Here is a 115,343-nt window from a genome sequence, read left to right on the forward strand (position 1 = left end):
TCCTCGACAAGCTACTGTCCGAGCACGACAACCCCGGTGTTTCCTTCACCGCTTGAATCCACCCCCTCCTACGGTGCAGTAGGTCAGGGGGTGGGGGAGACGGGCTGCGCGAGGTCGAGCACCTCGGCGGTCGGCAGCTCGGCGAGGGCGGCGCCGCCGACGAGCAGCTTGCTGCTACGGATCCCGCTGCCGATGACCACGTCCCCGGCGGCCGCCACTGCGGCGTCGACGAGGACCGGCCAGTCTGCGGGGAGGCCGACCGGGGTGATCCCGCCGAACTCCATGGCGGTGAGCGAGACGGCGTCGTCGTGCGGCGCGAACGAGATCTTGCGGACCCCGAGGTGCCGCCGCACCACGCCGTTGACGTCGGCGCGGTGGGTGGCCAGGACCATGACGGCGGCGTACGTCGTCTCACCCGCCCGCTTGCCGGCGACGATGACGCAGTTCGCGCTCGCCTGGGGCGCGACGTCGTATGCCGCACAGAAGGCGGCCGTGTCGGCGAGCGTCGCGTCGATGGGCGCCACCTCCGCTGCCGCGACTCCCGTGGACGCTTCGCCGAGGGCGGCGGCGACCGGGGGAGCGAGCAGGTCGGGGAGGTCGAGCGCAGGCGACCAGTGGAGCGATCCGCGAGCGGACGGCATACGGGTCAGTGCTTCTCGTCGGTCGGAACCTCGGCCCCGGTGGCCGGGTCCTTGGCCACTGCCGCGTGCTCGTCGTGCCCGCCCTTGCGGGGGATGACGTGCATGATCGCGACGACGATGGCGCCGATGATGAGGCCGAGGATGGCCGAGCCGATGGTGTTGGTGACCCAGCCGAGGACGCCGCCGAGCGCGCCGGTGGCCTCGTGGACGGCCTCCTCGGCGCCGTGGACCCACTGGTAGGGGTAGTGCAGCGGCGACCAGTACTGGCTGAGCTCGTCGAGCCCCACGAGGATGATGTGCCCGCCAACCCAGATCATCGCGGCGATGCCGACCACCGAGAGGGTGCTGAGGAGCTTGGGCATGGCGGCGACGAGCCCGCGGCCGATCGTGGCCTGGGCGCCCGTCTTGCCGGCGAGGTGGAGACCGACGTCGTCCATCTTGACGATGAGGGCGACGACGCCGTAGACGAGCGCGGTGATGGCGACGGCGACGACGGCGAGGATCGCGGCCCGCAGCAGGAAGCCCTCGTCCTTCACCTCGTTGAGCGAGATGACCATGATCTCGGCCGACAGGATGAAGTCGGTGCGGATCGCCCCGCTCGTGATGGTGTCCTCGTCGGCGACGAGCCCGGCCTCGTGCGCCTTGTCGGCCGCGTCCTCGGTGTGGCCGCTGACCCGCTCCCATATCTTCTCGACACCCTCGAAGCAGAGGTAGGTGCCGCCGATCATCAGCAGCGGCGTGAGCGCCGCCGGGAGGAACTGGCTGAGCAGCAGGGCCGCCGGCAGGATGAAGAGGAGCTTGTTGCGCAGCGACCCGATCGCGATCTTCTTGATGATCGGGAGCTCGCGCTTGGGGTCGATGCCCTGGACGTACTGCGGCGTCACCGCGGTGTCGTCGACGATGACACCGCTGGCCTTGACGCTCGCGCGCCCGGCCGCGGCCGCGACGTCGTCCACGGAGGCGGCGGCGGCCTTGGCCAGCACCGCGATGTCGTCGAGCAGGGCGAACAGACCGCCGGCCATCAGGTCACCTGTCGGTCTGTGAGGGGGATGTCATGGGGCACCGGCTCAGCGTACCCACGACGAGCGTGCCTACTCGTCCTCGTCGGCGCTCGTGCCGTCAGGGGCCATGTCGAGGTCGTCGTGCCGCTCACCCTCGACGAGGACGCGGTCGTCGCCGTCCCCACCGCGTGCCGGGGCGTCGGCGTCGTCGTCGTCGCGCTCGCTGACCGCGGGGCGGGCCAGGTCGCTGTCGGGGTCGACGGCATAGTCGCCGCGCACGTCCTCCCACGTGTCGAGCTTGTCCTCGTCGAGGTCGAGGCGCACCTCGTCGCGCACCTCGTCCTGGCCGCTGGCTCCGCCGGTGCCCATGGTCTCGCTCATCGGGTTCTCCGCTCGTCTCCGCGCGGGCCGGCCCCGCGCTCGTCCATGTCTACCGCGTGGAGTCGGTACGATGGGGGCTGCCGGCGCGGGTGATACCCCGCTCTCGTGGACGCCCAGATGGGCTGCGCCGGGTCTGCCAACCCCATTCGACAAGGAAGAGATTTCGCATGTCCTTCGACTACAAGGTTGCCGACCTGAGCCTCGCCGAGGCCGGCCGTCACCAGATCCGTCTTGCCGAGCACGAGATGCCCGGCCTCATGAGCCTGCGCGAGGAGTTCGGGGCGGCCCAGCCGCTCAAGGGCGCCCGCATCGCCGGCTCGCTGCACATGACCGTGCAGACCGCCGTGCTCATCGAGACCCTCACCGCTCTCGGCGCCGAGGTCCGCTGGGCCTCCTGCAACATCTACTCCACTCAGGACGAGGCCGCCGCGGCCGTCGTCGTCGGGCCCGAGGGCAGCGTCGACGACCTGCAGGGCGTGCCCGTCTTCGCCTGGAAGGGCGAGACCCTGACCGAGTACTGGGAGTGCACGGAGCAGATCCTCACCTGGCCCGGTGGTCAGGGCGCCAACATGATCCTCGACGACGGTGGCGACGCCACGATGCTCGTCCACAAGGGTCGTGCTTGGGAGGCCGCCGGTCAGGTGCCCCCCACCGACGACGAGGACTCCGAGGAGGTCGGCGTCTTCAAGGAGCTCGTCCGCAAGACGCTCGCCGCGGACCCGCAGAAGTGGACGAAGGTCTCCGCCGAGATCAAGGGCGTCACCGAGGAGACCACCACCGGCGTGCTCCGCCTCTACGAGCTCGCCCGCGCCGGCGAGCTGCTCTTCCCGGCGATCAACGTCAACGACTCGGTCACCAAGAGCAAGTTCGACAACAAGTACGGCTGCCGCCACTCCGTCATCGACGGCCTCAACCGCGCGACCGACGTGCTCATCGCCGGCAAGGTCGCGGTCGTCTGCGGCTACGGCGACGTCGGCAAGGGCTGCGCCGAGGCCCTCCGTGGCCAGGGCGCTCGCGTCATCGTCACCGAGATCGACCCGATCTGCGCGCTCCAGGCCGCGATGGAGGGCTACCAGGTCGCCAAGCTCGAGAGCGTCCTCGACATCGCCGACATCTACGTCACGACGACCGGCAACTTCAACATCATCACCGCCGAGCACATGACGAAGATGAAGAACAAGGCGATCGTCGCCAACATCGGCCACTTCGACAACGAGATCGACATCGCCGGCCTCGCCAAGGTCGAGGGTGTCACCAAGACCGAGATCAAGCCGCAGGTCCACGAGTGGTCCTTCGCCGGTGGCAACTCGATCATCGTGCTGTCGGAGGGTCGCCTCTTCAACCTCGGCAACGCCACGGGCCACCCGTCGTTCGTCATGTCGAACTCCTTCGCGAACCAGACGATCGCCCAGATCGAGCTGTTCACCAAGAACGACGACTACGACAAGCAGGTCTACGTCCTGCCCAAGCACCTCGACGAGAAGGTCGCGCGCCTGCACCTCGACGCCATCGGTGTCGAGCTCACCGAGCTGACCAAGGAGCAGGCCGAGTACATCGGTGTCGACGTGGCCGGCCCGTACAAGTCGGACCATTACCGGTACTGAGCCCAGGCTCACTCATCACGACACACAGGCCGGGTATGCCGGGAGCTCACGTTCCCGGCATACCCGGCCCTCGTCGGTCGACCGACCCGCAAGCCGAACAACGCGGCATTACCACGGCAGGGCGGAGGACTTTTCGTCGTGGCCGCCTAGGGCCGTGGTGACGCGCAAGGAGAGGGAAGCAGGACAGAGCAGTGTTTCGGCCTCGCCGGATCACTACCCTCGGCGCGCTCAATGAGCATGAAAGCCGTGTCGGTAGGTCGAACCCCTGTGATACTGCCAAGGCCAAGTTGGATTAGGTACATGGGGTCGCCATGAGTGTGGCCTCAGGAGGAGGGTCCGACGGTGGACCGGGAAACAATTCGGGCAGATCCCGCTTCACCCACCGCCCCGTCAGCGGCCGCTCACCGTCCTGACGTCCAAGGGCTCCGCGCCGTCGCTGTGCTCATGGTGCTGTGCTTCCATGCTGGCCTTCCGGTGCCTGGCGGATTTGTGGGCGTCGATGTGTTCTTTGTCATTTCTGGATTCGTCATAACGACGATGCTTTCCCGCGAATGGGCGGCAACAGGACGAATCAATTTCCCGCAGTTCTATCTGCGGCGCTTCCTGCGGCTCACGCCGGCGCTGGCGGTGATGGCGTCAGTGACTGTCTTTGCATCGTCCCTCTTCCTTTCGCCGGTCGGGCCGCAGCAGGTCGCGGTGGAAACCAGTGTTGGTGCGCTGTTCTTGGTCGCCAACTTCGTCATCGCGGCCCGTACCGGGGGGTATTTCGACGATGCAGCAGAGCTGAACCCACTCCTGCATACCTGGTCGTTGTCGGTCGAGGAGCAGTTCTATCTGGTGTTTCCGCTCGTCCTTGCCAGCGGGTGGGCGGCCGCGAGTAGATTTCCCAAGGCGAGATACGGCCTGAGTTTCCTCGTAGGAAGCATCGGTCTGACTTCTCTGCTGCTGGGTGTGTTACCGACCTTCGGCGTTGCGGTCCCGGGTCTGAATGGTGCGCTGGGGTTCTACAGTCCACTGACAAGAGCGTGGGAGTTCTGCGCAGGGGCGGGCCTGGCCTTGCTCATCCGGAGACTGCCGCAGCCGTCTGGGCGAAGCAGCAACGTGTTTGGTCCCGCGGGCGCGTTGCTGATGGGGTCCTCGCTGTGGATCATCACCGAGGCGTCGACGTTCCCAGGCGTCGCTGCTTTGTTGCCGGTCACGGGAACGTTGCTAGTCCTCTATGCAGGTGGCAGGCCGGATAGTTTCGTGAGCCGATCCTTGTCCAGCCCTCCTTTGACGCGCATCGGAGACTGGTCGTACTCCTTGTATCTGTGGCATTGGCCCTTCGTCGTGATTGCCAGTCAGTTATGGCCAGGACGAACACTTGTGGCTGTCTTGGCGGTATGTGCCTGTTGGTTGCCAGCGGTGGCGTCCTACCGCTGGGTGGAGCAACCCCTTCGAAGCCCGCACCACGTGAAAGGCATGCACGTCTCCCGCCGTCTACGTGTCATTGTCCCGATCACTTTTTTGGCCCCCGTGCTCGTGGCTGGAGCTGCTGGAGCGGCCGCGATGAATGGTTTCGGAAGCCGACAGGTCCAGACCTTTCAGGCATCCAAGACGCCGCACCCCGCGGGCTCCTGTGTTGCGCGGGATGACAATTTCTGCCGCTGGAACACCGTGGCGCCCGGTCCGCCCGTCTACCTGGTGGGCGACTCACACGCGGGCCACTTCGGTACGGGTGTCCTTGGCGCCGCCACATCACTCGATCGACCCATGGCCATATCGATGGCGTACAACTGCCCCTTTACTAGGGAACTTCAAGTAGGGCTGCTGAATCAGAAGTCCACATGCTTCGAGCACAACGAATCGGTGTTCGAAGCGTTGATGACGGAACGGGCAGGCACGGTGATCATCGCTGGCGCCGACACCTACTGGGCCGGGGAGTCGTGGGCCGTGACGGAGCCGGGTGGCTTGCCGTCGGTGGTACCAGCAGACAAGGTGAGGTATTGGGAGCGTGCTTTGGTGCGAACTGTCACGGCACTCCGGCGGACCGGTCACGACGTGATCCTCGTGCAGACTGTCCCTCTCCACGAGCGCTATCAGCCAGAGCGCTGCTCGACTCTCGATATCCACAATGGTGACTGTTCGGATGTCCTCCCCGAGTCCGAGGCCGAGGATATTCATGGTGAGGCGCGGGCTGCGCTGACTCGCGTCGCTGAAGCCACGGACAGCCGACTGGTCGACCCGTGGAACTTCTTTTGCCGTGACGGTTTTTGTTCAACCAGCCGAGATTCGGCGCCGCTCTACACGAACTGGAGTCACATCAGTGTGCACGCGAGTGGCGCTCTCACGGGCCTGTTCAAGAGCGCGCTCGACTCCACGACATAAGCGCTCCATGTGACGGCTTCCGGAAACCCACGCCCCTTTGCCTCGTGCTCGTGGGCGTCCTCCGTGCTGTGCACTGTTCTCCGTGGCGGCAGGAGCAGAGGGCGGACCCTGGGTGCGGTGGGGAGGGCACCCGTTTCGACGGATCAGTCCCTCGATCGGGGTCACCCGAGGGTCGCGTCGACCGTCTGACCGGTGTGGGCCGACTCGAGCACGGCTTCGGTGACCCGAACCGTCGCGAGCCCCTGATCCATCGTGACAATGTCGGCATCTTTGCCGAGGAGGGCGTCCCGGAACTGCTCGTGCTCCACCTGAAGAGGTTCAGGCTTGGCTATTGCATAGCGCACGACGTCTCCCTCGGTCACGCCCCGGAAGTTGGCAATCTGATCCCACGACTCCTGTTCCACGCGGCCGTTGGCGTAGAACGACAGGTCGGCCGTCAGGGTGTCGGCGATGAAGGCCCCCTTGCTGCCGGTCAGGACCGTGACACGCTCCTTGAATGGAGAAAGCCAGTTGACCAGATGGTTGGTGATGGTTCCCTCGGAGAGCTGCGCCACGACGGCGACGAGGTCCTCGGCCTCACGACCCGAGCGGTAGGCGGTTCGCGCGGCCACGGAGACGAAGCTCTGCTGGGTCACCCACGCGGTGAGATCTATGTCGTGGGTCCCTAGGTCCTTGACGACGCCGACGTTCGAGATCCGGGTGGGGAAGGGGCCCTGCCTCCGCGTCACCACCTGGTAGAGCTCACCCAGCTCACCTGCGGCTACCCTCTTCCGGGCCTGCTGCAACGCAGGGTTGTAGCGCTCGACGTACCCCACCGCGCCCACGAGACCGGCGGCGCCGAAAGCGGCCGACAGTCGCCTGGCAGTGCCGGAGTCGAGGGCCAGCGGCTTCTCGATCATGGTGTGTACCCCGGCAGCCGCCAGCGCTAGGCCCACCTCCTCGTGGTGGACGGCCGGAACGGCCACGACGCAGTAGTCCAGGCCGTGGGTCAGGAGCGACTGCACGTCACTCTCGACCGGCCGGCCACCTGCGACTCCATGAACGTCACCGGACGGGTCGGCCACGGCGACGAGCTCGACTCCCTCGAGCCCGCTCAGGATCCGGGCATGGTGGCGCCCCATCATCCCGAGACCAAGCAGCCCGGCACGAAGCGGTCGCACGGGGCTCACGCTCCGGCTCCCACGAGGTTGTTGACGGCGTGGACGACGTGGTCGAGGTCGGCCTCACTGAGCCCTGGATGCACAGGAAGCGAGAGCACCTCGTCGGCCGCTCTCATCGTCTCCGGGAGGTCGGCTGTCGCAGCAAAGGCAGGTAGGCGGTGCGTCGGCACGCGGTAGAAAGCGCCGGTCGCCACGCCGTGCTCGTCCAGAAGGGCCTGCGCGAAGCCGTCCCGGTCCTCGGGCACGCGAATCGTGTACTGGTGGAAGACGTGGACCGCGCCGTCGACGACCCTGGGGACAGCGACACCCTCGATCCGCTCAGACAGGTGCTGCGCATTGTGCTGCCGCTGGCTGGTCCAAGCGCCAACCTTGCGCAGTTGCTCGCGGCCGATGGCCGCATGGATGTCGGTCATCCGAGCGTTGTAGCCGACGATCTCGTTCTCGTAGCGCGTCTCCATCCCTTGGTTGCGCAGGAGCCTCAGTCGTCGCTCGATGTCGCCATCGGCAACGGTGACCATGCCGCCCTCGCCGGACGTCATGTTCTTCGTGGGATAGAGCGAGAACATCGCGAACTCCCCGAAGGCACCCACGGGAGTGCCTCGCCATGAGGCGCCGTGCGCCTGCGCCGCGTCTTCGAAAAGCCGCAGACCACGCCGTTCGGCCAGCTCTGTCAGTGACGTCATGTCGGCGGGATGGCCGTAGAGGTGCACCGGCATGACTGCGGTGGTGTACTGGGTCAGGTGGGACTCAACCGAGTCGGCCGTGAGGCAGTAGGTGTCGGGGTCGATGTCGGCGAAGACGGGTGTGGCGCCGGTGAGCGCCACGGCGTTGGCGGTGGCCGCGAAGGTAAACGAGGGGACGACTACCTCGTCGCCGGGGCCGATGCCGGCCGCCAACAGGCCGAGGTGCAGTCCGGCGGTCCCCGAGCTCAGCGCCACGCAGGTGCGACCCAGGTTGAAGTGCTCGGCGAACTCCGACTCGAACGCCGCCACTTCAGGGCCTTGGGCGAGCATGCCACTGGCGAGCACCTTGTCGACAGCAGCACGTTCCTCCTCGCCAATGAGCGGCTGCGCAGCAGCAATGATCGTTCTCGTGCTCATGCGCACTCCTCTACACGTAGGGGATCCCGCCGTCCTACTCAGAATCCGTAGCGGTCGTGGGACGAGCAACGACCGACGCCCGGCCAACTTAGCCAATCTCGCGTCTTTCTCCTGCCAACATGGCCGCGCGAAGGCTGTGCGTGAATAACATCCCGCGCCCTCACCTGCCCTACGAGGACACTGCCCGGTGCTTCGGCCAGAGACCGCTGCGCTCGGACCACGGTCCTTCGGGGTTGAGTGCAGCTAGCGCAGGACGGATAGCACGGAGGAGTAGTCATCCGTCCACGTCAGGGACTCCTCGGTCAACGCCCCCCAGCCCTGCTTGCCCTGCAGCGTCGAGATACGAGCGGCGTTCGACGACAGCGCAACCCATTGACTTCTGCTACTCCCTTCGTTCGTCTCGCCCTTGCTGCCGAAGGCCGCCTGCCACCCGAGGTCGTTGGCGGCGCCACGCACTACCGGTCGGAGATCGAACACCCGGTTGCTGATGTGCACAACCAGTAGCCCACCCGGTCGCAATTTCGAGGCGTACGTACGCATTGCCTCCACCGTCAGGAGGTGGACGGGGATGGAGTCGGAGCTGAATGCGTCGAGCAGAATCAAGTCCTTCGACGCGTCGGGCATGTTCTCGAGTGCTAGGCGTCCGTCACCGACCTCGACGTCGATGTCCGCCTTGGAATCAGCAAGGTAGGTGAAGAACCGAGAATCCTTGGCGATGTCGACGACTGCGGGGTCGATTTCGATGAAGGAGAACCGCTGCCCCTCCTTGCCGTGTGCCGCGACGGTGCCGGCGCCAAGCCCGACGGTGGCGACGTCGACCAAGTTCGGCTGGGCGAACACATCGCCGAGCGGGCCGGATCGTGAGAAGTATGAAGTGGGCTCACTACGGAGGTCGTTCTGCCACTGCAACCCGTGAATGGTCGTGCCGTGCATAAACACGTGCTTTCCCTCAGTTGCCAGCACGCGGTAGCTGCCGTAGAAGGTGCGTCGGTGTTCCAGAGCCCCACGCCCGGCATCAATGAAGCACGTGACCATGAACACTGTCAGGGCCAGAACGGCAATGCGACGTCCCGAACCGCTGATTGCCCAGGCTCCGACAATGACGACGACAAGTGCCGTCAGCAGGCCACCGGTGGCACGACCAGCCATGAGGGAGAACGTCGGTATGCGGAGCAGCACGACACTGCCAAGAACCGTGATGACCAGGGCGACCCAATGTCGAGAGGCGTAGGCCACTAACCGGGATCCCGAGTCGGCGTCCCGAGACAGCAACAGGGGAACCACTATGAGAAGCAGCGCGTACTCCCACACCCTGTCGAACAGGATGGGGGCTATCAGTCCGTTGAGCACTCCCCCGAGGGCGCCGCCTATGGACACGATCAGGTAGTAACCAGTCAGATGCTCAACACCGGGGCGATCGGCCGCCAGCTTCGCGTGCGCCGCGTACGCCACAACGGCCAGCATCGTCAGGAGCAATGGGACGACGACCCATACGGGCGTGTATGCGCTCACGGGGTAGATGGCGGCTGCAGCGATGGTCGCAATGATGGCAGCCCGGTTGACAGCCATGGGAGTGACTCGGGACGTCCGACCGAACGCAAGGACGAAGGTCGCAAGATAGATGGCCAACGGCATCACCCACAGGAGAGGGATCGCGGCGACATCCGTGCTGATGTGAGAGGTGACCGCCAGCATCATTGCGGACGGCAGGAAACTGGCTGCGACCCAGGTTGCCCGGCGATGGCGGCTGATGCCTTGGACTGCAGCGTTCGCTATGGGCATGCGAGCAGCGCCAAGTTCTCCCTCCGGGGATTGGATTCGGCTGCCGCTGAGCGCTCTGATGCGCGTCACGACCCCGCAGAGGGCGGTCAGTAGGGCGAAGAAAACAAATGCTCCCGACCAGGCGACACGCTGTTGGTCAACCGTCAGGAAAGGTTCGATGAGGAAGGGGTAGGCAAGGAGCCCCACGAAGCTTCCGACATTGCTCGCCGCAAACAGAAAGTATGGGTCATCCGCCCGAGGGCCTCCTGACCACGAGTACCACCGCTGGATCAGCGGACCGGAGGTGGAGATGACGACGAAGGGTAGCCCGATCATCAGGACGAGGGTCCGCAGCAGCCATAGGACAGGGGAGGCTTCGGCGTCGGGCACTGCGTCGAGAGGCAAGGCCACCGGAAGCACAACGAGCGGTGCCAAGAGAACGAGTAGGTGCACCGGGGGCTGCCAGCGGGCGCCGAGGCGACGGGTCGCTACGTGCGAGTACAGGTAACCCAAGAGCAACAGCAACTGGAAGAAAAGGCTGCTCGTGCTCCACACTGTGGCCGATCCCCCGTAGGAGGGAAGCACGATCCGCGCAATGAGCGGTTGCACGACGAAGAGAAGCGAAGCGCCGACGAAGGCGGTCAGGGTGAAGAGGCCCACCAAGCCGAATCGAAGCAGTCGCGGCGCCGACACGCCCGTTCGTCTTGACGTCGCACGGGCGGCAGTCAGTTCCTCTTCCACGTCCGTCCTCGGCGTCGGCGTCGGCGTCGGCGTGCGGGTGGTGATGATGGCTTCGTTCATGGACCCCTCCTATGTCGGCAGCAGACTAGTTCGGGACGTGCTGCATCGTTGGGTGATTGGCCCATTTGCGTCGGCGAGGAGGAGCAACCTCCGTTGGCTCCGTCGGCGCGGCCGCATCACACGTTGAAGACATCGACGCGTTCCTGAGGAGTTCACGACAGCCGAACGGTGTGTTCGACACATTAAGTCGCCTGCGCAGCTCCACCTGGCCGTCAACGAGCTGCTAGCCGGGGAGAGCCGCGCCACCGGCGCTGTTGCCGTTCTCAGTCGGTACCAAGGCCTCCGCCTCTTGGCGAACTACTCCCTCACGCCCGCGACGAGTGCATCGACGCGACTCATCGTGTGGGTTCGACGTAGAACCAATCGTCGAGATCCAGCAATGTGGCGCCGGGCACGATGCCTGCGACCGCCTGCCATGACCAGGGATACGGAAAGAAGTGCAGATGAAGGTTGAAGCTGTAGCGGTACGGTCGCTCCTTCGGCACGACGATGATGAGGTGTTCTGCAGCGACGCGGCGGAGCTCAGCCAGTGCACGGGGCAGGTTCTGGACGTGCTCGAGGGTATGCGTGCAAACGACGACGTCAAATGAGTCGTCGGCATAGGGGAGGGCCTCCACGTTCGCTTGGTCGAAGGTCACGCCCTCTATTCCCTGCATCACATCTCCCAGGACGATGTCCGACGCCGTGACCTCGCTTGCCACCTGCACGAGGCGCTCCGCGAGCCAGCCTCTGCCACATCCGACTTCAAGGACACTCCGGCCCTTTACCTGCTGAAGAATCGCCTCGGTGCAGGCGGCGTTGAGGTCAGTCTCCCCTTGGACCTCGGAGCCGGCCACGCGCCGGTACACGTCGGCGAACGCCTCGGCCGACATTTCGAAGGCTCCGCTCTTGAAGACCATGAACTCGCGCGCGTGCCGACCGAGGGCGAGGCGCAACAGCGGCGCCATGACGATCTTGCTGTCGCGCATGGATGCAGGCAGCCAGTTGTCCAGGAGATTGCGAATGTGCAGTGAGACGGATCGAGGGATGGGCATGGAGGCATCCTGCCCGGGCCGCGCGCCGACGTGCCGGGAACACGCCACGTCGACGCGAGGAGTGCACCTATCGTGTCCGCATGGCGGCAACCGGGCAGATGATCACTCAGGAGGGCAGGTTGACCGTCGGGCCTTTGCCTCTGATGAGCACGCAAGGGATTGTGGCGCTCGTGGGCATGGCCGTTGCCATGGTCTGCGCACTGTTGGGCTTGCCTCTTGGGTGGCTTTTGGTCAGCGTGATGACTCTGGCGGCATCTGGGCGCACTGGCATGCGGGGTGCGATCGAGCGACTGCCCTTGGCAGGTGTTCTGGTGATCGCTGCTGCCGGCGCCATGACTCTGCTTTTCGGACTCCTTGGGGTGGACGTGATGTCGTCTCCCTGGTCCGGACGGCTCCTGTTGGCAGCCCTGGTACCAGCGCTCGTCGCAGCGCCCTTGCTTTCTGTCGCCAGGGCCCCGGGAACGCGTTCGTGGGCTGAACTTGGTCTTGCGACTGCACCAACTGCGCTCATGACCGTCATTGGAGGTGCGCTTGCGGTGAGCCAGCTGGGCACAATGACGTCCTGGTTCCTCTCTGGCGACCACGTCCGGCACCTCGGGCTCGTGACCCGCACGATCGACGCCGGTGGAGTGGAGTACGTCAACCAGACGTATCCCCGCGCATGGCACGGGGCGTTGGCGCTGATGTGGTCGGCGACCGGCTCCGAGCGGGACGAGGCGGGCCTCGCCGAGCTCATCCGACTCCAGTCTCTTGCCACCTGGATGGTCCTGGCACTGGTACCCCTTGCACTTGCACTGACAGCCGCAGGGCTGCACCGCCGGGCGGGTGGTGGTCCGGTGCTGAGCGGCCTCGCCGGTGCAGCCGCGGGCTTCCTGATCTTGGGGCCATGGTTCTACGGGGCCTATGTTCCCCGCGGCTTCGAGACATCCGTTCTTGCCCTCCTCGTGGTGGCCGTGGCAGTCCTGCAGGTGATGGAGGCCCGCGCCGACCGAGGTGCGCTGCTCGTCGTCGCGATCAGTGGCGCCCTGATCGCGCACGTGTGGCAGGTTCTCCTGCCGGTGGTCGCCGCACTTCTCGTCCTTGTTCTGGGTGACCGCTGGCGCAGGCGTCCCTCGACGCGAGTCCTTGTCGGGGATGCGGCGCTCCTGGTCCTGTCCGCTGCTGTTGCCGTGCCAGGGCTGCTCGGGGTGGCACGCGGCTACGGGTTTGAGGCAGCGGCTGTTGCGGGGGACGTGCCACCGCCCGCACTGGCCTGGCTCGCTGTCGTCGCGATGAGCGCGGCCGTGCTGTTCGGGACCCGACCACGTTCGGGGCTCCCCGCGTGCGCGACTGCGGTGGGTGCGGCGCTCATCACCGCGCTCGGTCTTGCCGCCCTGGCAGGCGTCGGACTGGACTCGTACTACCCCAACAAGACGCTGTGGACGGCGACCGCCCTCGGACTGCCCTTGGTTGGCGCAGCCGCAGCGCATCTGGTCAAACAGGCCCAGGACGAGCCCCGAGTGGGACGACCTGCCCTGGTGCTGGCGGGTTCTGTGGGCGGCTTGGTCTTGCTCCTGTGTGCGGCCACCCCGGTGCTGGGGATCACAGGGTCATGGTCGGCCGCCGACGGAAGGACCGTGATCGATACCGTCACCGCGGAGGCGGCGCCGTCGGCCACCGTGGTCTGGCGCGTCGGCACGGCGACCGACGACGCCACGAGTCAGCTTCTCCTCGATTTCTACACGGCAACCGCCACCACAGCGCCTCTGGGGCTGGCACCCCGGGAAACCGAGGAGCAGTGTGCTCTCCTCACCTCCGTGGCCCGGCCGGTCGTCCTTTCGCGAGCGCCGACCGACGACGTCCGCCAACGGTTCGGTTGCGCGCCAGCCACTGAGGTGATATTGCCGTGACTCTTGACCAACTACCGGCGGTGACCGAGCGACCGGCGGCGGGGGCAGTCGGGACGCCGGCCGGTGGCGACCTCGGCGCCGCCATCGTCCTGGCAATGGCCCTGGTGTTCTCGATCGCGGTGGGCGCCGGACTCCTGAACTGGGCGCTCCTGCAGTCACCTGCGTGGTCCGGCGCGGTGCTCGTCATGGCGCTCGCGGTGTCAACCACCATGGTGCTCCGACTGCGGCCAGAGTCTGGCGGACACGACCGGCTCGCCGGTCTCGTGCTCGCCCTGCCGGCCCTGGGCGTCTCCGCGGTCGCGGGTGCGGGAGCCCTGCGGGGAGCGCCGGACGGCATCGCCTGGTTTCTCAACGGCGACCACCCTCGTCATGTCGTGTACGCCGCCGACACGTGGGTCCAAGGGAACCTCTCCTACACGGTGGAGGGATACCCCCACGGCTGGCACTCGCTGCTCGCGGCCGTGTGGTCCCTCGAGGGAGCCGGGCTCGACCCGGCGTCGATCACTCGTTTGCTCAGCGTCATGGCGTTCTGCAGCCTTCTCCTCTCGGCGCTGCTCGCCTTGTCGACGGCGCATCTCGGGCGCGACCTGGCAGTTCGTCTCGGGCTGAGCCGATGGGCATCGATGACCATCGGCCTGGCTGCAGGTGCGGCCACCCTGTTGAACGTCTTCTTGGCCAACTACCAAGCACTGGGGTACGAAAACTCCTTGCTGGCAGCGACCGTTGTGGCCGTGTGCTCGCGCGAGGTGCTCGTTCGGGGCGGGAAGGTGCTGTCGTTGGCGGTCTGTGCCTCTGGAACAGTTGTGCTGGCCCACACTTGGCAACTGCTGCTCCCCGTAGTCGCGGTAGCAGCCCTGTGGTGTGGGCGGGAGGCCGTGCGCGAGCGCGGAAATCGAGGAATGATCGCCGTCGTCGTCCTGGCAGTCGCGGCACTTACGCTGGGTGCTCCAGCAGTTCTCGCAGTGGTCCAGGGAGTCGGTATCGACCACGCCACGGAAACCGGCCCCGACAGTCCTGTGCCGCTTGTGCTCCTCGGGCTAGGGCTCGCGTCGTGCGTGGCGCTGGCGGTCAGGGAACACGACCCGCAGGTCCGCTGTGTCGCCGTCCTGGCGGTGATCCCGTCGCTGTTGGCCGTCATGCTTTCCATCGGGTTGGGTGTGGCCTTGTTGCACTACTACCCGAGCAAGCTGCTGTGGCAGTCCGCGCTGCTGGGCCTTTCCCCGCTTGCTGCTGCCTCTGCCGTCTTGGCCGACCGCCTCCTCGCAAGGGGCACAGGCGCAAGGATTGTCGCGAGTCGCGTCGGCACGGTAGTCGTCGCCGTGTGTGTGGCTTACGGCCTTCTGCTGCCTTGGGGTTCTCAGGCCGGCGCCTGGACGACGGTGGACGCGTCGCGGGTGTTGACCGCGCTCTCGAGTGCGCGAGCTCCGGAGTCGACGGTGGTATGGCTCGGGGGTAACCCGACGACGGATTCGGTCACTCGAATCCTACTAGACACGTTCCGCGTCGAGGCGACCCGGGAGCGTGCCCCGCAGGCCCGGCTGTCCGTCGCGCAGGAGTGCGAGCTGTTGGAACAGGCCAAGGCGCCTGTCGTGCTGTCGACCGAACCGGAACAGCGGGTGCGAGAACGGTATGCCTGCGTGCCAGGGCTCACGGCCGTGCGGGTGGGGTGACGGCCGAGGATCTCAGGATCGAGGCGACGAGTCCTGGATGTCGAGCAGCATCGCGAACAGCAGCATCTGCAGTCCGCTCAACAGGGGGGCCACGCAGAGGATCACCGTGCCGGGAGAAGCCACCGGCGGACCGAGCGTGTTGAAGATGATCCAGACACCGATGAGGAGCCCGAGGGCGAGGAGGGCGAGACCGCTGAAGAACAACAGCGCGACGGCGGAGAACGACTGCAGCACGTACTTCCACCACATCCGGGTCCAGAACCCCTGCACGAGCCGGCTCGCGATGCGGGGCCCGACCGTCGCGAGGTTCATCCCGGACACCTCGGCTCCGTAGCGCGCTGGGACAGGGACATCAACGGCCGGCACACGAAGGATGTTGAGGTTGATGAGCAGGTCGTTCTCGAAGTCGTAGCGGCGCGCGATCTGGTCCCAGGGCAGCCGCGCCAAGGCGTCGCGGTGAATCGCCGTGTAGCCGTTCTGCGGGTCGAAGAGGTTCCAGTATCCGCTGGATGCCTTGGTCATGAAGGACAGCGCGATGTTGCCGATCACTCTCATACGCGGCATTCCCGCGAAGGAGCCGCGGCCGTAGAACCGGTTCGCCTTCGTGAACTGCGCGCGCCCGCTGACGATCGGCTCGAGCAGGGCGGGGAGGTAGTCCGGGTCCATCTGCCCGTCACCTGCCATCACGACGCACACGTCCGCACCGAGTTGAAGAGCGCGTCGATGACCCGTCAGAATGGCGCCGCCGACGCCCTGGTTCTTCTCGAGGCTGATGACCACGGTGCGGTCGTCAGCCGCCGAGCGGGCCCTCTCAGCAGTGGCGTCGGGGCTGGCGTCGTCGACGATGACGATGTGGTCGACAAGATCTGGCATCGTCATGATGACGGCCGCGATGTGATCCTGCTCCTTATACGCCGGCACGACCGCAGCGACTCTCAGCTCGTGGAACATGTGATCATCCTCGGGTCAGGGGTAGATGGCACGGGTGCGCGCCTGGTCATGGAGACTGACGACACGAGTCGCTCCCACCGAGCTGACCCGAAGGTTCTCGTAGCGGGCGGAGACGCTCCGGTCAGCAGAGTTGCGGGTGGAGTCACCCTCGATGGTGACGGCGAGTCGTCGGTACCCGGGAGGTGCATCGAGGGTGAAGGTCATCGAGGTGGCCCGATCGGACACCGCAGTCGATCGAGCAAGCTCACGACTGCCGTCACGGACGACCACGTCGCGGCGGTCCGCGCCCAGCGCAGTGACATCCACGCTCACCCGTATGTTGCGAACCGCGGTACCGCTCAGGTTCGCTGTCGTGATGCCTGCGCGGGAGCCGCTCTCTTGCATGACCTCCTCGCCGTCAACCGTGATTCCTCCTGCCGCCAGACCGACGAGCACGGGGCTGAGAAGGCGCTCGCGATCGGACTCGCTCACAGGACGTTCGGGCAGGGCCCAAGCAGTGAGGCGGCCGTCGGGTGTGCGAGCCACCGGCTGCCCAAGCAACGACGTCAGCGCCCTGACGGCTGGTGCCTGTGGGTCCACACCCTCGCTGTCGACCTCGACTGCGCAGAAGCCTGCCGCCCGCAGACCGGAGATGAGCGTCGAGGGGTCCGAGAGCTCGATGCCCATCGACCAGTCGCCCGCCTTGGTGCCGCTCATTCCGCCATGGCTCCAGGCGAGCCGGGGGTCGGCCAGGTGTTGCAGGAGCTGGGCGTTCGCGTCGTATGTCTCAGGGAGGTATCCCTCGGGGAAGCGCGTGACAGGAAGCTGGAGCACTCCGCACTGTCGACCGGTCGCGGCTGCGAGCGTCCCTGTGTAGGAACGTATGCCGTCCAGCCGGCTGGCGATGTCGACGAACCGGGGAGCGAGCGCTGGGTTGGTCTGGTCGAGTGCACCGACCACGAGGAGGAGTGCAGGCAGGGCAACGGAGAGGACCTTGGCCCGGGGCCTGCTCAGCCAGTGCCCGACGGCGAGGAGCCCGAGGAGCAGCAGGACGAGGGAGAGCCGCGACCAGGCTCGCAGCTGGGGTGTCGCAAGAAGCGCAACGATGCTCCCGACCCCGCCGACCGTGTAGAACGCCGCCGTCACGATCCAGAGAGCCCCCCACAACCGCAAACGCTGGGGAGCCGAGTGCGCGGTGGCCAACACCCTGAGACCAATCACGACGAGAGCGACGCTTCCCGCCGCTCCGACGACTCCGAGGGAAAGCGTCTCGGTGACAGGGCGACCAGCTGCCCTGTACGCCTGCGTCAGAGCTGCGAGCGGCTCGATCCGGTGACCTTCCCAGGGCAGGAAGAGGTCGACGAGGCGTCCGGCATACCGCTCCGACTCAAGTGCAGTGCGAGTGGCGGGTCGAGGGCCGGTCATGGCAGTTCCGGCCATACCCACTTTCGCCGCGACGAGGGGGAGCGCGGCCACGAAGCCGAGCCACACCATGCTGACCAGCCCGCCCCTCCACCACCCCGAAGACCGCCCGTTGCCGGCCCGCAGCACCAGCGCTGCCGCCAGCAGGATCAGGGTGAACCCCGCGTAGTAGGCACCACTAAGCCCCACCAGGGTCAGGGCGAGCAGGGTCACGGCCAGCCTGCGTCCGGGTGGCCGCCGCTGAGCATCGAACGGGCTCACCCCCCGCGCCACGGCGAATACCACCCACAGGCCGAGTGGGACCGTCCAGTAGGACGCCAGCCAGAGATGCTCGAACCGCTCGGCATGATAGGGCGCCACCGCGAACAGCACGGCGACGACGACCGATGCCGGGACAGAGAGCCGTTCGCTGCGGCCCAGCAGGTAGGTGGTCAGCGCGACGAGCGGAAATCCGAGGAAGAAGTACACGGCTCCGACGGAGGCAGCGTCACCTCCAAGCAGGCCGATCCCCTTAACACCCAGGACATGGATGACGTTGAGCTCAGGGAAGAACGAGGCGTTCTGACCGAGCGGGAAGCCCACGGCCTGGGTGGTCCAGAACCACCCCTCGGTGAGGATCTGGTGGATCTGCGTGAGGACGACAGGGCTGTCGCCGAGCAGTGACGGGGGAGACCCCGGACGCCAGTCCCAGACGCGCAGAGAGAAGCCCGCAATGGCGGTGGCCAGGGCAGCGGCCCAGACGGCTCCGACGACGTCTGCGCGGACCTGTGCGCCCCTCTTCCTCGCCATCTTCACCTGTGCACCCACAGGCGGAAGTCTGGATCCTCGGCTGCGACCGTCCATGCAGGCTCGCCACGCAGCGCCGCATCGAGGGGGCGGCCACGGTCCGCCAGGACGGCCGTGAGTCCTTGTGTCTCGGCATACTCCTGCCACCCCGGCCGGGCTTCCTGGAAGGCTTCGTATGCCGTCGCGACCGGCACGGAGTAGACCTCAGCGCGCAGGTCACGCAGGGGCCGGCGGTCCCGATGCGCCCACTGCACCCACCCGACCGCCTTGCCGTCGACGGCGATCACGCTGTCCGGCGGCAGTGATGACAGCGCGCGAGACGCCCGAGGAGAGACGGGCGCAGCGAAGTCGTTGGTCGCGATGTGGGAGCCGCCGAGCACGAGGACGAGACCTGCGGCGAGCCCCCACGCCGGCCACTCGCGAGGGGTCTTCCGGGTCTCCGGGCCTACCGGACGGGGGCTGCGCCCCTGAGGGGCAGAGAGTGGCGACGACCTGCGGGGGAGGGTGGCCACACCGTGGGCGAGAGCCGGCGCCAGCACGATCGCGCCAACCGCGATGGTACGCACCATCCACACCGCCAGGGCAAACGCGGCCAGCACGGTGATCGCCCGGGTCCATCGTCGTGGTGTCGAGCGCAGGAGGCCCAGCACCGCAAGGACCGTCGACAGCACCACCACGAGGAGCACCGGGTTGTCCAGTTCCGGGCGCTGCCACTCGTTGGCGGTGAGGCGGGCCACCGCCGACACGCGAAACGGCTCGAGCAACGCACTGACGCCCAGCGGGGTCATGAGCGCAGTCACGACGGAGATCGCCGGCACACACGCGACGCTGGCCGCGGTGCGACCACGCCAGCAGCCGTCGAGGACCCCGCCGACCAGGAGAACCACGCCCAGCGCCACACCGAGTACCCACGTTCCGTGCACCATCGTCCACAGCCACGTGGTGGGGATGACCGCCCAGGGCACGACACCCCGAACCGACGCCTGCCACCAAAGGGCCACGGTGAGCGCCAGCAGCACCATCCCAGCCAGCTGAGGCCTTTCACCCCACGACGCAGCGGCTCCGAACATGGTCAGGGCCGTGGCGAACAGCGCGGGCGAAGGCCCGGTTGTCGCACGGCATGCGCAGAGGACCGCGGCGCCGAGGGCGAGCACCAGCAGCAGCCGCAACACCTGTATGCCGGTCATCCCGGCCGTCTCGTGAACAGCCGACATGCCGATCTGGGACAGCCACTGGGAGGGGACGTACCGCCGGTCGGCCAGGCTCGCCAAGGGATCGCTTCCTTCCGAGAAGCGCTGCCCTGACCGCAACAGATCGCCGATCCGCAGGTGGAGCCAGAGGTCGACGTCGGGCGTGGTGCGAACCCTGAGCAGCAGCCCCGACACGAGGCCAGCGCACAGGCCGGCAGTGATAGGCATCAACGATGAGCGCGGTTGTGCGACAGGGTTTTCCGGCGCAGACCGGGACACGCGGGTCTCGGCCACTCTTCGGTCCCCCTCCTCTGCCCGCGCTCTTGCGGCACCACACTAGACGGCCTGCGCCCACGAAGTTACGTACTTGGGTGGGCCCGTCGACGCAGGCACTTGACCGCGGGGACTTTTGGTCCTAGCGCATTCCCCGCGCAGGCCATAGGCTCCACCTTGATTCGGTGCGAGTATCACAGGACGTCGCGAGAATCTCGAACAGGCGGGGACCAATTTCGGGCTAATTTTCCGATTCTGCTCCCCATAGCCACATTTCGCGGCAGGATCTTCCTCGTCGCACCACCACCACCCCCAGATCCGACAGGAAAGGCAAGACCATGACCCAGGCCATGACCAAGGTCCTCGTGAAGCTTCAGTCCCACCGCTCCGAAAAGGGCGCTACCGCCGTCGAGTACGGCCTGATGGTCGCGCTCATCGCCATCGTCATCATCGCCGCCGTTGCCCTCATCGGCAAGAACCTCGACCTCACCTTCGACGAGGTCGCCGCCAGCCTCTGATCCTGTCGGATCGGGCGGTCGTCCGGCTCCCGTCGCGGAGCCGGACGACGGCTGGGACCGGTGCGAACAGCCGCCGGAAACACACCATAGACAACATCAGCTCATCCCGGGGAGGACCCACCGTCATGACCACCGCACTTGTCAAGCTCCACACCAGGCTCCACACCATGCGTTCCGAGAAGGGCGCTACCGCCGTCGAGTACGGCCTGATGGTTGCGCTCATCGCCATCGTCATCATCGCCGCCGTTGCCCTCATCGGCAAGAACATGGACCTCACCTTCGACGAGGTCGCCGCCAGCCTCTGATCCTGTCGGATCGGGCGGTCGTCCGGCTCCCGTCGCGGAGCCGGACGACGGCTGGGACCGGTGCGAACAGCCGCCGGAAACACACCATAGACAACATCAGCTCATCCCGGGGAGGACCCACCGTCATGACCACCGCACTTGTCAAGCTCCACACCAGGCTCCACACCATGCGTTCCGAGAAGGGCGCTACCGCCGTCGAGTACGGCCTGATGGTTGCGCTCATCGCCATCGTCATCATCGCCGCCGTTGCCCTCATCGGTAAGAACATGGACCTCACCTTCGACGAGGTCGCCGCCAGCCTCTGATCTTGGTTGGATCCCAGGGCGCCGGCCGGCTTCTCCGGTCGGCGCCCTGGGTTCCCTGCCCAACGCTCATGCACAGTTCACCGTGTCACGTAAAGAAGCCGCAGTACCACAACGCAATTTCGACCGAGGGGTGACATGTCGACCAACACGCGCAGCCGCAGAGAACGCGGTGCTGCTGCCGTCGAGATGGCGATCGTCCTGCCCCTGCTTCTGCTCATCATGGGCGGTGTCGTCGAGTTCGGCCGGGCCCTGTTCATCCAGAACATGGCGACCAACGCCGCTCGCGAAGGAGCCCGGATGCGCGCCCTCGGTTACACGACGGTGCAGGCGACGGAACGAGTCAACAGCGCGATGATCGGTATGGGCGTCACCACCTTCACCGTTACCTACGACGGCGTCGCGGGCGCAGGCGCGGGCACGGTAACGCCCAACGCGAACTGCCCGACAACGCCGCTGATCACCGACCGCCAGCGCGTCACGGTTAACCCCAACTTCGCCTTCATCTTTCCCATTCCGGGCGTGACGCCCCCGACCCTGTCGTCACAATCAGAGATGAGGTGTGGAGGATGAGTCGTCCCCGCCGGCCCGAGCGTGGTGCCGTGACCACCATGGTTGCCCTGCTAATGGGCATGGGTGTCCTGTTCGGCGTCATGGCCATCGGGGTGGACGTCGGCAATCTTCTCTGGGAGCGCCGCCAGCTGCAGAATGCTGCAGATGCGGCCGCTCTATCTCTCGCCGTCGAGTGTGGCAAGGGCGCCGCATCGTGTGCTTACGTCGACGGCGACGACACCGAGGCCTATGCCGACCGTAACTCGCAGGACGGGCAGACCGAGGTCGTCTCCGCCTGCCAGGTCAACATCGGTGGCTCCCTCCCCGTCTGTCCCGCGCCGGTTACATCGCTGACCGAGTGCCCCCCACTACCCGGCACGCTCGCGTCCATGACGGGGCTGCCGTACGTCGAGGTCCGCACCGAGAGCCTAAAGCCCAGTGGTGGTGGTGTCGCCAACTGGTTCGCCGGGATAAGCGGGGGGTCAGACAGCGCGGAGACGACGGTGAACGCCTGTTCCCGGGCTGCCATCGGGACGGCCAGCGGGGGCGCCGCCGAACTGCCGCTGAGCTTCTCCGGCTGCGACTGGGAGCACGCGACCGGCGGCACGGCCGGTGGTGGCGGAGGCAGCTACTACCCGTCACCGGTCTACAACGGATCGTCGCCCAACGGCTACGGCGGCGCGGGTCAGCCGGCCTGGCCGACGGCCGCGGCTGCGCCACCCGCACAGATCCAAGGTCAAGAGGTCATCCTCCTGGCGCAGAACCCGCCCGGGGGAGCGACTCCGGCCACGCCGTGTCCGACGTGGAACGGGCATGCACTTCCCGGTGGATTCGGTGTGCTCGAGACCGAGCCCAGCGATGCATGCAAGTTCGTCGAGTACCCCCACCACTGGATGCACACGAGCACCGGTAACAACACCGCGTGCAACCTCAGCAACTTCGTCGGGAAGGCCGTCAGCCTTCCCATCTTCGACTGCACCAACGCCACAGCACCGGGCGTCGGCCCACCTGTCAACGGGTGCACGACCGGCGCCGGAAACAACGCTTACTACCACCGGGCCGGTTTCGCTCAGTTCTACCTTAGCGGCTACAACCTCAACGTCACCGGCAGCTTCGACAACTGGAAGCCGAGCCTCGTCAGTGGGAACAGGCCATGCAACGGTGCGGACCGCTGCATCTCCGGCTGGTTCCTCAGCGGGGAACTGTCCGCAACTGCCATCAGCGGCCCACCCGTGGGCAGCGGTTTCTTCGGTTCCTACGCCGTCGTTCCCGCGGGCTGACCAACACACATTCGATCTGAAGGAAACACATCGTGGGGAAGCGCATCCTTGCCATCGCCGTGGCGACGGTCATCGCTCTCATCGGAGCAGTGCTCGTCCTGCTCTACGCCAACGGCGCCGACAAGCGCGCGGTGGCAGGGGCGAGCCCGGCCAACGTGTACGTCTCTGCTGCGACCATCCCCGCCGGCACCTCGATGAAGGAGGCCGTCCGGCTCAAGCTCCTGACGGAGACCAAGACGGCCGCCAAGGCTCTGCCCGCGGGAGCGCTGACCTCCGTGACGCCCGACAACGAGGCGCTCCTCGCCCTGACCGACATCCCCCCGGGTCAGTACGTGCTCAACACGGCGTTCGGAGAGGCCGTAATCGGCGACAAGGCGATTCAAGTGCCCGCTGGAAAGCTCGCGGTCTCCGTGCAGCTCAGCGACCCTGCGCGTGTCGGAAACTTCGTCACCCCGGGGAGCATGCTGACGATCTTCGCGAGCTACAAGCTTAAGCAGCTGGACACCAGTGAGGCCTCGAAGGTCTTCAACGAGCAGGACGTGCAGGGAACGTCCGTGCTCCTGGACAACATCCAGGTCATCGGCATGGGAAACACCGCCCTCCAATCCGGCCAGACCGGCCTGCAGAACGCCGCCGATGGCGAGGAGGCCGCACCCGCGGCACAGACGCCGAGCTTCCTCGTCACGCTCGCCGTGACCCCTGAACAGGCCACCCGGCTCGTGCACGGCACCAACCAGTATGTGCTCTACGCGGGACTGCGCGGTGCCGAGGTCAAGGTCGACCCGAAGCTCAGCGTCAACGACATCACCATCGCGAAGGCCATCCAGTGAACATTCTGTGGTCAAGTGATCCCGAAGCCGTCGAGAAGTACCGGTTCGCGCTCGGGACCGACACGCAGGCGCTGGACTCCGCTGCCATGGTGGCTCGAGTGCTCCACGACAACCTCGGTATCCAACAGGTGATCATTGGTCCTGACGTGGCACTCGAGCCGGCGTGCGACCTGGCTGAGTCCGCTCGACTCGACCGGCCGGAGCTGGGCGTCATCCTGCTGCGCAACCGGGTCGACGTCACGACCTTGAGCCAAGCACTCCGAAGCGGGATGCGCGAGGTCGTCACAGCGGACGACCACACCGCGCTCGCTGATGCGCTCCGGCGGAGCCGCGAGCTGACGGCCAAGCTGGCTGGCCACAGCGGTGCCGGCAGCGGGAACGAAGGACACATCATCACCGTGTTCTCGGCCAAGGGCGGGGTGGGCAAGACCACGATGTCGACGAACATCGCCACCTATCTGGCGCAGACCGGTTCCAAGACGCTGCTGGTCGACCTCGACCTCAGCTTCGGGGATGTCGCCATCAGCCTTCAGCTCATCCCGGTGCAGTCCGTCTTCGACGCAGTGGGCATGAGCGGCCACCTGGACGAGCAGGGCCTAGGCTCCCTCGTCACGACGCACGACGACAGCGGCCTCGACGTCGTGTGCGCGCCCAACGACCCGAGCGATGCGGACCGCATCCCCGTCCACGTCGTCACCGAACTCCTCAAGGTGGCCCGACAGCACTACGACTACGTCATCGTCGACACGCCACCATCCTTCACCGAGCACGTCCTCGCGGCCTGCGACATCAGCAGCGCCCTGGTGTTGATCGCGACACTCGACATCCCAGCCGTGAAAAACCTGCGGGTCGCCATCGACACTCTCGACATGCTGGGCAGTCCCAAGGACGCCCGAATCATCGTCCTCAACCGATCGGACGCCAAGGTGGGGCTGCGGGCCGACGACGTCGTCACCGCCATCAAGACGCCCATTGCCGTGAACGTGCCGAGCTCGATGACCGTGCCTGCCTCCGTCAACCGAGGCGTGCCGATCGTCCTGGATGATCCCAAGGGTGCCGTGAGCGTCGCCATTCGCGAACTGAGTGACGGACACATTCGCCAGCGGTTCGGTGACCCGGTGAACGGGGCCCGGACCTCCCATCGCAAGAGCCTGTTCAAAGGACGCAGATGAGCCTCGCCGACCGCCTCGACCTCGCCCGTCGCAGCTCAGAGCCCACCCCGGCTGCCGGCACGCAGCATGGCCAGGCCTCCAACCGTCGGCGAGCCGTCGATCCGTTCTCGAAGGTGAAGGGTCGCGTCCACCAAGGCCTCATCGAGAGCCTGGGCCCGCGCCTCTACGACCCGCACCTGCCAGAGGCGGAGCTCGCCGCACAGGTGCGGCACACCTTGCAGGTGACGATCGACGCGGAACAAACCCCGCTGTCACACGCGGACCGCACGCGGATCGCCCAGGAGGTCTCAGACGAGATCCTCGGGCACGGGCCGCTGGAGCCGCTTCTGCGTGACCCCGAGGTCACCGAGATCATGGTGAACGGGGCTGACTCGATCTACGTCGAGCGCAGCGGCAAGATCTACCCCGTAGACGCCCACTTCAGCGGTGAGCCGCACCTGCGCCGTGTCATCGACAAGATCGTCGGCCGAGTGGGTCGACGCATCGACGAGGCGAGCCCACTGGTCGACGCCCGCCTCCCCGACGGCTCGCGTGTGAACGCCGTCATCGCCCCCGTGGCACTCGACGGTGCCGTCCTCACCATCCGGAAGTTCGCCGCGGACCCGTTCACCGACGCCGACCTCATCGCGTTCGGCACCATCTCACCCACTGTTCGCGACTTCCTCAAGGCCTGTGTGCTGGGACGGCGCAACATCGTCATCTCCGGTGGGACCGGCTCGGGCAAGACGACGACGCTCAACGTCATCTCGTCGTTCATCCCCGAGGACGAGCGCATCGTCACCATCGAGGACGCCGCGGAGCTCCAGCTCCACCAGGATCACGTCCTGCGCCTCGAGTCGCGACCGGCCAACATCGAGGGCCGGGGCTCGATCGCCATCCGGGACCTGGTCAGGAACGCTCTGCGCATGCGTCCCGACCGCATCGTGGTCGGCGAGGTTCGAGATGGCGCGGCGCTGGACATGCTGCAGGCGATGAACACCGGTCACGACGGCTCGATCACCACGGTCCACGCCAACTCGCCGCGGGACTCGCTCTCCCGCCTCGAGACCATGGTGCTGATGGCCGGTGTGGAGCTCCCAGTGCGGGCCATCCGTGAGCAGGTCGCCGGGGCGCTCGACCTCATCATCCAGCAGGCCCGGCTCAAGGACGGCTCACGTCGGATCACAGCGATCTCGGAGGTCGTGGGAATGGAGGGTGAGGTCATCACTCTGCAGGACATCTTCACGTTCGACTTCTCAGCCGGTCGTGACGACCAGGGCCGCTTCCGCGGGCAGCTGGTGGGCACTGGACTGCGTCCCCGGTTCGCCCAGGACCTCGCCGACCTGGGGGTGGATCTGCCCCCTGCTCTGTTCACCTTTGGATCCCGATGACCGTGGTAGCACGCTCGTTCCGTACGCGGCTCCAGCCGGTGTTGCTGGCGCTGGTCCCGTTGCTGGCGCTTGCGGCCCCAGCCTCCTCCGCAGGAGCGGCGAAAGCCCTGCGCGGATCGCTCAGCGACCTTCGGCCCACGGCCACCACGGTCGACGGAACCCTCATCATCCGTGGGGGCGGCACCGCCGTCGTGAGTCCCACCAACGTCAGCGCGACCATCGGTGGGGTCAGCGTGCCGGTCACCGTGAAGCCGGCGGCCGCGAAGACTCGCACGACGATGCTCGTCATCGACACCAGTGGCTCGATGGAGGTCAGCGGCATGGCCACGGTGCGCAGCGCGGTCAAGGACTTCCTTGCGGCCGTGCCGAAGGACGTCAGAGTAGGGGTGGTCTCCTTCGCCTCGACCTCGGGCGTGGATGTGAAGCCCACGACTGACCACGCCGCCGTGCAACGGGCCGTCGACGGCTTGCGGTCCCGGGGTGAGACCGCCCTCTACAAGGGTGTCCAGGATGCCGTGAAGGCGCTGGGAACGGTCGGTGAACGCAGCATCGTGCTCCTCAGTGACGGGGGAGACACCGTCGAAGGCAGCGGGGGCGGAGACGCAGTGGCGGCCAAACAGCTGGCGTCGGCTGTTGCTGCCTTGGCCCGTGGGAAAGTCCGGGCTGAAGTCGTCGCGTTCAAGAGCCCGGAAGCCAACGGTGACGTGCTCAAGCGGTTCGCTACCGCCGGCGGTGGGTCGGTGGTGACCGCGGAGGATCGCGCGGCAGTGGCCAAGGCCTTTAACGCGGCCGCTCGTGCGCTGGAGTCCCAGGTCTCCATCTCCGTGCGCCGGCCCCCAGGGCTCACCGGAGTCCAACCACTGGTCGTCAAGGGAGTCGCCTCCGGCGCACCCTTCGCGGCAACCGCCTCGCTTGACCTCGGCGCCCAGGCGCCGGTCGTCGCGCCGACTGACGAGGAGAAGATCGTCGCTCCTGTGCCGTCCGTGGCCGGCAACGGAGCGACCGGGGGGGCGACCACGCCCTCACGCATCCTCCTCCTTCTTGCCATCCTGCTGTTGTTTCTCGGGGTCTTCCTCATCGTGGTCGTCGCTTTTGCGCCCGTCTTCCGATCGCGGCGCAAGGAGCGGGTCGCGACCATCGAGGCCTACGGCTTCGGCCGCGCCCGACCTGACGCCAAGAGCGCCAAGGACGCGCCCAGCGCCATCAGTCAGGGCCTCGTCCAGATGGGCGACCAGCTCATGGCCGGTCGGCAGTCGACCAGCCGCACCATGGCTCTGCTCGACCGAGCCGACCTGCCGTGGCGCGCGGGCGAGTGGTTCATCCTGCGTGTCCTCGCAGTGATCGTCGGCGGTCTCGTGGGTTATGTGCTGCTGATCCCACGCAACCCGTGGGTTGGGTTGGTGATGGGCGTCGCGGCTGGCTTCATCTTGCCGGCGTTCGGCCTACGGTTCCTAGCCCGTCGGCGAGCCCGCAAGTTCGAGTTCGTCCTGCCGGACGTGCTCATGTTGACCGCGACGAGTCTGGCGAGTGGGTTCAGTCTGCTCCAAGCGCTCGACGCAGTTGCTCGTGACGCACCCGAGCCCTGCGCGAAGGAGTTCTCACGGGCTCTGGCCGAAACGCGGATCGGCGCTGACGTCTCCGACGCGCTTGAGCACACAGCCGACCGCATGGACAGCAACAACATGCGTTGGGCCACCATGGCGATCAGAATCCAACGTGAGGTCGGCGGAAACCTGGCCGACACGCTCCGCACGACGGCCGCGACCCTGCGGGAACGCGAGGGTCTTCGCCGGCACGTGCGCGCCCTTTCCGCTGAGGGTCGCCTCTCGGCCTACATCCTCATCGCCCTGCCGATCGGCATCCTGCTGTTCTCGATGTACAGCAACTACGAATACGTCAGTCTCCTGTGGACCACCTTCTACGGGATCATCATGAGCGTCATGGGGCTCCTCGCGATGGCAATGGGGATCTTCTGGATGCGCAACGTGGTCAAGATCGAGGTGTGACCAGTGCTGCTCTTCTTCGGTTTTCTTCTCTTCGTCGCGGCTGTGGCGTTTGCCGTCCTCGCCACGAGCGCCGTCCCCACTGAAAGTCGTGGAGTTGCTCGCTCCCTCGAGCTGGTGAACTACACCCCGACACGTACCACGGTGGCAAAGCATGAGCTTGCCGCTCGGGACCGTCTGCTGGATCCCCTGATCAACAGTCTGCGCCGTCTGGCCGTGCGGATGTCTCCCGGTGGAACGGGTGACCGGCTGGCCCGCAACCTCGACAAGGCGGGCAACCCGCCGGCGTGGACCATTGAACGAATCATGGGAGTGAAGGGGATCGGGCTCGTGCTCGGCGTCGTTCTTGCTCTCGTGGTCCTCGGCTTCGGCGCCATGGGGATTCTCGCCGCGGTGGCCTTTGGTGCAGCGTGCTTCTTCCTGCCGGACCTCTTGGTCTACAACATGGGAACCAAGCGTCAGACGGAAATGCGCAAGGGGCTCGCCGACGCCCTCGACATGCTCACGGTCTGCGTTGAGGCCGGGCAGGGCTTCGACGCGGCAATCCTTCAGGTGGCCAAGACGGTCACCGGCCCCATCGGCGGTGAGTTCGCCCGTGTGCTCTCGGAGATCCAGATCGGCAAGTCGCGCGCCGACGCCTTCGCAGCCCTCGGCGAGCGCACGACAGCCGCAGAGATCAAGACCTTCGTCAGTGCCCTGGTGCAGGCCGACCGGATGGGACTTCCGGTCGCGGCGGTCCTGCGCGAGCAGACAAAGGAGATGCGCATCGCCCGGCGCCAGCGGGCAGAGGAGCAGGCGCAGAAGGTCACGGTCAAGATCCTCTTCCCACTCCTCCTCTGCATCTTCCCGGCCCTCTTCATCGTCATCATCGGGCCGGGCGCCATCAAGATCGCCGAGGCGTTCGGCAGCGGCGGTCTCTGAGGGCCCCGTCCGGCGTAGCGCCATGAGGCGCACAGTTCGCTGTGCGAACATGGACCACCGGCGCAGCGACAGCGCCCCACCTGCTGTGTCGCCACTGAGGGAGGACTGACCGTGAAGGGTCGCGTGCTCGTCGTCGACGACGATCTCGCTCTCGCGGAGATGCTCGGCATCGTCCTGCGCAACGAGGGTCTGGAGGTGAGCCACGTCGCCGACGGCTCGGGGGCGCTCGCCGCCTTCCGGGAGGCCAAGCCAGACCTCGTGCTGCTCGACGTCATGCTGCCCGGCATCGACGGCCTCGAGGTGTGCCGGCGCATCCGCGCCGAGTCCGGCGTCCCGATCGTCATGCTGACCGCCCGCACCGACACCATCGACGTCGTCGTCGGTCTGGAGTCCGGAGCGGACGACTACGTCGTCAAGCCCTTCAAGCCGCAGGAGCTCATCGCCCGGGTGCGCGCTCGCCTGCGTCGCGACAACGACGCCGAGCCCGAGCGCCTCACCATCGGCGACCTGACCGTCGACGTGGCCGGCCACTCGGTCAAACGTGGCGAGGAGTCGCTCAGCCTCACCCCGCTCGAGTTCGACCTCCTCGTCGCGCTCGCGCGCAAGCCGTGGCAGGTCTTCACCCGCGAGGTCCTTCTCGAGCAGGTCTGGGGCTACCGCCACGCCGGTGACACTCGCCTGGTCAACGTCCACGTGCAGCGTCTCCGGTCCAAGATCGAGAAGGACCCCGAGCGCCCCGAGATCGTCGTCACCGTCCGCGGTGTCGGCTACCGGGCGGGACCGGCCTGACCATGTCGGGGACGCCGACCGCCACGACCACCGGCGCCGGGACGTCACCGTCACCGTCTCCCACCCTGTCCGGGCACGTCCGGCAGATCGGTGGCCGGGCGATGGAGGGCTTGCGCGCCGCAGGCCGTGCCGTCGTGTCCATGGCGCGCTGGCTCGTGCGCACCTGGCGTCGGTCGCTGCAGTTCCGGGTCGTCTCGACAACCGTGATCCTCGGCCTCGTCGTGGTCAGCCTGCTCGGCTCCTACCTCTACAGCGAGATCGCCGACGGCCTGCGCCGGGAGCGCGTCGCGACGAGCGAGTACGAAGCGCGCACCCTCACGGCCCAGGCGCAGACGCGCTGGGAGAACGTCACCGTGACGTCGGTGCAGGAGCTCAACATCGCCGCGCGCGACCTCATGACGTCGACGCTCGCCCCCGCCGGCCCCCAGCCGTCGCGCTACGTCGTCATGATGCGCGGGGCAAAGAACACGAGCCAGACCGTCCTCGACCCGCTCGGGTCGGGGGAGCTCGGGCTCTCGTCGGTGAGCCAGGAGCTGCGCCAGGCCGTGGCTGCCGACCCCAACCGCCAGCAGACGATGGTCAGCGACGTCATCATCGGCGGCCGTCAGGTGCCCGCCGTGTTCGTCGGCACCGGAGTCGAGGTCCCCACCGCCGGCCGCTACGACCTGTTCTTCATCTATCCGATGACGCAGGAGCTGCGGACGATGAGCCTCATCTCCACGGCGTTCACCCTCGCCGCGCTCATCCTCACCGTCCTGCTGGGAGCCGTGGCCTGGGTGGTCACCAAGCAGGTCGTCACACCGGTGCGACGGGCCGCCGAGGTCGCCGAACGCCTGGCGTCCGGCAAGCTCAACGAACGTATGCCGGCCCGCGGCGAGGACGACCTCGCCCTGCTCGGCACGTCGTTCAACGCGATGGCCGACAGCCTCCAGGCGCAGATCCGCCAGCTCGAGGGCCTGAGCCGCGTCCAGCAGCGCTTCGTCTCCGACGTCTCGCACGAGCTGCGGACGCCGCTGACGACGATCCGGATGGCCGGCGACATGATCTATGACGCGCGAGCCGACTTCGAGCCGGTGATGAGCCGCTCCGCCGAGCTGCTCCAGGGTGAGCTCGACCGCTTCGAGTCGCTCCTGTCCGACCTGCTGGAGATCAGCCGTTTCGACGCCGGCGCCGCCGCCCTCGAGCTCGACACGGTCGACCTGCGCGACACCGTGGCCGACGTCGTCGCCGCTGCTGCGCCGCTCGCCGAGCGACGGGGCTCCACCGTCCAGGTGCTGGCGCGGGGGAAGATCGAGGCGGACGTCGACGAGCGCCGGGTCGAGCGCATCCTGCGCAACCTCGTCGTCAACGCCATCGAGCACGGCGAGGGCAAGCCGGTCACCATCCACCTCCGCGCCGAGGAGGGGGCGGTCGCGGTCGTGGTCGAGGACCACGGCGTCGGGCTGCGCCAGGGGGAGGCGTCCATGGTCTTCACGCGGTTCTGGCGCGCCGACCCCGCCCGCGCGCGCACCACCGGGGGGACCGGGCTCGGCCTGGCCATCGCGCTCGAGGACGCGCGGCTGCACCACGGCTGGCTCCAGGCCTGGGGCGAGCCGGGAGCCGGGTCACGCTTCCGGCTGACGCTGCCCCAGCGCGAGGGGCACTCGCTCACGGCCTCGCCGCTGCCCCTCTCGCCGGGTGAACGCCCGTGAACCGGGGGAGTGGTCGCCCTGGCGGCCGCCGCACCGGGGCCGCCCTCGTCGCAGCCCTGCTCGTCCTCGTCGGCTGCAGCGGCATCGGCTCCGGCACCTCCGTCCAGCCGGGCCTCGAGGTGCAGGGCGGGGAGGTCCAGCCGGTGCGCGCGTTCTTCCCCGGACCGGCGAAGGACGCCACCCAGGACCAGATCCTGCGGGGCTTCGTCCGGGCGGGAGCCGCCAGCGACGGCAACTACGAGACGGCCCGCAGCTTCCTCACGGAGGACGCGGTCAAGTCGTGGTCGCCCGAGAACGAGGTCGTCCTCTACTCGGCGAGCACACCGCTGGTCGTCACCCCCCGGGCACCCAACGCCGCCGTGCTGTCCGGCCCGGTCGAGGCCACCATCGGCACGGACGGCCGCTACGTCGCCGCGCCGGCAACGGCCGTCCGGCAGGCCGTCTTCGAGTTCGCCCGCATCGACGGGCAGTGGCGGATCAGCAACGTGCCCGAGGAGTTCGGCCGGTGGCTCACCACCTCCGACCTCGGCCGCCTCCTCCAGCCCTACTCCTTGCACTACATCGCCACGGATCGCCGGGCCCTGGTGCCGGACCGTCGCTGGTTCGCACGGGACCACCTGGCCACCCGGCTCGCGCGAGAGCAGCTGGCCGACCCGCCGGCATACCTCGACGGGGCGGTGCGCAACAACATTCCCCGCGGCTCGCGCCTCACGGCCGACTCGGTGTCCGTCACGGACGGCGTGGCCCGGGTCGAGATCACCGGGCAGGTCCCCACGGACCGGACCCAGCGCGAGAACGTGTGGGCCCAGCTCGTCTCCACTCTGCTCCAGGACCCGACGGTGCAGGGCGTCTCGATCCGGATCGGCGACGTCACCCTCGAGCTGCCCGACGTCGACCTCCCCGTGCGCACGGTCGAACAGGTCGACTTCCCGCCCCTGCCCGAGGTGCCGCTCGGCAAGGCCGTCATCCGGCGCGAGGACGTCCTCTACCTCCTGCCGAGCACGAGCACGGTCGAGACCGCCCCCCGCCCGTCCGGACTGACGAACATCACGCCCACCTTCCACTCGCTCGCGCTGTCGGCCGACGGGACGGACGTGGCCGCCGTCGACCCCGACGGGCAGGGGATCTCGCGCTTCCGGGGCACGACCCGCTACGACATGGCCTTCATCGGCCTGAAGGTGGGGCACCCGGCCTACGACGTCCGTGGCTACCTCTGGGCCGGCGGGATCGGGCTCGAGGACCGCAACGAGGTCCGGCTCTGGGCGTTCGACACGGCCGGCGACCCGGCGGTCGACCGCCCCGCCGCCACGCCCGTCGAGGCGCCCTGGCTGGCCAAGAGGCGGGTTCTCGAGTCCAAGCCCTCGCCCCACGGCGACCGGGTCGCGATCCTGCACACCGCCGAGGACGGCTCGGGCGCCCAGGTCACCGTCTCCGGGGTGACCCGTGGACCCGGCGGTGCGCCGGTGAGGCTGGCCGAACCGCTCCGCCTCGGGCCCTCGCTGGTCGGGCTGACCGGGCTCGTCTGGGTCTCGGAGCTCTCCGTGGCGACCATCGGTCGCCGGGCGGGGGACGACGCGCGCCCCCGCCCCTACGTCCTGTCGATCGACGGCGAGGAGCAGGCACTGGCGGAGACCCCGACCGGCGTCTCGATCACCACCGCAGGAGGCGAGCGAGACATCATCGTCACGACGTCCGCTGGCACCGTCCTGCGCCGGGCGGGTCAGCAGTGGCTCTCGCTCGGCAAGGGCACCGACGTGGCCGTCCCCGCCCGCTGACGCGTCCCCAGCCCGTCGGCGGGTCCGTGCTCGTCCACAGCGCGCGGTGCACGCGCTGGCGTGCGTCGCCGGTCCCCGGCAGGGTCGACCCGTGCTGTCGGACCTCGTCGACCTCGTCCTGCCGGCGACGTGTGCCCTGTGCCACCGTCCGGGCGGGGCGCTCTGCGCCGGGTGCCGCGCCGACGTCACCGCCTGTCTCCACCCGTCGCCGCGACCTGCCGTCCCCTCACCACCACCACCCGGTATGCCGTCGTGCTGGGTCACCGGGGAGGCGAGCGGAGCGCTGCGTGCCGTCGTCACGGCATACAAGGACGAGGACCGGCGCGACCTCGCACCGCAGCTGGGTCGCTGGCTCGCCCCAGCGCTGAGGGCCGCGGTCGGTCAGGACGGGTCGGCGCGCCGGGCGCTCCACGGTCGCGGGCTGCTCGTCGTGCCCGTGCCTGGGTCCCCACGGGCTCGTCGGCGACGCGGCGACGTCCCGCTCCTGGCCGTGGTGAGCGAGGCGGCCGGGGGGCTGGGCGGCCGTGCGGTGGTCGCCACGGTCCTCGCCTCCACCCGGGTCACCCGGGACCAGTCGGGCCTGGACGCTCGTGCGAGGGCGGCCAACCTGCACGGTGCCATGACGGTCCGCGAGCGGCAGGAGCGCGCCGTCTCGGGCGCTGTCTGCGTCGTCGTCGACGACCTCGTGACCACCGGCGCGACGCTCGCCGAGGCGGCCCGGGCGCTGCACGCGGCCGGCGCCGCCCAGGTCCTCGGCGCGGCGATCGGAGCCACGAGGAGGCGCGTCCTCGTTCCCGCAAACTCGCCGGGACCCGCCGGTTGAAAGGCACCCGGGAGGGGTCTAACGTCAGTGCATGAGAGACATCCTCCCCGGGAGGTGGTGCCGCCGCTCCTAGCCCTCGACAGGCACACGACAGGCACGCACCCCACATCAGGAGGACCAGTGGACATTGTCGTCACCGGACGCCACACGACCGTCTCGGACCGATTCCGGCAGCACATCGCGGAGAAGCTGGACAAGGTCCAGCAGCTCGCACCGCGCACGCGCCGCATCGAGGTGATCGTCAGCCACGAGCCGAACCGCCGTCAGGCGAAGGCCTGTGACCGGGTGGAGATCACGTGTCACATCAAGGGCCCGGTCGTGCGCGCCGAAGCGTGCCAGGAGGACCAGTACGCCGCGCTCGACGTGGCCCTGGAGAAGCTCCTCGAGCGCCTGCGCCGCAAGCACGACCGCAGCGTGAGGCGCGGACGGCACACGGCCGAGTCCGTGGCGACAGCGACGGCCTTCGTGCCGCCGGAGCCCGAGCCCGTCGAGGAGGAGGACGGTGACGAGACCGGTGCCGACTTCGGTGACTCGCCCATCGAGGTCCGCGAGAAGGTGCACACCTCCGCGCCCATGACGCTCGACCAGGCGCTGCGCGAGATGGAGCTCGTCGGACACGACTTCTATCTCTTCCACGACCTCGAGACCGACAAGGCGAGCGTGGTCTACCGGCGCCGCGGCTGGTCCTACGGCGTCCTCCACCTCGACCTCAACGGACACGCACCCCGCTCCGCGGACGTCGAGGACACCGACCGCGTCGCGGCATCGTGACGAGGGTCGCGTAGCGCGGTTTTTCGAACCTTGCTCCGGGGGCGGACTCGCCGTGTCAAGATTGGCACGTGAGTCCGCCCCTGTCAGAAGCCGCAGAGCGGGCCTCGTCCACGGGGGAGGCTCGCCAGCGCATCCGCATCGTCATCGCTGACGACCACGACCTCTACCGTCGTGGCATGCAGGCCGTCATCGGCCTGGAGCCCGACCTCGAGATCGTGGCCGAGGCCGGGTCCGGTGCCGAGGCCGTCGAGAAGGTCTTCGAGCACGAGCCCGACGTCGTCCTGCTCGACGTCCGCATGCCCGGCAACAGCGGCATCGAGGCGTGCACGGCGATCAAGGAGAAGGCTCCCCGCACCAAGATCCTCATCCTCACCGCCTCCGACGAGGAGTCGGACCTGTTCTCCGCGATCAAGGCGGGGGCGAGCGGCTACCTCCTCAAGGACCTGCCGACCGAGGAGATCGCCGAGGCGGTGCGCCTGGTCCACTCCGGGCAGTCGATGATCCCACCGCACATGGCCAGCCAGCTCATCGCCGAGTTCTCCCGGCTGAGCAACGAGCCGGCCAAGGACTCCGCGCCGGGTCCGCGCCTCACCGACCGTGAGCTCGAGGTGCTCGCCCTCGTCGCGCGCGGCAAGGCCAACAAGGAGATCGCGACGATGCTCTTCATCAGCGAGAACACGGTGAAGAACCACGTCCGCAACATCCTCGAGAAGCTGCAGCTCCACTCCCGCGTCGAGGCCGCCCTCTACGCCATGCGGCGCAACCTCATCGAGCCCGACGCCTGAGCAGCGGTTCGACCCCCTGACGGTTGGGGGACCGGTGGGACTATTCCCACCGGGGGAAGGCAGGTCTAGCGTCCGATGGCAGGCACGAGCGACATCTCGGCCGCTCGCCATGCCTCGACGGAGGAGGACCCGTGAACCACCGAAACGTCTCCAGATTCCGGGTCGGCGCCATCGCGGCGACGGCCGGACTCGTCGGTGCCCTGGCCGTGGCCGGCACCGCCCGCGCCGCGGTCGTCACCGACACCAGCGCGCTCCGCACCGCCGTGACCGCCGAGGGCGTCGTGCAGCACCTCGAGGCCTTCCAGGCCATCGCGGACGCGAACAACGACAACCGCCAGGCCGGCACGAGCGGGCACGAGGCCTCGGTCGACTACGTCGAGGGCCTCCTCGACGCCGCCGGCTACGACACGTGGCGCCAGGAGTTCAGCTACGAGCGCGTCAACTTCACCGGCTCGTCCCTGACGAGGACGGCACCGACCGCGCAGGCCTACACCCTGGGCATCGACTTCTTCCCGATGGACTTCTCCGGCGGAGGCACGGCCGCGGCGCCGGTCACTGCCGTCGACGTCAACCTCGTGGGCGACCGGGCCTCGACGAGCGGGTGCGAGGCAAGCGACTTCGCCACCTTCCCCGCGGGTCACATCGCCCTGATCCAGCGCGGCTCGTGTCCCTTCGCACAGAAGGCCGACAACGCCATCGCGGCCGAGGCCAGCGGCGTCATCATCTTCAACCAGGGCAACGTCGACCCCGCGGATGACCGTTTCGGCCTGTTCGCGGGAACCCTCGACCCCCCCGTGCGCTCGATCCCGGTGGTCAGCGCCTCCTTCGCCCAGGGCGAGGAGTGGGTCAACACCGAGGGTCTCGCCATGAACCTGACCCTGGCGATCGCCCTCGAGCAGGTCACCACCGAGAACCTCCTCGCTGACACCCCGACCGGTCGCACCGACCGCACCGTCGTTGTCGGCGGCCACCTGGACTCGGTCGGCGAGGGACCGGGCATCAACGACAACGGCTCCGGCACGGGGGCCATCCTCGAGACGGCGCTCCAGATGGCCGAGCTCGGCATCAACCCCGAGAACCGCGTGCGCTTCGCGTTCTGGAGCGGTGAGGAGGACGGACTGCTGGGGTCCGACTTCTACGTCGCGCAGCTGTCGAAGGCGGAGCTCAAGGGCACGGCCCTCAACCTCAACTTCGACATGGTCGGCTCACCGAACTCGGTCAACTTCGTCTACGACGGGGACGGCGACGCGCTCGGGGTCTCGGGGCCGAACGGCTCGGGCCTCATCGAGAGCGTGTTCACCGGCTTCTTCACGTCGCAGGGCGCGATGAGCGAGCCGACGGACTTCGACGGCCGGAGCGACTACTTCGGGTTCATCAACGCCGGCATCCCCGCCGGCGGTCTCTTCACCGGTGCCGAGGGCATCAAGAGCGCGCAGCAGGCGGCGGACTACGGCGGCACGGCCGGTCTCCCGTACGACCCCTGCTACCACGCTGCCTGCGACACCATCGACAACATCAACGAGGACACCCTCGACCTGATGGCCGACGCGATCGCGCACGCGACCCTGACGTTCGCCGAGACGACCTCCGCGGTCAACGGCACGGGCAAGGGCAACGGCACGGGCAAGGTCGACTGGCAGTTCAAGGGCAACCGCGCCCTGCGCTGACCGCCACCGCAGCACTGCGAAGCCCACGGCCCCGAGCGTCACGCACGTGACGCCCGGGGCCGCGGGCCGCTTGGGCGACGGTGTCCGGGGCGGAGGACATGATGGGGACCATGACGCCGCCCCACCCGACGACTCGTCTCAGCCGGCTCGCGGCGCGCCGCATCGCGCTCGCGGCCCAGGGCTTCGACCGCGCTCGCCCGGCACCGTGGACCTCCAGCTCGCGGCAGGTGCAACGCGTCATCGACACCGTCGGCGTCATCCAGATCGACAGCGTCAACGTCGTCTCGCGCAGCCACTACCTGCCGTTCTACTCCCGGCTCGGTCCCCACGACAGCGCACTCGTCGACCGGGCCCGTGACCGGGCGCCACGTCGCCTGGTCGAGTACTGGGCGCACGAGGCCTCCCTCGTGCCCGCCTCGACCTGGCCGCTGCTCACCTTCCGCATGCGCCGGGCCCAGCACGAGTCCTGGGGCGGCATGCAGAGCGTCCAGCGGGAGCACCCGGCGCTCGTCGAGGCCGTGCTCACCGAGGTCCGCCTCCGCGGTCCGATGACCAGCCGCGAGCTCGAGGCGGCGCTCGCTCACGACCTGCCGCGCGAGCGAGACCAGTGGGGCTGGAACTGGTCGCTGGTCAAGAACGCCCTCGAGCACCTCTTCTGGGCGGGCCGGGTCAGCTCGGCAGGCCGCACGAGCCAGTTCGAACGCCGGTATGCCGTCCCGTCCCGTGTGCTGCCGCCGCACCTCCACGACGTGGCCGAGTCCGTCGAGGCCTGGCCCTCGGACGAGGAGGCGTTCGTCGGGCTGACCCGGATCGCGGCGCGGGCCCACGGGGTGGGCACCGAGCAGTGCCTGCGCGACTACTTCCGGCTCCGGCCCGAGCAGGCGGCCCCGGCCATCGCCACCCTCGTCGAGGCGGGCGAGCTGGTGCCGGTGACGATCGAGGGCTGGAAGCGGCCGGCATACCTGCACCGTGACGCGAGGCGACCACGACGCATCGCGGCGCGAGCGCTGCTGTCCCCGTTCGACTCGCTGATCTGGCAGCGCGACCGGACCAGCGCGCTCTTCGGCTTCGACTACCGGCTCGAGATCTATGTGCCCGAGGAGAAGCGCGTCCACGGCTACTACGTGCTGCCGTTCCTCCTCGGCGAGGACCTCGTCGCCCGGGTCGACCTCAAGGCGGACCGGCTCGGTGGCCGGCTGCTCGCCCGCCGGATCACCTGGGAGCCGGGTCGCGGGGGAGTCGATGACGCGCGCGAGCTCCACGAGGAGCTCCGCCTCATGGCCGACTGGCTCGGTCTCGCCGACGTCGAGACCGTCGCGCTCAGCGCCTGAGCAGCTCCCAGTGGTCGGCCGGTCCGACGCTCCCGTCGGGGGCGGTGGCCTCGGCCTCGTGGCCCCAGCGGGTGAACCCGACCGACTCGAGGACGCCGTTGCTGGCGCCGTTGTCCGATGCAGTCTCGGCGACGAGCCGGCGCAGGCCGAGCCCGCCCTCCACGGCGGGAGCGAAGGCGTGGGCGACCGCAAGGCGGGCTGCCGTGCGGGCGGCGCCCCGGCCGCGCGCGCTGGGGTGGAGGAAGTAGCCGAGCTCGGCGGTGTCGCCCTCGGCGAGGGTGCCCGAGTGGACGAAGACGAGGGCCTCACCGAGCGCCCGGTCGCTCCCCGCGTCGGCGATGCACCAGTTGACGCTGGAACCGCGCGCCATGAACAGACGACGGCGCATCAGCCAGGCGTCCCAGGTCTCCTCGGTCGGGATGGCGCGAGCGGGGAGGAAGTGCGGTGGGTGCTCCGGGGCCTCGACGCTCTCGCGGTCGTCGTCGCGCCACGCGCGCAGCCGGATGCCGTCGGCCTCGAGGACCGGCGGCACGAGCCACGCCGTCCGGGGCTCGGGCGGGTCGTCCCGCCCGATGGAGGCGAACCACGTGTCGACGAGCCGACCGTCACCGTGGATGACGTGCTCGGGCAGGGTCGTGACGAACTCGTAGCCCGCGGCCCGGGCCACCGCCCATGACGCGAAGTTGCCCTCCTCGGCGTGCCAGTCGACCCGCCGACCGCCCCGGTCGAACCACCACTGGTCCACGAGCCGCAGGGCGCGAGCCATGAGGCCGCGGCCGCGCGCGGCGGGGTGCAGGCCGTAGCCGATCTCGGCCCGACCGCCGGCGCGCGGCCGCAGGTCGATGGTCCCGAGGAAGCGGTGGCCGACGTCGGCGACCTCCTCGAGGGCCCAGAGCTTGTCCCCGTCGCCGTCCTCGCGGTCCCAGCCGGCCGCGATCGCGTCGAGCCACTCGTGGGCCATCTCGACGGTGTAGTTGCGCGGCACCTGCGTCCAGCGCAGGCTGGCGGGGTCGACGCACTGCTCGACGATGCGGTCGACGTCGCGGGAGGAGTGGGCGCGAAGGCGCACGACGCCGTCGGTCAGCACGGGCACTGAGGCGGGGAACGGCATACCGAATGTCATCACGTCGGCGCGGCCGGACGGAACCGATCACGCGTGTCTCCCGTTGGTCGTGGGGGAAGAGGGGCTCGACTACCCTGATTCACGTCCTGTCGAGATTCCCCCGCAGGACCACAGCTCATGAGGAGTCCAACCCGTGGTGAAGATCGTCGAGAAGCTGCTGCGCGCCGGTGAAGGCCGGACGATCAAGAAGCTCGAGAACATCGCCGACCAGGTGAACGCGATCGAGGAGGACTTCGTCGCGATGAGCGACGACGAGCTCCGCGGGATGACGGACGAGTTCCGTGCCCGCCTCGCCGACGGCGAGACCCTCACCGACATCCTCCCCGAGGCGTTCGCCGCGGTCCGCGAGGCGGGCAAGCGCACCCTCGGCAAGCGACACTTCGACGTCCAGATCATGGGTGGGGCGGCCCTGCACATGGGCAACGTCGCCGAGATGAAGACCGGTGAGGGCAAGACGCTCGTCGCGACCCTGCCGTCCTACCTCAACGCCATCGAGGGCAAGGGCGTGCACGTCGTCACGGTCAACGACTACCTCGCCGAGTACCAGGCCGAGCTGATGGGCCGCGTCCACCGCGCCCTCGGTCTCGAGACCGGCTGCATCCTCGCCAACATGACGCCGGACCAGCGGCGTGAGCAGTACGCCAAGGACATCACCTACGGCACCAACAACGAGTTCGGCTTCGACTACCTGCGCGACAACATGGCGTGGTCGACCGACGAGCTGGTCCAGCGCGGCCACAACTTCGCGATCGTCGACGAGGTCGACTCGATCCTCATCGACGAGGCGCGCACGCCGCTCATCATCTCCGGGCCGGCAGACCAGCCGACGAAGTGGTACGCCGAGTTCGCCAAGGCCGTCATGCACCTCGAGCGCGGCGAGGGCGCCGACCCGATGCGCGGCATCCCGAGCCGGGGCGACTACGAGGTCGACGAGAAGAAGAAGACCGTCGGCGTGCTCGAGCCGGGCATCGAGAAGATCGAGGACTACCTCGGCATCGACAACCTCTACGAGAGCTCGAACACCCCGCTCATCGGCTACCTCAACAACGCGATCAAGGCCAAGGAGCTGTTCACCCGCGACAAGGACTACGTCGTCATGGACGGCGAGGTGCTCATCGTCGACGAGCACACCGGGCGCATCCTCAAGGGCCGCCGCTACAACGAGGGCATGCACCAGGCCATCGAGGCCAAGGAGGGCGTGACGATCCAGAACGAGAACCAGACGCTCGCGACGATCACGCTCCAGAACTACTTCCGCATGTACGACACCCTCTCGGGCATGACGGGGACGGCCATGACCGAGGCCGCCGAGCTCAACTCGATCTACGGCCTCGGCGTCGTGCCGATCCGCACCAACCGCCCGATGATCCGCAAGGACCAGGCCGACCTCGTCTACCGGACGGAGGAGGCCAAGTACAAGGCGGTCGTCGACGACATCGCCGAGCGCCACGAGAAGGGCCAGCCGGTCCTCGTCGGCACGGTCAGCGTCGAGAAGAGCGAGTACCTCTCCGAGCAGCTGCGCCGTCGCGGCATCCGGCACAACGTCCTCAACGCCAAGCACCACGAGCGCGAGGCCGCGATCGTGGCCGACGCCGGGCTCAAGGGCGCCGTGACCGTCGCCACGAACATGGCCGGGCGAGGCACCGACATCATGCTCGGCGGCAACCCCGAGTTCATGGCCGTCGCGGCGCTCAAGGACCGCGGCCTCGACCCGGTCGAGACGCCTGACGAGTACGAGGCGGCGTGGGACGCGGCCCTGGAGAAGTCCGAGGCCACGGTGAAGGCCGAGCACGAGGAGGTCACCGACCTCGGTGGGCTCTACGTCCTCGGCACCGAGCGGCACGAGTCGCGACGCATCGACAACCAGCTGCGTGGTCGCTCCGGTCGTCAGGGCGACCCGGGTGAGTCACGTTTCTACCTGTCGCTGCAGGACCACCTCATGCGGCTGTTCAACGCCGGCATGGTCGACCGCGTCATGAGCTCGACGGGCATGGAGGACGACCAGCCCATCGAGTCGAAGATGGTCTCGCGCTCCATCGCCTCGGCGCAGAGCCAGGTGGAGGCGCAGAACTTCGAGATCCGCAAGAACGTCCTCAAGTACGACGACGTCCTCAACCGCCAGCGCACCGTCATCTACGACGAGCGCCGTCGCGTCCTCGAGGGCGAGGACCTGCACGAGCAGATGCGCTTCTTCGTCACCGACGTCATCGGTGGCTACGTGGACGCCGAGACCGCCGAGGGCTTCCCCGAGGACTGGGACCTCGACCGCCTCTGGACGGCGCTGCGCGCGCTGTACCCGGTGTCGCTGACGCAGGAGCAGGTCGTCGAGGCCGCCGGTGGCCGCTCGGGCCTGCGCGCCGACACCCTCAAGGAGGAGCTGCTCTCCGACGCCCACCACGCGTACGACTCCCGCGAGGAGCTCCTCGGCAACGACGTCATGCGCGAGGTCGAGCGTCGCGTCATGCTCTCGGTCCTGGACCGCAAGTGGCGCGAGCACCTCTACGAGATGGACTACCTGCAGGAGGGCATCGGCCTGCGGGCCATGGCCCAGCGCGACCCGCTCGTCGAGTACCAGCGTGAGGGCTTCCAGCTCTGGCAGGCGATGAACGAGTCCGTGAAGGAGGAGGCCGTCGGCCTCGTCTTCCACGTGGACGTCCAGGTCGACCAGCCCGCGCCGGAGGTGGCCGCCGCGCGGCAGCACGTCTCCGACATGTTCGGTGGGCTCAGCGCTGCCGGTGCCGACGGCTCGCCCGACGGCCAGGTGGCGACCGAGGAGGAGCCCGAGCTCCCGCGGGTCGAGGTGGCCGGGGTCGGCATCGAGCGTCCGCGCCAGCCGGCGCAGCTGCACTACACGGCGCCGTCCGAGACCGGGGAGGTCGTCGAGCGTGACGTCGCCGCGGGCGGGATGGACGCCGGTGTCGGTGGACTCACCGCCGAGCAGCTCGCCCGCACGCCGAAGAACGCTGCCTGCCCCTGTGGGTCGGGCAAGAAGTTCAAGATGTGCCACGGCAAGGCCTGAGCAGCGCGTCCTGAGCCCCGACCACGGGGGTCGGTGACGGAGGTCAGCCGATCTGGAGGGCCTCGACCCGCCAGCGGCCGTCCTGACCGGCGAGCCGGATCGCCATGGCGCGCACGCGCACGCCCTCGCTGACGACGACGCTGCACTCGGCGACACCGTCGGCCGGCTCGCTCACGTGCACGGTGCGCACGACGGCCCGTCGGGCGGCGGACCGGGTGCCGGCCGCACGACGGCGTGCCGCCAGGGCGCCACGGCGGGCGATCACGGCATACACCGGGGGAGTGGTCCAGCGCAGGACCTGAGGCGCCGGGCGGAGCCCTGACATCACCTCGATGATGGCCTGGGCGATCTGCCCGGCCCAGGGACCGGGCTCCGGCAGGTCCGCCCGCGCAGTGCTCTGCGGGCCGAACAGCTGCTCGTCACTGCCGACGGCGAGGTCGACCGCGAGGGCGTCCTGGACGTAGGCCGGGTGGCCCATCTCGTCCGCCGACCGACGCAGGGCCTCGGCCAGGGGCACGGCGGCGGGACGGTGGCAGACCTCGGGCCGGATCGTGACCGAGGTGAGGTGGGAGGCCACGGTGCGCGTCATCGCTCGACCGTCGACGGGTGGTCGGGGCCCGGGACGCGCAGGACCTGGCCCGGGAGCAGGAGGTGAGGGTCCGGGCCGACGACGTCGCGGTTGAGCGCGAACCACCGACGCCACGCATGGTCGACCTCGGCATCGCTCGCGCCGGGCCCGAGACGACGGGCGGCGATCGACCACAGCGAGTCGCCGCGGTGCACGACCACCTCGTCCTCATCGCGGGGCGCGGCGAGGTGACCCGCGAGCAGCGTGGGATCGGCCTGGGGTCGGACTCGCGGAGGGGTCGGGGTGAAGCCGGGTGCTGCCGGTGGCGCCGGCTCGACCACCGGCACCAGCGTGGGACCGGTCGCGGCCGGCGCCGCCGGGGATGGAGCCGCCCGGAAGCCGGGGTCGGGTGCCCGCTCGCCGCCCGGTTGGGCCGCAGCAGTGGCGGCGGTCGCCGCTGCGCCGACGGCGACGGCCTGCGTCGGTGCGCCGACGACGCCGACGCCGACGCCGAGGACGAGGCCTGCGGTCCTGCGGGCCAGCGCGGGCGTGATGCGCCGCGACAGGCGGTGGGCTGCCCGGCCGCACCGTCCCGGAACGTGGGCGGTGAGCTCGAGGGCGACGCCACCGAGGAACCACGCGGCGAGGCCGGCGGCGAGAGCCGCGAGGACGAGGGTGAGCAGCTCGTCCACCGCGGCCGGACCCGGAGCGCTCACCGACGCCCACGCCGACAGGAGAGCGGTGCCGAGGAGGCGGACGGCCACGAGCGCGGTCAGCGCCAGCAGCACGCTCGCACCGGCAACGCGGAGCGCAGAACCGGGCGGAAGACCGGCGCTCGCACCGGAGCGGGAACCGTCCATGGTGTCGTTTGAAGCCGTTTGCATGCGTTTGACGTTAGATGATGGCACTGGCGTGTGCAACAGGAACTTCCGTGCCTGTGGGTCCTAGGCTCCCGACATGCGATGGGACCGGCTCTTCGACGATCTCGAGGCGCAGCTCGGGGCGGAGGAGCGCCGCGAGCGCGACTCGGAGGTGGCCGACCGGACGCGCCGCGAACGCGCCTCGGTCACGCTGTCGGCGAGGTTCGCGGCCTCGCTGGGCGCCACCGTGCGGCTGCGGCTGCGGACCGGAGCGCAGGTTCGCGGTCGGCTGGTCGACCTCGGCGAGGACTGGCTGCTCCTGAGGCTCGAGTCCGGCACGGACGCCGTCGTGCCCGTGCACGCGCTCACGGGGGTCGCCGACCTGCCGGGCCGGGCCTCCACCGCCCGGACAGCGCGCCGTTTCGCACTCGGCTACGCCCTGCGCGGGCTGTCCCGGGACCGGGCCCAGGTCGCGGTCACCGATGTAGGCGGTCAGATCACGACCGGCACCATCGACGTCGTCGGCGCCGACTTCCTCGACCTGGCCCAGCACGCCGCGGGGGAGAGCCGGCGTGCGGAGAACGTCACGGGTCGTCAGACCCTGCCGTTCAGCGCCCTCGTGCTGGTCGAGTCGCGCTGACGCTCACTCGTCGCCCTGGGACTGCACGAACTCGCGCGTCTGGGAGTACATCCGCTGGATGTACTCCTCGAGCACCGTCGTCTCGACGCGCCACTGCCCACGGCCCCCGACCTTGATGGCCGGCAGCTCGCCGGACCGCACCAGCGCGTAGGCCTGCGCCGACGAGATGTCGAGGACCTCGGACACCTCGGTGAGCGGGATGAACCGCTTGGCCACGGGCGCTCCTCTCGTCGTCTGCGTCGGTCAGTCTGCCACGCGGTCGTGCGCCGTCCGGGACTCCCGTCCACAGCGGGAACCGTGGCGGAGGTTGTCCACAGGCGGGGACGCTCACCGGGCGGGGACGGGGCTGGTGCGCCACAATTCCGGCAGGGGGAGGTCACGCGACCCCGTGCCCCCGCGCCCCGTCCCCACGACCCGGAGCCTCGCCGATGTCCGAGCTGTCCACGCCCACCGCGCAGCGCCTGCGCCGACCCTCGTGGCGCGACAGTCGACTGCTGTTCGGCGTGCTGCTCGTGCTCGCCTCCACGGCCATCGGCGCCTGGGTGATGAGCCGCGCCGACGACCGCGTGCCGATGTATGCCGCGAAGTCCGGTCTCGTGGCCGGTCAGCCGCTGTCGGCCCAGGACGTCGTCAGGGTGGACGTGCAGCTCGGGAGCTCGGCCGACGACTACGTCAGCGCCCGGTCGGACCTGCCGCCGGACTCGTTCGCCCTCAGAGAGGTACGCGCGGGCGAGCTCATCCCGCGGACCGCGCTCGGTCCTCGGGCGCAGGCGACCAACCAGCCGGTCGCGCTCCAGGTGGACGCCACCTCGGCGTCGACGCTGCGCGCCGGGTCCGTCGTCGACGTCTACGTCAACCGGCCCGTGAAGCCGGACACGGGAGGAGTCGGCGCGGTGGGGTCACGTGCGCTCGCGGGCGCGGAGCTGGCGCTCGAGGGGGTCACGGTCGTGGGCCTGTCCGAGGACGACACCGTCATGGGGGGTCTGGGCGACACCCGCGCCGTCCAGGTCATGGTGCCCCAGGGCAAGGTGCAGGCACTCGTGGGGGACGTCGACCTCGGCGCGCGCATCACGCTGGTCGCCGTGCCGGGCGCGGTGTCGCAGAAGGCGTCATGACGGCTGCCGTCATCACGGGGGTGTCGCACCACCACGAGCAGCAGCTCGTGGCCATGCTCGAGAGTGCGGACGGCGTCGAGGTCGTGCGCCGGTGCGCCGACGTGGCCGAGCTGCTGTCCACGGGCGCCTCGGGAGTCGCCGACGTCGCGGTGGTCTCGGCGGACTTCCGCGGCCTGGACCGTGACGGGCTGCGGCACCTTGCCGGTCACGGGGTGCGGGTCGCCGGTCTCGTCGCGAGCGGCGACGAGGCGTCGGAGGCACGGCTGCGCCAGCTGGGGGTGCGGACCATGGTGCGACCCGGCGACGACCCGCAGACGCTGGCGGCGGCGATCGTCGACCTGTCCGGGGGCCGCGCCGGTGCGGCTCCGACCGCCGCGACCGGTGCCCGAGACGCCTCGCTGACCGATGACGACCTCGCCCGGTGGCTCGCCGGACCGTCGGCCGCCGCGAGCGCCGCCTCCATCGGCCTTGAACCCATCCGCGACGACGACGGTCCTCCCCGGGCCCTCGTCACCGCGGTCTGGGGGCCGACCGGTGCGCCCGGCAGGACGACCGTGGCCGTCACCCTGGCGTCGCACCTCGCCTCTCGCGGAGTCCGCACCCTCCTCGTCGACCTCGACACCTGGGGTGCGAGCGTCGCGCAGCTCCTCGCCCTGGTCGACGAGGCTCCGGGCGTCGCCGCAGCGGCGCGTGCCTCGGAGCAGGGGACGCTCGACCTCGCCGCGCTCTCCCGGGTGGCACCCGAGGTGACTCCAGGGCTGCGGGTGCTGACCGGCATACCGACTCCGCACCGGTGGCCCGAGCTGCGGGCCGCCGCGGTGGAGGACGTCCTCGAGCAGGCGCGCAACCTCGTCGACCACGTCGTCGTCGACTGCGGCTTCTCCATCGAGGACGACGAGGAGCTGAGCTACGACACGGCCGCGCCCCGACGCAACGCCACCACCCTGACCGTCCTGGAGCAGTGCGACACCCTCGTCGCGGTCGGTGCCGCCGACCCCATCGGGCTGCAGCGTCTCGTCCGGGCCGTGCAGGACGTCGCCGTCATCCCCTCGCCCGCGCCGGTCGTCGTCGTCAACAAGGTCAGGGCGTCCGCCACCGGCTCCCGGCCGGAGCACGCGCTCGCCGACGTGCTCTCCCGGTTCGTCGGGCTCGAGGACCCGGTCTTCGTGCCGTGGGCGCCGGACGACTGCGACGCCGCGCTCCTCGCCGGTCGCAGCCTCGTCGAGCACGCGCCCTCGGCGCCCGTCACCCGGGCCATCGCGCGCCTCGCCGCCGTGGTGCGACCCGACCTGGTCGCGGTCGCTCCGACCGGCAGCCGCAGCCGCAGGGGACGCCTGCGACGCGGGTCGCACCGGTCCGGCTGACCGTCGTCGTCACGCCTGCCGGGGCCGCCGCCGGGCCGGCACCCATCTGACACGATGGGCCCGTGGCCGACCGGATGAGCACCCTCGACAGCAGCTTCCTCACGCTCGAGGACTCGTCCACGCCGATGCACGTGGGGTCCGTCATGGTGTTCGACGCCCCGGATGAGGGCTTCGACTACGACCGCCTCGTCGGCATCATCGCGCGCCGCATCGCCTACGTCCCGCGCTACCGGCAGCGGGTCCGCGTCGTGCCCGGCCGGCTGGCCAACCCGGTGTGGATCGACGACGAGCGCTTCGACGTGACCTACCACGTGCGGCGGTCGGCCCTCCCACGCCCCGGTGGGGACGAGCAGCTCGAGGAGCTCATCGCACGGATCCAGCCGCGAGCGCTCGACCGGAGCCGTCCGCTGTGGGAGGTCTACCTCGTCGAGGGCCTGGCCGACGACCGGTTCGCGATCATCACCAAGACCCACCAGGCGCTCGTCGACGGGGTCAACGCCGTCGACATCGCCCACCTCATCCTCGAGGACTCCGAGACGCCCGGTACCGAGAGCGTTGACGACACGTGGCGCCCGAGCCGTGAGCCGACGCAGACCGAGCTCATCGTCAGTGCCCTCTCCGACAGCGTGCGTGCGCCCGGCCAGGTCGTCGACACGCTCCAGGCCGGCATCACGGACGTCAAGGCCACCGCCGGGCGGGTGCTCGGCATCGCCGGGAAGCTCGCCGCCACCGTCGCGCGGGCCTCCGCCAGCCCGGCGCCCACGTCGCCGCTCAACACGCGCGTCGGCCGGGCCCGCCGCTACGTCATGGTGGGCACCGACCTCGAGGACTACAAGAAGGTCCGCGCCCGCCTGACCAAGGGGAGCTTCGCCGACGATGTCAGCATCAACGACGTCATCCTCGCGACGGTCACCGGCGCGTTCCGCACGTGGCTCATGACCCGCGGCGAGAGCGTCCACGGCGCGACGGCGATCCGGGCCATGGTGCCGGTGAGCATGCACAACGACGAGAGCGAGCTGCCCGCGGGACGCCACCTCACGGCCTGCTTCGTCGACCTCCCGGTCGGTGAGCCCGGGGCCTCGATGCGGCTGCACCAGATCGCGTTCGCGATGCGCCAGCAGATGGAGGCCGGCAGCGCCGTGGGCGCGGACACCCTCGCCGGCCTCGGCGGGTTCGCGCCGCCGACGATGCACACGCTCGCGGCCCGTCTGGGGGGTGCGGTGTCGCGGCGGCTGTTCAACGTGGCGATCACCAACGTGCCCGGGCCCCAGCACCCGCTCTTCGTCGCCGGGGCGCAGATGGCCTCGACCTACCCGGTGATGCCGCTGGGCACGACGCGCGCGCTGTCGATCGGGCTGACGTCCTACGACGGCGGGGTCTACTACGGCCTCTATGCCGACCGGGATGCGCTGCCCGACACCGACGTCCTGGGCCAGTCGATCGTCGACTCCCTCCAGGAGCTGCTCGACGCCCCCCGTTCCCGGACCCGCTGAGAGGACCTGCCGTGCCGATGGTTCGCGTCTACGTGCCGCTCGACCCTGCCACCCTCGAGGACCTGCGCCGACGCGGCGAGATCGGTCCGGTGCCGGTCAGCGCGCACGCCGCCGTCGAGGCGGCCGGCTCTCCGTCCGGCAGGGACGACGAGGAGCGGGAGTATGCCGCGTGGTCGGCCGCCGCTGCCGACGCCGCAGAGCGCGCCGGGGGCAGGGGGCGCCGCGTGGTCGCGTCCGCCGACGTCGACACCGCGGTGGTCAGCCGCCAGGAGGGCGGCGGCAGCACCGCCGTCGAGCTCGACGCCGTCGTCGTGCTCTCCCGGGTCGCGTCCTTCCACATCGACGAGCGGCCGGGCGGCGACACGGCCGACCTGCTCTGGTACGACGTCACCGAGCTCGACGACGTCATCGGCCTCGCCGCCCGCCCCACGCCCTAGCGGCGAAGGGGAGAGTGGCGGGCGCGTGCGAGCATGGGACCGCACCTGCCGCCACCCACGGAATCGAGGAAGACACCGATGGACGCTGTGACCCACGTCCCCGCCCCCCTGAACGAGCCCGTCCGCGACTACGCACCGGGCAGCCCGGAGCGGGCCGCGCTGGAGGTGGCGCTCGCCGAGGTGGGCAGCACCACGTGGGAGCTGCCGCACACCATCGGGGGAGCCCGCGTCGAGGGCCGCGGGACCAAGATCCCGGTCCGGCAGCCGCACGCGCACGCCAAGGTCCTCGGCACGATCCGTGACGCCACGAAGGCGGACGCGCGCGCTGCCGTCGACGCGGCCAACGCCGCGGCTCCGGCCTGGCGCGACATGTCCTTCGACGACCGTGCCTCCATCCTGCTCAAGGCGGCCGACCTCCTCGCGGGCCCGCACCGCGCGAAGGTCAACGCGGCGACGATGCTCGGCCAGAGCAAGACCGCGATCCAGGCCGAGATCGACAGCGCCTGCGAGCTCATCGACTTCTGGCGCTACAACGTCCACTTCGCCCGCCAGATCCTCGAGGAGCAGCCCCCGGCCAACGCCCCCGGCATCTGGAACCGCACCGACTACCGCTCGCTCGAGGGCTTCGTCTACGCGGTCACGCCGTTCAACTTCACCGCCATCGCCGGCAACCTCCCGACGGCCCCGGCGCTCATGGGCAACACGGTCGTGTGGAAGCCCTCGCACACCCAGCAGCTCGCGGCCCAGTTCCTCCTGGAGATCCTCGAGGAGGCCGGGATGCCGCCGGGCGTCATCAACCTCGTGAGCGGTCACGGCACCGAGGTCTCCGAGGTCGTCCTGGGCCACCCCGAGTTCGCCGGCCTGCACTTCACCGGCTCCACCCGGGTGTTCCAGAGCCTCTGGCAGCAGATCGGCTCCAACCTCACGACCTACCGCCACTACCCGCGGATCGTCGGCGAGACCGGTGGCAAGGACTTCGTCCTCGCCCACCCCAGCGCCGACCCCGACGTCGTGCGCACGGCCCTCATCCGCGGCGCGTTCGAGTACCAGGGCCAGAAGTGCTCCGCCGCGTCGCGTGCCTTCATCCCGCGCAGCGTCTGGAAGGTCATCAAGGACGACCTCGTCGGCCTCACCGAGGGCCTGACGATGGGCGACGTCACCGACCTGTCCAACTTCATGGGTGCGGTCATCGACGACCGGGCCTTCGCCAAGCACAAGGCCGCGATCGACCGGGCCCGGGCCACGAGCGGCATCGAGATCGTGGCCGGCGGCACCTACGACGACTCCGAGGGCTGGTTCGTCCGCCCGACGATCATGGTCGGGGAGGACCCGGCCGACGAGATGTTCTCGACCGAGTACTTCGGGCCGCTGCTCTCGGTCCACGTCTATCCGGACCGGCAGTTCGCCAAGGTCATGGACACGATCGACTCCGCGTCGGCCTACGCCCTCACCGGCTCCATCATCGCCCAGGACCGCACGGCGGTCGCGGCGGCCTCACAGCGTCTGCGCTTCGCCGCCGGCAACTTCTACGTCAACGACAAGCCGACCGGCGCCGTCGTCGGGCAGCAGCCGTTCGGTGGGGGTCGCGCCTCGGGCACCAACGACAAGGCCGGCTCGGCGCAGAACCTCCTGCGCTGGACCAGCCCGCGCTCCATCAAGGAGACGTTCGTGCCGCCGAAGGACCACGCCTACCCGCACATGGGCTGAGGGTCAGGGTCAGCCGAGGCGCTGGTGCAGCAGGCGGGTCTCGACGTCCGCCGCTGCCGCCAGCGGCTCGGCTGCGGCCTTCTCGATCCGCCCGCCGATGAGCGGCACGCCCGCGCGCAGGTCCGCCTCGAGCTCGTGCACGGTGCCGGACTCGCTGGGGGACAGGCGCATCCAGCCCTTCAACGTCATGGGGGCGCCCTTGACGTGGAGGTTGAGGTCGGCCACGCGCCGGCCGTCCGGGTCGGGCGGTCCCCACGTCTGGACCTCGACGATGGTGAGGGTGGCCCCGACGAAGGAGCGGGCGACGTCGGGCAACCCGTCCGCCGGGAGGTGGCGCTCGGTGGTGATGACCGTGCGGTCCTCCCGCGTCGTCACGTCGGCGCTCCACCGGCCGGTCGTCGTGGCATCGCACTTCTCCTCCTGGAACGCCGGGTCGGACATCACGGCGAACACCGCGTCGGGGGCGGCCGGGTACTCGGCTCGGTGGGTGAACTTCACCATGGGCTCCTCACGTGGTCGGCCTCCCGATCCTCCCACCCGGCGAGCGCTCAGCCGAGACGCAGCGCCGCCGCGACGTCCTCGAGCTCCTGCCGGGAGCGGGCGAGGCCGGCCAACAGCCGGTCGCGCCGGCGCCGGTGCTGCACGGCGACGGCGTCGAGCTCGGCCTGGAGCGCGCGCGCCCGCGCGTCGCGCTCGCTCACCGTGCGGTGGTCGGCCTCCCCGGTCACTCCCCACTGCTCACGGACCCGCCCCTCCTCGACGACGAGGCCGGTGGCCGCGGCAGCATCGAGCACGGCGCGCGCCCGCGCCTGCAGCTCGCTCAGCTCGGCGGCATACGCCTGCAGGGCCTCGCCGACCACGTCGGCGTGACGCCCGACCTCGGTCACGGCGTCCATCGCCCGACGCCCCTGCTTGCGCGTGCGCACCGAGGTCGACGTGCCCCAGACCTCACCCAACGACCCGTATGCCGTCGTGCCGCGTCCGTGGAGCGCCACCAGGTCGCGGGACACCCGGCGGGCCGTCCCGCCGGCCGCCGCCAGCGACGCGGGGTCCCCGGGGACGGAGGTCCTCATCGCGGTCCGGACCCGGCCGGCTCGTCGGATGGCGCGTCGAGCGGGTCGCCACGGCGCGCCGTGGACCTCGCGATCGTCGCCCGGTGCTGGGCCGTCACCTCGTCGACGGCGCGCAGGACGTCGACGACTTGGTCGACCCAGCCGTCGAGCGCACGCTGCGGGTCGGGCTCGCCCATGACGACGAGGCAGGAGAGCAGGTCGTCCTCGGCCGCGGCGAGGCCCTCGCCGACCCTGCCGAGGACGGCGCCCACCTCGGTGAGCGCGCGGGGGTCCACCGGCCGTCGCACCACGTCACTCTAGTGCTCACCCGCCCCACACCAGACCCCTCATCCACAGGCGACGGGAGGTGGGTACCCTCGGTGCAGGACACAGGGACGTGTCCCGCCGAGGTGTTCGGCGAACCGCGACGCAAGGATCTGCAGCGCACCATGACGGAGTCATCGGTCCAGCCCCGATCGACCACGCTCGACGCCATCGTCTCGGCGTTCGCCGCCCTCGACCCCCGCCCCGACGGCCCCATCGTCGTCGGCCGCTACTTCCGGCACGTCCCCGACGAGGAGCTCAGCGCACGCCCGTCGCGCACCCTCGCCGGCGCCGTGAAGTCGCACCTCGAGCTCGCGCAGTCACGGCGGCCGGGACAGGCAGCGGTGCGGGTGTTCAACCCGACGACCGACACCGACGGGTGGTCGAGTGCCCGCACCGTCATCCAGGTCGTCACCGACGACATGCCCTTCCTCGTGGACTCCGTCACCGGCACCCTCGTCCAGCGCGACGTCGACATCCACCTCGTCGTCCACCCGCAGCTGCGCGTCCGCCGCGACGAGGCGGGCGAGCTCGTCGAGACGTGCGACGAGGACTGTGCCGGGCCAGTCTCCCAGACCGCGGGCGTGCACTCCGAGTCGTGGATCCTCATGACGATCGACCGCATGGGCGACGAGGCGGCGCGCGACGAGCTCGCCGCCACCCTCGAGGACGTCCTCGTCGACGTCCGTGAGGCCGTCACCGACTGGCCGACGATGCGCACCCGCTGCCTCGTCATCGCCGCCGAGCTCGAGGGCGCACCGCCGCGTGGCGTCGACACCGAGGAGGTCTCGCAGGCGATCGCCTTCCTCCGCTGGATGGCCGACAACCACTTCACGTTCCTCGGCTACCGCGAGTACGCCCTCGAGGAGACGGCGCAGGGGGACGTCATCCGGCCCCTCGGCGGGACCGGCCTCGGCATCCTTCGCGAGGACCCGCCGGCCGACAAGCCGCTCACGCCCCTCTCGCCCGAGGCCAGCCGCAAGGCCCGCGAGCAGGGGGTGCTCGTCCTCACCAAGGCGAACTCGCTCTCGACCGTGCACCGGCCGGCATACCTCGACTACGTCGGCATCCGCACCTACTCCGCGGACGGGACGACGCTGGGGGAGCGGCGCTTCCTCGGGCTCTACGCCTCCACGGCCTACACGGAGTCGGTGCTGCGCCTGCCGGTCGTGGCCGAGAAGGTCAAGGCGGTCCTGGACCGCTCCGGCCTCGCCCCCGACTCGCACACGGGCAAGGACCTCGTCGAAGTCCTCGAGACCTACCCGCGTGACGAGCTGATCCAGGCCACACCCGACCAGCTGTTCGAGACGGCGATGTCCGTCGCGCAGCTGCAGGAGCGCCGGCGCACCAAGCTGTTCCTGCGCGAGGACGACTTCGGTCGCTTCGTGTCGTGCCTGGTCTACATCCCCCGGGACCGCTACAACACCGGCGTGCGCACGCGGATGGCGAGCATCCTCAAGGACGCGTTCGGGGGCGAGAGCGTCGAGTTCACCGCCCGGGTGAGCGAGCGGGCGCTGTCGCGCCTCCAGTTCGTCGTCCGGGTCCCTGTCGGCCAGCGCGTGCGCTCGCTCGACGAGCAGCAGCGGGCCGACCTCGAGCGCAGCCTCGTCGAGGTCAGCCGCACCTGGGCCGACCGTCTCGGCGACGGCCTGCGCGACCGGCTCGGCGAGGTCGAGGGCGACCGCCTGCTCGACCGCTTCGGCCGCGGCTTCCCCACCGGCTACGAGGAGACCTTCTCGGTCGTCCAGGGGGTGGCCGACCTGCAGCACCTCGACCGGCTCGGGGAGGGGCGTCGCACGAGCGTCGCGCTCTACCGGCCCAGCGACTCGCCGGAGAGCATCCGCCGTTTCAAGCTGTTCCGCGTCGACCCGCTGTCGCTCACCGACATCCTCCCGATCTTCACCGACATGGGGGTCGAGGTCGTCGACGAGCAGCCCTACGAGGTGACGCGCTCCGACGGCGCCGTCCTGCACGTCTACGACTTCGGGATGCGGGTCCAGGACCCCGAGGTCTGGTCCCGGGTGCCGCACGAGGAGCTGCGTGACCTCTTCGAGGGCGCGGTCCTCGCGGTCTGGGACGGACGCGCCGAGTCCGACGGGTTCAACCAGCTCGTCCTCGCCGCGCAGCTGACGTGGCGTCAGGTCGTCATCCTGCGCACGGTCGCGAAGTACCTCCGGCAGACGCAGACCACCTTCAGCCAGTCCTACTTCGAGGACGCGCTGGTCACCAACCCCGACATCGCCGCCGACCTCGTCGCCTTCTTCGAGGCGCGGTTCGACCCCGACCGTGACGAGGACGTGGAGGCGCGCAAGGGCCTCGAGGACGAGATCGCCGACCGGGTGACCGCCGCCCTCGACGACGTCAGCTCGCTCGACGAGGACCGCATCATCCGGTCGTTCCTCGCCGTGATGCGTGGCGCGCTGCGCACCAACTTCTACCAGGTCACCGGGGGCTCCGGCTCCGGCGACGGTGCGGGCGACCACGCGACCGACCCCAAGCCCTACGTCTCGCTCAAGCTCGACCCGACGAGCATCCCGGACCTCCCGGCGCCACGTCCGGCCTACGAGATCTGGGTCTACAGCCCCCAGGTCGAGGGCGTGCACCTCCGCTTCGGCGCGGTCGCCCGCGGCGGGCTGCGCTGGAGCGACCGGCGCGAGGACTTCCGCACCGAGATTCTCGGCCTCGTCAAGGCGCAGATGGTCAAGAACGCGGTCATCGTGCCGACCGGGTCCAAGGGTGGGTTCTACGCCAAGAAGCTCCCGGACCCGACCGTGTCGCGCGAGGCGTGGCTCGAGGAGGGCACATCGGCCTACCGCACCTTCATCTCGGCGCTGCTCGACGTCACCGACAACCGGGTCGGCACCGAGATCGTGCCGCCGGAGCGCGTCGTGCGCCACGACGGCGACGACTCCTACCTCGTCGTCGCCGCGGACAAGGGCACGGCGACCTTCTCGGACATCGCCAACGGTGTCGCGCAGTCCTACGGCTTCTGGCTCGACGACGCGTTCGCGTCGGGTGGCTCTGCGGGCTACGACCACAAGGCCATGGGCATCACCGCCCGCGGCGCGTGGGAGTCGGTCAAGCGGCACTTCCGCGAGATGGGCGTCGACTCGCAGAGCGAGGACTTCACCGTCGTCGGTGTCGGCGACATGAGCGGTGACGTCTTCGGCAACGGCATGCTGCTCTCCGAGCACATCAGGCTCGTCGCTGCCTTCGACCACCGACATGTCTTCCTCGACCCCGAACCCGTTGCCGCACAGTCGTTCGCGGAGCGCAGGCGGCTGTTCGAGCTGCCGCGCTCGTCGTGGGACGACTACGACCGGTCGCTCATCTCCGAGGGTGGTGGTGTCTTCTCGCGCTCGCTGAAGTCGATCTCGCTCACGCCGCAGATGCGGGCCGCGCTCGGCCTGGGCGACGAGGTCCGGACGATGACGCCCACCGAGCTCATCCACGCCGTGCTGCTCGCCCCGGTCGACCTGCTGTGGAACGGCGGGATCGGCACCTACGTCAAGGCGTCGTCGGAGGACCACCTCTCCATCGGCGACCGGGCCAACGACGCGATCCGGGTCGACGGCAGGGAGCTGCGGGTCAAGGCCATCGGCGAGGGCGGCAACCTCGGTCTCTCGCAGCTCGGGCGCATCGAGGCCGCCCTGTCCGGCGTGCGCGTCAACACCGACGCGATCGACAACAGCGCGGGGGTCGACACCTCGGACCACGAGGTCAACATCAAGATCCTCCTGGGTGACGTCGTCCGCCGCGGCGACCTCACCACCGAGGAGCGCAACACCCTGCTGGCGTCGATGACCGACGACGTCGCCGAGCACGTGCTGCGCGACAACTACGAGCAGAACGTCCTCCTCGGCAACGCGCGCGCCCAGGAGCTGTCGATGGTCCCGGTGCACGTGCGGCTCATGCGCTGGCTCGAGAAGCGCGGTGAGCTCGACCGCGGGCTCGAGTTCCTGCCGAGCGACGCCGAGATCGCCAAGCGCGTCTCGGAGGGCGTGGGCCTGAAGTCCCCCGAGTTCTCCGTGCTCGTCGCCTACGCGAAGCTGTCGCTCAAGAAGGACATCCTCGCCAGCGACCTGCCCGACGACCCGTACTTCGCCACGACCCTGGCCGACTACTTCCCGCAGGCGCTGCGCGAGACGTATGCCGCGGAGCTGGGCGGGCACCCGCTGAAGCGCGAGATCATCACCAACTCCGTCGTCAACTCGATGGTCAACCGCGGCGGCATCACCTTCGTCTTCCGCACGCAGGAGGAGGCTGCAGGTACGCCCGACCAGGTGGCACGCGCCTTCATCGTGGCCCGTGAGGTCTTCGGGCTGCGCGCCTACGTCGAGCAGATCGAGGCGCTCGACAACATCCTGCCGACGTCGGTGCAGACCAGGCTCTACCTCGAGTTCCGCCGGCTGCTCGACCGGGCGGTCCGGTGGCTGCTCGCCGCGCACCCCGGCACGCTCGACATCACCACCGAGGTGGAGCGGCTCGGTCCCGTCGTGTCCGAGCTTGCCCCGCGCATCCCCGAGCTGCTCCAGGGCAGCGAGCACGACCGCGTGGTCGCGCAGATGGCGGCGTGGGAGGAGGACGGTGTCCCGGCGGAGCTCGCGGCCCGGGCGGCGACGCTGCTCGACAGCTACTCGCTCCTCGACGTCGTCGAGATCGCCTCCGACCTCGACCGCACGCCCAGCGACGTGGCGGAGGCGTACTTCAAGATGTCGGAGCGGTTCGGCATCGACGGGATGCTCAACCGGGTCGCGCAGCTCCCGCGGGACGACCGGTGGGACGCGCTCGCCCGAGGCGCCTTGCGCGACGACCTGTATGCCGTCCTCGAGGCCTACACCCGCAACGCCTTCGAGGCCGAGCCCGACCTCGACAGTGACGAGAGGGTCACCGCCGACGAGCGCATCGCGTCGTGGTGCCGCGCCAACGCGGACGGTGTCGCGCGGGCAGAGAGCCAGCTCACCGGCATACTCGGGCTCGAGAAGCCGACCATCGCGGCACTGTCCGTCGCGCTGCGGTCGCTGCGCTCGGTGGTCCGCTCGGGAGGCTGACCGGAGGAGGACCTAGGCTCGGCGCGTGAGCACCCTCGCCGACTCCTTGCGGGCCTCCACGACGCTCGAGGACCACGAGATCGAGTGGGTCCACCTCGTCGTGGGGGACTGGCAGCTCATCGCCGACCTGTCGTTCGCCGACCTCGTCCTCTGGGTGCCCTCGGAGCTCGACGGGTGGAGGGCGGTCGCCCACGTGCGGCCCAACACGGGGCCGATGGTCTTCTACGACGACGTCGTCGGCCGGATCTCCGGGAGCCGGCTGGAGCCGATCCTCTCCGAGTCCTTCCGCACCCTCGGCATCGTCGACGGGCACGAGCCCGACCGGCAGGAGGAGATGGCGGTGCGCGAGCGGGCCATCCCGGTCGTGCGGCAGGGGCGGGCGCTCGCCGTCATCACGCAGCACACGAACGTCGTGGGCGGCCGCACCCCGAGCCGGCTCGAGCTGACCTACCGGCAGCTCGCCGAGTCGCTGACCCGGATGATCGCGGCAGGGGAGTTCCCCAGCCCGTCCGCGCCCACCGGCGCGCGCCGCGGGGCGCCCCGGGTGGGCGACGGCGTCGTCCACCTCGACGTCGAGGGCGCCGTGCTCTACGCGAGCCCCAACGCGATCTCGGCCATCCACCGGTTGGGGCATCGCGGCGACGTCATCGGCGAGGTCCTCGCCACGGTCGTGGCCGACCTGCTCCAGACCTCCGGGTCCACGGTCGACGAGTCGCTGGCGGTGGTGACGACCGGCCGTGCTCCTTGGTGGACCGAGGTCTCGACCCTGTCTGCCAGTGTCACGATGCGGGCCATCCCGCTGACCCAGCGGGGCCGACGCGACGGGGCGATGATCCTGCTGCGGGACGTGTCGGAGCTGAGGCGCCGCGAGCAGGAGCTCATCACCAAGGACGCGACGATCCGTGAGATCCACCACCGCGTCAAGAACAACCTCCAGACCGTGGCGGCCCTGCTGCGCCTGCAGTCACGCCGCCTGCCGGACGAGGCGGCGCGCAACGCCCTCGACGAGGCGGTCCGCAGGGTCGGGACCATCGCGCTCGTCCACGAGACCCTGAGCCAGGGCATCGACGAGACCGTCGACTTCGACGAGATCGCGGTGCGTGGGCTGCGGGCGGTCGTCGACGTCGCCGTCACCGAGCACCCCGTCGAGTCCCGGGTCACCGGCTCCTTCGGGCGGATGCGGGCCGAGGACGCGACCTCGCTCGCCATGATCGTCTCGGAGATCGTGCAGAACGCGGTCGAGCACGGCCTGAGCGCGGGCGGCACGATCAGCGTGGAGGTGGAGCGGGCCGAGGTCGAGCCCGGCGTCGACGGCCTCACCGTCTCGATCACGGACGACGGCACCGGCCTGCCCGCCGGGTTCCGCCCGGTCCGGGCGGGACTGGGGACGCGCATCGTCACCTCGCTGGTCCAGGACCTGCAGGGTCGGATCCGGTGGGAGCCGGCCGCGCCCCGGGGGACGCGCGTCGAGTTCACCGCGAGGCTGCGGCCGCTGTCCCGGTGAGCGATCGAACCCTCCGAGGTCGTGGCGGAGGGCACACAAGTACGGCCTCGCCGCAAGTGGCGAGGCCGTCGAGCTGGTCGTGCTGGGTGTGCGTCAGCCGGCGCGTCGGGCGCGAGCGTTGCGTCGCTTGAGGGCGCGGCGCTCGTCCTCCGAGAGTCCGCCCCAGACACCGGCGTCCTGTCCGGACTCCAGTGCCCACTTCAGGCAGGTGTCGACGACGTCGCAGCGGCGGCAGACGGCCTTGGCCTCCTCGATCTGCATGATCGCCGGGCCGGTGTTCCCGATGGGGAAGAACAGCTCGGGATCCTCATCGAGGCAGGCAGCGCGGTCGCGCCAATCCATTCGTGGTGCTCCTTCGGTGGAGTTCGGTGGCTGGCCGCTTGCGGGGGTGGCAAGGACCAGAGCAGGTTGCGTCCTTGCAAACCACATCGGACGTGACACACAGACGTCCGATCCTTCAGTCTAGACCCTCGAACCCAATTAAGCACGGGTCGCGGGCAGGAAGATTTCGCCGCGCGACCGCGGTCATGGGAAGGTCCTGCACCGTCAACGCCTCGTCACGCGAGTGTGTTCCGACCCCTGCACCTCCACCCCCCGGGCCGTTCGCGCTCAGCGTCGCCCTCCGCCTGCGCGGGTGGTGGCCACCTGGACCTCGACCTGCCGGGAACCGGAGACGAGGAGCCCCCGGCCGGGCAGCGGCGCCATCCCGCGTGGTGCCCGGATCCCGAAGGGCTCGCCGTCGCTCGGCACCCGGGGACCGAGCAGCAGGCCGGTCCGGGCGCGGGCGACGTCGGGGACGACCCCGCGGAACTGGGTGGCGACGGCCGTGGGCGTGGTGGCGACGACGATGCCGCCGCCGTCCCGGTCCACCAGCGCGCCGATCTCACGGAGCACGGCGTCGACCGGCGTCCCCTCGAGCCGCTCGGCATCGTCGACGAGGACGACGAGGTCGGGGTGGGCCCGCCGCGCGTCCACGAGTGCCCCGGGCTCCCACGGGTCCACGGCGACCGCATCGGGCGCGGCGGCCGCGACGATCCCGCCGCGCCACTCGACGACGGCGACCCTCCTGCCGGCGTGACACGCCGACAGGGCGATGGTCCCCAGGCTCGTCGACCGCCCGGACCCGGCGTGCCCGGCGACGAGGATCCGCCGGCTCCGGCCGAGGTCGAGGTGGGCGACGCTCCCCGTCTCGGCCGAAATTCCGATCGCCAGGAGCGACGGGTCGCGGTCCTCCGTGCGCTGGGCGTCAAGGAGTGCCCGGTAATTGACCAGGGCGGGAAGGCGGGGGATGGCCACCGGCGCCGGCGCGCCCTCCGTCGGGGGCACCGCATCGGCCACCGGGTCGCGAAGGGCCAGCTGCACCTCTCGCCGGTCCCGCAGCCGCAGGGCCCGGCCGGGCGCCCGGCTCGAGGGGAGGTCGCGCGGTGACAGGCCGGCATACGTCGCGTCGGACGGGTCGGCGAGCGGCAGCACGAACGTCTCGCTCGCCACGGCGCCCACCCGACCGGCGAGCAGGCTGCGGTCACCGGTGACGACGGCGCTCAGCCGGCCGCCACCCGACCGCAGCAGGTCGAGCAGCTCGTCACGCAGGCCTACGACGAGGTCGCCGTCGCCGTCGCTGTCCAGCCGGTCCCACCCGTCGACCACGAGGAGGACGACGGCTGGTCGGGCGCACCGGGCCGCAGGGGCGTCGAGCCGTCTCAGGTGCTCGAGCAGTCGGCGGACGCGGGAGACGTCGTCGGCCGCCACGACCGCCCCGACCTGCGGCAGGGTCTCGAGGTCGGCCAGCTCCCCGCTCGTGTCGACGGCATAGACGTGCACGTCCGCCGCCGGGTCGGCGACGTGCGACGCGACCACGGTGCGCAGCCACGAGGTGCGCCCCGACCGGGCGCCACCTGCGACGAGCCAGAGTCCGTGCAGGGCGTGCCGGGTCAACCGATGCTGGCGCTGCTCGTCGGGCAGGTCGACGAGGCCGAGCCCGTCCACGCCGACGCTCGCCACGGCGACCGAGTCGGGCAGCGGCGGCAGCCAGGGCCGGTGAGGCGGAGGGGTCGCCGTGAGCCTCATCGCCTCGTGCGCAGCGGCCGCGACCGCCGCGATCGTGCCCGAGTCGCCGTCGAGCCCTCGCGCGCGCCCGCCGGTCGTGGCCACCGCGCCGGTGGGGGCGCCGGTCGCATCGAGGACCTGCACGGTCGTCGTGCTCCGGGTGCCACCGTGCCCCACCCGGGCGGCCTGGAACTCGACGAGCACACCGTCGCCCCCGCGGGCGAACCCGCGACCCGGCCGGTCGGCGCGCACCCGGGCGGCGTCGGGTGACCCGATCACGTCGGTCGAGTCCGCGACGTCCCGCACCCGCATGGCGATCCGGAGGTTGACGTTGGCCTGGATGTCGGGCGTGACCGCGCCGGCCGGTCGCTGGGTCGCGAGCACGAGGTGGATCCCCAGCGACCGCCCCACCGCCGCGAGCGACACGACGCCGTCGACGAAGTCGGGGAGCTCGTCGGCCAGCAGCCGGAACTCGTCGACGACGATGACGAGCCGGGCCAGCCCTCCGGCGCGACGGCGGTGGTCGTCGTAGTCGCGGGAACCGGACGCGGCGAGCAGGTGCTCGCGTCGATCCACCTCGGCCCGGAGGCTGGTCAGGGCCCGTCGCGACAACCCCTCGTCGAGGTTGGTGACGAGTCCGACCGTGTGCGGCAGCGCCCCGCACTTCCCGAACGCCGCCCCGCCCTTGTAGTCGACGAGGACGAACGACAGGTCCGCCGGTGAGCACCCCAGCGCCAGCGAGGTCACGAGGCTGCGCAACAGCTCGGACTTGCCCGACCCGGTCGTGCCGCCGACGAGCAGGTGCGGGCCGTCGGCGGCGAGGTCGACGACCCAGTCGCCACCGGCGGTTCGCCCCAGGTGCGCCACCGGTCGGCCCGAGCCCTGCCGCCAACGAGCGATCAGGGCTGCTGCTGACGGGCCGCCACGACCCTGGATCCACGGAAGCAGGTCGAGCAGGTCGACCGCCGCCGGGACCTCGTCGGTGTCGCCCGACGCGTCGACGAGGGCCGCCAGCGACCTGCCGAGGCGCTCGCCCCACCACCCCTGCACGCGGTCGGGGGTGAACGTCGGCACCGGTTCGGCGCCGTCGACGTCGAGCCGGGCCGCCCCCTCGCGCTCGCCGCGACCGAGGTCGACCACGGCGCCACACGCCGCCGGGAGGGCGGCGGCGGTCCGGGCGCCGGCAAGGCACCACACCCCCAGCGCACCTCCGCGTTCGAGGAGCTCGACGAGGTCTCCGCCGGCCACGTCCGCCGTGCTGTCGGGCAGCACGACGAGCACGGGCGGAGCGTCGACGGAGCCGCCACGCTCGCGGACGCGCTCACGTGCCGTGACCTCCCGTCGCACCGTCTCGAGACAGGCCTCCGCCGTGGCATGGGCCGTCGTGTGCGGCAGCCAGCGCGCCCAGGAGAAAGGGTGGTCGAGCTCGTCCGTGACCTCCTCGTCGGCGATGACGACGAGCTGGAGGTCGCGAGGGGAGTGCAGCGCTGCCACCTGCCCGAGGACGTGGGTGAGCACCTCCAGAACCTCACCTCGACCTCCGACCACCCCCAGCCCGTGGACCGCCCCGAGGGCCACTTCGACCGGCAGGTCGGCGAGCGGGGCGTGCTCGACGACGCCGGTCGGGGGCGCCCAGCCGGTGCGCGACGGCAGGTCTCCCACGCCGAGGCGGACGCGAGCGAACTCGGCGCCGCCCCGACGACGTTCCCACAGGCGAGGTCCCGGGCCGGTCGCGGCGGCGAGGACCGCCGCCGGGTCCGGGGCGTCGCGCCACCGTCCCTCACGCTCGAGCCGTCGCCACGTGGTGTGCTCGGCCCGCTGCCGGCCGAGCTCGGCCTCGTGACGGGTCATCGCCCGCGCGTGCTCACGCCTGACCCCGACCCGGTCGCCGACGACGGTGCCGACGAGCATGAGCGGCGAGAGGAGGGCGAAGGCGAGCATCTGCGGACCGAAGAACACGGCCAGCGCCGCGGCGAACGGCAGCGGCAGCGCGGCCGCGACCCACGGGATCCGCCCGCGGTGCGGAGGCGTCGGGGGAGTGGGCGCGTCGACCGTGACGCGGGCCTGCGGCGGCCGCGTGCGCGGCGAGCGGTTGACGGCCACCCGTCCGTCGTCCCGCACCCGTGTCGGTGCCGTGGTCCCGGTGCCGCGCACGAGACGCAGCAGGGAGTCGCCGATGGCGAGCAGCATCGTGCCGTCGATGTCGACCGACCCGCCGGGGTCCAGCCGGACGTCACCGACCCGTGTGCCGTTGGTGGAGCAGAGGTCCGTGACGCGGAAGCCCTCGTCCGTCGGCTGCACGACGACGTGGCGGCGGCTGAGGCGGTCGTCCGCGAGGCTGAGCCCCGAGCCGGCAGACCGGCCCACGACCACACCCGCCGGCGTCACCGGGGCGCGGCGTCCGGCGTCGGGACCCGCGACGACCACGAGGTCCACCGGCGCCGTCACCGCCGGCTCCGGCTCGCGCCTCGCGCCGACGACCACGGTCGCACCGTGGACGAGCGGCGGCACGCCGATCCTCGCCGACCCGTCGAGGACCATGCCGCCCACCGACGCCTCGATCGCAGCGGCACCGACATCCACGCCGGGACCGACCAGCTCCTCGACGAGCGGCCAGAGACCGGCCAGCGTCGTCCCGCCCGGAGCGGTCACGCGCAGGTCGACCCGGCCGGCCCGACGCCGGGGCAGGCGCAGCGTCAGGTCGAGCTCGATCGGGGACGGCATGTCCGCACGCTAGACAGGACGCGAGGACGGCCCGCCGACTTTTCCACAGCCCCGGCGGGCTGGGAGGAACGACGGGGTGGGCCGCCTCAGGTCGGATCGGTCACGGCATACGTGCGCAGGCTGAGCGGCGCCAAGGTGACCTCCTCGCCGGCACGGACGGTGCTCCCGCGCTCCGGCCGCTCCCAGACGCTGTCCCAGAGGAGCGTGAAGGCCGAGAGGCCGGGGGCCGCCGGCAGCCGGAGACGCTGCTCGTGCAGGCCGCCGTGGAGCACGACGAGCACGGACTCGTGCCCGAGCCAGGCGCCGTTGACGAGCATCTGGAGGGTGCGGTTGTCCGGCGAGGACCAGTCCTGCATCGGCTGCCCGTCGGCGCCGTACCAGGCGAGGTCGATCGAGCCGTCCTCGTGGACCTCGCGTCCCTCCGCCCACGTGCGCTGACGCAGGGCCGGGTGCTCGCGCCGGATGCCCACGAGGTGGCGCGTGGTCGCGAGCAGGTCCTCCTGCCACGGCTCGAGGTCCCAGTCGAACCACGTCGTCGCGTTGTCCTGGTTGTAGGGGTTGTTGTTGCCGCCCTGGCTGCGCCCGAGCTCGTCACCGGCGTTGATCATCGGGATGCCGGAGCTGAGCAGCAGGGTGCCGAGGAGGTTGCGCATCGAGCGGCGACGCAGCGTCAGCACCTGCTCGTCCTCGGTCGGTCCTTCCACGCCGTGGTTCCACGACCGGTTGCCGTCCGAGCCGTCCCGGTTGTCCTCGCCGTTGTCCTCGTTGTGCTTGACGTCGAATGCCGTGAGGTCGGCCAGCGTGAACCCGTCGTGCGCGGCCACGAAGTTCACCGAGGCGGTGGGGCCGCGGTCCCGCGTGCCGAAGAGGTCACGGGAGCCGGCGAGGCGGGTCGCGAGGTCCTGGACGCCGTGGGGAAGGTGCCCCGGCGTCGTCGGCCGGTGGTCGCCCAGCCAGAAGTCCCGGACGGAGTCGCGGAAGCGGTCGTTCCACTCCGAGAAGGGCGGGGGGAACTGTCCCGTGCGCCAGCCGTGCATGCCGACGTCCCACGGCTCGACGATGAGCTTGGTCCGGGAGAGCAGCGGGTCGGTGCGGAGCCCGACGAGGAACGGGTGGTCGGGGTCGAACTCGTCGGTGCGTCCCCGCCCGAGGGCGACCGCGAGGTCGAAGCGGAAGCCGTCGACGTGGCACTCCTGCACCCAGTAGCGCAGCGAGTCCAGGGCCAGCCGGGCCATGACGGGGTGGCGCAGGTCCAGCGTGTTGCCCGTCCCGGTGACGTCGATGTCTCGGCCGCGCTCGTCGAGGCGGTAGTAGGCGCGGTTGTCCAGGCCGCGGAACGACAGGGTCGCGCCGGTGACGTCCTGCTCGGCGGTGTGGTTGTAGACGACGTCGAGGAGGACCTCGAGCCCGGCGGCGTGGAGCAGCTTGACCATGCCCTTGAACTCGTCGACCGCCCCTTGGGGGTCGTCGGCGGCGGCGTAGGCGGCGTGGGGGGCGAAGAAGCCGAGGGTGTTGTAGCCCCAGTGGTTGCTCAGCCCCCGCTGGACGAGGGCAGGCTCCGAGGTGAACGAGTGCACGGGGAGCAGCTCGACCGCGGTGACGCCGAGCCCGGTGAGGTGGGCCACGGTCGCGGGGTGGGCCATCCCGGCATACGTCCCGCGCAGCTCCTCGGGCACTCCCGGGAGGTGCATCGTGAGGTTGCGGACGTGCGTCTCGTAGATCACGGACTCGCTGCGCGTCACGGCAGGGGGAGCGTCGTCACCCCAGTCGAAGGCGTCGTCGACGACGACGGAGCGCGGCATGTCCGGCGCGGAGTCGGACTCGGACGGGTGCGAGCCGTCACCCCGCCAGCCGTCCTCGTCCACCACGTGCCCGTAGACGCTCGGCCCCCAGCGGACCTCACCCTCGATGGCCTTGGCGTAGGGGTCCATGAGCAGCTGCGCGGGGTTGTGCCGCATGCCCCGCTCGGGGTCCCATGCGCCGTCGACCCGGAACCCGTAGCGCTGTCCCACGCCCACCTCGGGGACGAACCCGAACCACCAGCCGAAGGCGTGGTCCGTGAGGGGGATCCTGCGCTCGCTCGTGCCCGCGTCGTCGCCCGCGTCGAAGAGGCAGAGCTCCACCGCGTCGGCGTGGCCGGCGTAGACGCAGACCTCGATCCCCCCCTCGTGGACGGTGACGCCGGGCGGGGGAGGCAGGTCCGGTGCCACGCGCAGCGAGGGTGCGGTGGCGGCGGACGTCGACGGCGTCATGGGCGCAGCCTATTGACGGCACCGGGCGGACGCGTCGCGCGACCGGCTCCCGCGCGCGTCGGATCGCCCGCATGACAAGGTGGACACATGAGTGATCCCACCTCCCTCCCCAACTTCCCCCCGCCCGCGGACGAGCACCCGCTGCGTGGTCGCGTCCTCGACGTCCTCGTCGACATGGGCGCCCAGCCGAACCTCGACACCGACGGCGACGTGGCCTACCAGGCCAACGAGCAGACGATCTTCGTGCGCGTCACCGAGGGCGAGCTGCCGGTCATGCGTATCTTCGGGCAGTGGACCCTGCCGGAGGAGGTCGCCGGCGACACGGTCAAGGTCTCGGCCACGTGCAACGAGGTCAACCTCTCGCTCAACTGCGTCAAGACGGGTGTCGCCAACAACACCCTCGTCGTCACGAGCGAGCACCTCGTCGTCCCCGGCGCCGAGGTCGCCACGCTCGTCCAGGTCAGCACCTCGATCATCCTCTCCGCCGTGCAGCTCTGGCACGAGCGCGCGCTCGGCCTCGAGCCGGGACAGGCGCAGGGCGAGACCGGGCAGGCGCAGGACGAGACCGGCCCCGAGGCCAACGGCTCGACCCCGCCCCAGGGCAGCTGATGTCCGAGGTCGTGCGGCTCGAGGTCGCCGACGGGATCGGCGTCATCCGTCTCGACCGGCCCCCGATGAACGCGCTCAACGACGAGGTGCAGCACGGCCTCATCGCCGCCTCGAAGGAGGCGACCGAGCGCAAGGACGTCGCCGCGGTCGTCGTCTACGGCGGGGCCAAGGTCTTCGCCGCCGGGGCCGACATCAAGCAGATGGTCGACATGTCCTACACGGACATGGCCGACCACTCGCTGCTGCTGCAGGACTTCACCCGGGCCCTGGCGCGCATCCCGAAGCCGACCGTGGCCGCCATCACTGGCTACGCCCTCGGCGGTGGGTGCGAGGTCGCGCTCGCCTGCGACTTCCGGATCGCCGCCCGCGGCGCCCGGCTGGGCCAGCCCGAGATCCTCCTCGGCATCATCCCGGGGGCGGGTGGCACGCAGCGCCTGGCCCGCCTCGTCGGCCCCGCCAGGGCCAAGGACATCATCTTCACCGGCCGCTTCGTCGACGCCGACGAGGCGCTCGCGATCGGTCTCGTCGACGAGGTCGTCGACGTCGAGGAGGGCTCCGACGACGCGGCCGACCCGGTGCTCGCCGCCGCACGGCGGATGATGCAGCGGTATGCCGGTGGGCCGGCCTACGCGATCCGTGCGGCCAAGGAGGCCATCGACTCCGGGCTCGAGGTCGACCTGCAGAGCGGGCTCGAGATCGAGCGGATGCTCTTCACGTCGCTGTTCGCCACGAAGGACCGCGAGACCGGCATGCGCTCGTTCGTCGAGAAGGGTCCGGGCAAGGCGAGCTTCGAGGGCGCATGAGGGCGTCGGCGTGGCCCCTGACCGTCAGCCGGTCAGGACCTCGTCGACGAAGGTGCTCAGGCCCTCGACGTCCTCGTAGAGGTGCGAGGTGATGCCGAGGATCTCGGCGGTCGCGATGTTCTCGCGGGAGGCGTCGACGTAGGCGATCTCGCTGAACATCAGCCGGCTGCGCAGCGCTGCGCGGCTGAAGGCGTCGGGGTCGGGCTTGGCCAGACCGAGGTCGGTGCTGCTCACGACGCCGTCGACCTCGTCGACGAGGCCGAGCTGTTCGAGGTCGTCGACGAGCCGGGTGGTGGCGTTGGTGAGCAGGACGACCTTCGCCATGGTGCGGGCGTGCCGCACCACCTCGAGCACCTCGGGGTCGACCCGGCCGACGGGGAGCATCCAGTCGCTCACCGCCGCCTGTGCCACGTCACCGTGGTCGACCGCGAGGGCATGGACCACCGATGAGCGCCAGGTCCCGTCGTCGACCGCCCCGATGAGGGCGGGCACGAAGCGGTCGGGGTCGAACGCGGCACGGGAGAGAGCGCCCGCGGGCAGGCCGTAGTTGCGCTCGACCCTGGCCGTGTGCGAGGAGTCCCAGATCCGGAGGACGCCGTCGAGGTCGAGCAGCAGGACCTTGATCACGGACGTCCCTCCTCACCTCGTTGCTCGGGTCCTTCGATGTTCTCCCACTCGGGCGCCGGTGTGGGGGCTGGGCGTCAGGCAGGTTTCTGTGCCCACCATCACGCCCGCACGATTCTCCGGACCACGGCCACCCGGCATACGCTCGTCAGGAGCCGCACACCCACTGGATCCATCCCGAGAGATGAGGACGAGGCACGCATGAACATCGTCGTCTGCGTCAAGTACGTGCCTGACGCACAGTCCGACCGCTCCTTCGACGAGGCCGACAACACCACGGACCGCGCCGGCGTCGAGGGGCTCCTGTCCGAGCTCGACGAGTACGCCGTCGAGGAGGCCCTCAAGCTCGCCGAGGCCGGCGAGGGTGAGGTCACCGTGCTCACCGTCGGCCCCGAGCAGGCTGTCAACGCTCTCAAGAAGGCCCTGCAGATGGGCGCCGACAAGGCCGTCCACATCAGCGACGAGGCCATCCACGGCTCCGACGCCCCGGCCACGTCGCTCGTCCTCGCCGAGGCGATCAAGAAGGCCGCAGGGGGTGGCACGCCCGACCTCGTCATCACCGGGATGTCCTCGACCGACGGCGTCATGGGCGTCGTCCCGGCCATGGTCGCCGAGCGCCTGGGCCTGCCGCAGGTCACCTACGCCTCCGAGCTGACCATCGACGGCCAGGCGGTGCGCATCCGCCGCGACGGCGACGTCGCCTCCGAGACGATCGAGGCGTCCCTGCCGGCGCTGGTCTCGGTCACCGACCAGATCAACGAGCCGCGCTACCCCTCGTTCAAGGGGATCATGGCCGCCAAGAAGAAGCCCGTCGAGACGTGGACCCTCGCGGACCTGGGCATCGACGCCGGTCAGGTCGGCCTCGAGGCCGCGTGGACCAGGGTCACCGCCTTCGCCAAGCGCCCGCCGCGTGAGCAGGGCCAGCTCGTCACCGACGAGGGTGACGGTGGCACCAAGCTCGCCGAGTTCCTGTCCGCGCAGAAGTTCCTCTGAGGAGAAAAGACCCATGGCTGAAGTTCTCGTCCTCGTCGACCACGCGGGCGGCAAGGTCCGCAAGGCGACCGCGGAGCTGCTGACCCTGGCCCGTCGCCTCGGTGAACCCTCCGCGGTGCACATCGGCCCCGGCGCCGAGACCGCGCAGGTCACCCTCGCCAAGTACGGCGCCGCCAAGGTCTACGTCTACGACGCGCCCGACGCGCTCGAGTACCTCGTCGCCCCCCAGGCCGAGATCCTCGCATCGCTCGTCGAGAAGACCTCTCCCGTCGCCGTGCTCATCCCGAGCAACGCCGCGGGCAAGGAGATCGCCGCCCGCCTGGCCATCCGTACCGAGTCGGGCCTGATCACCGACGCCGTCGACGTGCGCGCCGGCGGCGAGGGCGTCGAGACGACCCAGTCGGTCTTCGCCGGGTCCTACTCGGTGACCTCCACCATCACCACGGGCACCGCGATCGTCGCGGTCAAGCCCAACTCGGCCGCGATCGAGGCCGCCCCCGCCGCCGGCGAGGTGGACAAGATCGAGCTCACCCTCTCCGACGCCGCCAAGGCGGTCCGGGTCGTCGAGTCCAAGCCCAAGGCGGCCACCGGTCGCCCCGAGCTCACCGAGGCGGCGATCGTCGTGTCGGGCGGTCGTGGCACCGGTGGCGACTTCGCCCCCGTGGAGGAGTTCGCCGACAGCCTCGGCGCGGCCGTCGGCGCGAGCCGCGCTGCCGTCGACGCCGGCTGGTACCCGCACAGCAACCAGGTCGGCCAGACCGGCAAGCAGGTCTCGCCGCAGCTGTACGTCGCGGCCGGCATCTCCGGGGCCATCCAGCACCGCGCCGGGATGCAGACGTCCAAGACGATCGTCGCCATCAACAAGGACGAGGAGGCGCCGATCTTCGAGCTCGTCGACTTCGGCGTCGTCGGTGACCTGTTCACCGTGCTGCCGCAGGCGACCGAGGCCGTCAAGAAGGCCAAGGGCTGACGTCGAGCGCCGGCTCTCCCATGCGGAGGGAACCGTGAGGGTCCGGAGGGAACATTCCCCTCCGGACCCTCACGTTTTCCGCATGGGGAGCAAAAGTTCTGGCGACCGTAGAATCGGCTGGTGAGCGCGTACCTGGACCATGCTGCGACGACCCCCGTGCGGGCGTCGGCTCGCGCGGCGTGGCTCGAGCAGTCCGAACGCGTGGGCAACGCGTCGTCGCTGCACACGTCCGGACGTGCCGCCCGCGCCGTCGTCGAGGAGTCGCGCGAGCAGATCGCCGGTGCCCTCGGGGCGCGCCCCTCCGAGGTCGTCTTCACCTCCGGTGGCACCGAGGCCGACAACCTCGCGGTCAAGGGGACGTATGCCGCTCGCCGCCACTCCGCGCACGCGCACCGCCTCGTCGTGAGCGGCATCGAGCACCACGCGGTGCTCGACCCCGTCCAGCACCTCGCCAGGCGTGACGGCGCCGAGGTGACCTGGCTCGAGCCGGACCGGTGCGGGCACATCTCCGTCGAGGACCTGCGCCGTGCGCTGCTCGCCGAAGCCGGCGACACCCCCGCCCTCGTCAGCGTGATGTGGGCCAACAACGAGGTGGGCACCGTCCAGCCGGTCGCCGAGCTCGCGGCCGTGGCCCGCGAGGCCGGGGTGCCGTTCCACACCGACGCGGTCCAGGCGGTCGGCCAGCTGCCCGTGGACTTCGCGGGGAGCGGCGTGGACCTCATGACCGTCTCGGCGCACAAGGTCGGCGGACCCGTCGGTGTCGGCGCGCTCCTTGCCCGGCGCGACGCGACGATGGTGCCGCTCGTCCACGGCGGTGGGCAGGAGCGGCAGGTGCGATCGGGCACGCTGGACGCGGCCGGCATACGGGCGTTCGCGGTGGCGCTCACCGAGGCGGTCGCCGAGCGCGAGTCGTCCGCGGCCCGGCTCGGCACGCTCCGTGACCGGCTCATCACCGGCGCGCTCGGTCTCGACCTCGGCGTCACGGTGAGCGGCTGCTGGACCGCGGGGGAGCGGGCCGACCGGCTTCCCGGCAACGCGCACCTGCTCGTGCCGGGCTGCGAGGGCGACTCCCTGCTCTACCTCCTCGACGCCGCGGGCGTGGAGTGCTCCACCGGGTCCGCCTGCCAGGCCGGCGTGCCTCAGCCCAGCCACGTCCTGCTCGCCATGGGCTACGCCGAGGTGGAGGCGCGCGGCGCCCTGCGGCTGTCACTGGGGCACACCTCGACGGAGACCGACGTGGACGCGTTCCTCGCCGCCCTGCCGGCGGTCGTCGAGCGCGCCCGTCGTGCCAGCGGGGCCGCGTGATGCGCGTCGTCGCCGCGATGAGCGGGGGCGTGGACTCGGCCGTCGCCGCGGCCCGGATGCTCGACGCCGGTCACGAGGTCGTCGGCGTCCACCTGGCGCTGTCGCGCTCGGCCGCGACGCTGCGCGAGTCGGCGCGGGGGTGCTGCACGATCGAGGACGCGGGCGACGCCCGACGTGTGGCTGACCGGCTCGGCATCCCGTTCTACGTCTGGGACATGGCCGAGCGGTTCCAGCGGGCCGTCATGGACGACTTCGTCGCGGAGTACGCCGCCGGCCGGACGCCGAACCCGTGCCTGCGCTGCAACGAGTCGATCAAGTTCACCGCGCTGCTCGACCGTGCCGTGGCGCTCGGCTTCGACGCCGTGGCCACGGGCCACTACGCGCAGGTCGTCGAGCGGGTGGGTGCCGGCGGGGCGGTGGTCCGCGAGCTGCACCGGGCCGTGGACGCGGACAAGGACCAGTCCTACGTGCTCGGGGTGCTCGACGCGGAGCAGCTGTCCCGCGCCTTCTTCCCGCTCGGCGACACGACCAAGCCGCGGATCCGCGAGGAGGCGGCCGCCCGGGGCTTCTCGGTGGCGAAGAAGCCGGACTCCTACGACATCTGCTTCATCCCCGACGGTGACACCCGGGCTTGGCTGACCACCCGGCTGGGGGAGCAGCCCGGCGAGATCGTCGACGCGACGAGCGGGGAGGTCGTCGGCGGGCACCAGGGGTCCTACGGGTTCACGGTCGGTCAGCGGCGCGGCCTGGGCCTCGACCGGTCGGCGCTGGACGGCGACCCGCGCTACGTCGTCGGCGTCGACGCCCCCACCAACCGCGTCCTCATCGGGACCACCGACCTCCTCGGGGTCGACGTCATCCGCGCCGACCACGCCCGGTGGTGCGGGCCGCCCCCAGCCGGAGAGGTGCGGCTCGGGGCGCAGGTGCGGGCGCACGGCGAGGAGGTCCCGGCGTGGGCCCGCGTGGACGACGCGGAGCCGGAGGTCGTGCACGTGCGCCTGGACGTGCGGCTGCGCGGGGTGGCGCCCGGGCAGTCGGTCGTCCTCTACGACGGCACCAGGGTCGTGGGCTCGGCGACCATCGCCTCGACCGACCGGTCGGCCCGGGGAATAGTTGAGCATTCAATGACGCTGAACGGGTCTGGATAGCCCCCGACCCGGGGACACGAGCGAAGGAGCCCGTCATGCCTGCTGTGACCGTCGACAACATCCTCACCCTGCCGCGTGTCGCCACGCCGCAGGCCACGGCGCCGAGCCGTCCCGTGCTCGCCGTGACGACGGCCCCGCAGGGCTTCGAGGGCGAGGGCTTCCCGGTGCGCCGGGCGTTCGCCGGAGTTGACCTGGCGGCGCTCGACCCGTTCATCCACATGGACCAGATGGGCGAGGTGGAGTACGCGCCGGGCGAGCCCAAGGGCACCTCGTGGCACCCGCACCGCGGCTTCGAGACGGTGACCTACATCATCGACGGCACCTTCGTGCACCGTGACTCCCACGGTGGGGGCGGCCAGATCACCGACGGCGACACCCAGTGGATGACCGCCGGCTCGGGCCTGCTCCACATCGAGACCCCGCCGGAGTCGCTCGTCCTCAGCGGCGGCCTCTTCCATGGGCTCCAGCTGTGGGTCAACCTCCCGAGCACGATGAAGATGTCGCCGCCGCGCTACCAGGACATCCGCGGCGGCGAGGTGGCGCTGCTCTCCAGCCCGGACGGTGGCGCGCTGCTGCGGGTCATCGCCGGCGAGCTCGACGGCCACGCCGGTCCGGGCATCACGCACACCCCGATCAGCATCGTGCACGCGACCGTCGCGCCCGGTGCCCGGGTCCGGCTGCCCTGGAACCCGGGCTACAACGCCCTCGTCTACGCGCTGGGCGGCCGTGGCACCGTGGGCGCCGACCGCCGGCCACTGCGGATGGGCCAGCTGGCCGTCCTGGGCGCCGGGGATGTCATCGAGGTCGGTGCCGACGACAGCCAGGAGAGCCGCAGCCCCAGCCTGGACCTCTACATCATGGGAGGCCGACCGATCCGCGAGCCGGTCGCCGCCTACGGGCCGTTCGTGATGAACACCCGCGCCGAGCTGATGACGGCGTTCGAGGACTTCCAGGCCGGCCGGCTCGGCACCATCCCGTCGGAGCCGCACCCCGGCCACGACGTCCTCTGACGCGGGCGCGTGCCGGTCAGCCGAGGACGTCGGCGAGGATCCGGACGGCGGCGTCGGCCCGGCTCTCCGGCAGCCCGGCATAGCCGATGACGAGACCACTGCGCGCCGCGTGGGCGCAGTACGCCGACAGCGGGTTGACGAGCACGCCCCGCCGCAGCAGGGCCGTCGACACCTCGTGGTCGTCGACGTCGTCCGGCAGCACCAGCACGAGGTGCAGCCCGGCGTCGACCCCGCTGAGGGTGTGGTCGGGCAGGTGGTGGGCGAGAGCGGAGACGAGCCGGCTGCGGCGGCCGGCATACGTCCGCGCCGCGCGCGCGTGGTGCGCCGACAGTGCACCGCTGGCGACGAACTCGGCCACGGCCGCGCCGGTCATCTCGTTGACGAGCAGGCTGCGCCGGTCGAGCTCGACCCGGATCGCGTCGCGCAGGTGGCGCGGCGGCAGGAGCCACGAGACACGGAGCGTCGGGACGAGGATCTTGGACGCGGTGCCGATGTAGAGCACGTGGTCGTCGGCGCCCTCGAGCGACCGCAGGGCCGGCAGCGGGGAGACGTCGTAGCGGAACTCACCGTCGTAGTCGTCCTCGATGACGAGCCCGCCATCGCGCCGCGCCCAGTCCAGCAGGGCGGTGCGTCGGGCGACCGGCATCCGGGCGCCGAGCGGGTACTGGTGCGAGGGCGTGACGTAGACCGCCGCGTCGGTCCTGCGCAGCAGCCCCGGGTCGAGGCCGTCGTCGTCGACGCGGACGGCGCGGACCCGTGAACCGTTGTCACCGAACGCCGTCCACGCCTCGACGTATCCCGGGTCCTCCAGGGCGATGGTCCGTCCGACCAGCCCGAGTGCCGCCGGCAGGGCCTGGAGCGTGGCACTCACCCCCGGCGTGACGAGCAGGTGGTCGGGGTCGACGGCGATTCCCCGGCTGCGGCGGATGTGGTCGGCGAGGACGTGGCGCAGCCGGGTGTGCTGCGGTGCCTGGTCGAGGTCGTTGGTGGGCACGTCGGAGGACGCGACGCGCCAGGCACGGCGCCAGGCGGCCCGGTCGAGGAAGCCGATGTCCGGCCGTCCCGGGCGCAGGTCGAAGCGCGCCTCCCGCGGCGGCGTGCGGGGAGGGGGTGTCGGGCACGGGTCCAGCGGCTCGACGGACGACAGGGCGCCCGCTCGCGCGGCCCGGTCGGCGAGGGCTGCGACGGCCGCTCCGGACCCCGGCCGCGTCTCGATGAAGCCCGCCGCGGCCAGCTCGTCGTAGGCCGCGACGACCGGGCCGCGGGAGACGGCCAGCTCGGTGGCGAGCACCCGCGTCGAGGGGAGTGGGTCCCCGGGCCTCAGCCGCCCCTCGCGCAGCTCGGTGACGACCGCGTCGGCGATGCGGTGTCGCAGCGGGCGGTCGCTCGGGCCGAGCCGCAGGGGCAGGCTGCCGGCACGGGCGACACGAGGCATGGACCCACGATACCGGTCCTGCCGAATCACCGATAGTGGATCTGGAGCGAGGTCCAGTTCATGCCTGACGATGGAGGCGTGACCGACCTCAGCCTGCACCGCCACAAGGAGCGCGGCTCCACCGAGCGCGCTGCCCTCGACGCCATCCTCGACGACGTCCTCGCGGGGACGCTCAGCACCGTCGTCGACGGCAGACCGTGGGTGGTGCCGATGCTCTTCGCCCGTCACGGGGACCGGATCCTGCTTCACGGCTCGACCGGCGCGGGGGCCCTGCGCCATGTCGCCGCCGGCGCTCCCGCTGCCCTGGCGGTCATCGCCGTCGACGCCCTCGTCGTGGGGCCGACGACCTTCGACTCCTCGGCGAACTACCGCTCGGCCGTGGTCCACGGGCACCTCACGCCGCTCGCCGACGAGGACCGCACCGTGGCCCTCGACGCCCTGTCGGAGCGGATCCTGCCCGGCCGGACGTCGGAGGTGCGGCCGATGACGCGCCAGGAGCAGGCCAAGACCCTGGCGATGGCGCTGCCGATCACCGAGGGGGGCTTCATGGTCAAGACCCGGACCGGCACGGCGAGCCCGCCGACCGAGCCGACCGAGGCGTGGCACGGGCTCGTCGAGCTGCGCACCGTGGCCCTCGACCCGGTGCCCGCCCCCACGTCGACCGCCGCAGAGGTGCCGCGGTCGGTGCGAGACTTCGCAGGTGCGAGAGTTCTCGCGTGACCCTTGTCTCCGGAGTCGGATCCTGGCCGGGCGAGTCGACCCGCGAGGCCGTCGTCGCCGTGCGCGACCTGCTCGGCGAGGCCGACGGGCTCGGCATCCCCTACCTGCCCGAGCTGCCCTCGCGCGGACCCGGAGCGGACCTCGTCGGCCGCTCCGCCGCGCTCCTCGCCGACCTCGCCGTCGACCTCCAGCCGTCCGGCTGGCGCTTCACCGACCGGCCCGGGCGCGACCTCGCGCGCACCCGCTCGTTCTGGCGTGAGGACCTCGACGAGCTGGCCGAGGCCTACGACGGGTATGCCGGCCCGCTCAAGATCCAGGTCGCCGGGCCGTGGACCCTCGCCGCGTCGATCGAGCTCAACCGGGGGGAGCGATCGGTGACCGACGAGGGCGCGCGGCGCGACCTCGTCGCCTCGCTCGCCGAGGGCGTTCGGCAGCACGTGAGCGAGGTGCAGCGGCTGGTCCCCGGAGCCGTCCTCACCGTCCAGCTCGACGAGCCCTCCATCGTCTCCGTCCTGCGCGGTGAGCTGCCGACCGCGTCCGGCTACGGCCGGGTGCGCCCGGTCGACCGCGTCGAGGTCGCGAACGGCATACGAGCGGTGCGGGAGGCGCACGACGGTGACGTCGTCCTGCACTCCTGCCACCCCGACGCCCCGGTGCAGGTGCTCGCCGGCAGCGGTGCGACGGCACTGTCCCTCGACCTCACCGACGCGTCGCCGCAGCGCTGGGAGGCTCTCGCGTCTGCGGTCGAGTCCGGCGTGCGGCTCTGGGCCGGCGTCGTCCCGGTCGCCCCCGTCGACGACTCTGCGGGCGCGGTGCGAGCGGCCACCGCCCGGGTGCTCGAGGGCTTCTCGCGGGTGGGCCTGCCGGCCGCCTCGCTCGCCGACGTCACCGTCACACCCTCCTGCGGTATGCCGTCGCTCACGCCGCGGGGGGCCGTCGCCGTTGCACGGGTGGCCATCGACACCGCACGCGAGCTGACCGAGAAGGAGCAGGGCTGATGTCACCCGTTCCCCGAATCCCCTGGCAGGCGAAGTACTTCGCCCTCGTCTTCATCTGGGGCTCGAGCTTCCTGCTCATGAAGGTGGGTCTCGAGTCGCTGTCGGCGGTGCAGATCGCCGCCCTGCGCCTGGTCACCGGTGCGGCGACGATCCTCGCGCTGCTGTTCCTGCGGGGCGGATCGCTGCCGAGGGAGCGGTGGGTGTGGGGGCACCTCGTCGTCACCGGACTGCTGCTGGGGACGATCCCGTTCACGCTCTTCGCGCTGTCCGAGACGAGGGTGAGCTCGGCGCTCGCCGGGATCGGCAACGCGACGACACCGATCGCCACGGTGCTCGCGACGATGGCCTTCCTGCCGGGGGCGCGGGCGACGCGGTCCAGGGTCGTGGCGGTCGTCGTCGGGTTCGTCGGGGTCGTGACGATCATGCAGCCGTGGACGAGCGCTCGACCGGACCTGATCGGCTTCGGCATGGCCCTGCTCGGCGGTGCCTGCTACGGCGTGGGCTGGACCTACAACCGGCGCTTCCTCGCCGGTGCCGACCTCGGGGGGCTCAGCCAGCCGGCTGCGACCCTGCTCATGGGCTGCCTGCTCATGGTCCCCGTGACCCTCGCCTGGGGCGCCGTCCAGCCCGGCGGGATGGGGTCGATCTGGGCCTACGACGAGGCCCGGCTGGGGACCTCGCAGATCGAGGCCGGGAGCGCCGGCGGGGGGTGGGCCTGGCTGCCGCTGCTGTGCATCCTGGCGCTCGGCGTCATCGGGACCGGCGCGGCATACATCCTGCAGTTCGACGTGGTGCGCGGAGCCGGCCCCGTCGTCGGCTCGACGATCACCTACCTCATCCCGATCGTGTCCGTCCTGCTCGGGGTGCTCGTCCTCGGCGAGGCTCTGGGGGTGTGGGAGGTCGTCGGCTTCGTCATCGTGCTCGGGGCGGCCGCCGTGATCAACGCGCCGAGACGGGCGGTGGCCGAGCCGGCGCCGACCGTCGAGAGCGTCGCACCGCAGCGCTGACGTCCGGGCCGTCTCGCCACCCGCATCCGGGTGTCGGGGATCCGGGGCCAGCCGACTCGCGGTGGTCCCCGATCCCCGACACCCGGCGCCTCTGTCAGCCCGCGGTCGGGGCCTTGACCTCGCGGCGCAGGATCTTGCCGGTCGGGCCCTTGGGGAGCTCGTCGAGGATCCACACGCTGCGGGGGTACTTGTAGGCCGCGATGCGCTCCTTGGTGAACTCGATGATGTCCTCGGGTGTGGCCGTCGAGCCCTCGCGCAGGGCCACACCGGCACCCACCTGCTCGCCGTAGAGCTCGTCGGGCACGGCCACGACGGCGACCTCGAGCACGTCGGGGTGCTGGTAGATGACCTCCTCGACCTCGCGCGGGTACACGTTCATGCCGCCGCGCAGGATCATGTCCTTCTTGCGGTCGACGATCGTGTAGTAGCCCTCCTCGTCGCGGGTGGCCATGTCGCCGGTGCGGAACCAGCCGTCGGGGATCGCCTCGGCGGTCGCCTCCGGGTTGTCCCAGTAGCCCTTCATGACGTTGTCGCCGCGGATCGCGATCTCGCCGACGGTGCCGTCCTCGACCTCCTTGCCGTCCTCGTCGATGACGCGCATCTCGCAGCCGGGGATGGCCAGGCCGATGGTGCCGGGCTTGCGCTCGCGGGTCGGCATGTTGAAGGAGGCGACCGGGGAGGTCTCGGACAGGCCGTAGCCCTCGAGGATGACGCAGCCGAACTTCTCCTCGAACGCCTTCATCACCTCGAGCGGCATCGCCGAGCCACCGGAGGCGCACGTGCGCAGCGACGACGCGTCCAGGGAGTCGCTGTCCGGGTGGTTGAGGATCGCGGCATACATCGTGGGCACGCCCTGCATGATCGTCACCTTCTCGTCCCCGATGACCTTGATCGCGGCCGCCGGGTCGAAGCGGGGGATGAGCGCGAGCGAGGCGCCGACCCGCACCGCTGCGTTGAGGCCGACGACGAGGCCGAAGACGTGGAACAGCGGCAGGCAGCCCATGATGATGTCGTCCGACGTCACCGTGAGGATGTCTTCGGCGCAGCGCTTCGCGTTGAGGTTGACGTTGTCGTGAGTGAGCTCGGCGCCCTTGGGACGGCCCGTGGTGCCTGAGGTGTAGAGGATGATCGCGGTGTCGTCGCCCTCGCGCTCGGTGGGCTCGGCGATCGGCTCGCCGCCCTCGAGGCTGCCCTCGACCGGGCCCAGCGGGCCGCACTCGAGAATCGTGGTGCCCGAGCTCTCCGCGCCCTTGGTGGCCTCGGCGACGAAGTCGGGCCAGACGAACGCGACCTTGGCCCCGGAGTTGGTGAAGAAGAAGTCGATCTCGCCCGCCTTGAGCAGCGGGTTCATCGGGACGACGATGCCGCCCGCCAGCAGCGTCCCGAAGAAGGCGACGGGGAAGGCCGGGACGTTGGGCAGGATGAGCGCGACGCGGTCACCCGGCTCGATCCCGTTGGCGCGCAGGGCTCCGGCGAGGCGGGCCGCCATGCCGTGCAGCTGCTGGTAGGTGAGGTCCTGCCCGTTGACCTTGAGGGCCGGCTGGTCCGGCATCGAGGTGGCGGTGCGGACGAGGTTCGAGGCGAGGTTGGACGCTGCGCTGCCCATGGGAACTGGCTCCTTTGCCGTGACGGTGTCGCCGCCATTGTGGTGGCTGCGACGCCGCCGTGGGGAGGTGTCGGCCTGAAAGACTCCTGTGCATGCTCTCGGTCGACGCCTACCTCACCTTCTGCGACGAGACCCTCGATGCGTATGCCGGGATCGTCCGGTCGCTGGGGGACCCGCTCGTCAACGCGACGGTCGCCGGGGTGGACGGGTCCAACTCGGCGTATGCCGTCGTGTCCCACGTCGTCGGGGTCATGGGTCGCTGGGCGCGCACGGTCAACCGCGGCATCGTCGTCCCGCGCGACCGCGACGCCGAGTTCACAGCGACGGGGACCGTCGAGGAGGCACTGGCCCTGCTGGAGACGGGACGAGCGCGGCTGCACGAGGACGTGCGGGCCGCCGACCCGGCAGCGGCTCCGGAGAACCCGTCCGAGGGTCGCGACGACGACTACGCCACCCAGGGCGAGGTTCTCCTGCACGTCTACGAGGAGCTCGCCCAGCACCTCGGCCAGCTCGAGGTCACCCGCGACGTGCTGCTGGCGAGGAGCTGAACGACGCTCCGTCGTCAGGGCGGCGGTTGGCCTTCGTCGGGCAGCCCCAGGGGCCTCCCGCGGTGCCGTTTTGCGGCATACATGGCGGCGTCGGCCTGGTGCAGCGCGGCGTCGAGGCCGCGCGCTCCACCGTCCATCTCCGCAACGCCGATGCTGATGCCGAGGTGCAGCAGCTCTGTGCCGTGGGGGATCGCCTCGGCGACCGCGGTGCGGATGCGTTCGCCCAGTCGCCCGAGTGCGGCACCGTCGATCCCGAAGGCGACGACGACGAACTCGTCCCCACCCAGGCGTGCGACGACGTCCCCGGAGCGCAGGCAGGCCACCAGCCGGTGCGCCGTCGTGCGCAGGACCTCGTCGCCCACGTCGTGGCCGACCGTGTCGTTGACGCGTTTGAGACCGTCGAGGTCGCAGTACAACAGCGTGCCGCGGCGGGCGTCGGCCGCGCTGGACTCCAGCCGCCGCTGAAGGCCGGCACGGTTCAGCAGGCCGGTGAGCGGGTCCCGGTGTGCCGCCTCCTCGAGCGCCGCGACGGCGGTGTGCCGCTCGGTGACGTCGACCAGCCGCACCAGCGCCTGCGTGGCCGGTTCGGGGCCGGCGGCGACGGGGAGACACGTGACGTCCACCCAGAGCCCGGTGCCGTCAGCGCGACGACAGCGCATCTCGCGGGCGACCTGCCGGCCGGTGGTGCTCTGCTCAAGGAAGCCGGACCACCTGTCGAGGTCGTCCGGATCGGCAAGGGCGAGCAGGGGCGCTCCGAGGAGGTGGTCAAGGGGACGCCCTGTCAGCGTGGCCAGCGCAGGGTTGACGCGCTGCAGGCGTCCCGGCCCGATGGGGTCGATCCCGACGATGGCCAAGCCATCGGGGGAGGACTCGAAGGCGGCGCGGAGGAAGACCTCGAGGCGCCGGTCGTCCACGGTGGGCATCCCTTCTCGAGTGCTCAGCCCATCTGTATGCCCTGCCCCTGGACGTCGTCAACCACCATGGGGGTGCGACGAAGGGCCCGCCGCGTGGATCGCGACGGGCCCTTCCCTTGTGCTGCGTGATCGTTACGGCGTCACGGTGATCTCACCGACGTAGCCGTGGTCGGACCAGACGTAGAACTTCCCTCCGGTCGGCTGGGCGTTCGTCCCCGGAAGGGACCACGCACCGTTCGTCACGATCGCCACGGCCACCTGGGGGCCGGTGTGCGAGCCGCTGTGGAAGGCCAGACGCGCACCCTCCTGCGATCCCGTGCCGGTGAGGTTGTCGCCGGCGCGCCAGCGGGTCCTCGTTGCCGCGACCGCGTCAGGCCGCTGGCTGACGTCGACCAGGTCGGACCGGTTGAACGTCGTGCCGTCGGCGTTGAGGTGGGTCGTGGTCAGGCGGAACTGGAAGGAGTCGTCGTCGGACCTCACGGACGACTTCACCGGGAACCGGAACGTCGGCTTGGCACTGGTGGCACCGGTGATGGTCAGCAGCGGGTCCTGGTACGTCGTGCCGTTCGCGTTCGTGACCTTGGGCCGGATCTGCGTCCACTGGTAGGTCGACGCCTTCGTCGACCCGTTGCCGTCGAGCGTGACGATCCGGCCGCGCAGCACCGTCTGGTCGGGCCCGGCGTTCGCGGCGGCGGCAGCCTCCGGAGCGACCGCCTCACTGAGCGCGGACTCGTCGCTGAACACCGTGCCGTAGCGGGCCGCCACCGAGAACTTGTATGCCGTTCCGTTGGTGAGACCGACCATACGGCGCACCACCTCGGTGGCCGTGGCGTCGGCTGGCTGTGCGACGTTGACCGGGTCGCCGACCCGCACGCCGGTCGCGACGTCGACGCTGGAGCCGGTGTAGACCTGCACACGGTAGGCGTTGACCGGGTTCTCACCGTCCGCCGCGAGCTTGTTCCACGTGACGTCGACCGCGCCGCTGACGGGCGTCGCAGCGACCTTCGAGATCACCGGTGCCGGGTTGCTGCTCTCGATGATGTCGAAGAGCTTCTCGCTCTGCGGACCGACGATGTTGCCGCTGTCCTTGACGATCCAGCGCAGGGTGGTGTCCTGCCGGATCTGGATGGAGCTGCTCACGCCCGGCACGAAGGTCGGGCTCGTGATCGTCGGGGTGGACCCGTCGGTGGTGTAGTGGATCTCCGCCGTCGGGGTCAGCCCGGGGACCGGGTCGAGGTGCACGCCGAAGTCGCCGTTGACATTGGTGAGGAGCGGCGCGTACTTGCCGTCGGCGTTGGGCCTGCGCAGGGTGGTGGCCGTGGCCGTGGGCACGATGTGCTCCGCCGCCCGGACACGCGAGATGACCGAGGGGGTGCCCTCGCCGGCCGCGCTCTTGCTTGCGACCTCGATGCTGTAGATGTCACCGGCGACCAGGCCGCTCAGGGTCGTCGTCTCCTTGGTGGCGGTGGTGTTCGGGAGGCGCTTGCCGACCTCGTCCACCCCGTCCGCGCTCACCGCACGCACGGTGTAGCCAGTCACCGCAGGGGTGCCGGGGGTCGCGGCGACGTCGTCCCAGTTGACCGTGATGCTGCCGGCCCCGGCGCCCAGGGCGCTGTACACCTCGGGCCCGCTGGTCCGGGTCAGCTGCGGGCCCGCCGGGCAGCCGCCCATGCCCGGGCCGCCGAACTCGTAGAACTCGTTGAGGGTCAGGCCGAGCTGCGCCTCCAGCCCGAGGGCGGGGTCGGGCTCCGCCAGCCAGCCCAGAGCCGTGATCGAGCCGGCGTTGGCCAGCTCGAGGTCCGCGGCGTTCTGGAAGCCGTAGGTGACCGCGAAGGTGCCGCCGGCCGCGTCGGAGCCGGTGACGGTGCCGTCGACGGTGTACCCGCCCGGAGGTTCAGGGTCGAGCGGGTCGGGCGCGTGGCCGGGCCAGCCGATCGCGCGCTCGCCGATGGCACTGCCGTTGCGCATGTCCGGGTTGACGATCTCGATGCCGACCTTGCCCGGGTCGGCAACCAGGTCCGTTCCGGGCATGTCGACCCCGGGACCGTACCGACCGTTGATGGTCAGCCTGTGGTTGGCCTCGTCGAGGACGACGCCGGTGGCCTCGATGTCGACGACCTTCGAGCCGTCCCAGCTGCCGTCGGCGAAGTCGACGCGGATCTCGTCGCCCGCCTGGAGGTCGGGGGTGACCTGCGGCGCGCCCGTGCCGACGCCCCAGCACACCCCACCGGGGTGGTTGGCCTCGAGGAAGCCGTCAGCGCCCACCGTCCCCGTCGTCTTGCCGATGACGGCTCCGCCCCGCGTCGCGGTGATGGTGGCGGTCCTGCCGGCCTGCTCGGTGTAGCCCTCGATCGCGACCATGTCCCGCATGGGGAAGATCTCGATGTTGCCCGGCCCCGTGGGGGGGTTGCTGTTGATGGCGATGGCAGGCACTGCCGACAGCGTCGCCGCCGTCAGACCGAGCGCCACCACGCCGGCGATCGTGGCGCGGGGACGCTCCCGTGGCCAGTGGCGACGGGGTGGCCCACCCTCCGCGCTCGGCGCGACATCCCGGGTTCGCGCCTCGTCCTTCCCCAGCCGGTGTGCACCCATGGTCGTTCTCCCTTGTTCGATGACGTGGTGTGGTGCGGGTGGCCGGAGAGACCCCGGCTCGCGCCCACCCTCCGGGGATGTCGTGAACGTGCTGTTAACCCCTGGCGAGACCGGGCTTTCACGGGGCGGAGGACGCCAGGGCCGGCGAGGGGGACCCGCGCCCTGGCAGCGCCTCACCGGTCCGCGGGCCATTTCACGGGTGTGTGACGGCACGACCGGAGGGTTGTCGTCAGCTCGCCCGACCTCTGACCTAGGAGCACCCCTTGCGCACCTGGCCCCACCGCCGCAGCGTCCGGACGTTGACCACCCTGATGGTCACCGGCACCCTCTTCGTCGCCGCCACTGGAACGGCCAGCGCCGACCTCATCGCCAACGGTGTCGACGACTCCGTCGACACGACCATCGAGCAGATGCCGCTGAGCCTGAGCACCGGACCCGGGAAGACGACGATCTACGTCGTCGGCGGCGACGACGACAACGACGTCGGCTGCAACTTCGACGCGGCGTCCGAGACCGTCACGGTGAACATCGTGTCCAGCGACTCCGCCGTCGCCACGGTGTCGCCCTCGAGCCTGGTCCTCACCGCCTGCGGCGCCGCCGGCGCCAAGGAGGTCACCGTCACCCCCGTGGGCGTGGGGTCGGCGACGTTCACCACGACCGTGGCCACCGGCACCAACACGACGAAGGGAGGCTTCAGCGTCCAGAACGCACGCTTCACGGCCAAGGTGAGCACCGTGCCCAACACGCCACCGACCCTTGACATCGTCGGGGTGGAGGAGGGCGGCGCCTACCCCAAGGGCACCCTGGCGCGGCCCGAGTGCGTCGCCACGGACGTCGACGACTTCCCGACGTACCCGCACACGAAGACCTGGCTGGCGCCGCTGACGGAGATCACCGGCCCCTACGCGGTGGACAACATCGGGACGCGCTACGCCCACTGCTCGTACGTCGACGACAGCGGTGTGCAGGTCCTGGCCCGCAAGGGGTACTCGATCATCGACGGGTCGGCGCCGACGATCTCCCGCGTGCTCAGCCCCGCCGCAGACGGAACCGGCTGGTTCCGCGAGGACGTGTCGGTGAACTGGACGGTGACCGAGGCGCAGTCGCCGAGCTCCCTCCAGACGACCGGCTGCGACGACCTGGCGGTCACCGCCGACACCAAGCTGACGACGTTCACCTGCTCGGCCACCAGCGCCGGGGGGAGCCACAGCTCGATCCTGAACATCCGCCGCGACGCGACCCCTCCCGTCGTGAGCGGCACGACGACACTCTCCGGCGGCGGCACCGTCGTCAACGGCTGGTACACGAGCCCGGTCGACGTCACCTTCGCGGCGACCGACGAGACGTCGCTGTTCCTCGTCGACGGCCGCGCCTCGGTCACGAGCTCGGAGACCGTCCGGACGAACGGGAACGGCGAGCTCCTCGTCGAGAGCCCCCCGTTCACCGACCGGGCCGGCAACTCGTCCGCCCTCGGCGCCCAGAAGCGCACCGTCAAGGTCGATGCCGAGGCCCCGAACGCCCCGAGCGCGTCGCTCAGCCGACCGGCCGACGCCACCGGCTGGCACACCGGCCCGGTCACGGTCACCTTCTCCCCGGCCGGCGACTCGGGCAGCGGCGTCGCCTCCTGCAGCACCGCCGTCACCGTCGAGGTGGACACGACGGGTCAGACCGTCTCCGGCACCTGCACGGACCACGCCGGCCACGTGAGCGCTGCCAAGCAGGTGACGGTCAAGCTCGACCAGGGCGCCCCGGTCGTGACCCAGAGCGTCGTCGCCTCGGCGCCGACCGGCAGGGACGGGTGGCACACCACCGACGTCGACGTCGACTTCACCGCCACGGATGCCGTGTCCGGGCTCGACAGCGTCACCCAGCGGGTGACGAGCTCCGGGGAGGGTCCGGCCGTCGAGGTGCTCAGCCCCGCCTTCACCGACCGGGCCGGCAACACCACCCCCGCGGGCGTCCTCACGAGGACGTTCAAGGTCGACAAGAGCGCTCCCGCCACGCCGGCCTTCGTCGGTGGTCCGCGCGAGAGCCACTACTTCGGTGAGGTTCCGGCCGCGCCGACCTGCACCTCCTCGGACAGCGGATCCGGCCTCGCCTCGTGCGTCGTGACCGGCGGCGGCAGCACGGTCGGCACGCACAGCTACACCGCCACGGCCACCGACAACGCCGGCCTCACGAGCACCTCCCAGCTGGCGTACGAGGTCCTGGGCTGGACCGCCAAGGACTTCTCCGCACCGGTCGACATGGGCGGCGTCTTCAACACGGTCAAGGGCGGCAGCACCGTCCCGGCCAAGTTCGAGGTCTTCGCCGGCACCAGGGAGCTCACGGACACGACCCTCGTCGCGCTGACGAGCCGGAAGATCGGTTGCACCGCCTCGGCGGCGACCGACGACGTCGAGACCCTGGTCAGCGGCAGCACCGCGCTGAAGTACGACACCGTCGCCGGGCAGTTCCAGTACAACTGGAAGCTCCCGACCGGCGCGGGGACGTGCTACGAGCTGAAGATGACGGCCAAGGACGGCTCTGCCGTCACGGCCAACTTCAAGCTCCGGTAACCGGCCGCCCCACCCGTCCCGAGGCCCGTCCGGCCAGTACGCCGGACGGGCCTCGGCATGCCGTAGGGACCTGCTGTGGTCCCGGTGCCCGGCGGTGCCGGCCCACCCGGCAGGTGGCGTGCGCCCGACGAGACCACCCGCCGGCGGCGCGTGCTGCCGGACGTGAGAGGACGCATTTCACGTGGGGATCACACGCACGCCCGATGGTGATGAGGAGCGGCCCAGCACCTGGGCCGCCTCTTTCGCACCGTAGATCCGTGGGAGCCAGGATGATGCCGTCGCGACGTACGCAGGTCTCGTCTCCGCCACGGGTGCGTCCTCGCACCCGTGGGCGAGCAGTGGTGGTGACAGGCGCCCTGTGGTCGTGCCTCGTGTGGGGCGCGTGCCTGCTCGCGAGTGCCCTCGTGGGTGGCGGGAGCGACGGAATGGGCGCTGCGGCTGCGTTGTCCCTCGTCCCCGGCGCGGTGGCGGCCACGTGCGCCGCGCGGACCGTGCAGTCGGGAACCGGCTCCGTCGGCGCGACCACCAGCACCGAGCTGGCCCGACGGGGACTTGCCGGTGCGATCGCGGTCCTCCTCGTCGGCGGCCCCGTGCGGTTCGCCACGGCCGGGAGCGGCGAGGGCGACGTCACGGCATCCTTGGCTCACCTTCCCCTTCACGCGGCCGTGTCGATGGTGGTCCTGCTCGCGCTCGCAGCGCTCGGCGCACGACGTGCCCGGCGTGCAGGACGCCTCCAGCCGGGTCGCGCCAGCGTGCGGCGGCTGGCCACCGGGAGCCTGGCTGCGGTCCTCGTCGCCACCGTCGCCGGTGCAGGAGCCTTGCCGGCGACGGCTGCAGGGACCGTTCCGGAGTCCCCCCTGACCTGCGCGGTCGGGCAGGAGGACCGCTCGTACTCCGTGGCGGCGGCCACGGTCGACGTTCCGTTCAACCGCTGGGGCGCCATCCTGCGCAGCGCCCGCATCTTCGTCCTGCAGCAGGACCTCGCCGCCACGAGGAACTGGTGGCGTCCGCTCGCGTCGTCCCCGGAGCTCGACCCGGCCAAGAACCGTCGACTTCGGCCACGACCGTTGGTCCTGCGTGCCAACGAGGGAGAGTGCGTCAAGGTCACCCTGACCAACCGGCTGAGCGCCACGGCTGCCCACGACCAACCCAGCGACGCTCGCGTGGGCATCCAGGCGGCGGGCGTCGTCGCGGACGTGCGGCGCGCCGGTGGCGCGAAGGTCGGCTTCAACGAGGACCCGACCGTGGGCATCGGCGGGTCGATCACGTACTACTGGCGGGTCCCGGCCCAGGAGGGCCTGTTCCTGTTCCAGGACATGGCCGCACCCGCTGGGGGCGAGCACGACGCCGGCCAGCGAGGGATCGGCCTGTACGGCGCCCTCGCCGTCGAGCCGGCCGGGTCGGTGTGGACCGACCCCCGCAGCGGCGCGGTGCTGTCGGGCTCCCCGGGCGTTCCCACCTCGACCTACGCGGCGGCGAAGAACCAGAGCGGCGAGCTCTACGTCGAGGCGGACATCCACCCTCCGGGTGCACCGTCGTTCCGCGAGAGCGTCCAGCTGGCGCAGGACGAGATCCCCGGCATCGGCATGGGCTTCAACTACGGCTCGGAGCCGATGGCTGCCCGTGAGGCCAAGGCGTGTCCGGACTGCCTGGGCGAGGAGACCTGGCTCTCGTCATGGCCCTACGGCGACCCCGCCCTGGTCAAGCTCGCCAGCGGCGTCGGGCCGTGGCTGCCGCCCACCACCGGTGACCGGAAGGAGTCCGAGAACTGCGGCCTCCCCGAGTCCTGTTACGTCGCCAACGTCATGCACACCTACACCGGGGACGCGACGAAGATCCGTTTCGGTCTGGCCGGTGTCAAGGAGACCCACGTCTTCCACCTGCACGCCCACCAGTGGCTGGCGGACCCTCGAGGTGACGCCGTGGCCGGGGAGGGGCCGGACGCCAAGCCCGAGTCCTCCACCATCGACTCGCAAAGCTTCGGGCCTGGCGAGGCCTTCAGCGCCGAGCTCCTCTACGGCGCGGGGTCGAAGAACGGGACCTTCGGCGACTCGATCTTCCACTGCCACCTCTACCCCCACTTCGCCGAGGGGTTCTGGGCCCTCATGCGCGTGCACGACGTCCGGCTCGACGGCAGCAAGGCGACGCCGGACGGGATCGCCGTGCGCCCGCTGCTCCCACTCCCGGGCGGCCCGGTGCCGCCCGAGGCGACCGCCGACAACCCCGGCTACCCCGGCATGATTCCCGGCACCTTCGGGTGGAGGGCACCGCAGCCGCGTGACTCGGTCACCGAGGGCGGCGTCGACGGCACCCCGGTGCGGCCGGCACCGCGTCTGGTGGCCGGACGCGCCATCGAGGCTCCCAAGCTGGCCGTCGAGGACGCCGTCATCAAGCGGCACAACGGTGGCGGCGCGGCTCCGGCCGGCGCCCCGTTCGCGAACCCCTGCCCCAGTGGAGCGCGCGAGGTCGACTACGCCGTCACGGTGCTCCAACGCGACCTCGTGTACAACGAGGCCGGCCACCACGACCCCCAGGCCCGGGTCATGGTGCTCACGAAGGACGTCGCGGACATCCTGGCCGGGCGCAAGAAGGTCGAGCCGCTCTTCATCCGCGTCAACGCGGGAGACTGCATCAACTTCTCCCTGACCAACATGGCACCGAACTGGACCGGTGACGACGCGTTCCAGGAGCTGACGCAGACCAACATGGCCGGTGGCCACGTGCACCTCGTCAAGTTCGACGTCACCGCCTCGGACGGGGGGTCCAACGGCTGGAACTACCAGCAGGCCGCGTTCACCAAGGACCAGGCCGAGCTGACCGCGCGACAGGCGTCCGGTGAGCTCGTGTGTCGGCCGGGTGTCGGCTTCTACGGCGCCGAGAGCACCGGATGCCGCATTGCCGACCAGGCCACCTGGACGCCGCCCAAGGACTCCTCCGGGCTGTGGGGTCAGACGATCCACGAGCGGTGGTACGCCGACTACGAGCTGAGGACCGCCTTCACCCACGACCACCACTTCGCGGCCCTCGTCCAGAACCACGGCCAGTACGGCGCGCTCATCGTCGAGCCCAAGGGTTTCGACATGCGCAACCCCCGCACGGGTGCCTACCTGCAGCCGGTCAACGACGCCGCACACGGCACGCCGTGCGGGCAGCGGTGCTCCGGCACCGCCGACGGCGAGGCGGTCGATCTCGTCGGTCCCGGCGCGAACGACGACTACCGCGAGTTCGGGCTGGCCATCGCCGACTTCGTCCCCCTCGTGAAGCGCGGCGGCGACCCGCGGGTGGCGCAGGACGTGGTCAACGCCCCCGGCGCGCCGGAGCACTACCCGGACAGCGACCCCGGAACCTTCGCCGTGAACTACCGGAACGCACCCCTGTCGGAGCGCGGTGCCGTCGACGGCACGGCGGTCGACCCGGCCTTCCGGTTCAGCTCCTGGGTGCACGGCGACCCCATGACGCCGCTGCTCGAGGGCTACGCGCGGGACAACGTGCGGATGCGGGTCATCCAGGGCTCGCAGGAGGAGCAGCACCTCTTCCAGGTCCACGGCCTGCGCTGGAGGGAGGAGCCGGACGACGCGGGGTCCCCGCTCGTCAGTGCCCAGACCATCGGGATCTCCGAGGCGTTCAACATCGAGATGCCGGGCTTCGACTGCAGCGCCACGGAGACGCCGTGCCGCGGTGACTACCTCTACGGCGGCACGGCCATGGACAACCTGTGGAACGGGATGTGGGGCCTCATGCGCGTCCACGGCCGGCCCCAGGCGGGCCTGCTCTCGCTGCCCGACAACCCGGCCACCGGGACGCCGCTGACGGCTCCCGCTCCGCGGTCCCGGCTGGTGCCCCCGAGAGCCGCCACGACCGGTGCTCCCTGCCCGACCGGAGCCCCCGAGAAGAGGTACGACGTCGTGGCGATGACCAAGGACGTCGTCTACAACGAGTTCGGGGACCACGACCCGCTGGGCCTGATGTACGTGCTGGCCGAGGACGAGGCGGCGGTGCGCAGTGGTGCTCGCAAGCCCGAGCCGCTCGTGCTCCGTGCCAACGCCGGCGACTGCGTGCGGGTCACGCTGCGCAACGCCCTGCCCGCGGCATACGGCAACAACGTCAACGGGGTGGACGGCGACCCGGCGATGGTGCTCGAGCCGGCAGCCGGGACGAAGATGGGGACTCGGGTGTCGCTGCACCCGCAGCTCCTGCGTCACGACGTGCGCCTCTCCGACGGCGCAGCCGTCGGCTTCAACCCGGACTCGACCGTGGCCGCGGGGCAGACGGGAAGCTACGAGTGGTTCGCCGACACCGAGCTCGGGGCCACCAACCTGCTGGACTACGGCGACGTGCGCGGCCACCGGCAGCACGGGCTCGCTGCCGCCCTCGTGGTCGAGCCCAAGGACTCGACGTACCACGACCCGGCCACGGGCGCCCAGGTGCGCAGCGGCGTCACCGCCGACGTCCGCACGCCCGGTCAGGAGGACTTCAGGGAGACGGCGCTGGTCTACCAGGACGGCCTCAACCTGAGGACCTCCTCGGGGGCCGAGGTGCCCGACCACGTGGCCCCGGAGCTGGGCGCAGACGCGGCGGTCCACGAGGAGGAGCCGGACGCGCCAGAGGCCGACGCCGCGGATGCCGGTGGAGGCGAGTCCGAGGACGACGGGGAGAAGGGCGTGAACTACACCAACGCCCCGCTGCACCGGCGGCTGGGCGCGGGGCCGGGAGCCCTGCGGTTCGGCGCGACGAGCACCGAGTGGGCGAACGTCTTCTCCTCCTCGGCTCACGGTGACCCGTGGACCCCGACCGCACGGGCGTATGCCGGAGACCAGCTGAGGATGCGGGTGCTCGGTGCCAACCGTCCGCGCCAGATGGGCTTCCAGCTCGACGGCGCCTCGTGGCGCCAGGAGCCGTACGACGCCGAGTCGCCGATGGTGGGTGTGCAGGGCGGCATCGGCACCGGCAAGGCCGTCAACGCCCACGTCCGGCTCGCGGCCCCCGGTGACCACCTGTGGAGCTCGCCGACGACCGGTGGCCTGCCGCAGGGCATCTGGGGGATGGCTCGCGTCTACCCCTCGCCGAGCGCCGGTGCGAGCTTCGTGCCCACACCGCGACCCTCGCCGGACAGCCCCTTCACGGCGGGCGCGGCACCCCTCCAGCCGCTCGAGCGGACCTCGCTGGCGGTCCGGACGTTCACGGACCTGGACGGTGACGGCACGCGCGACGCCGGCGAGAACGCGGCGAAGGGGACGGAGGTCCGGCTGCTCAGCACGTCGGGCGTTCGCCTGGCCACCACGACGACGTCCGTGGACGGGACGGGCGTGTTCTCGCCCCCGCCCGGGTCCTACGACGTGGAGGTCGTGCCGCCGTCCGGCACCGCCGTCGTCGGCGACGCACGCCGACGGGTGGACCTCAGCGTTGACGCCGCCCGAGCGGACGTCTCCGTGGGGATCGCCCCGCTCGGCGGACTGCGCGCTGCGGTCTTCGTCGACACCGACGCCGACGGCGTGCGCGATGCGGGGGAGAGCGGGGCCTCCGGCTGGAGCGTCGCGCTCAGCGGACCCGCGAGCGTCGACCCGCTGACGACCGGTGCCACCGGCACGGCAGAGTTCTCCGGACTGCGCGCCGGAGCCTGGAGCGTCTCGGTGACACCGCGGTCGGGCTGGCGGACGACCACCGGCGCCGAGGTGCCCGCCACGGTGGGCGCCACGGTGACCGAGGTCGCGTTCGGGGTCACGCAGGTCCCGGGCTTCACCGTCCGGCCCGTGGACGACACGGACGGCGACGGTGTCGCCGACGCCGGCGAGCCCACCGTGGGTGGTCTCGTGGTGGAGATGGCCCCAGACGGAGGCACCACCACGCGCAGCCGCACCGACGGGGAGGGCGCTTCCGTCGACCCGTCCTCGCGGACCTCGAAGGTCCGGGTCCTCCGGCCCGACAACGGGCTGCCGTGGCGCTGCACCAGCGCGACCGTCGTGACACCGACGGGCTCTGCGACCACCTCGTGCGACGCGGACGGCTGGGCCTCCGTGCCTGCTGACGCCAGCCAGGTGGTGGCTCTGGGGCCCTTCCCCGACGGGGTGGTGAGCACTCGGGTCTTCGACGACGCGGACCGTGACGGGCGGCAGGACACCGGCGAGGCGCCCCTGGCCGACTGGCCGGTGGTCCTCGTCGACCCGGACACGCACGAGGAGGTGGTCCGCACGACCACCGACACCACCGGGACGGCCGGCTTGGTCGCGCCGCCCGGCCGCTACGAGGTCGTGCCCCTGCCGCCGTCCACTGCCGTTGCGTGGGTCGCGACCCAGGGCGCGTACGACGTGACGCTCGCGCGTGCGGTCCACGCCACCACGGTCGGCGGCTGGGTGCAGCCGGGTGCGGTGTCGGTCGGCCTGTTCCACGACCTCGACCAGGACGGTCTGCGCGAGGCGGGCGACGTGCCGTTGGCCGACCGCTCGGTCACGCTGCAGGACGCGGTGACCAAGGCCGTCGTGGCGACCCAGCTCACCGACGCGACCGGGCGCGCCGCCTTCCCGGCGCGGGCCGGCACGGCCTACACCGTCTCCGTGGACGTGCCGACGGGATGGCGGCCGACGTCCCCACGCGTGGACGGGACCGTCCAGACCGTGACCTCGGTGACGGCACCCGCCGACGGCGGACAGGCCACGGTCGAGGTGGGTCACTACAACACGGTCGACCGGACGCCACCTCCGATGCCCGCCGTGAGCCCCGGCACCTCCCTGCTCACCGTGTCCAGCCTGGTCACCATCACCGCCGAGAGCGGCGCGACCATTCGCTACACCCTCGACGGGACGGCACCGACCGCCTTCCGCGGCATGCTGTACACCGGCCAGGTGAGGGTCTCGAGGGACCGGGTGCTGAGGGCGGTCGCCGTCGACGCGGCCGGCAACACCTCACCGGAGGCGGTCGCGTCCTACGACCTGCCGTGGACCGGACAGCGCGCCGACCTGTCACCCGCCTCCTGGTCGGTCACCGCCGGGGGCCCGGCCCGCGGGGGTGCCGCCGAGACCGCGTCGGACGACGGCCGCTCCCTGCTCGTGGCGTCGGCACCGGTCGCCGGCCGCCCGACGGTCGACGTGACGGCAACCGTCCCGGTGCCGGTGGAGATGCGGGCCGCAATGTCGATCAGCATCTCGACCTCGCTGCGCTCGACGATGCGGGGCACCCGGGTGCGTGCACAGTACTGGGACGCCGGGACGGCGACCTGGCGTGCCGTCGCGACGACGACCGAGGGTCTCGACGAGACCACCGTCGAGGTCGACCTCGGCGCCGTGGGGACGCGGCTCGACGCGGGCGGAAACCTTCGGATCCGGTACATCGCGGACCTGGGCAAGCCGTTCGACCTCGCCGTCGACCGCGTCGCGGTGACCCTGGTGAACCGGCGATGAGGGCCGTGTCCACCCGGCCCGGGTCGGGTCTCGACCCGGGCCGGCGGGGCGCGCAGGGCGCGCATGGTGCCGGGAGAGCGGAGCGACGGTTGCGGCCGCTCCTCGTGGCGACCGCCGCGCCCCTCGGGGTGCTGCTGGTGGTGCTTGCCGCGGTCTGGTCGGTCTCGTGGGGCGGACGGCCACCCGGGTCGCCCGCCGGAACGATCGATGTGGGCTCCGGTGTAGCCGTGGTCGACCAGGTGCTGTCCGCCGCGCGGCCACAGCACGCCATGCCGGGGATGGGGTCGGACGACGATCCCGTCGCCACGGGGGAGCGCCGGGTGTCGGTGGAGGTCACCCTGCAGGCAACCGGCGACGAGCCGTTGCGCTTCTCGGTGGACGACTTCGCGCTGCGCGTCGGGGACACCGTCAGCCCGCCACACCGCTCGCTGCTCCCCGCGGCCGAGCTGCCGCCGGGGACGAGCCTGTCCGGCGTCCTGGTCTTCGACGTCCCTCGCCAGGCGACGGTCGGGCACCTGTCGTACGACGGCGGGCGGTCCACGGAGCTGCGCCTCCCCGCCGAGGAGGCGTCCCGGCCGGCGCCGTCCCACTCGCCGTCGAGCACGGGCAGCCCCGGCGCGGGCCATCCCACCGTCCACGCGACGCCGTGACGGCAGGGTGGCGGGGGCGGCGACACCGGATTTCACAGCCGGATCACGTGCTCTGGGCAGCCTTGCCCGAGACCCGACACGGACAAGGAGCACCCGGATGGCGACCTCGGTGGACCTCGAGCACCGGCCCCTGACGCGCGGCCCTCGCGGGGCGGCATCCGACGCCCCGTTGCGTCGAGCCGCCGGCAGCGGGTTCCGCCTCCGCCTCGCCGTGGCCGCAGGGCTCATGGGTGCGGGCGCCCTCGTCGTCGCCGCCGTCGTCGGCGGGGCCGCCGGGACATCGGCGATCGCCGACCCGGGCGCGGTCACCCGGTGGGGGCTGCTCGTTGCCCGCACCGTCTACGACGTCACGGCCATGGGGACGATCGGAATCCTCGTCGTGGCGGTCGTCCTGCTGTCGACGGCCTCGAGCGCGCTCTCGACGGAGAGCCAGCGGCTGGTTCGCGTCGCCGGCCGCTGGTCGGTGGCGTGGGTCACCGCCGCAGCGGTCAGCGTCCCGCTGACGCTCTCGGACGTCGCGGGCATCCCGGTCTGGGAGACGCTGGCTCCGGACGTGTTCCCGCTCGCCGCCGACCTGCCCCAGACCCGCGCGCTGCTGTCCTCGGCCTGGCTCGCGGCCCTGGTCGCGGTCGGCTCGGCCCGGTGCCGCTCCACGGCGCTGGGCTGGCTGCTGCTCGTCACGGGTGTGGGTGCCCTGCTCCCCCTTCTGCTCAGCGGCCACACGGGACACGGCGACCAGCAGGCCGCCGCGGTCATCGGGCTCACGAGCCACGTCCTGGCCGCGGCGGTCTGGGTCGGTGGGCTGCTGGCTCTCGGAGTCCACGTGCGCTCAGCCGACCTTCTCGCTGTGGCGCTGCCCCGATACAGCCGTGTGGCCTTGGCGTGCTTCGCACTGGTCGCCACCTCGGGCATCGTCATGGGTTGGGTGGCCCTCACCGAGCCCGGCGAGCTGCTGAGCACCGCCTACGGCCAGCTGCTGCTCGGCAAGACCGCCGCGCTCGGGGCCCTCGGCGCCCTCGGCCACCGCCAGCGCCGGCGCGCACTGCCTTCGGTGGCCGCGCGGCGTCCGCACGCCTTCCTGCGCCTGGCGGCCGTGGAGATCGCCATCATGGTCGCGACCGCCGGACTGGCCGTCGGCCTCTCCAGGACGGCTCCGCCCGACGGGGGCGACCACGCCGCCGCGGTGACGTCGATGACCGACGTCCGCCGCGCCGAAGCGGCTCGCACCTGAAGGCCGGCTCCGCCCGGCCACGGTCGCGCGGCGCACAGCCGTGCGCCGGACCCGTCATTTCACGTTGCGTTGACTCCTCACCACGACAGTGGAGCTTCCACCGGAGCGGTCCGGGAAGTTCACGAGAGGAGTGACAGTTCATGAAGATGAGTCGACGCGAGGCGCTCACCGCCGGTGGTCTGGGGATCCTGGGGGCGGGTGGCCTCCTCCTTCCCTTCGGCAGTGGCCTGAACGCCACCACGGTGAGCAAGCTGGCGCTGCGCAACATGCCGGTTCCCTACGCCAGCACCTTCGTGCGAGCCCCCGTGCTGCCGTTCACCCTGATGGAGGATGCGGAGGGCCCTTACCGCCTCTACACGGTGACCGAGCAGCGCGCCACGGCCCGGATCGTCCCCGGTCTGGACACGCCCGTGTACGGCTACAACGGTCGCGTCCCCGGCCCGACCATCCGCGTCGGTCAGGGGACCAGGGTGAAGCTGCGTGTGCGCAACCAGCTGCCGGCGACGCATCCCACCTTCGGGCACGCGTTCAACACGTCGACCCACCTCCACGGGTCCGCGTCCCTCCCTCAGTACGACGGGTATGCCGACGACGTCTCGCACCCGGGTGACTACAAGGACTACTGGTACCCCAACTGGCAGCCGGCACGGACCCTCTGGTACCACGACCACAACGTCCACACGACTGCCCAGAACGCGTACTCCGGACTGGCCGCTCAGTACCACATCACGGACCGGGCCGAACGCGAGCTGCTGCCCCAGGGGGTCTACGACGTGCCGATCACCATCTCGGACGCGATGTTCGCCGCCGATGGGTCGCTCGCGTACGACGACAACAGCCACTCGGGCCTGTTCGGCGACATCATCCTCGTCAACGGTCGCCCCTGGCCGGTCATGAACGTCAAGCCGAAGATCTACCGGTTCCGCGTCCTCAACGCGTCGATCGCGCGGTCGCTGAGGCTGCGACTGAGCAACGGCGCACCGATGGTCATGGTGGCCACGGACGGTGGGCTCATGCCCAAGGCGCAGCCCGTGATCGAGTACCGGCACGCCGGTGCCGAGCGGTACGAGTTCCTCGTCGACTTCTCGCAGTACAAGCCCGGCACGGTGATCGACCTGAGGAACCTCAGCAACCAGAACAACGTCGACCACGACCACACCAACAAGGTGATGCGCTTCAACGTCGTGGCGGAGACCTCGCTCCCGGCGGACAGTCCGGGCAGCTCGACGCTCACCACGATGCCGACCACCCTCGTCGGGAGCGAGGCCATGGGCCTCACGGAGAGCATGGCCAGCCGCCGGCTCAACCTTCGGCTGGAGCGCAACGACGTCACGAACGTGTTCGAGATCAACGACCGGACCTGGCACGACGTCGTCGACAGCGGCTACCGGGACGTCCTCACGGTGGCCGAACCCGACGAGATCCAGGTGTGGGAGATCGAGAACCGCAGTGGGGGCTGGTTCCACCCGCTGCACATCCACCTCGTGGACTTCCGGATCCTCAGCCGGAACGGCCGTCCGGCATACCCGTGGGAGGAGGGACCGAAGGACGTCGTGTACGTCGGAGAGAACGAGACCGTCCGGCTCGCGATGAAGTTCACCCTGCAGAAGGGTGGCGGCACCTCTCGCAACGCCGGAGGGCGGTACATGATCCACTGCCACAACCTCCCCCACGAGGACCACGACATGATGCAGCAGTTCGCGGTGGGCAGCGTCGACGCGAACGACCCGATCACGTCGGCCCCCTGCCAGCCTGACACCGGCTACTACGAGGACGGGTGGTCACCCACATCGCCGGACGGGGCGTGATGCCCGGCGGGCCCGGCCCCGGCAGCGTGGCCACGCGCCGCTCGTGGTCCCGGTGGGCGTACGTCGCCGCGAGCACGGTGGGCCTGTGCCTCGTCGTGCGGGTTGCCGTCCTCGAGCCGCGCCAGGTGGCCAGCGAGAGCATGGAGCCCACGCTGCACCCGGGTTCCGTCGTGCTCATCGACAAGCTCGGACCCCGGCTGCGCGGGGTGCAGCGCGAGGACGTCGTCGTCTTCCGCAACCCGCAGGACGGACGCGCTGCCGTCAAGCGGGTCGTCGCCCTCGCGGGGCAGCAGGTGGCCATCCGCGATGCCGAGCTGTTCGTCGACGGGAGCCGGGTCGTCGAGCCACAGGTCGACCGCAGTCGGATCGACGGAACGTGGTTCGGCCCGGTCGTCGTCCCGGAGGGGTCGGTCTTCGTCCTGGGTGACGCGCGGTCCGGGTCCGTCGACTCACGGGTCTTCGGGCCGGTGCCGCTCGGAGCGGTCGTCGGCCGCGTGGCACTGGCGTGGTGATGGGCGGTCTCGCGGCTCTCACGGACCGGACCGGGCGCGTGCGGATCCCCCTCGTGCCCGGCGCACCAGCAGGTGAGACGTCAACCAGCCAAATGCTCGATTCACCGTTGGCGGGCTCAAGGCCGGCAGTAGCGTGGGGAATCCAGGTCCGGCCGCATCAAGGGGGAGACATGGGTACGGCAGCAACCCGCATCCTCATCGCGGACGACCACCGGACGTTCGCGGAGCTCCTCGCGCTCGGACTCGAACGTGAGCCCGACCTGGAGGCTGTAGGACACGCGCGCACCGCCAAAGAGGCCGTCTCGATGGTCGAGACCCTGATGCCCGACATCGTCGTCATGGACGTCAGGCTGGGCGACGGTGACGGGATCGAGGTGACCGCCGAGCTGACCCAGAAGTACGAGGAGCTGTGCGTCATCATTCTCACCGGCCACCCCGAACAGGGCGTCGTCCGCCGGGCCGCACGGGCAGGCGCCTGTGGCTTCCTCCCCAAGGACGGCGCCCTGGACGGCATGCTGCACGCGCTGCGCAGCGCTCGCCGCGGGAGCCTCCTGCTGCCACCGGAGATGCTCGAGATGATGGCGGAGACGGAGCCTGCGCCCAGTCCCACGTCCGACGTCCCCAGCCTGTCGGCGCGTGAGCAGGAGGTGCTCGAGCTGCTGGCGTCGGGCCTGACCACGCGCACCATCGCACACCGCACGGGCGTCTCCGTCGATGAGTGCCGCGACCTGCTCAACCAGGTGATGGAGAAGCTGGGCGCACACTCGCAGCTGGAGGCCGTGGTGAACGCCAACAGCTACGGACTCATCTTCACGAACAACGGGTGAACCATGCGCGGCTGGGGTGTGGGTGCCGGGCGGACGGCGGAACCGAGGAGCGATGTGGGCCAGGCCAGCGAGGCCGACGAGGCCTGCGGGGACGCCGACGACACGGAGGACGTCGAGCTGGACGACGAGGGGGAGCCCTCGCGCACCAGGTCCCAGGTCTGGCATGCGGTGGCCCGCTTCGCCGGGTTCGGCCTGCTCGCGCTCGCACTGGTGGCCGTCGTCACGTTCGTCGTCGCGGAGAAGGCCTCTCGCGACGGCATCCTGCGCATGGCGGAGCGCAACGCCCGTGACATCGCCGAGAACATCATCGCGCCTCTCGCCGATGAGGCCCTGCGGGCCCGGGACCCCCAGGCCCTCGAACGTCTCACGACGGTGATGAAGGCCCGCATGACCGACCGGTCGCTGATGCGCGTGAAGGTCTGGTCCGCCGAGGAGCAGGTGATCTGGTCCGATGATCCACGCCTCGTCGGGCGCACGTACCCCCTCGAGCCCCAGGACGCCGCGCTGCTGACCACCCTCGGTTCGACCGCCGAGTTCACCACGCTCGAGCGGGAGGAGAACGCCTTCGAGCCACAGGTGGGGGAGGTGGCGGAGATCTATCTCGGCTTTGAGGACCGTACCGGGCGACCCCTGCTCCTCGAGCTGTACGTCCCGGTCGCTGGGCTCGAGGCGGACGCGCGGGCGCAGCTGCGGACGATCCTGCCGGTCACCCTCGGCGGACCGGCGTTCCTCCTTCTCGTCCTCACGCCGCTGGCACTCTCCATGGCGAGGCGGATCGACCAGGCCGGGTCGGAACGCGCGACGCTGCTGAGGCACGCGGTGGCCGCCTCCGCCCTCGAGCGCCGGCGGATCGCGGGGGACCTCCATGACGGGGTCGTCCAGGACCTCGCGGGCATCGGCTACGCCATACCGGCCATCGTGACGAGGCTGCCCGACGGGCCGGAGTCCACCGATGTCCGGCAGAAGCTGGAGCGGGTCACGACGGTGATCAAGCGCGACATCGCCGCCCTGAGGACGGTCATCACGGACATCTATCCCCCCGACCTCCAGGAGGGCGGGCTCGTCCCCGCCAGCCAGCTGCTGCTCAGCGAGGTGCGGTATGCCGGTATCGACGCCGACCTCGACGTCGACGCGTCCTTGACCGGCCGAGCGCTGCCGGTCGACGCCGCGGTGCTGGGATATCGGGTGCTGCGGGAGTCCCTGCGCAACGTCGTGAGGCACTCAGGGGCCACCACCGCTCATGTCTCGCTGCGCCTCGTGGCCGGTGAGCTCGTCGTGGAGGTGTCCGACGACGGTGTGGGCTTCGACACCGACCGACCGGCACCCAAGGGCCACTTCGGGCTCCGCCTGCTCGAGGACACGGTGCGCGACATCGGCGGCATCCTGTCGATCACCAGCCGCCCCGGCGCCGGGACGCGGCTCGTCGTGCGGTTCCCGGTCAGGTGGGGAGCGACGCGATGATCAGGATCGTCGTCGCCGACGACCACGAGGTCCTCCGCTGGGGACTGGTCCAGGCACTCGTCCAGCAACCGGACATGGTGGTCGTCGCGGAGGCAGCGACGTCGGAGGAAGCGGTGGAGGTGTGTGCCCAGTTCCTCCCGGACGTTCTCGTGCTCGACCTCTCGCTGCCCCGCCGCGGGGGGTGGTGGGTTCTGGAGCAGGTCCTCGAGAGCCGTCCCGGCGCGCGGGTCGTGATCCTCAGCGCCGACGACGACGCGCTCACGGTGCACACGGCGATCGTCAGCGGGGCCTGGGCGCACGTGTCCAAGGCCGAGGCGGCATCCGGGCTCGTGGCCGTGCTCAGGTCGGCGGCCGCTCTGGGGAGTGAGGGCGACGTTGCGGCGTCCGCGTCATCTGACCGTGCCGGCGGCCCGCAGGCACCAGGCCGCCGAGGCGGTGGCACCGCGGGCACCGGCTGACCGGCCGCCCTCGAAGAGGTGCTGAGCCTGGGCGAGGTACCCCTCGGACGCGAGCAGGACCAGCCCGCAGTCCTTCGCGACCCGAGCCGCGTTGGCTGCCGCAGCTGCCGCCCGGTCGAGCTCGTGGCGACCCGCGCGGATGGCGGCCCGGGCCAGCAGGCGCAGGTAGGCCTCGCGCGGGTGGCCGATCTCGGAGCCAGCCGCCCAGTCGAAGACCTCGAACAACGTGATGGCCGCCTCGGGGTCGGTGGGTGCCGTGAGGACGACCCTGCGGGCGGTCACCTCGGGCAGCAGGAGCGAGCAGCCTTCCTCCTCCGCCTCCGACATCGCTTGCTCCAGCTCGTGGAGCGCGTCCTCGGTGCGTCCCAGCGCTGCGAGAAGTCCGGCGGTCGACACGGCCCGCAGCTGGCGGGCCAGGGTGGTGGACTCGGGTCCGGGGGGTCGATGGTCCTCCTCGATGGCTTCGGCGAGCGAGCCCCGTTCGGTCAGCATCCGCACCCGCGCCCACGTCCAGTCGACCGCGCTCGAGCCCGGCGGCGCCAACGCCATGGCGTCGTCCCAGCGTGCCTCGAAGTCACGACGCCCCAGGTCGTGGCCCACGAGGCAACGCAGCACCGCGAGAGCACCGCTGTGAGGGTTGTGTCGGTCCACGTCGGCCCACACCGCGTCCAGCGGCCGTTCGGCGACGCGGGCATTGCCGAGGAGGATGTCCGGCAGGTGATGGAGGGCCACGGCGGCAGCGAGATCGGGTCCGTCCGCAGCCAACGAGATGGCCTTCTGCGTGACCTCTCTGGCGCGGGTGAGTCGACGCGCTGGGATGAGGTGGTCGATGACCAGGCGAAGGCGGGTGCTGACCCCGGCGGCACTGTCGCCGGAGCTGTCGGCCGCGAGCACGGCGGCCCACGCCGCGCGCTCGCGGGCCTCGTCGTCGGGCTCGTCGGGCTCGTCGGGCTCGTCGGAGGCACCGGTCGTGGACCGGTCGGTTCCTGACGTCACCGGAGGTCGTGGAAGTGCCCGCTCCACCTGGGCGGCCTTCTCCTGGAGTCGCGCGGCCTCGTGGACGTCCGTGCGCCCGATCCACTCGGCGGCGCGACGATAGTGGTGCACACCCTCGTCGGCGCGCCCCGCAGTGACGCAGACGTCGGCGAGCGACTCCTCCAGCTCGGCGAGGTGCGCGGCCGCGGCGGTGGTGCGTTCGGCGAGGTCGGTGACGACGAGCAGATGGACACGAGCCGTGGAGACGTCGTTGGCGGCCATCGCGTCCCGCACGGCATCGATGGCTGCGGCTGCCGACAGCTCCACCTCCCCGGCGGCCCGCCAGTGCCGACTGCGCTCCGCGGCGGGGATGCGAGCCTGCTCGGCTATCAGGACGTGCAGCCGCCGACGCCTGCTGGGACGCAGCCAGGACTCCACCGCGTGACGGAGGAACGGGTCGCGCACGATGTGGCCCTCGGGGGTGGCCGAGAGCAGACGCACGTCCACCAGTCGGTTCAGCGCCGAGTTGACGGTCGCCACGTCGTCGGGCCCGCGCTCCTCCCACTCGTGGCCGGCAGAGGAGCTCAGCAGAGGTGCGAGGAGGGTCGCACTCACGGGCCGGTCCAACAGCGCCACGAGGTGGAACACCTGCTGCTCGAGGGCGCTGGTGCGTTCCATGGCCCGCACCAGCAGGGCCTGCTGCTCGGCGCTGTTGTGCGACGGGTCGTGAGGTGGCACCAGGGCCAGGCCCTGCGGGGTCACCGTGATCTCGCCGCTCCGGCACCAGGCGTCCACCGTGGCCACCACTCGCGCGGGAAGGCCCTCGCTGCGCACAGCGAGCTCTTCGAGCAGTCGCGCGCTCGCCGGGCCGGACAGCAGAGTGGTTGCCAGCTGTTCGAGGTCCGCAGGCGCGAGAGGCAGCAGGTGGAGGGGGTAGGTGGGGGGCGAGGCGGCGGCGGGTTGTCCACGCATGCCGGAGGCCTCCTGGTCACGCGCCGAGACCGCTCGCGCGTTCTCCTCGAGCCGGAGCACGACGGTCACCGCTCCCTGCTGCGAGGCGAGAACGCGGAGGAGGTCCCCTCGCTGGGCGGAGGTGAGGCGGCCGGCGGCCGACACGAGGACGAGGACGCCATCGCTTCGGTCTGCGCCCTCCGCACGAAGGCCCTGCGACGGTGACGAGTCGGTCGCGCACGCCGCCGTGAGGGCGGCGACGAGGTCGTCGGACGGTCCGACGACCTCGATCCTCGCGTGGGCCCGGTGCGCCGCCTCGTGCACGAGACGGGTGCGCCCGGACCCCTCTGCCCCGGAGAGGTAGACGACCCCCGGGTCCTGCGAGGACTGGCGCTGCCTGAGCCACGCGACCAGCTCCCGGAGCTCGCGCTCGCGACCGGTGAACGGGGGTTCGGGGGCGTCGTGGTGCTCGGCCGAGAGAATCTCGAGGTGCAGGTTGCGAGTGTGCGAGGACGGGTCCAGGCCGAGGTCCTCGGCGAGGACTGCACGGCAGCGCTCGTAGACCCGGAGGGCGCGTTCGGGCTCACCCAGACCGGTGTAGGCGCGCATGAGCACGCGGTAGGCGCGCTCGGACGTGGGGTCCGCGTCCAGGGCGCGCTGCCCCAGCTCCAGACCATCGCGCATCCACCCGAGGTCCACGGCCTGCTCGGCCGCGTCGATGGTCATCTCGCGGAACCTCGTCTCGAGGTGCTCGCGCACGGGCACGGCCCAGAGAGCATCCGGGTCGTGGGTCCGGAACTCACCCAGGTGCAGGGCCTCTGCCTCCCGGGCGACGTTGACAGCCAGGGCCAGCCGCCCCTGTCTCGCGTGCCGTCTGGCCTCGTCGGCCAAGGCGACCATCGCGACCGTGTCCACCCAGGCATCGCGCAGGACCAGGCCGTCGGAGCGTCGCTCGACCGCGGCCTGACCGAGGAGCCTGCGCAGCTGTCCGAGCGCGTTGCGCAGGCTTCCCCGGCCCCGGTGGGCATCCACGTCGGGCCAGAGGTCCTCGAGGATCTCGTCGACCGAGACGGGTTGGCCGTTACGGGTGGCCAGGAGGCGCAGGAGGTCGAGCGTCTTGCCCGTCCGGAACTCCCGAGGATGGATCAGGGAGCCGTCGGCGCGTCGGACCTGCAGCGGACCGAGCAGCCTGATCTCGATCCTGTCGGCGAGGTCGCGGTCGGCCTGGGCGGCATCGTCGGACCTGCGCGTGAGATCACCGGAAGACATCGCAGAGGCGAGTCCGCTCATGGTGCTCCCCCGGAATGATGCGGATCGTGAACGAAGGGATGAGGCCATCATCGCTCAACGCCGAGGCGGTGCGCCGGGGTTTGACGGAACCTGCCGGCGTGAAATGGGCGGTTTCGCAGGTCAGCAGGCCCGTTTCACACCGTGATCGCACCGCCGACCCACGATCTGGTCATGGCACCCATCCCAGCTCCGGGGCACCCGCGACGTCGCGGGGGCGGGCGCGTCGAGCCCCGCCACTTAGGTTCGGTGCATCCACGTCCCGGACGGTTCGCAGACCTGCTCCTCCGCGTCATCCTCGGCGCGGCCGGACCCGAAGGGGTGCCCCAGATCAGGCCGGCCCAGGCGTTGTGGCAGGTGTGCGGTCTCTCGCGCGTCTCGCCCAGCTCTGGGGGCCGGTCACCCGGCGCGGAACCCGGCCGGTGACCCGGGGATCACCGGCCGGCCGTTTGCCGGGCCGGTTCTTCGGGCATGAGGAGGGCACGAGATGGAACGAAGGAGATCTGCCATGGGAGCTGGCCAGCGCCGACCGCTCGGTGGTGCTGCTGGACCCCGCGGCGCGATCGTCCTCGACCGGCGCCTCCCGGGCGAGAGCGCCTGACCCACCGGGACCGGGCAAAGATGACCCGGTCGGGCCACGCCGAGTTCGGCGATTCCTCGGACGCGCACAGGCGGGCATGAGAACACTTTTCGGTCAGGAGTTCCGTCGCGAAGCAGCGACGATCCCGTCGCCACGGTGGGACTTCGGAAGGGGAGATCCATGCACCGTTCTGCCTCACGCCTCGGCAAGTCCGTCGCGCTGACCGCTGTTCTCGGCCTGGCCACCGCCACCGGTGCAGCCGCCCACGAGTGCTTCAACGCGAGCCGCTCCGAGCAGGGCAACATGAAGGCCGGCGCGAACTCCAACGCGTGGTTCACGCTCCTCGTCTCGGAGGCCATCGGCGGCGACGTCGCGGACGGTGTGCTCACACCACAGCAGGGCGAGTGCGTTCTCGCCGAGTACGAGGCGAGTGGTGCGCCGTCCTCTTTCACGATCAAGACACGCGCTGGACGAGATGGTGTCGTCGGCGGTCCCAACGACGCCGACGGCCATGGCATCGACCACGTCTTCGCCGCCTACGGTGACGCCATCGGGGGCGCGTACGCGGCATGTGGCGCAGGCGGTCCTGCCTGACCCCCGGACGTGGGCGGGTCGCGGCACCCCTCGCCGTCGGCCCGTCCACCCGGGTCGGAGCGCGCGCGGTGGGCGACCGGCATACCGGCACGTAGGCTTGGCTCTCGTGGCCACCGACTTCCAGCAAGAGATCAAGGACCTGCGCACGACGATGACGTCCGTGCGTGACGTCACCGACCTGACGGCGCTCGAGGCGACGATCGCCGACCTCGAGGAGCAGGTCGCGGCCCCCGACCTCTGGGACGACCAGGAGAAGGCGCAGGCGGTCACCTCCGCCCTGTCGCGCGCCAAGTCCGAGTACGAGCGCGTCACCGGGATGGACACGATGGTCGACGACCTCGAGGCCCTCGTCGACATGGGTCAGGAGGAGAACGACGCCGAGACCCTCGCCGAGGCCGAGAAGGAGCTCGTCAGGGTCAAGAAGGCCGTCGGTGAGCTCGAGGTCCGCACCCTGCTCAGCGGGGAGTACGACGAGCGCGCCGCCGTCGTGACGATCCGCGCCGGCGCCGGAGGTGTCGACGCCGCCGACTTCGCCGAGATGCTCATGCGCATGTACCTCCGCTGGGCCGAGCGCCACGGCCACCCGACCAAGGTCATGGACACGTCCTGGGCCGAGGAGGCGGGGCTCAAGTCCGCGACGTTCGAGGTCAACGCGCCCTACGCGTTCGGCAACCTCTCCGTCGAGGGCGGCACCCACCGCCTCGTCCGGATCAGCCCCTTCGACAACCAGGGCCGGCGCCAGACGAGCTTCGTCGCGGTCGAGGTCATCCCGCTCATCGAGCAGACCGACTCCATCGAGATCCCCGAGAACGAGATCAAGGTCGACGTCTTCCGCTCCTCCGGCCCCGGTGGCCAGTCGGTCAACACCACCGACTCGGCGGTGCGCATGACGCACATCCCGACCGGCATCGTCGTCTCGATGCAGAACGAGAAGAGCCAGATCCAGAACCGTGCCGCCGCGCTGCGCGTCCTCCAGTCGCGCCTGCTCCTCCAGAAGAAGGCCGAGGAGGCCGCCGTCCGCAAGGACATGGCCGGTGACGTCAAGGCCAGCTGGGGCGACCAGATGCGCTCCTACGTCCTCAACCCCTACCAGATGGTCAAGGACCTGCGCACCGACTTCGAGACCGGCAACCCGTCCGCGGTCTTCGACGGTGACATCGACGGCTTCATCGAGGCCGGCATCCGCTGGCAGATCGCCCAGCGCAAGGCCGACGACTGATCCCGTTGCCCTGCAACGCGATCGAGGCCAGACGATGACGTATGCCGTACAGCTCCCGCCAGGTGGCCCGACCGACTGGTCGGGCTGGCAGGCCGACCTCACCGCCCGCATCCGTCGGCTCGGCAAGGCTGAGGACGTCATCGTCGACGTGCCGGCGCTCTCACGACCGCACCTCACCCGCAAGGCACGGATGTCGGGGCTCATCCCCGCGCAGTACACCGACACCTCGCCCTGGGTGCGCGTGCGCCGGGACGAGGACCACGCCGTCGCCGAGCTGGTCGGCAGCGAGAGCTTCGGCGGCGACTTCCTGCTGTCGCCCGAGGAGGAGGCCCGGCTCGACGGCCTCGGCTGGCGCCGGCCCGGCAGCGACCTCATCCTCGAGCGCATCTGGACACGCTGGTTCCCCGACGACGTGACCCACACGGCATACCTCTCGAAGGACGACGCGGCAGCGGCGGCCGAGCTCGTCATCCGCACCCTGCGCGAGGTCCTCGCCACCGGCTGAGAGGGTCACCGCCACATGGCGTGCGCACCGAAGTGGCGTGCAGCACCATGGGCAGCGTGCGGCCGGCGCGGCACGCTGACCGGCATGCGCCCGACAATGACGTCTCCCCGCACCCTCCTCGCGGCCCTGGCCGCCCTCACCACGACCGTCGCGCTCGCTGCCGCAGCGCCACCCGCCGTCGCCGACAAGCCCGGTGACGGCCACTGTGCTCGCCAGTCCAAGGTCGCCGTCCCCGGCGCCGAGAAGCAGAAGGTCGCCTGCCTCGACGACCTCACCACCGCGGGCACCGTCGCCTCCGGCCACACGAGGGCCGCCGACTACGCCGGTCTGCACACCCCCGGCACGGTCAACCCGAGCGGCGTCCCCGGCATCCAGGTCGACGGCTACTTCCCCGACACCTCCACGACGAACACCAACAACGGGTGGAACCACGACAGCCAGTTCGTCATCCGCATCCCCGACGACTGGAACGGCGGCCTGGTCATCACCGGCGCCCCAGGCAACCGCACGCAGTACGCCAACGACTTCATCTGGTCCGACCACGTCCTCGCCCAGGGGTACGCCTTCGCGAGCACCGACAAGGGCAACATCGGCCTGCAGTTCTACGACGACGGCTCCACCCCCGGTGGCAGCGTGCGCGAGTGGAACTCGCGGGTCACCGAGCTCACCCTCGCGGCCAAGCGCGTCGTCAAGCAGGTCCGGGCCAAGGCGCCCGAGCGCACCTGGCTGGCCGGCATCTCCAACGGTGGCTACCTCGTGCGCTGGCAGCTCGAGAACCGTCCCGACCTCTACGACGGCGGGCTCGACTGGGAGGGCACCCTCCTGCGCGCCGACGGCCCGAACCTGCTCACCTACCTGCCGACCGCGCTCAAGCACTACCCCGCGTATGCCGCGACGGGCAGTCCCGAGGCGCACGACGCGATGATCGCGGCCGGGTTCGCCCCGGGCAGCGAGTTCCTGTGGCCGTTCCACCACGCCGTCTACTGGGACCTCACCCAGCGCATCTACCGCGAGGAGTTCGACCCGACCTTCGACGGAGCGACCAAGGCCGGGACGCCGTACTGCGCCAGCGGCACCCCGCAGTGCGACGCCGACTACGACTACGAGAGCCGCCCGGCCGAGGTGAAGGAGGCGATGCGCTCGGTCGAGCTCACCGGCAACGTCAAGAAGCCGCTCATCACCGTCCACGGCGACATGGACACCCTCCTGCCGATCGGCACCGACTCCGACGTCTACGAGCAGCTCATCGACGACGCCGGGCAGGGTGCGAACCACCGCTACTACCGGGTCGAGGACGGTACCCACACCGACGCCCTCGTCCCGGCGTTCCCCGACAGGCTGCGGCCCCTGCTGCCGTGCGCCCGCAGCGGCTTCGCGGCGCTGACCGCCTGGGTCGAGGACGGGACCGCACCGCCCGCGGACGCCACGGTGACGCGACCGACCTCCGGGGACCTGCTGCACACCTGCGCCCTGGGCTGAGCCGCACCCCACTTCTTGCCCGTTCCGTTCACCTCCCTGAACGGAACGGGCAAGAAGTGAGTCGGCACACGCCGCAACCGGGGAAAGCGCCCGGGCCACAGGCCCGGAACCTATGCTCGTGTCGCATCCGTCCCCGAGCTCGAAGGCCCGTCTCCACCCCATGATCCGCTTCGACAACGTCACCAAGGTCTATCCGAGGTCGACCCGTCCCGCCCTCGCCGACGTCAACGTCAACGTGGAGCGTGGGGAGTTCGTCTTCGTCGTCGGACCGTCGGGCTCCGGCAAGTCGACCCTGCTCCGGCTCGCTCTGCGGGAGGAGCGCGCGACGAGCGGCACGGTGCTCGTGGCCGGCCAGGACCTGAACTCGATGTCCTCGCGCAAGGTGCCTCGGTTCCGCCGGGGGATCGGCGCGGTCTTCCAGGACTTCCGCCTGCTGCCGGGCAAGACCGTCGACCAGAACGTCGCCTTCGCGCTCCAGGTCATCGGCAAGCCGTCCTCGGCCATCCGCCAGCTCGTGCCCGAGACCCTCGAGATGGTCGGGCTCGAGGGGAAGGGCAAGCGGCTCCCGCACCAGCTCTCCGGCGGTGAGCAGCAGCGCGTCGCGATCGCCCGCGCCGTCGTCAACAAGCCGCAGATCCTGCTGTGCGACGAGCCGACCGGCAACCTCGACCCCAAGATCAGCCTCGACATCGTCCACCTGCTCGACCGGATCAACCGCGCCGGTACGACCGTGCTCATGGCCACGCACGACGCTGACACCGTCAACGTCATGCGCCGGCGCGTCGTCCAGCTCGAGGAGGGCATCGTCGTGCGCGACGCGGAGAACGCGACCTACCTCGCGCTGGGGGCCAGTGAGCCGTCACCGACCGAGCTGGAGGATCCCGACGCCGTCGAGGACGTGGAGGGCATCGAGGACATCGGGGACCTCGATCCCGAGCGCTTCGGAGGGGAGGAGCGATGAAGCCGGGGTTCATCGCCGGTGAGGTCTGGTCCGGACTGCGGCGCAACCTCTCGATGGCCCTTTCGGTCATCCTCGTGACGATGGTGTCGATGTTCCTGCTCGGGCTCGGCCTCCTGGCCCAGCGCCAGGCCGACACGATGAAGGGCTACTGGTACGACCGCATCCAGGTCTCCATCTACCTGTGCACGGACAACTCCCTCCAGCCGAACTGCCAGGGGCAGGCGGCGACCGAGGCGCAGGAGCAGAGCATCAAGAGCCAGCTCGAGGCGATGCCCGAGGTCAAGGAGGTCTTCCAGGAGACCGAGGCCGAGGCCTTCGAGCGGTTCAAGGAGCAGTTCCGCAACAGCCCGATCACCGGCAACGTCCAGCTCGGTGACATCCCGCAGAGCTTCCGCGTCCAGCTCGGCGACCCGACGAAGTATGCCGTCGTCACCAGCCAGTTCGAGCGTGCGCCGGGCGTGGCCAGCGTGCAGGACCAGGAGAGGGTGCTCAAACGCTTCTTCCAGATCATCAACTGGATCACCGCCTTCTCGGTCTTCCTCGCCGGGCTCATGGTCATCTGTGCCGCCCTGCTGATGGCGACGACGATCCGGCAGGCCGCCTTCATCCGCAGGCGCGAGATCGGGATCATGCGCCTCGTCGGGGCGTCCAACTGGACGATCCGCATGCCGTTCATCATCGAGATGCTCGTCGTGGCCGCGCTGGGGGTCGGCCTCGCGGTCGGCATGCTGTGGCTCGGCCTGCGCCTCATCTTCAACCTCGGGTTCAACCAGGTGGTGCTCAACAAGGCGCTCATCGGCGCCAACGACGTCTGGTCCCTCACGCCCTGGCTCTTCGGGGGAGTGATCGTCATCGCCGTCCTGACGAGCGTCGTCACCCTGCGGCGCTACCTGCGCGTGTGAGACAGCCTGCGAATCCTCCGAACGCCCACGCGGGAGCCCTGCCGTCGGGGAGGATGGGCGGCGTCGTGACCACCCGGCCGGGCACGAGAAATCCGATCTGCACGCAGCTCCGTCGGCGCGGGGTGTTCCCAAGGGAAGGTGGCACGTGTTACCAATGGTGACCATGTGGCGAACCCCTGCGCCCCGCCGAGCACCTGCGCGCCGCACTGCCGGCATCTCGGTGGCCCTGCTGTGCTCCCTGGCGCTGGTCACCCACGCCCCGGCCGTGCAGGCCGAGCCCGACCCCGGCCGCCAGAAGAAGCAGGTCGACGCGCAGATCGAGAAGCTGCGCGAGGACCTGCACGAGACCAACGCCGACCTCGCCGAGGCCTACATCGCCCTGCGCACGACGCAGTCCAGGCTGCCGGGTGCCCAGTCGGCCCTCACCCAGGCCCAGGCCGCCGCCGCTCGCGCCGAGACCGCCAACGCGATGGCGGCCCAGGAGCTCGAGGTCGCCCAGGCCAACGAGAAGAAGGCGCAGGAGGACCTCGCCGCGACGAGCTCCGAGATCGTCGAGAGCCGTGGTGAGGTGGCGCAGTTCGCGGCGCAGATCTACCAGGAGCAGGGCTTCGGCGAGTTCGACATGGCCATGACGTCGACGACGCCGCAGCAGTTCGCCGACCGCATCGCCCTCATCGGGACCGTCATCGACCTCCAGAGCCAGTCGATGGTCGCGCTCGCGACCGCCAAGGCGAGCCAGACCGCGCAGGAGGACCACCTCTCGGCCCTGCGCGTCGACTCCGAGAAGGCCAAGCGCAAGGCCGAGTCCACGCTCGCCGCCGCGACCACCGCCCGCGACCGGGCCACCGCCGCCAAGGCGGCCCTCGACGCGCTCGCCGCCCAGCAGGCCGCCCAGGCCCGGACCGTCCAGGCCAGGTCCGCCGCCGAGGCCGCCAGCCTCACCCAGATGCGCGCCGAGTCCACGCGACTCAGCGGTGTCATCAAGGCCCGTGCCGCGGCCGCCCTCAAGCGCGCCCGCATCGCGGCCGAGGCCAACCGTCGTGCCAAGGCCGCCGCGGCGTCGCGCGCCGCCGCCCGGCGCGCGGCTGCTGCTGCGGCTGCGGCTGCTGCTGCTGCTGCCGCCGCTGAGGCCGCGGCCGACCGCCCGCGTGGCAGTTCCACTCCCCGCCCGCCGGCACCGCCGCCCAGCAGCAGCGGTCCGCTGAGTGCCCCGACGACCGAGGGCTGGGTCAGCTCGGAGTTCGGCATGCGCTTCCACCCCATCGACCGGGTCTGGCGCCTGCACAGCGGCCGCGACTACGCCGCGCCCTGCGGGACGCCCATCAAGGCCGCCGCGTCCGGCGTCGTCATCGAGGCCGGCTACAACAGCGGCTACGGCAACCGGGTCATCATCGACCACGGCGTCATCGGCGGCGTGCACCTGGCCACGACCTACAACCACCTCGAGAGCATCCGCACCCGAGCTGGGAGCGTGAAGCGGGGTCAGGTCGTCGGCTACGAGGGCTCCACGGGCAAGTCCAACGGATGCCACCTCCACTTCGAGGTCTACGAGGACGGCGACTTCGTCGACCCGCGCAACTACCTCTGAGGCAGAACGTCGTCGAGCACACGGCATACGCTGCAGTAGCCTGACGCACTGACCCGAGGGAGGTGACCGCCGTGGCACAGGCCAACAAGAAGCCGGCCAAGAAGCAGGACGACGGGCGCAAGCTCATCGCGAGCAACCGCAAGGCTCGTCATGACTACCTCATCGAGGACACCTTCGAGGCGGGGCTGGTCCTCATGGGCACCGAGGTCAAGGCCCTGCGCATGGGGCGGGCCTCGCTCGTCGACGGATGGGCGAGCTTCTCGGGGGACGAGCTGTGGCTCGAGGGCGTCCACATCCCCGAGTACATCTCCGGGACGTGGACCAACCACACCCCGCGCCGCCGCCGCAAGCTCCTGCTCAACCGCAAGGAGCTCGACCGCATCGCCCACAAGACGCGCGAGAGCGGCCACACGATCGTCCCGCTCCAGCTGTACTTCAAGGACGGCCGGGCCAAGGTCGAGATCGCCATCGCCAAGGGCAAGAAGGAGTACGACAAGCGCCACGCGTTGCGTGAGCGCCAGGACCGTCGTGAGGCCGAGCGCGCGCTCGGCGCGAGGGGGTAGCCTGGTGCCGCGTCGTCTGCGCGTGTGGTTGGCGTGCCTCGCGGCACTCTTCGCCGTCCTGCTCCCGGCCGGCACGGCGCTCGCGGCGCCCCCCGGACCGACGTCCCTCGTCGGCTTCGTGCCCATGGACGACGACGCGGTCGGCTTCGCCGTCTCGTATGCCGTCCAGCGCGACGGCTCGATGGACGTCACCCAGCGCATCCGCTGGGCCTTCCCCGAGGGGGAGGAGCGCCACGGCATCTTCCGCACCATCCAGGTCCGCGCCGGCTACCAGGAGTCGACGACGCAGTACCGCCACTACGAGCTGTCCGACGTGGAGGTGTCGTCGCCGACGGGGGCGCCGACGGACGTCGAGATCTCCGACTTCGGGGCGTACGAGCAGGTGCGCATCGGCAACGGCGACGAGACGGTCTCGGGCGTGCATGAGTACGTCCTCAGCTACACCCTCGGGAACGTCGTCAACGACATCGGTGACGGCACGGCCGAGCTCTACTACAACCACATCGACCCCTCCAACGAGTACGTCTACCGCGAGGTGACGGCAGAGGTCACCGGGCCCGGGCCCGCCACCCGGGTGGCCTGCTACTACGGCGCACTCCGCGAGGACACGGCCTGCACCGGCACCGCCGGCGCGACGTCGACCTTCACCATCCCGGACATCAACCCGGGGCAGGGCGCGACCCTCGTCGTCTCGTGGCCGCGCACGGCGTTCGGCGACCTCACCCCCGACCTGCGCGAGACCGGCTCGGACGGCAGCTACGGCGGCGGCTACGACCCCGGACCCTCGCTCTCGGACGCGCAGCAGAAGTACGTCGGCGCGGCCCTGGTCGGTGGCGGCGTCCTCGTCCCGCTCCTCGCCGCGGGACTCATGGGCGTCCTCGTCTGGACCCGCGGTCGCGACGAGGTCTACGCCGGGCTCACCCCGGGGCTGACGCCGGGCGCCGGAGAGACGGCGCCGGTCGTGCGAGGGAGCGCGCCGACCGTGGCCGTGCAGTTCACGCCCCCGGCGGGGGTCCAGCCCGGGCTCGTCGGAACGGTCATGGACGAGAAGGCCGACGTCGTCGACGTCACCGCCACGCTCATCGACCTCGCGGTCCGCGGCCACCTCACGATCACCAACGAGGAGCGGGGCCGCTTCCGCAGTGACGACTGGCTGCTGCAGCTGACGACGCCTCCCGCGGGCGCCGCGGCCCTCGCCCCCTATGAGCAGCGCCTCCTCGACGGCATCTTCGCCTCGGGCACGACCAACCGCCTGTCCTCGCTCAAGAACACGTTCGCGGGGACCCTCAAGCAGGTCCAGAGCATGATGTACACCGAGGCGGTCCAGCGGCACTGGTTCCGCCGCTCACCCGACGCCCAGCGGGCCGCGTGGAGCGGTCTGGGGATCCTGCTGCTCGTCCTCGGCGGGCTGTCGCTGTTCTTCCTCCCCGGCGCGCTCGAAGGGCTCGGCGGCGGTCGGCTGGTGGCCCTGGGCTTCGTCTTCGGCGGCGGCCTCATCGTCGCCGGTCTCATCGTGCAGGTCCTCGGGCGGCGCATGGCCTCACGCACCGCCGAGGGAAGCGCCGTGCTCGCGCAGGCCCGGGGCTTCGAGCGCTACATCGCGACGGCCGAGGCCAACCAGATCCGGTGGGAGGAGGCCCAGGACGTCTTCAGCGCATTCCTCCCGTACGCCATCGTCTTCGGGCTCGCGGACCGCTGGGCCGGGGTGTTCGAGGAGGTCGCCGGCGCAGCCGCCGCTGCCGGTCACGTCATCGCGGCGCCCACGTGGTACGCGGGACCGATCACGGGCTGGAACTTCGGCCACGTCGCCTCGAGCATGGAGTCCTTCTCGACGCAGGCCGCCGGCACCTTCGTCTCGACGCCCGGGTCCTCGGGCGGCTCCGGCCTCGGTGGCGGCGGCTTCTCGGGTGGTGGCGGGTTCTCCGGTGGTGGCGGCGGGGGAGGCGGCGGCGGGTCCTGGTAGCCCTCCCACTGTGCGCGTGCGGTCGTCGTGCACGTCGCGACACACGCTCAGTTGCTCCTTCGTCGCAAACGCGTGCATCGCGACACCCACGACTCGTCCCGAGTGGCGGGGCGGCGTCGATCCATGATCGTCTGGAGGCATGGCCAAGAAGATCGCATTCCTCACCGCACCCGAAGGCATCGAGCGGGTCGAGCTCACCGACCCCTGGGACTCCGTCACCGACGCCGGGCACTCCGCCACGCTGCTGAGCACGAAGTCCGGCACGGTCCAGACCTTCGACCACCTCGACAAGGCCGAGACCCGCCCGGTCGACGGCCTCGTCAAGGACGCGTCGGTCGACGACTACGACGCCCTGGTCCTCCCCGGCGGTGTCGCCAACCCCGACACCCTGCGCATGGACGAGGACGCCGTGGCGTTCGTCAGGGCGTTCGTCGACTCCGGCAAGCCGGTCGCGGCGATCTGCCACGCGCCGTGGACGCTCATCGAGGCGGGCGTCGTCGAGGGCCGGACGCTCGCGTCGTGGCCCAGCCTGCAGACCGACCTGCGCAACGCCGGGGCGACGTGGAAGGACGAGGAGGTCGTCGTCGACGACAACCTCATCACCAGCCGCAACCCCGACGACATCCCCGCCTTCACCAAAGCACTCCTCGACGCCCTCGGCGGGACCGACTGACCCAGCCACCCGGCATACCTTTTCCGCCTCATCACGGAAGCTGACCCTTCCCCCCGGAACATTTCCCGGGGGAAGGGTCACGTTCCGTGATCAGGCGCGAAAGGGCCGGGGATGTCGGGCGGCTCGCGGGTGCATGACGAAGGCCGGTCACCCCCTCGCGGGGGTGACCGGCCTTCGGGGTGGTCGGCGCGTCAGTTCTTGAACGCGTCCTTGACCTTCTCGCCGGCCTGCTTGAGGTCGGCCTTCGACTGGTCCGTGCGCCCCTCCGCCTCGAGACGCTCGTCGTCGGTCGCCTTGCCGGTGGCCTCCTTGGCCTTGCCCGAGGCGTCCTCGCTCATGTTGTCGATCTTGTCTCCGATACCCATGGTCTGTCTCCTTGGTCGTGCGGAAAGGGATCTGCACCCTCGAGGCGCCGCGTCTTGACGCACGGATGCCCTGTCAGGTTAACCCTTGAGGACGAGCAAAAGGTCGCCGCCTTCGACCTGTTGGTGACCGCCGATGATCGCCAGGCGCTCGACCGTGCCCGCGCTCGGTGCGGTGATGTTGGCCTCCATCTTCATCGCCTCGATGGTGGCCACCACGTCACCGGCCGCGACCGTGTCGCCCTCGGCGACCGCAGGGGTGACGACACCGGCGAAGGGTGCGGGCACGTGGCTCGCGTTGCCCGGCTCGGCCTTCTCCGCCGCCTTGACGTCCACGGTGATCGAGCTGTCTCGCACGGTGATCGGGCGGAACTGCCCGTTGAGGG

At 70.7% G+C, this 115,343-nt stretch carries 89 protein-coding genes (1 of these 89 running past the window's edge); 61 read left to right on the forward strand and 28 right to left on the reverse strand.

Annotated features, from left to right (window positions below):
• Nucleotides 1–83 precede the first annotated feature (83 nt).
• The 3 genes from ACOJV9_RS12710 to ACOJV9_RS12720 all read right to left on the reverse strand — a co-directional run bounded on the left by ACOJV9_RS12710 (nt 84) and on the right by ACOJV9_RS12720 (nt 2,023).
• A complete protein-coding gene (locus ACOJV9_RS12710) occupies nt 84–641 on the reverse strand; it encodes a YbaK/EbsC family protein (protein WP_420185587.1) in 558 nt (185 codons plus the stop codon).
• Between the two features lie 5 nt (nt 642–646).
• Nucleotides 647–1,663: a DUF808 domain-containing protein gene (locus ACOJV9_RS12715; protein ID WP_420185588.1), complete on the reverse strand. Its 1,017-nt coding sequence runs from the start codon at nt 1,661–1,663 to the stop codon at nt 647–649.
• Between the two features lie 69 nt (nt 1,664–1,732).
• Entirely contained in the window at nt 1,733–2,023 is a 291-nt protein-coding gene (locus ACOJV9_RS12720; RefSeq protein WP_420185589.1) for a hypothetical protein, read from the reverse strand.
• Between the two features lie 167 nt (nt 2,024–2,190).
• Here ACOJV9_RS12720 and ahcY point away from each other — a divergent pair, with 167 nt between their 5' ends.
• The gene (ahcY, locus tag ACOJV9_RS12725) at nt 2,191–3,627 is read left to right on the forward strand and encodes an adenosylhomocysteinase (RefSeq protein WP_420185590.1); all 1,437 of its coding nucleotides are present in this window, start codon (nt 2,191–2,193) and stop codon (nt 3,625–3,627) included.
• A 342-nt stretch (nt 3,628–3,969) separates the two neighbouring features.
• Nucleotides 3,970–5,994 carry an acyltransferase family protein gene (locus ACOJV9_RS12730; RefSeq protein WP_420185591.1) on the forward strand — a complete coding sequence of 675 codons (2,025 nt, stop codon included), beginning with the start codon at nt 3,970–3,972 and terminating at the stop codon, nt 5,992–5,994.
• Nucleotides 5,995–6,155: 161 nt separating this feature from the next.
• On the opposite strand, the gene ACOJV9_RS12735 is transcribed toward ACOJV9_RS12730, so the two are convergent.
• The 4 genes from ACOJV9_RS12735 to ACOJV9_RS12750 form a co-directional block, all read right to left on the reverse strand.
• A complete protein-coding gene (locus ACOJV9_RS12735; protein WP_420185733.1) occupies nt 6,156–7,154 on the reverse strand; it encodes a Gfo/Idh/MocA family protein in 999 nt (332 codons plus the stop codon).
• A 5-nt stretch (nt 7,155–7,159) separates the two neighbouring features.
• Nucleotides 7,160–8,254, reverse strand: a complete 1,095-nt coding sequence (locus tag ACOJV9_RS12740; RefSeq protein ID WP_420185592.1) for a DegT/DnrJ/EryC1/StrS family aminotransferase — start codon at nt 8,252–8,254, stop codon at nt 7,160–7,162.
• 243 nt (nt 8,255–8,497) lie between these two features.
• Nucleotides 8,498–10,816, reverse strand: a complete 2,319-nt coding sequence (locus ACOJV9_RS12745; protein WP_420185593.1) for a spermidine synthase — start codon at nt 10,814–10,816, stop codon at nt 8,498–8,500.
• A 335-nt stretch (nt 10,817–11,151) separates the two neighbouring features.
• Nucleotides 11,152–11,850, reverse strand: a complete 699-nt coding sequence (locus ACOJV9_RS12750; RefSeq protein ID WP_420185594.1) for a class I SAM-dependent methyltransferase — start codon at nt 11,848–11,850, stop codon at nt 11,152–11,154.
• 80 nt (nt 11,851–11,930) lie between these two features.
• Between ACOJV9_RS12750 and ACOJV9_RS12755 the strand changes: the two genes are divergently transcribed.
• Both ACOJV9_RS12755 and ACOJV9_RS12760 read left to right on the forward strand, forming a co-directional pair.
• Nucleotides 11,931–13,739: a hypothetical protein gene (locus ACOJV9_RS12755; RefSeq protein WP_420185595.1), complete on the forward strand. Its 1,809-nt coding sequence runs from the start codon at nt 11,931–11,933 to the stop codon at nt 13,737–13,739.
• A gap of 20 nt (nt 13,740–13,759) precedes the next feature.
• Nucleotides 13,760–15,409: a hypothetical protein gene (locus tag ACOJV9_RS12760; protein ID WP_420185596.1), complete on the forward strand. Its 1,650-nt coding sequence runs from the start codon at nt 13,760–13,762 to the stop codon at nt 15,407–15,409.
• A gap of 12 nt (nt 15,410–15,421) precedes the next feature.
• On the opposite strand, the gene ACOJV9_RS12765 is transcribed toward ACOJV9_RS12760, so the two are convergent.
• Genes ACOJV9_RS12765 through ACOJV9_RS12775 form a run of 3 tightly spaced genes read right to left on the reverse strand, consistent with a single transcriptional unit; the run spans nt 15,422 to nt 20,031 of the window.
• Entirely contained in the window at nt 15,422–16,360 is a 939-nt protein-coding gene (locus ACOJV9_RS12765) for a glycosyltransferase family 2 protein (protein ID WP_420185597.1), read from the reverse strand.
• Between the two features lie 15 nt (nt 16,361–16,375).
• A complete protein-coding gene (locus ACOJV9_RS12770) occupies nt 16,376–18,568 on the reverse strand; it encodes a hypothetical protein (protein WP_420185598.1) in 2,193 nt (730 codons plus the stop codon).
• A complete protein-coding gene (locus ACOJV9_RS12775) occupies nt 18,553–20,031 on the reverse strand; it encodes a hypothetical protein (protein WP_420185599.1) in 1,479 nt (492 codons plus the stop codon). The genes ACOJV9_RS12770 and ACOJV9_RS12775 overlap by 16 nt, the downstream gene beginning before the upstream one ends.
• Nucleotides 20,032–20,348: 317 nt before the next feature.
• On the opposite strand from ACOJV9_RS12775, the gene ACOJV9_RS12780 reads away from it, so the two are divergent.
• The 18 genes from ACOJV9_RS12780 to ACOJV9_RS12865 all read left to right on the forward strand — a co-directional run bounded on the left by ACOJV9_RS12780 (nt 20,349) and on the right by ACOJV9_RS12865 (nt 38,895).
• Nucleotides 20,349–20,528, forward strand: a complete 180-nt coding sequence (locus ACOJV9_RS12780) for a Flp family type IVb pilin (RefSeq protein ID WP_420185600.1) — start codon at nt 20,349–20,351, stop codon at nt 20,526–20,528.
• Nucleotides 20,529–20,653: 125 nt separating this feature from the next.
• Complete coding sequence (locus ACOJV9_RS12785; protein ID WP_420185601.1) at nt 20,654–20,833, forward strand: Flp family type IVb pilin; 180 nt, start codon at nt 20,654–20,656, stop codon at nt 20,831–20,833.
• Between the two features lie 125 nt (nt 20,834–20,958).
• Nucleotides 20,959–21,138 (forward strand): Flp family type IVb pilin, encoded by a 180-nt coding sequence (locus ACOJV9_RS12790; protein WP_420185601.1) that lies wholly within the window; start codon nt 20,959–20,961, stop codon nt 21,136–21,138.
• A 135-nt stretch (nt 21,139–21,273) separates the two neighbouring features.
• Nucleotides 21,274–21,708, forward strand: a complete 435-nt coding sequence (locus tag ACOJV9_RS12795) for a TadE/TadG family type IV pilus assembly protein (protein ID WP_420185602.1) — start codon at nt 21,274–21,276, stop codon at nt 21,706–21,708.
• Nucleotides 21,709–21,737: 29 nt separating this feature from the next.
• A complete protein-coding gene (locus ACOJV9_RS12800; RefSeq protein ID WP_420185603.1) occupies nt 21,738–22,967 on the forward strand; it encodes a pilus assembly protein TadG-related protein in 1,230 nt (409 codons plus the stop codon).
• 32 nt (nt 22,968–22,999) lie between these two features.
• On the forward strand, nt 23,000–23,797 hold the full coding sequence (gene cpaB / locus ACOJV9_RS12805; protein WP_420185604.1) for a Flp pilus assembly protein CpaB: 798 nt from the start codon (nt 23,000–23,002) through the stop codon (nt 23,795–23,797).
• Nucleotides 23,794–24,969 (forward strand): CpaE/TadZ family protein, encoded by a 1,176-nt coding sequence (locus ACOJV9_RS12810; RefSeq protein ID WP_420185605.1) that lies wholly within the window; start codon nt 23,794–23,796, stop codon nt 24,967–24,969. Before cpaB ends, ACOJV9_RS12810 begins: the two co-directional genes overlap by 4 nt.
• Nucleotides 24,966–26,339 carry a TadA family conjugal transfer-associated ATPase gene (locus ACOJV9_RS12815; protein WP_420185606.1) on the forward strand — a complete coding sequence of 458 codons (1,374 nt, stop codon included), beginning with the start codon at nt 24,966–24,968 and terminating at the stop codon, nt 26,337–26,339. The genes ACOJV9_RS12810 and ACOJV9_RS12815 overlap by 4 nt, the downstream gene beginning before the upstream one ends.
• Nucleotides 26,336–28,345: a type II secretion system F family protein gene (locus ACOJV9_RS12820; protein ID WP_420185607.1), complete on the forward strand. Its 2,010-nt coding sequence runs from the start codon at nt 26,336–26,338 to the stop codon at nt 28,343–28,345. Before ACOJV9_RS12815 ends, ACOJV9_RS12820 begins: the two co-directional genes overlap by 4 nt.
• 3 nt (nt 28,346–28,348) lie before the next feature.
• Nucleotides 28,349–29,263, forward strand: a complete 915-nt coding sequence (locus ACOJV9_RS12825) for a type II secretion system F family protein (RefSeq protein WP_420185608.1) — start codon at nt 28,349–28,351, stop codon at nt 29,261–29,263.
• A gap of 111 nt (nt 29,264–29,374) precedes the next feature.
• Nucleotides 29,375–30,052, forward strand: a complete 678-nt coding sequence (gene mtrA / locus ACOJV9_RS12830) for an MtrAB system response regulator MtrA (protein WP_420185609.1) — start codon at nt 29,375–29,377, stop codon at nt 30,050–30,052.
• Nucleotides 30,053–30,054: 2 nt separating this feature from the next.
• Entirely contained in the window at nt 30,055–31,743 is a 1,689-nt protein-coding gene (mtrB, locus tag ACOJV9_RS12835; RefSeq protein WP_420185610.1) for an MtrAB system histidine kinase MtrB, read from the forward strand.
• Nucleotides 31,740–33,518: an LpqB family beta-propeller domain-containing protein gene (locus ACOJV9_RS12840; RefSeq protein ID WP_420185611.1), complete on the forward strand. Its 1,779-nt coding sequence runs from the start codon at nt 31,740–31,742 to the stop codon at nt 33,516–33,518. The genes mtrB and ACOJV9_RS12840 overlap by 4 nt, the downstream gene beginning before the upstream one ends.
• Nucleotides 33,519–33,609: 91 nt before the next feature.
• Nucleotides 33,610–34,341 (forward strand): ComF family protein, encoded by a 732-nt coding sequence (locus ACOJV9_RS12845; RefSeq protein ID WP_420185612.1) that lies wholly within the window; start codon nt 33,610–33,612, stop codon nt 34,339–34,341.
• A 120-nt stretch (nt 34,342–34,461) separates the two neighbouring features.
• Nucleotides 34,462–35,112 (forward strand): ribosome hibernation-promoting factor, HPF/YfiA family, encoded by a 651-nt coding sequence (hpf, locus tag ACOJV9_RS12850; protein ID WP_420185613.1) that lies wholly within the window; start codon nt 34,462–34,464, stop codon nt 35,110–35,112.
• Between the two features lie 68 nt (nt 35,113–35,180).
• Nucleotides 35,181–35,897 carry a response regulator gene (locus ACOJV9_RS12855; RefSeq protein WP_420185614.1) on the forward strand — a complete coding sequence of 239 codons (717 nt, stop codon included), beginning with the start codon at nt 35,181–35,183 and terminating at the stop codon, nt 35,895–35,897.
• A 131-nt stretch (nt 35,898–36,028) separates the two neighbouring features.
• Nucleotides 36,029–37,564 carry a M28 family peptidase gene (locus ACOJV9_RS12860; protein ID WP_420185615.1) on the forward strand — a complete coding sequence of 512 codons (1,536 nt, stop codon included), beginning with the start codon at nt 36,029–36,031 and terminating at the stop codon, nt 37,562–37,564.
• Nucleotides 37,565–37,665: 101 nt separating this feature from the next.
• On the forward strand, nt 37,666–38,895 hold the full coding sequence (locus ACOJV9_RS12865) for a winged helix-turn-helix domain-containing protein (RefSeq protein WP_420185616.1): 1,230 nt from the start codon (nt 37,666–37,668) through the stop codon (nt 38,893–38,895).
• On the opposite strand, the gene ACOJV9_RS12870 is transcribed toward ACOJV9_RS12865, so the two are convergent.
• Nucleotides 38,885–40,006 carry a GNAT family N-acetyltransferase gene (locus tag ACOJV9_RS12870; RefSeq protein WP_420185617.1) on the reverse strand — a complete coding sequence of 374 codons (1,122 nt, stop codon included), beginning with the start codon at nt 40,004–40,006 and terminating at the stop codon, nt 38,885–38,887. The genes ACOJV9_RS12865 and ACOJV9_RS12870 overlap by 11 nt on opposite strands.
• A gap of 145 nt (nt 40,007–40,151) precedes the next feature.
• Here ACOJV9_RS12870 and secA point away from each other — a divergent pair, with 145 nt between their 5' ends.
• On the forward strand, nt 40,152–43,037 hold the full coding sequence (gene secA, locus ACOJV9_RS12875) for a preprotein translocase subunit SecA (protein WP_420185618.1): 2,886 nt from the start codon (nt 40,152–40,154) through the stop codon (nt 43,035–43,037).
• Nucleotides 43,038–43,080: 43 nt separating this feature from the next.
• Here the strand turns inward: secA and ACOJV9_RS12880 are convergent, their stop codons facing one another.
• The gene (locus tag ACOJV9_RS12880; protein ID WP_420185619.1) at nt 43,081–43,626 is read right to left on the reverse strand and encodes an Rv3235 family protein; all 546 of its coding nucleotides are present in this window, start codon (nt 43,624–43,626) and stop codon (nt 43,081–43,083) included.
• Entirely contained in the window at nt 43,623–44,489 is an 867-nt protein-coding gene (locus ACOJV9_RS12885) for a LysM peptidoglycan-binding domain-containing protein (RefSeq protein ID WP_420185620.1), read from the reverse strand. Before ACOJV9_RS12885 ends, ACOJV9_RS12880 begins: the two co-directional genes overlap by 4 nt.
• A gap of 73 nt (nt 44,490–44,562) precedes the next feature.
• On the opposite strand from ACOJV9_RS12885, the gene ACOJV9_RS12890 reads away from it, so the two are divergent.
• Nucleotides 44,563–45,105: a hypothetical protein gene (locus ACOJV9_RS12890; protein WP_420185621.1), complete on the forward strand. Its 543-nt coding sequence runs from the start codon at nt 44,563–44,565 to the stop codon at nt 45,103–45,105.
• Nucleotides 45,106–45,108: 3 nt separating this feature from the next.
• Here ACOJV9_RS12890 and ACOJV9_RS12895 read toward each other — a convergent pair whose 3' ends face one another.
• On the reverse strand, nt 45,109–45,321 hold the full coding sequence (locus ACOJV9_RS12895; protein WP_420185622.1) for a helix-turn-helix domain-containing protein: 213 nt from the start codon (nt 45,319–45,321) through the stop codon (nt 45,109–45,111).
• Between the two features lie 212 nt (nt 45,322–45,533).
• Here ACOJV9_RS12895 and ACOJV9_RS12900 point away from each other — a divergent pair, with 212 nt between their 5' ends.
• The 5 genes from ACOJV9_RS12900 (at nt 45,534) to pruA (ending at nt 51,221) form a co-directional block, all read left to right on the forward strand.
• Nucleotides 45,534–46,220, forward strand: a complete 687-nt coding sequence (locus ACOJV9_RS12900) for a hypothetical protein (RefSeq protein WP_420185623.1) — start codon at nt 45,534–45,536, stop codon at nt 46,218–46,220.
• Entirely contained in the window at nt 46,217–47,584 is a 1,368-nt protein-coding gene (locus tag ACOJV9_RS12905; RefSeq protein WP_420185624.1) for a CpaE/TadZ family protein, read from the forward strand. The genes ACOJV9_RS12900 and ACOJV9_RS12905 overlap by 4 nt, the downstream gene beginning before the upstream one ends.
• 62 nt (nt 47,585–47,646) lie before the next feature.
• Nucleotides 47,647–49,077 carry a WS/DGAT/MGAT family O-acyltransferase gene (locus ACOJV9_RS12910; protein WP_420185625.1) on the forward strand — a complete coding sequence of 477 codons (1,431 nt, stop codon included), beginning with the start codon at nt 47,647–47,649 and terminating at the stop codon, nt 49,075–49,077.
• 17 nt (nt 49,078–49,094) lie between these two features.
• On the forward strand, nt 49,095–49,514 hold the full coding sequence (locus ACOJV9_RS12915) for a DUF6912 family protein (protein ID WP_420185734.1): 420 nt from the start codon (nt 49,095–49,097) through the stop codon (nt 49,512–49,514).
• Nucleotides 49,515–49,592: 78 nt separating this feature from the next.
• Nucleotides 49,593–51,221 carry an L-glutamate gamma-semialdehyde dehydrogenase gene (gene pruA / locus ACOJV9_RS12920; RefSeq protein WP_420185626.1) on the forward strand — a complete coding sequence of 543 codons (1,629 nt, stop codon included), beginning with the start codon at nt 49,593–49,595 and terminating at the stop codon, nt 51,219–51,221.
• Between the two features lie 9 nt (nt 51,222–51,230).
• Here pruA and ACOJV9_RS12925 read toward each other — a convergent pair whose 3' ends face one another.
• From ACOJV9_RS12925 to ACOJV9_RS12935, 3 genes are read right to left on the reverse strand one after another with little or no spacing between them, the layout of a single operon-like run.
• Complete coding sequence (locus tag ACOJV9_RS12925; RefSeq protein ID WP_420185627.1) at nt 51,231–51,719, reverse strand: DUF2505 domain-containing protein; 489 nt, start codon at nt 51,717–51,719, stop codon at nt 51,231–51,233.
• A 50-nt stretch (nt 51,720–51,769) separates the two neighbouring features.
• Nucleotides 51,770–52,294 carry a hypothetical protein gene (locus ACOJV9_RS12930; RefSeq protein ID WP_420185628.1) on the reverse strand — a complete coding sequence of 175 codons (525 nt, stop codon included), beginning with the start codon at nt 52,292–52,294 and terminating at the stop codon, nt 51,770–51,772.
• Entirely contained in the window at nt 52,291–52,581 is a 291-nt protein-coding gene (locus ACOJV9_RS12935) for a hypothetical protein (protein WP_420185629.1), read from the reverse strand. Before ACOJV9_RS12935 ends, ACOJV9_RS12930 begins: the two co-directional genes overlap by 4 nt.
• Before the next feature lie 141 nt (nt 52,582–52,722).
• Here ACOJV9_RS12935 and ACOJV9_RS12940 point away from each other — a divergent pair, with 141 nt between their 5' ends.
• Both ACOJV9_RS12940 and ACOJV9_RS12945 read left to right on the forward strand, forming a co-directional pair.
• Nucleotides 52,723–57,648, forward strand: a complete 4,926-nt coding sequence (locus tag ACOJV9_RS12940) for an NAD-glutamate dehydrogenase (RefSeq protein WP_420185630.1) — start codon at nt 52,723–52,725, stop codon at nt 57,646–57,648.
• 25 nt (nt 57,649–57,673) lie between these two features.
• Nucleotides 57,674–59,152, forward strand: a complete 1,479-nt coding sequence (locus ACOJV9_RS12945) for a sensor histidine kinase (protein WP_420185631.1) — start codon at nt 57,674–57,676, stop codon at nt 59,150–59,152.
• A 93-nt stretch (nt 59,153–59,245) separates the two neighbouring features.
• On the opposite strand, the gene ACOJV9_RS12950 is transcribed toward ACOJV9_RS12945, so the two are convergent.
• The 3 genes from ACOJV9_RS12950 to glgX all read right to left on the reverse strand — a co-directional run bounded on the left by ACOJV9_RS12950 (nt 59,246) and on the right by glgX (nt 66,174).
• Nucleotides 59,246–59,494, reverse strand: coding sequence for a WhiB family transcriptional regulator (locus ACOJV9_RS12950; protein WP_035938865.1), 249 nt, complete (start codon nt 59,492–59,494; stop codon nt 59,246–59,248).
• A 267-nt stretch (nt 59,495–59,761) separates the two neighbouring features.
• Nucleotides 59,762–63,922, reverse strand: a complete 4,161-nt coding sequence (locus tag ACOJV9_RS12955) for an FtsK/SpoIIIE domain-containing protein (protein WP_420185632.1) — start codon at nt 63,920–63,922, stop codon at nt 59,762–59,764.
• Between the two features lie 86 nt (nt 63,923–64,008).
• Nucleotides 64,009–66,174, reverse strand: a complete 2,166-nt coding sequence (gene glgX / locus ACOJV9_RS12960; RefSeq protein ID WP_420185633.1) for a glycogen debranching protein GlgX — start codon at nt 66,172–66,174, stop codon at nt 64,009–64,011.
• Nucleotides 66,175–66,261: 87 nt separating this feature from the next.
• Between glgX and ACOJV9_RS12965 the strand changes: the two genes are divergently transcribed.
• Both ACOJV9_RS12965 and ACOJV9_RS12970 read left to right on the forward strand, forming a co-directional pair.
• The gene (locus ACOJV9_RS12965) at nt 66,262–66,783 is read left to right on the forward strand and encodes a T3SS (YopN, CesT) and YbjN peptide-binding chaperone 1 (protein WP_420185634.1); all 522 of its coding nucleotides are present in this window, start codon (nt 66,262–66,264) and stop codon (nt 66,781–66,783) included.
• Entirely contained in the window at nt 66,783–67,586 is an 804-nt protein-coding gene (locus tag ACOJV9_RS12970; RefSeq protein WP_420185635.1) for an enoyl-CoA hydratase/isomerase family protein, read from the forward strand. The genes ACOJV9_RS12965 and ACOJV9_RS12970 overlap by 1 nt, the downstream gene beginning before the upstream one ends.
• A 24-nt stretch (nt 67,587–67,610) precedes the next feature.
• Here ACOJV9_RS12970 and ACOJV9_RS12975 read toward each other — a convergent pair whose 3' ends face one another.
• A complete protein-coding gene (locus ACOJV9_RS12975) occupies nt 67,611–68,213 on the reverse strand; it encodes an HAD family hydrolase (RefSeq protein ID WP_420185636.1) in 603 nt (200 codons plus the stop codon).
• 198 nt (nt 68,214–68,411) lie between these two features.
• On the opposite strand from ACOJV9_RS12975, the gene ACOJV9_RS12980 reads away from it, so the two are divergent.
• The 5 genes from ACOJV9_RS12980 (at nt 68,412) to ACOJV9_RS13000 (ending at nt 73,636) form a co-directional block, all read left to right on the forward strand.
• Nucleotides 68,412–69,203 (forward strand): electron transfer flavoprotein subunit beta/FixA family protein, encoded by a 792-nt coding sequence (locus ACOJV9_RS12980; protein ID WP_420185637.1) that lies wholly within the window; start codon nt 68,412–68,414, stop codon nt 69,201–69,203.
• A gap of 13 nt (nt 69,204–69,216) precedes the next feature.
• On the forward strand, nt 69,217–70,173 hold the full coding sequence (locus ACOJV9_RS12985; protein ID WP_420185638.1) for an electron transfer flavoprotein subunit alpha/FixB family protein: 957 nt from the start codon (nt 69,217–69,219) through the stop codon (nt 70,171–70,173).
• 120 nt (nt 70,174–70,293) lie between these two features.
• The gene (locus ACOJV9_RS12990) at nt 70,294–71,478 is read left to right on the forward strand and encodes a cysteine desulfurase family protein (protein WP_420185639.1); all 1,185 of its coding nucleotides are present in this window, start codon (nt 70,294–70,296) and stop codon (nt 71,476–71,478) included.
• Nucleotides 71,478–72,626, forward strand: a complete 1,149-nt coding sequence (gene mnmA, locus ACOJV9_RS12995; protein ID WP_420185735.1) for a tRNA 2-thiouridine(34) synthase MnmA — start codon at nt 71,478–71,480, stop codon at nt 72,624–72,626. Before ACOJV9_RS12990 ends, mnmA begins: the two co-directional genes overlap by 1 nt.
• A gap of 35 nt (nt 72,627–72,661) precedes the next feature.
• On the forward strand, nt 72,662–73,636 hold the full coding sequence (locus ACOJV9_RS13000; protein WP_420185640.1) for a pirin family protein: 975 nt from the start codon (nt 72,662–72,664) through the stop codon (nt 73,634–73,636).
• Between the two features lie 16 nt (nt 73,637–73,652).
• Here ACOJV9_RS13000 and pdxR read toward each other — a convergent pair whose 3' ends face one another.
• Entirely contained in the window at nt 73,653–75,071 is a 1,419-nt protein-coding gene (pdxR, locus tag ACOJV9_RS13005; protein WP_420185641.1) for a MocR-like pyridoxine biosynthesis transcription factor PdxR, read from the reverse strand.
• A 78-nt stretch (nt 75,072–75,149) separates the two neighbouring features.
• Here pdxR and ACOJV9_RS13010 point away from each other — a divergent pair, with 78 nt between their 5' ends.
• Genes ACOJV9_RS13010 through ACOJV9_RS13020 form a run of 3 tightly spaced genes read left to right on the forward strand, consistent with a single transcriptional unit; the run spans nt 75,150 to nt 77,796 of the window.
• Nucleotides 75,150–75,791 (forward strand): pyridoxamine 5'-phosphate oxidase family protein, encoded by a 642-nt coding sequence (locus tag ACOJV9_RS13010; protein ID WP_420185642.1) that lies wholly within the window; start codon nt 75,150–75,152, stop codon nt 75,789–75,791.
• A complete protein-coding gene (locus ACOJV9_RS13015; protein WP_420185643.1) occupies nt 75,788–76,789 on the forward strand; it encodes a uroporphyrinogen decarboxylase/cobalamine-independent methonine synthase family protein in 1,002 nt (333 codons plus the stop codon). The genes ACOJV9_RS13010 and ACOJV9_RS13015 overlap by 4 nt, the downstream gene beginning before the upstream one ends.
• Complete coding sequence (locus ACOJV9_RS13020) at nt 76,789–77,796, forward strand: DMT family transporter (protein ID WP_420185644.1); 1,008 nt, start codon at nt 76,789–76,791, stop codon at nt 77,794–77,796. The genes ACOJV9_RS13015 and ACOJV9_RS13020 overlap by 1 nt, the downstream gene beginning before the upstream one ends.
• A gap of 94 nt (nt 77,797–77,890) precedes the next feature.
• Here the strand turns inward: ACOJV9_RS13020 and ACOJV9_RS13025 are convergent, their stop codons facing one another.
• Entirely contained in the window at nt 77,891–79,402 is a 1,512-nt protein-coding gene (locus ACOJV9_RS13025) for a long-chain-fatty-acid--CoA ligase (RefSeq protein WP_420185645.1), read from the reverse strand.
• Between the two features lie 92 nt (nt 79,403–79,494).
• Here ACOJV9_RS13025 and ACOJV9_RS13030 point away from each other — a divergent pair, with 92 nt between their 5' ends.
• On the forward strand, nt 79,495–79,950 hold the full coding sequence (locus tag ACOJV9_RS13030) for a DinB family protein (RefSeq protein ID WP_420185646.1): 456 nt from the start codon (nt 79,495–79,497) through the stop codon (nt 79,948–79,950).
• 14 nt (nt 79,951–79,964) lie between these two features.
• Here ACOJV9_RS13030 and ACOJV9_RS13035 read toward each other — a convergent pair whose 3' ends face one another.
• Complete coding sequence (locus ACOJV9_RS13035; protein WP_420185647.1) at nt 79,965–80,864, reverse strand: sensor domain-containing diguanylate cyclase; 900 nt, start codon at nt 80,862–80,864, stop codon at nt 79,965–79,967.
• Between the two features lie 132 nt (nt 80,865–80,996).
• Nucleotides 80,997–83,456, reverse strand: a complete 2,460-nt coding sequence (locus ACOJV9_RS13040) for a fibronectin type III domain-containing protein (protein WP_420185648.1) — start codon at nt 83,454–83,456, stop codon at nt 80,997–80,999.
• A gap of 263 nt (nt 83,457–83,719) precedes the next feature.
• Here ACOJV9_RS13040 and ACOJV9_RS13045 point away from each other — a divergent pair, with 263 nt between their 5' ends.
• From ACOJV9_RS13045 to ACOJV9_RS13085, 9 genes are all read left to right on the forward strand, one after another.
• Nucleotides 83,720–86,014: a PxKF domain-containing protein gene (locus ACOJV9_RS13045; protein ID WP_420185649.1), complete on the forward strand. Its 2,295-nt coding sequence runs from the start codon at nt 83,720–83,722 to the stop codon at nt 86,012–86,014.
• A gap of 344 nt (nt 86,015–86,358) precedes the next feature.
• Complete coding sequence (locus ACOJV9_RS13050) at nt 86,359–93,408, forward strand: SdrD B-like domain-containing protein (RefSeq protein ID WP_420185650.1); 7,050 nt, start codon at nt 86,359–86,361, stop codon at nt 93,406–93,408.
• A 5-nt stretch (nt 93,409–93,413) separates the two neighbouring features.
• Nucleotides 93,414–94,058, forward strand: coding sequence for a DUF4352 domain-containing protein (locus ACOJV9_RS13055; RefSeq protein WP_420185651.1), 645 nt, complete (start codon nt 93,414–93,416; stop codon nt 94,056–94,058).
• 97 nt (nt 94,059–94,155) lie between these two features.
• Entirely contained in the window at nt 94,156–95,289 is a 1,134-nt protein-coding gene (locus ACOJV9_RS13060) for a copper resistance D family protein (RefSeq protein WP_420185652.1), read from the forward strand.
• A gap of 140 nt (nt 95,290–95,429) precedes the next feature.
• Complete coding sequence (locus tag ACOJV9_RS13065; RefSeq protein ID WP_420185653.1) at nt 95,430–97,097, forward strand: multicopper oxidase family protein; 1,668 nt, start codon at nt 95,430–95,432, stop codon at nt 97,095–97,097.
• Entirely contained in the window at nt 97,067–97,609 is a 543-nt protein-coding gene (gene lepB / locus ACOJV9_RS13070; RefSeq protein ID WP_420185654.1) for a signal peptidase I, read from the forward strand. The genes ACOJV9_RS13065 and lepB overlap by 31 nt, the downstream gene beginning before the upstream one ends.
• Nucleotides 97,610–97,779: 170 nt before the next feature.
• The gene (locus ACOJV9_RS13075) at nt 97,780–98,436 is read left to right on the forward strand and encodes a response regulator (protein WP_420185655.1); all 657 of its coding nucleotides are present in this window, start codon (nt 97,780–97,782) and stop codon (nt 98,434–98,436) included.
• A gap of 54 nt (nt 98,437–98,490) precedes the next feature.
• On the forward strand, nt 98,491–99,897 hold the full coding sequence (locus ACOJV9_RS13080) for a sensor histidine kinase (RefSeq protein ID WP_420185656.1): 1,407 nt from the start codon (nt 98,491–98,493) through the stop codon (nt 99,895–99,897).
• The gene (locus tag ACOJV9_RS13085; protein WP_420185657.1) at nt 99,894–100,355 is read left to right on the forward strand and encodes a response regulator; all 462 of its coding nucleotides are present in this window, start codon (nt 99,894–99,896) and stop codon (nt 100,353–100,355) included. The genes ACOJV9_RS13080 and ACOJV9_RS13085 overlap by 4 nt, the downstream gene beginning before the upstream one ends.
• On the opposite strand, the gene ACOJV9_RS13090 is transcribed toward ACOJV9_RS13085, so the two are convergent.
• Nucleotides 100,287–103,550 (reverse strand): AfsR/SARP family transcriptional regulator, encoded by a 3,264-nt coding sequence (locus tag ACOJV9_RS13090; protein ID WP_420185658.1) that lies wholly within the window; start codon nt 103,548–103,550, stop codon nt 100,287–100,289. The two genes, ACOJV9_RS13085 and ACOJV9_RS13090, sit on opposite strands and share 69 nt — an antisense overlap.
• A 778-nt stretch (nt 103,551–104,328) precedes the next feature.
• Between ACOJV9_RS13090 and ACOJV9_RS13095 the strand changes: the two genes are divergently transcribed.
• From ACOJV9_RS13095 to ACOJV9_RS13140, 10 genes are all read left to right on the forward strand, one after another.
• Complete coding sequence (locus ACOJV9_RS13095; RefSeq protein WP_420185659.1) at nt 104,329–104,742, forward strand: hypothetical protein; 414 nt, start codon at nt 104,329–104,331, stop codon at nt 104,740–104,742.
• Between the two features lie 106 nt (nt 104,743–104,848).
• Complete coding sequence (prfB, locus tag ACOJV9_RS13100) at nt 104,849–105,961, forward strand: peptide chain release factor 2 (RefSeq protein WP_420185660.1); 1,113 nt, start codon at nt 104,849–104,851, stop codon at nt 105,959–105,961.
• A gap of 34 nt (nt 105,962–105,995) precedes the next feature.
• Nucleotides 105,996–106,466, forward strand: a complete 471-nt coding sequence (locus tag ACOJV9_RS13105; protein ID WP_420185661.1) for a TY-Chap domain-containing protein — start codon at nt 105,996–105,998, stop codon at nt 106,464–106,466.
• 84 nt (nt 106,467–106,550) lie between these two features.
• On the forward strand, nt 106,551–107,945 hold the full coding sequence (locus ACOJV9_RS13110; RefSeq protein WP_420185662.1) for a 3-hydroxybutyrate oligomer hydrolase family protein: 1,395 nt from the start codon (nt 106,551–106,553) through the stop codon (nt 107,943–107,945).
• A gap of 160 nt (nt 107,946–108,105) precedes the next feature.
• Complete coding sequence (gene ftsE, locus ACOJV9_RS13115; RefSeq protein WP_420185663.1) at nt 108,106–108,906, forward strand: cell division ATP-binding protein FtsE; 801 nt, start codon at nt 108,106–108,108, stop codon at nt 108,904–108,906.
• Nucleotides 108,903–109,808 (forward strand): permease-like cell division protein FtsX, encoded by a 906-nt coding sequence (ftsX, locus tag ACOJV9_RS13120; protein ID WP_420185664.1) that lies wholly within the window; start codon nt 108,903–108,905, stop codon nt 109,806–109,808. The genes ftsE and ftsX overlap by 4 nt, the downstream gene beginning before the upstream one ends.
• Nucleotides 109,809–109,971: 163 nt before the next feature.
• Nucleotides 109,972–111,396: a M23 family metallopeptidase gene (locus tag ACOJV9_RS13125; protein ID WP_420185665.1), complete on the forward strand. Its 1,425-nt coding sequence runs from the start codon at nt 109,972–109,974 to the stop codon at nt 111,394–111,396.
• Between the two features lie 71 nt (nt 111,397–111,467).
• Nucleotides 111,468–111,959, forward strand: coding sequence for an SsrA-binding protein SmpB (gene smpB, locus ACOJV9_RS13130; protein ID WP_420185666.1), 492 nt, complete (start codon nt 111,468–111,470; stop codon nt 111,957–111,959).
• A gap of 4 nt (nt 111,960–111,963) precedes the next feature.
• On the forward strand, nt 111,964–113,922 hold the full coding sequence (locus ACOJV9_RS13135; protein WP_420185667.1) for a DUF2207 domain-containing protein: 1,959 nt from the start codon (nt 111,964–111,966) through the stop codon (nt 113,920–113,922).
• Nucleotides 113,923–114,061: 139 nt separating this feature from the next.
• The gene (locus ACOJV9_RS13140) at nt 114,062–114,595 is read left to right on the forward strand and encodes a type 1 glutamine amidotransferase domain-containing protein (RefSeq protein ID WP_420185668.1); all 534 of its coding nucleotides are present in this window, start codon (nt 114,062–114,064) and stop codon (nt 114,593–114,595) included.
• 191 nt (nt 114,596–114,786) lie between these two features.
• On the opposite strand, the gene ACOJV9_RS13145 is transcribed toward ACOJV9_RS13140, so the two are convergent.
• Together ACOJV9_RS13145 and ACOJV9_RS13150 are read right to left on the reverse strand one after the other, a co-directional pair.
• Nucleotides 114,787–114,960, reverse strand: coding sequence for a CsbD family protein (locus ACOJV9_RS13145; protein WP_420185669.1), 174 nt, complete (start codon nt 114,958–114,960; stop codon nt 114,787–114,789).
• A gap of 78 nt (nt 114,961–115,038) precedes the next feature.
• Nucleotides 115,039–115,343, reverse strand: the end of a protein-coding gene (locus ACOJV9_RS13150) for a pyruvate carboxylase (RefSeq protein WP_420185670.1). The gene runs 3,088 nt beyond the window's last position; the window shows 305 of its 3,393 coding nt (coding positions 3,089–3,393); its start codon lies off the right edge, out of view; the stop codon is at nt 115,039–115,041.

Origin of the sequence: Knoellia terrae (assembly GCF_048606435.1) — a bacterium.
Taxonomy (GTDB): Bacteria; Actinomycetota; Actinomycetes; order Actinomycetales; family Dermatophilaceae; genus Knoellia; species Knoellia terrae.

What these genes read in the sequence shown, in the direction of transcription:
- ACOJV9_RS12710 (WP_420185587.1), bottom strand. Translation starts at nt 641, where the DNA reads ATGCCGTCCGCTCGCGGATCGCTCCACTGGTCGCCTGCGCTCGACCTC.
- ACOJV9_RS12715 (WP_420185588.1), bottom strand. Translation starts at nt 1,663, where the DNA reads ATGGCCGGCGGTCTGTTCGCCCTGCTCGACGACATCGCGGTGCTGGCC.
- ACOJV9_RS12720 (WP_420185589.1), bottom strand. Translation starts at nt 2,023, where the DNA reads ATGAGCGAGACCATGGGCACCGGCGGAGCCAGCGGCCAGGACGAGGTG.
- ahcY (WP_420185590.1), top strand. Translation starts at nt 2,191, where the DNA reads ATGTCCTTCGACTACAAGGTTGCCGACCTGAGCCTCGCCGAGGCCGGC.
- ACOJV9_RS12740 (WP_420185592.1), bottom strand. Translation starts at nt 8,254, where the DNA reads ATGAGCACGAGAACGATCATTGCTGCTGCGCAGCCGCTCATTGGCGAG.
- ACOJV9_RS12745 (WP_420185593.1), bottom strand. Translation starts at nt 10,816, where the DNA reads ATGAACGAAGCCATCATCACCACCCGCACGCCGACGCCGACGCCGACG.
- ACOJV9_RS12750 (WP_420185594.1), bottom strand. Translation starts at nt 11,850, where the DNA reads ATGCCCATCCCTCGATCCGTCTCACTGCACATTCGCAATCTCCTGGAC.
- ACOJV9_RS12755 (WP_420185595.1), top strand. Translation starts at nt 11,931, where the DNA reads ATGGCGGCAACCGGGCAGATGATCACTCAGGAGGGCAGGTTGACCGTC.
- ACOJV9_RS12765 (WP_420185597.1), bottom strand. Translation starts at nt 16,360, where the DNA reads ATGTTCCACGAGCTGAGAGTCGCTGCGGTCGTGCCGGCGTATAAGGAG.
- ACOJV9_RS12780 (WP_420185600.1), top strand. Translation starts at nt 20,349, where the DNA reads ATGACCCAGGCCATGACCAAGGTCCTCGTGAAGCTTCAGTCCCACCGC.
- ACOJV9_RS12785 (WP_420185601.1), top strand. Translation starts at nt 20,654, where the DNA reads ATGACCACCGCACTTGTCAAGCTCCACACCAGGCTCCACACCATGCGT.
- ACOJV9_RS12790 (WP_420185601.1), top strand. Translation starts at nt 20,959, where the DNA reads ATGACCACCGCACTTGTCAAGCTCCACACCAGGCTCCACACCATGCGT.
- ACOJV9_RS12795 (WP_420185602.1), top strand. Translation starts at nt 21,274, where the DNA reads ATGTCGACCAACACGCGCAGCCGCAGAGAACGCGGTGCTGCTGCCGTC.
- ACOJV9_RS12815 (WP_420185606.1), top strand. Translation starts at nt 24,966, where the DNA reads ATGAGCCTCGCCGACCGCCTCGACCTCGCCCGTCGCAGCTCAGAGCCC.
- ACOJV9_RS12820 (WP_420185607.1), top strand. Translation starts at nt 26,336, where the DNA reads ATGACCGTGGTAGCACGCTCGTTCCGTACGCGGCTCCAGCCGGTGTTG.
- mtrB (WP_420185610.1), top strand. Translation starts at nt 30,055, where the DNA reads ATGTCGGGGACGCCGACCGCCACGACCACCGGCGCCGGGACGTCACCG.
- ACOJV9_RS12865 (WP_420185616.1), top strand. Translation starts at nt 37,666, where the DNA reads ATGGGGACCATGACGCCGCCCCACCCGACGACTCGTCTCAGCCGGCTC.
- ACOJV9_RS12870 (WP_420185617.1), bottom strand. Translation starts at nt 40,006, where the DNA reads ATGCCGTTCCCCGCCTCAGTGCCCGTGCTGACCGACGGCGTCGTGCGC.
- ACOJV9_RS12880 (WP_420185619.1), bottom strand. Translation starts at nt 43,626, where the DNA reads ATGACGCGCACCGTGGCCTCCCACCTCACCTCGGTCACGATCCGGCCC.
- ACOJV9_RS12885 (WP_420185620.1), bottom strand. Translation starts at nt 44,489, where the DNA reads ATGCAAACGGCTTCAAACGACACCATGGACGGTTCCCGCTCCGGTGCG.
- ACOJV9_RS12890 (WP_420185621.1), top strand. Translation starts at nt 44,563, where the DNA reads ATGCGATGGGACCGGCTCTTCGACGATCTCGAGGCGCAGCTCGGGGCG.
- ACOJV9_RS12900 (WP_420185623.1), top strand. Translation starts at nt 45,534, where the DNA reads ATGTCCGAGCTGTCCACGCCCACCGCGCAGCGCCTGCGCCGACCCTCG.
- ACOJV9_RS12905 (WP_420185624.1), top strand. Translation starts at nt 46,217, where the DNA reads ATGACGGCTGCCGTCATCACGGGGGTGTCGCACCACCACGAGCAGCAG.
- ACOJV9_RS12915 (WP_420185734.1), top strand. Translation starts at nt 49,095, where the DNA reads ATGGTTCGCGTCTACGTGCCGCTCGACCCTGCCACCCTCGAGGACCTG.
- pruA (WP_420185626.1), top strand. Translation starts at nt 49,593, where the DNA reads ATGGACGCTGTGACCCACGTCCCCGCCCCCCTGAACGAGCCCGTCCGC.
- ACOJV9_RS12930 (WP_420185628.1), bottom strand. Translation starts at nt 52,294, where the DNA reads ATGAGGACCTCCGTCCCCGGGGACCCCGCGTCGCTGGCGGCGGCCGGC.
- ACOJV9_RS12940 (WP_420185630.1), top strand. Translation starts at nt 52,723, where the DNA reads ATGACGGAGTCATCGGTCCAGCCCCGATCGACCACGCTCGACGCCATC.
- ACOJV9_RS12950 (WP_035938865.1), bottom strand. Translation starts at nt 59,494, where the DNA reads ATGGATTGGCGCGACCGCGCTGCCTGCCTCGATGAGGATCCCGAGCTG.
- ACOJV9_RS12955 (WP_420185632.1), bottom strand. Translation starts at nt 63,922, where the DNA reads ATGCCGTCCCCGATCGAGCTCGACCTGACGCTGCGCCTGCCCCGGCGT.
- glgX (WP_420185633.1), bottom strand. Translation starts at nt 66,174, where the DNA reads ATGACGCCGTCGACGTCCGCCGCCACCGCACCCTCGCTGCGCGTGGCA.
- ACOJV9_RS12965 (WP_420185634.1), top strand. Translation starts at nt 66,262, where the DNA reads ATGAGTGATCCCACCTCCCTCCCCAACTTCCCCCCGCCCGCGGACGAG.
- ACOJV9_RS12970 (WP_420185635.1), top strand. Translation starts at nt 66,783, where the DNA reads ATGTCCGAGGTCGTGCGGCTCGAGGTCGCCGACGGGATCGGCGTCATC.
- ACOJV9_RS12980 (WP_420185637.1), top strand. Translation starts at nt 68,412, where the DNA reads ATGAACATCGTCGTCTGCGTCAAGTACGTGCCTGACGCACAGTCCGAC.
- ACOJV9_RS12985 (WP_420185638.1), top strand. Translation starts at nt 69,217, where the DNA reads ATGGCTGAAGTTCTCGTCCTCGTCGACCACGCGGGCGGCAAGGTCCGC.
- mnmA (WP_420185735.1), top strand. Translation starts at nt 71,478, where the DNA reads ATGCGCGTCGTCGCCGCGATGAGCGGGGGCGTGGACTCGGCCGTCGCC.
- ACOJV9_RS13000 (WP_420185640.1), top strand. Translation starts at nt 72,662, where the DNA reads ATGCCTGCTGTGACCGTCGACAACATCCTCACCCTGCCGCGTGTCGCC.
- pdxR (WP_420185641.1), bottom strand. Translation starts at nt 75,071, where the DNA reads ATGCCTCGTGTCGCCCGTGCCGGCAGCCTGCCCCTGCGGCTCGGCCCG.
- ACOJV9_RS13020 (WP_420185644.1), top strand. Translation starts at nt 76,789, where the DNA reads ATGTCACCCGTTCCCCGAATCCCCTGGCAGGCGAAGTACTTCGCCCTC.
- ACOJV9_RS13025 (WP_420185645.1), bottom strand. Translation starts at nt 79,402, where the DNA reads ATGGGCAGCGCAGCGTCCAACCTCGCCTCGAACCTCGTCCGCACCGCC.
- ACOJV9_RS13030 (WP_420185646.1), top strand. Translation starts at nt 79,495, where the DNA reads ATGCTCTCGGTCGACGCCTACCTCACCTTCTGCGACGAGACCCTCGAT.
- ACOJV9_RS13040 (WP_420185648.1), bottom strand. Translation starts at nt 83,456, where the DNA reads ATGGGTGCACACCGGCTGGGGAAGGACGAGGCGCGAACCCGGGATGTC.
- ACOJV9_RS13060 (WP_420185652.1), top strand. Translation starts at nt 94,156, where the DNA reads ATGGCGACCTCGGTGGACCTCGAGCACCGGCCCCTGACGCGCGGCCCT.
- ACOJV9_RS13065 (WP_420185653.1), top strand. Translation starts at nt 95,430, where the DNA reads ATGAAGATGAGTCGACGCGAGGCGCTCACCGCCGGTGGTCTGGGGATC.
- ACOJV9_RS13075 (WP_420185655.1), top strand. Translation starts at nt 97,780, where the DNA reads ATGGGTACGGCAGCAACCCGCATCCTCATCGCGGACGACCACCGGACG.
- ACOJV9_RS13085 (WP_420185657.1), top strand. Translation starts at nt 99,894, where the DNA reads ATGATCAGGATCGTCGTCGCCGACGACCACGAGGTCCTCCGCTGGGGA.
- ACOJV9_RS13090 (WP_420185658.1), bottom strand. Translation starts at nt 103,550, where the DNA reads ATGTCTTCCGGTGATCTCACGCGCAGGTCCGACGATGCCGCCCAGGCC.
- ACOJV9_RS13095 (WP_420185659.1), top strand. Translation starts at nt 104,329, where the DNA reads ATGCACCGTTCTGCCTCACGCCTCGGCAAGTCCGTCGCGCTGACCGCT.
- ACOJV9_RS13105 (WP_420185661.1), top strand. Translation starts at nt 105,996, where the DNA reads ATGACGTATGCCGTACAGCTCCCGCCAGGTGGCCCGACCGACTGGTCG.
- ACOJV9_RS13110 (WP_420185662.1), top strand. Translation starts at nt 106,551, where the DNA reads ATGCGCCCGACAATGACGTCTCCCCGCACCCTCCTCGCGGCCCTGGCC.
- ftsE (WP_420185663.1), top strand. Translation starts at nt 108,106, where the DNA reads ATGATCCGCTTCGACAACGTCACCAAGGTCTATCCGAGGTCGACCCGT.
- ftsX (WP_420185664.1), top strand. Translation starts at nt 108,903, where the DNA reads ATGAAGCCGGGGTTCATCGCCGGTGAGGTCTGGTCCGGACTGCGGCGC.
- ACOJV9_RS13125 (WP_420185665.1), top strand. Translation starts at nt 109,972, where the DNA reads ATGTGGCGAACCCCTGCGCCCCGCCGAGCACCTGCGCGCCGCACTGCC.
- ACOJV9_RS13140 (WP_420185668.1), top strand. Translation starts at nt 114,062, where the DNA reads ATGGCCAAGAAGATCGCATTCCTCACCGCACCCGAAGGCATCGAGCGG.
- ACOJV9_RS13145 (WP_420185669.1), bottom strand. Translation starts at nt 114,960, where the DNA reads ATGGGTATCGGAGACAAGATCGACAACATGAGCGAGGACGCCTCGGGC.